At 69.2% G+C, this 113143-nt stretch carries 113 protein-coding genes, 4 tRNA genes and 1 pseudogene (1 of these 118 cut by a window edge); 92 read left to right on the top strand and 26 right to left on the bottom strand.

All coding sequences use genetic code 11. The annotated features are described in order from the left end of the window. The 10 genes from nuoF to recQ form a co-directional block, all read left to right on the top strand. Nucleotides 1-463: the 3' end of an NADH-quinone oxidoreductase subunit NuoF gene (gene nuoF / locus MQN93_RS37585; RefSeq protein WP_016437637.1), read on the top strand. The gene continues 887 nt to the left of window position 1, outside the view; the window shows 463 of its 1350 coding nt (coding positions 888-1350); the start codon falls outside the window, past its left edge; it ends in the stop codon at nucleotides 461-463. Then, complete coding sequence (locus MQN93_RS37580; RefSeq protein ID WP_242713013.1) at nucleotides 460-2964, top strand: NADH-quinone oxidoreductase subunit G; 2505 nt, start codon at nucleotides 460-462, stop codon at nucleotides 2962-2964. The genes nuoF and MQN93_RS37580 overlap by 4 nt, the downstream gene beginning before the upstream one ends. Next, the gene (gene nuoH, locus MQN93_RS37575; RefSeq protein WP_016437639.1) at nucleotides 2961-4325 is read left to right on the top strand and encodes an NADH-quinone oxidoreductase subunit NuoH; all 1365 of its coding nucleotides are present in this window, start codon (nucleotides 2961-2963) and stop codon (nucleotides 4323-4325) included. Before MQN93_RS37580 ends, nuoH begins: the two co-directional genes overlap by 4 nt. Then, entirely contained in the window at nucleotides 4318-4959 is a 642-nt protein-coding gene (nuoI, locus tag MQN93_RS37570; RefSeq protein WP_242713012.1) for an NADH-quinone oxidoreductase subunit NuoI, read from the top strand. Before nuoH ends, nuoI begins: the two co-directional genes overlap by 8 nt. After that, nucleotides 4956-5795, top strand: a complete 840-nt coding sequence (locus MQN93_RS37565) for an NADH-quinone oxidoreductase subunit J (RefSeq protein WP_016437641.1) — start codon at nucleotides 4956-4958, stop codon at nucleotides 5793-5795. The genes nuoI and MQN93_RS37565 overlap by 4 nt, the downstream gene beginning before the upstream one ends. Beyond that, on the top strand, nucleotides 5792-6091 hold the full coding sequence (gene nuoK / locus MQN93_RS37560; RefSeq protein WP_016437642.1) for an NADH-quinone oxidoreductase subunit NuoK: 300 nt from the start codon (nucleotides 5792-5794) through the stop codon (nucleotides 6089-6091). The genes MQN93_RS37565 and nuoK (MQN93_RS37560) overlap by 4 nt, the downstream gene beginning before the upstream one ends. Nucleotides 6092-6107: 16 nt before the next feature. Continuing rightward, nucleotides 6108-8054: an NADH-quinone oxidoreductase subunit L gene (gene nuoL / locus MQN93_RS37555; protein WP_242713011.1), complete on the top strand. Its 1947-nt coding sequence runs from the start codon at nucleotides 6108-6110 to the stop codon at nucleotides 8052-8054. 5 nt (nucleotides 8055-8059) lie between these two features. Next, a complete protein-coding gene (locus tag MQN93_RS37550) occupies nucleotides 8060-9631 on the top strand; it encodes an NADH-quinone oxidoreductase subunit M (protein WP_016437644.1) in 1572 nt (523 codons plus the stop codon). Beyond that, nucleotides 9628-11286 (top strand): NADH-quinone oxidoreductase subunit NuoN, encoded by a 1659-nt coding sequence (gene nuoN / locus MQN93_RS37545; protein ID WP_242713010.1) that lies wholly within the window; start codon nucleotides 9628-9630, stop codon nucleotides 11284-11286. The genes MQN93_RS37550 and nuoN overlap by 4 nt, the downstream gene beginning before the upstream one ends. Before the next feature lie 190 nt (nucleotides 11287-11476). After that, on the top strand, nucleotides 11477-13486 hold the full coding sequence (gene recQ / locus MQN93_RS37540; RefSeq protein WP_242713045.1) for a DNA helicase RecQ: 2010 nt from the start codon (nucleotides 11477-11479) through the stop codon (nucleotides 13484-13486). A gap of 198 nt (nucleotides 13487-13684) precedes the next feature. On the opposite strand, the gene MQN93_RS37535 is transcribed toward recQ, so the two are convergent. The 8 genes from MQN93_RS37535 to fahA form a co-directional block, all read right to left on the bottom strand. Further along, nucleotides 13685-16471: a fumarate reductase/succinate dehydrogenase flavoprotein subunit gene (locus MQN93_RS37535; RefSeq protein WP_242713009.1), complete on the bottom strand. Its 2787-nt coding sequence runs from the start codon at nucleotides 16469-16471 to the stop codon at nucleotides 13685-13687. A gap of 29 nt (nucleotides 16472-16500) precedes the next feature. Then, nucleotides 16501-17268, bottom strand: a complete 768-nt coding sequence (locus MQN93_RS37530) for an ABC transporter ATP-binding protein (RefSeq protein ID WP_242713008.1) — start codon at nucleotides 17266-17268, stop codon at nucleotides 16501-16503. Next, nucleotides 17252-18130, bottom strand: a complete 879-nt coding sequence (locus MQN93_RS37525; protein ID WP_242713007.1) for an ABC transporter permease — start codon at nucleotides 18128-18130, stop codon at nucleotides 17252-17254. Before MQN93_RS37525 ends, MQN93_RS37530 begins: the two co-directional genes overlap by 17 nt. After that, nucleotides 18127-19470, bottom strand: coding sequence for an ABC transporter substrate-binding protein (locus tag MQN93_RS37520; protein WP_242713006.1), 1344 nt, complete (start codon nucleotides 19468-19470; stop codon nucleotides 18127-18129). Before MQN93_RS37520 ends, MQN93_RS37525 begins: the two co-directional genes overlap by 4 nt. 16 nt (nucleotides 19471-19486) lie before the next feature. Beyond that, on the bottom strand, nucleotides 19487-19714 hold the full coding sequence (locus MQN93_RS37515; RefSeq protein WP_016437651.1) for a 4Fe-4S dicluster domain-containing protein: 228 nt from the start codon (nucleotides 19712-19714) through the stop codon (nucleotides 19487-19489). Nucleotides 19715-19768: 54 nt separating this feature from the next. After that, nucleotides 19769-20557 (bottom strand): GntR family transcriptional regulator, encoded by a 789-nt coding sequence (locus tag MQN93_RS37510; RefSeq protein ID WP_242713005.1) that lies wholly within the window; start codon nucleotides 20555-20557, stop codon nucleotides 19769-19771. Nucleotides 20558-20733: 176 nt separating this feature from the next. Beyond that, complete coding sequence (locus MQN93_RS37505) at nucleotides 20734-21675, bottom strand: M56 family metallopeptidase (RefSeq protein ID WP_016437653.1); 942 nt, start codon at nucleotides 21673-21675, stop codon at nucleotides 20734-20736. Between the two features lie 244 nt (nucleotides 21676-21919). After that, a complete protein-coding gene (fahA, locus tag MQN93_RS37500; protein ID WP_242713004.1) occupies nucleotides 21920-23140 on the bottom strand; it encodes a fumarylacetoacetase in 1221 nt (406 codons plus the stop codon). Between the two features lie 218 nt (nucleotides 23141-23358). Between fahA and MQN93_RS37495 the strand changes: the two genes are divergently transcribed. The 3 genes from MQN93_RS37495 to MQN93_RS37485 all read left to right on the top strand — a co-directional run bounded on the left by MQN93_RS37495 (nucleotide 23359) and on the right by MQN93_RS37485 (nucleotide 26868). Next, nucleotides 23359-24627 (top strand): carboxylate--amine ligase, encoded by a 1269-nt coding sequence (locus MQN93_RS37495; protein WP_242713003.1) that lies wholly within the window; start codon nucleotides 23359-23361, stop codon nucleotides 24625-24627. A gap of 68 nt (nucleotides 24628-24695) precedes the next feature. After that, nucleotides 24696-25898, top strand: a complete 1203-nt coding sequence (locus tag MQN93_RS37490) for an FAD-dependent oxidoreductase (RefSeq protein WP_242713002.1) — start codon at nucleotides 24696-24698, stop codon at nucleotides 25896-25898. A gap of 121 nt (nucleotides 25899-26019) precedes the next feature. Further along, nucleotides 26020-26868 carry a Cof-type HAD-IIB family hydrolase gene (locus MQN93_RS37485; protein ID WP_016437657.1) on the top strand — a complete coding sequence of 283 codons (849 nt, stop codon included), beginning with the start codon at nucleotides 26020-26022 and terminating at the stop codon, nucleotides 26866-26868. On the opposite strand, the gene MQN93_RS37480 is transcribed toward MQN93_RS37485, so the two are convergent. After that, nucleotides 26862-27344, bottom strand: a complete 483-nt coding sequence (locus MQN93_RS37480) for a transglycosylase SLT domain-containing protein (protein WP_016437658.1) — start codon at nucleotides 27342-27344, stop codon at nucleotides 26862-26864. The genes MQN93_RS37485 and MQN93_RS37480 overlap by 7 nt on opposite strands. A 769-nt stretch (nucleotides 27345-28113) precedes the next feature. On the opposite strand from MQN93_RS37480, the gene MQN93_RS37475 reads away from it, so the two are divergent. The 4 genes from MQN93_RS37475 to MQN93_RS37460 all read left to right on the top strand — a co-directional run bounded on the left by MQN93_RS37475 (nucleotide 28114) and on the right by MQN93_RS37460 (nucleotide 32528). Then, a complete protein-coding gene (locus MQN93_RS37475; RefSeq protein WP_016437659.1) occupies nucleotides 28114-29124 on the top strand; it encodes a polyprenyl synthetase family protein in 1011 nt (336 codons plus the stop codon). A 248-nt stretch (nucleotides 29125-29372) separates the two neighbouring features. Continuing rightward, entirely contained in the window at nucleotides 29373-30602 is a 1230-nt protein-coding gene (locus MQN93_RS37470; RefSeq protein ID WP_016437660.1) for a LolA family protein, read from the top strand. Between the two features lie 47 nt (nucleotides 30603-30649). Further along, nucleotides 30650-31624: an ABC transporter ATP-binding protein gene (locus MQN93_RS37465; RefSeq protein ID WP_242713001.1), complete on the top strand. Its 975-nt coding sequence runs from the start codon at nucleotides 30650-30652 to the stop codon at nucleotides 31622-31624. Next, nucleotides 31611-32528 carry an ABC transporter permease gene (locus MQN93_RS37460; protein ID WP_242713000.1) on the top strand — a complete coding sequence of 306 codons (918 nt, stop codon included), beginning with the start codon at nucleotides 31611-31613 and terminating at the stop codon, nucleotides 32526-32528. Before MQN93_RS37465 ends, MQN93_RS37460 begins: the two co-directional genes overlap by 14 nt. Before the next feature lie 55 nt (nucleotides 32529-32583). On the opposite strand, the gene MQN93_RS37455 is transcribed toward MQN93_RS37460, so the two are convergent. Then, the gene (locus MQN93_RS37455; RefSeq protein WP_242712999.1) at nucleotides 32584-33096 is read right to left on the bottom strand and encodes a DUF6668 family protein; all 513 of its coding nucleotides are present in this window, start codon (nucleotides 33094-33096) and stop codon (nucleotides 32584-32586) included. A gap of 254 nt (nucleotides 33097-33350) precedes the next feature. Here MQN93_RS37455 and MQN93_RS37450 point away from each other — a divergent pair, with 254 nt between their 5' ends. After that, nucleotides 33351-34700 (top strand): tetratricopeptide repeat protein, encoded by a 1350-nt coding sequence (locus MQN93_RS37450; RefSeq protein WP_242712998.1) that lies wholly within the window; start codon nucleotides 33351-33353, stop codon nucleotides 34698-34700. Nucleotides 34701-34721: 21 nt separating this feature from the next. On the opposite strand, the gene MQN93_RS37445 is transcribed toward MQN93_RS37450, so the two are convergent. From MQN93_RS37445 to MQN93_RS37435, 3 genes are all read right to left on the bottom strand, one after another. Continuing rightward, complete coding sequence (locus MQN93_RS37445) at nucleotides 34722-35678, bottom strand: M28 family metallopeptidase (protein WP_016437665.1); 957 nt, start codon at nucleotides 35676-35678, stop codon at nucleotides 34722-34724. Between the two features lie 159 nt (nucleotides 35679-35837). Then, a complete protein-coding gene (rarD, locus tag MQN93_RS37440; RefSeq protein WP_016437666.1) occupies nucleotides 35838-36788 on the bottom strand; it encodes an EamA family transporter RarD in 951 nt (316 codons plus the stop codon). A 126-nt stretch (nucleotides 36789-36914) separates the two neighbouring features. Further along, the gene (locus MQN93_RS37435; RefSeq protein WP_016437667.1) at nucleotides 36915-37769 is read right to left on the bottom strand and encodes an SDR family oxidoreductase; all 855 of its coding nucleotides are present in this window, start codon (nucleotides 37767-37769) and stop codon (nucleotides 36915-36917) included. A gap of 91 nt (nucleotides 37770-37860) precedes the next feature. Here MQN93_RS37435 and MQN93_RS37430 point away from each other — a divergent pair, with 91 nt between their 5' ends. Continuing rightward, nucleotides 37861-38277 (top strand): winged helix-turn-helix transcriptional regulator, encoded by a 417-nt coding sequence (locus MQN93_RS37430; RefSeq protein ID WP_242712997.1) that lies wholly within the window; start codon nucleotides 37861-37863, stop codon nucleotides 38275-38277. 39 nt (nucleotides 38278-38316) lie between these two features. On the opposite strand, the gene MQN93_RS37425 is transcribed toward MQN93_RS37430, so the two are convergent. The 5 genes from MQN93_RS37425 to MQN93_RS37405 form a co-directional block, all read right to left on the bottom strand. After that, nucleotides 38317-39396, bottom strand: a complete 1080-nt coding sequence (locus tag MQN93_RS37425) for a 2-oxoacid:ferredoxin oxidoreductase subunit beta (RefSeq protein WP_016437669.1) — start codon at nucleotides 39394-39396, stop codon at nucleotides 38317-38319. Beyond that, nucleotides 39389-41317 carry a 2-oxoacid:acceptor oxidoreductase subunit alpha gene (locus tag MQN93_RS37420; RefSeq protein WP_016437670.1) on the bottom strand — a complete coding sequence of 643 codons (1929 nt, stop codon included), beginning with the start codon at nucleotides 41315-41317 and terminating at the stop codon, nucleotides 39389-39391. Before MQN93_RS37420 ends, MQN93_RS37425 begins: the two co-directional genes overlap by 8 nt. A 289-nt stretch (nucleotides 41318-41606) precedes the next feature. Then, nucleotides 41607-42266: a response regulator transcription factor gene (locus MQN93_RS37415; protein WP_016437671.1), complete on the bottom strand. Its 660-nt coding sequence runs from the start codon at nucleotides 42264-42266 to the stop codon at nucleotides 41607-41609. 177 nt (nucleotides 42267-42443) lie between these two features. Then, nucleotides 42444-43808, bottom strand: a complete 1365-nt coding sequence (locus tag MQN93_RS37410) for a sensor histidine kinase (protein WP_242712996.1) — start codon at nucleotides 43806-43808, stop codon at nucleotides 42444-42446. A gap of 774 nt (nucleotides 43809-44582) precedes the next feature. Then, complete coding sequence (locus tag MQN93_RS37405) at nucleotides 44583-45821, bottom strand: sensor histidine kinase (protein WP_242712995.1); 1239 nt, start codon at nucleotides 45819-45821, stop codon at nucleotides 44583-44585. Nucleotides 45822-46017: 196 nt separating this feature from the next. Between MQN93_RS37405 and MQN93_RS37400 the strand changes: the two genes are divergently transcribed. The 12 genes from MQN93_RS37400 (at nucleotide 46018) to MQN93_RS37345 (ending at nucleotide 58043) form a co-directional block, all read left to right on the top strand. Next, nucleotides 46018-46410 carry an NADH-quinone oxidoreductase subunit A gene (locus MQN93_RS37400; protein WP_242712994.1) on the top strand — a complete coding sequence of 131 codons (393 nt, stop codon included), beginning with the start codon at nucleotides 46018-46020 and terminating at the stop codon, nucleotides 46408-46410. Continuing rightward, nucleotides 46401-47000 (top strand): NADH-quinone oxidoreductase subunit B, encoded by a 600-nt coding sequence (locus tag MQN93_RS37395; RefSeq protein WP_016437675.1) that lies wholly within the window; start codon nucleotides 46401-46403, stop codon nucleotides 46998-47000. Before MQN93_RS37400 ends, MQN93_RS37395 begins: the two co-directional genes overlap by 10 nt. After that, nucleotides 46997-48814, top strand: coding sequence for an NADH-quinone oxidoreductase subunit C (locus tag MQN93_RS44555; protein WP_242712993.1), 1818 nt, complete (start codon nucleotides 46997-46999; stop codon nucleotides 48812-48814). Before MQN93_RS37395 ends, MQN93_RS44555 begins: the two co-directional genes overlap by 4 nt. Continuing rightward, nucleotides 48811-49779, top strand: a complete 969-nt coding sequence (locus MQN93_RS37385; protein WP_016437678.1) for a complex I subunit 1/NuoH family protein — start codon at nucleotides 48811-48813, stop codon at nucleotides 49777-49779. Before MQN93_RS44555 ends, MQN93_RS37385 begins: the two co-directional genes overlap by 4 nt. After that, on the top strand, nucleotides 49779-50354 hold the full coding sequence (locus MQN93_RS37380) for a NuoI/complex I 23 kDa subunit family protein (RefSeq protein ID WP_016437679.1): 576 nt from the start codon (nucleotides 49779-49781) through the stop codon (nucleotides 50352-50354). Before MQN93_RS37385 ends, MQN93_RS37380 begins: the two co-directional genes overlap by 1 nt. Further along, nucleotides 50351-51085: an NADH-quinone oxidoreductase subunit J family protein gene (locus tag MQN93_RS37375; RefSeq protein ID WP_242712992.1), complete on the top strand. Its 735-nt coding sequence runs from the start codon at nucleotides 50351-50353 to the stop codon at nucleotides 51083-51085. Before MQN93_RS37380 ends, MQN93_RS37375 begins: the two co-directional genes overlap by 4 nt. Continuing rightward, nucleotides 51085-51474, top strand: a complete 390-nt coding sequence (nuoK, locus tag MQN93_RS37370; RefSeq protein ID WP_242712991.1) for an NADH-quinone oxidoreductase subunit NuoK — start codon at nucleotides 51085-51087, stop codon at nucleotides 51472-51474. Before MQN93_RS37375 ends, nuoK (MQN93_RS37370) begins: the two co-directional genes overlap by 1 nt. Next, nucleotides 51471-53465, top strand: a complete 1995-nt coding sequence (locus MQN93_RS37365) for an NADH-quinone oxidoreductase subunit 5 family protein (protein WP_242712990.1) — start codon at nucleotides 51471-51473, stop codon at nucleotides 53463-53465. Before nuoK (MQN93_RS37370) ends, MQN93_RS37365 begins: the two co-directional genes overlap by 4 nt. A gap of 6 nt (nucleotides 53466-53471) precedes the next feature. After that, nucleotides 53472-55046: an NADH-quinone oxidoreductase subunit M gene (locus tag MQN93_RS37360; protein WP_242712989.1), complete on the top strand. Its 1575-nt coding sequence runs from the start codon at nucleotides 53472-53474 to the stop codon at nucleotides 55044-55046. Beyond that, nucleotides 55043-56563, top strand: a complete 1521-nt coding sequence (locus MQN93_RS37355; protein WP_242712988.1) for an NADH-quinone oxidoreductase subunit N — start codon at nucleotides 55043-55045, stop codon at nucleotides 56561-56563. Before MQN93_RS37360 ends, MQN93_RS37355 begins: the two co-directional genes overlap by 4 nt. Before the next feature lie 227 nt (nucleotides 56564-56790). Next, a complete protein-coding gene (gene htpX / locus MQN93_RS37350; protein WP_016437685.1) occupies nucleotides 56791-57654 on the top strand; it encodes a zinc metalloprotease HtpX in 864 nt (287 codons plus the stop codon). After that, entirely contained in the window at nucleotides 57651-58043 is a 393-nt protein-coding gene (locus tag MQN93_RS37345; RefSeq protein WP_016437686.1) for a YccF domain-containing protein, read from the top strand. Before htpX ends, MQN93_RS37345 begins: the two co-directional genes overlap by 4 nt. Nucleotides 58044-58364: 321 nt before the next feature. On the opposite strand, the gene MQN93_RS37340 is transcribed toward MQN93_RS37345, so the two are convergent. Next, nucleotides 58365-59615 carry an APC family permease gene (locus MQN93_RS37340; protein ID WP_242712987.1) on the bottom strand — a complete coding sequence of 417 codons (1251 nt, stop codon included), beginning with the start codon at nucleotides 59613-59615 and terminating at the stop codon, nucleotides 58365-58367. 195 nt (nucleotides 59616-59810) lie between these two features. Between MQN93_RS37340 and MQN93_RS37335 the strand changes: the two genes are divergently transcribed. After that, nucleotides 59811-60077: a GlsB/YeaQ/YmgE family stress response membrane protein gene (locus MQN93_RS37335; protein WP_016437688.1), complete on the top strand. Its 267-nt coding sequence runs from the start codon at nucleotides 59811-59813 to the stop codon at nucleotides 60075-60077. A gap of 154 nt (nucleotides 60078-60231) precedes the next feature. On the opposite strand, the gene MQN93_RS37330 is transcribed toward MQN93_RS37335, so the two are convergent. Then, nucleotides 60232-60720: a YajQ family cyclic di-GMP-binding protein gene (locus MQN93_RS37330; RefSeq protein ID WP_016437689.1), complete on the bottom strand. Its 489-nt coding sequence runs from the start codon at nucleotides 60718-60720 to the stop codon at nucleotides 60232-60234. A gap of 234 nt (nucleotides 60721-60954) precedes the next feature. On the opposite strand from MQN93_RS37330, the gene MQN93_RS37325 reads away from it, so the two are divergent. Further along, nucleotides 60955-61036, top strand: a tRNA-Tyr gene (locus tag MQN93_RS37325). A gap of 244 nt (nucleotides 61037-61280) precedes the next feature. Further along, a complete protein-coding gene (locus MQN93_RS37320; RefSeq protein WP_242712986.1) occupies nucleotides 61281-61652 on the top strand; it encodes a hypothetical protein in 372 nt (123 codons plus the stop codon). Nucleotides 61653-61730: 78 nt separating this feature from the next. On the opposite strand, the gene MQN93_RS37315 is transcribed toward MQN93_RS37320, so the two are convergent. Then, nucleotides 61731-64181 (bottom strand): MFS transporter, encoded by a 2451-nt coding sequence (locus MQN93_RS37315; RefSeq protein WP_242712985.1) that lies wholly within the window; start codon nucleotides 64179-64181, stop codon nucleotides 61731-61733. A gap of 165 nt (nucleotides 64182-64346) precedes the next feature. Between MQN93_RS37315 and MQN93_RS37310 the strand changes: the two genes are divergently transcribed. Both MQN93_RS37310 and MQN93_RS37305 read left to right on the top strand, forming a co-directional pair. Then, nucleotides 64347-64820 (top strand): NUDIX domain-containing protein, encoded by a 474-nt coding sequence (locus MQN93_RS37310; RefSeq protein ID WP_242712984.1) that lies wholly within the window; start codon nucleotides 64347-64349, stop codon nucleotides 64818-64820. A gap of 63 nt (nucleotides 64821-64883) precedes the next feature. After that, the gene (locus MQN93_RS37305; RefSeq protein ID WP_016437693.1) at nucleotides 64884-65096 is read left to right on the top strand and encodes a hypothetical protein; all 213 of its coding nucleotides are present in this window, start codon (nucleotides 64884-64886) and stop codon (nucleotides 65094-65096) included. Between the two features lie 34 nt (nucleotides 65097-65130). On the opposite strand, the gene MQN93_RS37300 is transcribed toward MQN93_RS37305, so the two are convergent. Further along, nucleotides 65131-65787, bottom strand: a complete 657-nt coding sequence (locus MQN93_RS37300) for an NAD(P)H-binding protein (RefSeq protein ID WP_242712983.1) — start codon at nucleotides 65785-65787, stop codon at nucleotides 65131-65133. A 181-nt stretch (nucleotides 65788-65968) separates the two neighbouring features. Next, a complete protein-coding gene (locus MQN93_RS37295) occupies nucleotides 65969-67270 on the bottom strand; it encodes an amidohydrolase family protein (protein WP_242712982.1) in 1302 nt (433 codons plus the stop codon). 267 nt (nucleotides 67271-67537) lie between these two features. Here MQN93_RS37295 and MQN93_RS37290 point away from each other — a divergent pair. The 9 genes from MQN93_RS37290 (at nucleotide 67538) to MQN93_RS37250 (ending at nucleotide 72918) form a co-directional block, all read left to right on the top strand. Then, nucleotides 67538-67610: transfer RNA gene (locus MQN93_RS37290), tRNA-Thr, on the top strand. Between the two features lie 46 nt (nucleotides 67611-67656). Beyond that, a tRNA-Met gene (locus MQN93_RS37285) sits at nucleotides 67657-67729 on the top strand. A 90-nt stretch (nucleotides 67730-67819) separates the two neighbouring features. Then, nucleotides 67820-67984: a 50S ribosomal protein L33 gene (rpmG, locus tag MQN93_RS37280; protein ID WP_003948671.1), complete on the top strand. Its 165-nt coding sequence runs from the start codon at nucleotides 67820-67822 to the stop codon at nucleotides 67982-67984. Between the two features lie 171 nt (nucleotides 67985-68155). Beyond that, a complete protein-coding gene (locus tag MQN93_RS37275; protein WP_016437696.1) occupies nucleotides 68156-68608 on the top strand; it encodes a MaoC family dehydratase N-terminal domain-containing protein in 453 nt (150 codons plus the stop codon). Nucleotides 68609-68615: 7 nt separating this feature from the next. After that, complete coding sequence (locus MQN93_RS37270) at nucleotides 68616-69044, top strand: MaoC family dehydratase (protein ID WP_242712981.1); 429 nt, start codon at nucleotides 68616-68618, stop codon at nucleotides 69042-69044. Between the two features lie 164 nt (nucleotides 69045-69208). Then, entirely contained in the window at nucleotides 69209-69778 is a 570-nt protein-coding gene (locus MQN93_RS37265; protein WP_242712980.1) for a TetR/AcrR family transcriptional regulator, read from the top strand. Nucleotides 69779-69874: 96 nt separating this feature from the next. After that, entirely contained in the window at nucleotides 69875-71317 is a 1443-nt protein-coding gene (locus MQN93_RS37260; RefSeq protein WP_242712979.1) for a DHA2 family efflux MFS transporter permease subunit, read from the top strand. A gap of 32 nt (nucleotides 71318-71349) precedes the next feature. Continuing rightward, nucleotides 71350-71730 carry a hypothetical protein gene (locus tag MQN93_RS37255; RefSeq protein ID WP_016437700.1) on the top strand — a complete coding sequence of 127 codons (381 nt, stop codon included), beginning with the start codon at nucleotides 71350-71352 and terminating at the stop codon, nucleotides 71728-71730. Nucleotides 71731-71862: 132 nt separating this feature from the next. Beyond that, on the top strand, nucleotides 71863-72918 hold the full coding sequence (locus MQN93_RS37250; RefSeq protein WP_242712978.1) for a UDP-N-acetylmuramate dehydrogenase: 1056 nt from the start codon (nucleotides 71863-71865) through the stop codon (nucleotides 72916-72918). Nucleotides 72919-72948: 30 nt separating this feature from the next. Here MQN93_RS37250 and MQN93_RS37245 read toward each other — a convergent pair whose 3' ends face one another. Then, on the bottom strand, nucleotides 72949-73581 hold the full coding sequence (locus MQN93_RS37245; RefSeq protein WP_242712977.1) for an NAD(P)-dependent oxidoreductase: 633 nt from the start codon (nucleotides 73579-73581) through the stop codon (nucleotides 72949-72951). 103 nt (nucleotides 73582-73684) lie between these two features. On the opposite strand from MQN93_RS37245, the gene MQN93_RS37240 reads away from it, so the two are divergent. Further along, entirely contained in the window at nucleotides 73685-74296 is a 612-nt protein-coding gene (locus MQN93_RS37240) for a TetR/AcrR family transcriptional regulator (protein WP_242712976.1), read from the top strand. 11 nt (nucleotides 74297-74307) lie between these two features. On the opposite strand, the gene MQN93_RS37235 is transcribed toward MQN93_RS37240, so the two are convergent. After that, on the bottom strand, nucleotides 74308-75348 hold the full coding sequence (locus MQN93_RS37235) for an adenosine deaminase (RefSeq protein ID WP_016434600.1): 1041 nt from the start codon (nucleotides 75346-75348) through the stop codon (nucleotides 74308-74310). A gap of 115 nt (nucleotides 75349-75463) precedes the next feature. Further along, nucleotides 75464-76690, bottom strand: coding sequence for a pyridoxal phosphate-dependent aminotransferase (locus tag MQN93_RS37230; protein WP_242712975.1), 1227 nt, complete (start codon nucleotides 76688-76690; stop codon nucleotides 75464-75466). Between the two features lie 282 nt (nucleotides 76691-76972). Here MQN93_RS37230 and MQN93_RS37225 point away from each other — a divergent pair. The 46 genes and pseudogenes from MQN93_RS37225 to MQN93_RS37000 form a co-directional block, all read left to right on the top strand. Continuing rightward, nucleotides 76973-77045 (top strand) — tRNA-Trp (locus tag MQN93_RS37225). A 103-nt stretch (nucleotides 77046-77148) separates the two neighbouring features. Next, on the top strand, nucleotides 77149-77433 hold the full coding sequence (gene secE / locus MQN93_RS37220) for a preprotein translocase subunit SecE (RefSeq protein ID WP_016434602.1): 285 nt from the start codon (nucleotides 77149-77151) through the stop codon (nucleotides 77431-77433). An 80-nt stretch (nucleotides 77434-77513) separates the two neighbouring features. Then, on the top strand, nucleotides 77514-78356 hold the full coding sequence (nusG, locus tag MQN93_RS37215) for a transcription termination/antitermination protein NusG (RefSeq protein ID WP_016434603.1): 843 nt from the start codon (nucleotides 77514-77516) through the stop codon (nucleotides 78354-78356). Nucleotides 78357-78532: 176 nt separating this feature from the next. Then, entirely contained in the window at nucleotides 78533-78967 is a 435-nt protein-coding gene (gene rplK / locus MQN93_RS37210; protein WP_007384044.1) for a 50S ribosomal protein L11, read from the top strand. Nucleotides 78968-79049: 82 nt separating this feature from the next. Continuing rightward, nucleotides 79050-79775: a 50S ribosomal protein L1 gene (gene rplA / locus MQN93_RS37205; RefSeq protein ID WP_016434604.1), complete on the top strand. Its 726-nt coding sequence runs from the start codon at nucleotides 79050-79052 to the stop codon at nucleotides 79773-79775. A gap of 142 nt (nucleotides 79776-79917) precedes the next feature. Next, entirely contained in the window at nucleotides 79918-80826 is a 909-nt protein-coding gene (locus MQN93_RS37200) for an SCO4651 family lipoprotein (RefSeq protein WP_242712974.1), read from the top strand. A gap of 110 nt (nucleotides 80827-80936) precedes the next feature. Beyond that, a complete protein-coding gene (locus MQN93_RS37195) occupies nucleotides 80937-81806 on the top strand; it encodes an SCO4651 family lipoprotein (protein ID WP_016434606.1) in 870 nt (289 codons plus the stop codon). Nucleotides 81807-82084: 278 nt separating this feature from the next. Then, nucleotides 82085-82615, top strand: a complete 531-nt coding sequence (gene rplJ, locus MQN93_RS37190) for a 50S ribosomal protein L10 (RefSeq protein ID WP_016434607.1) — start codon at nucleotides 82085-82087, stop codon at nucleotides 82613-82615. A gap of 123 nt (nucleotides 82616-82738) precedes the next feature. Continuing rightward, the gene (gene rplL / locus MQN93_RS37185) at nucleotides 82739-83128 is read left to right on the top strand and encodes a 50S ribosomal protein L7/L12 (RefSeq protein ID WP_106964460.1); all 390 of its coding nucleotides are present in this window, start codon (nucleotides 82739-82741) and stop codon (nucleotides 83126-83128) included. Between the two features lie 557 nt (nucleotides 83129-83685). Further along, the gene (gene rpoB / locus MQN93_RS37180; RefSeq protein WP_016434609.1) at nucleotides 83686-87171 is read left to right on the top strand and encodes a DNA-directed RNA polymerase subunit beta; all 3486 of its coding nucleotides are present in this window, start codon (nucleotides 83686-83688) and stop codon (nucleotides 87169-87171) included. A gap of 96 nt (nucleotides 87172-87267) precedes the next feature. Continuing rightward, on the top strand, nucleotides 87268-91167 hold the full coding sequence (locus MQN93_RS37175) for a DNA-directed RNA polymerase subunit beta' (RefSeq protein WP_016434610.1): 3900 nt from the start codon (nucleotides 87268-87270) through the stop codon (nucleotides 91165-91167). A gap of 197 nt (nucleotides 91168-91364) precedes the next feature. After that, the gene (locus MQN93_RS37170; protein WP_037782707.1) at nucleotides 91365-91826 is read left to right on the top strand and encodes a DUF1707 and DUF4190 domain-containing protein; all 462 of its coding nucleotides are present in this window, start codon (nucleotides 91365-91367) and stop codon (nucleotides 91824-91826) included. Between the two features lie 321 nt (nucleotides 91827-92147). Beyond that, nucleotides 92148-92519 (top strand): 30S ribosomal protein S12, encoded by a 372-nt coding sequence (gene rpsL / locus MQN93_RS37165; protein ID WP_003948652.1) that lies wholly within the window; start codon nucleotides 92148-92150, stop codon nucleotides 92517-92519. A gap of 2 nt (nucleotides 92520-92521) precedes the next feature. Next, nucleotides 92522-92992, top strand: a complete 471-nt coding sequence (gene rpsG / locus MQN93_RS37160) for a 30S ribosomal protein S7 (protein ID WP_003992340.1) — start codon at nucleotides 92522-92524, stop codon at nucleotides 92990-92992. Between the two features lie 39 nt (nucleotides 92993-93031). Beyond that, nucleotides 93032-95158, top strand: coding sequence for an elongation factor G (fusA, locus tag MQN93_RS37155; RefSeq protein WP_016434618.1), 2127 nt, complete (start codon nucleotides 93032-93034; stop codon nucleotides 95156-95158). A 170-nt stretch (nucleotides 95159-95328) separates the two neighbouring features. Next, a complete protein-coding gene (gene tuf, locus MQN93_RS37150) occupies nucleotides 95329-96522 on the top strand; it encodes an elongation factor Tu (RefSeq protein ID WP_016434619.1) in 1194 nt (397 codons plus the stop codon). A 189-nt stretch (nucleotides 96523-96711) separates the two neighbouring features. Then, the gene (locus tag MQN93_RS37145; RefSeq protein ID WP_242712973.1) at nucleotides 96712-97848 is read left to right on the top strand and encodes an acyltransferase family protein; all 1137 of its coding nucleotides are present in this window, start codon (nucleotides 96712-96714) and stop codon (nucleotides 97846-97848) included. A gap of 387 nt (nucleotides 97849-98235) precedes the next feature. Next, on the top strand, nucleotides 98236-98544 hold the full coding sequence (gene rpsJ, locus MQN93_RS37140) for a 30S ribosomal protein S10 (protein WP_003948644.1): 309 nt from the start codon (nucleotides 98236-98238) through the stop codon (nucleotides 98542-98544). Between the two features lie 17 nt (nucleotides 98545-98561). After that, nucleotides 98562-99206 carry a 50S ribosomal protein L3 gene (gene rplC, locus MQN93_RS37135; RefSeq protein ID WP_062706771.1) on the top strand — a complete coding sequence of 215 codons (645 nt, stop codon included), beginning with the start codon at nucleotides 98562-98564 and terminating at the stop codon, nucleotides 99204-99206. Between the two features lie 8 nt (nucleotides 99207-99214). Beyond that, nucleotides 99215-99871 (top strand): 50S ribosomal protein L4, encoded by a 657-nt coding sequence (gene rplD, locus MQN93_RS37130; RefSeq protein WP_016434622.1) that lies wholly within the window; start codon nucleotides 99215-99217, stop codon nucleotides 99869-99871. After that, complete coding sequence (gene rplW, locus MQN93_RS37125) at nucleotides 99871-100290, top strand: 50S ribosomal protein L23 (RefSeq protein WP_016434623.1); 420 nt, start codon at nucleotides 99871-99873, stop codon at nucleotides 100288-100290. The genes rplD and rplW overlap by 1 nt, the downstream gene beginning before the upstream one ends. A gap of 38 nt (nucleotides 100291-100328) precedes the next feature. Then, nucleotides 100329-101165: a 50S ribosomal protein L2 gene (rplB, locus tag MQN93_RS37120; protein WP_016434624.1), complete on the top strand. Its 837-nt coding sequence runs from the start codon at nucleotides 100329-100331 to the stop codon at nucleotides 101163-101165. A gap of 12 nt (nucleotides 101166-101177) precedes the next feature. Continuing rightward, nucleotides 101178-101459 carry a 30S ribosomal protein S19 gene (gene rpsS / locus MQN93_RS37115; RefSeq protein WP_016434625.1) on the top strand — a complete coding sequence of 94 codons (282 nt, stop codon included), beginning with the start codon at nucleotides 101178-101180 and terminating at the stop codon, nucleotides 101457-101459. Nucleotides 101460-101503: 44 nt separating this feature from the next. Then, nucleotides 101504-101851, top strand: a complete 348-nt coding sequence (rplV, locus tag MQN93_RS37110) for a 50S ribosomal protein L22 (protein WP_003974262.1) — start codon at nucleotides 101504-101506, stop codon at nucleotides 101849-101851. After that, nucleotides 101851-102681 carry a 30S ribosomal protein S3 gene (gene rpsC / locus MQN93_RS37105; protein WP_016434626.1) on the top strand — a complete coding sequence of 277 codons (831 nt, stop codon included), beginning with the start codon at nucleotides 101851-101853 and terminating at the stop codon, nucleotides 102679-102681. The genes rplV and rpsC overlap by 1 nt, the downstream gene beginning before the upstream one ends. A gap of 3 nt (nucleotides 102682-102684) precedes the next feature. After that, nucleotides 102685-103104 carry a 50S ribosomal protein L16 gene (rplP, locus tag MQN93_RS37100; protein ID WP_016434627.1) on the top strand — a complete coding sequence of 140 codons (420 nt, stop codon included), beginning with the start codon at nucleotides 102685-102687 and terminating at the stop codon, nucleotides 103102-103104. Beyond that, a complete protein-coding gene (gene rpmC, locus MQN93_RS37095) occupies nucleotides 103104-103328 on the top strand; it encodes a 50S ribosomal protein L29 (protein WP_007494763.1) in 225 nt (74 codons plus the stop codon). The genes rplP and rpmC overlap by 1 nt, the downstream gene beginning before the upstream one ends. After that, entirely contained in the window at nucleotides 103328-103615 is a 288-nt protein-coding gene (gene rpsQ / locus MQN93_RS37090; RefSeq protein ID WP_016434628.1) for a 30S ribosomal protein S17, read from the top strand. The genes rpmC and rpsQ overlap by 1 nt, the downstream gene beginning before the upstream one ends. Before the next feature lie 97 nt (nucleotides 103616-103712). Continuing rightward, nucleotides 103713-104081, top strand: coding sequence for a 50S ribosomal protein L14 (rplN, locus tag MQN93_RS37085; RefSeq protein WP_003998823.1), 369 nt, complete (start codon nucleotides 103713-103715; stop codon nucleotides 104079-104081). 2 nt (nucleotides 104082-104083) lie between these two features. After that, nucleotides 104084-104407 carry a 50S ribosomal protein L24 gene (rplX, locus tag MQN93_RS37080; protein ID WP_016434629.1) on the top strand — a complete coding sequence of 108 codons (324 nt, stop codon included), beginning with the start codon at nucleotides 104084-104086 and terminating at the stop codon, nucleotides 104405-104407. Then, nucleotides 104407-104964 carry a 50S ribosomal protein L5 gene (gene rplE, locus MQN93_RS37075; RefSeq protein ID WP_016434630.1) on the top strand — a complete coding sequence of 186 codons (558 nt, stop codon included), beginning with the start codon at nucleotides 104407-104409 and terminating at the stop codon, nucleotides 104962-104964. The genes rplX and rplE overlap by 1 nt, the downstream gene beginning before the upstream one ends. Before the next feature lie 5 nt (nucleotides 104965-104969). Further along, nucleotides 104970-105155, top strand: coding sequence for a type Z 30S ribosomal protein S14 (locus tag MQN93_RS37070; protein ID WP_003948630.1), 186 nt, complete (start codon nucleotides 104970-104972; stop codon nucleotides 105153-105155). 209 nt (nucleotides 105156-105364) lie between these two features. Continuing rightward, a complete protein-coding gene (gene rpsH / locus MQN93_RS37065; protein WP_007384075.1) occupies nucleotides 105365-105763 on the top strand; it encodes a 30S ribosomal protein S8 in 399 nt (132 codons plus the stop codon). Nucleotides 105764-105787: 24 nt separating this feature from the next. After that, nucleotides 105788-106327, top strand: a complete 540-nt coding sequence (rplF, locus tag MQN93_RS37060; protein WP_016434631.1) for a 50S ribosomal protein L6 — start codon at nucleotides 105788-105790, stop codon at nucleotides 106325-106327. Between the two features lie 3 nt (nucleotides 106328-106330). Further along, complete coding sequence (rplR, locus tag MQN93_RS37055; protein WP_016434632.1) at nucleotides 106331-106714, top strand: 50S ribosomal protein L18; 384 nt, start codon at nucleotides 106331-106333, stop codon at nucleotides 106712-106714. Between the two features lie 36 nt (nucleotides 106715-106750). Then, nucleotides 106751-107356 (top strand): 30S ribosomal protein S5, encoded by a 606-nt coding sequence (gene rpsE, locus MQN93_RS37050; protein ID WP_016434633.1) that lies wholly within the window; start codon nucleotides 106751-106753, stop codon nucleotides 107354-107356. Between the two features lie 2 nt (nucleotides 107357-107358). Continuing rightward, a complete protein-coding gene (gene rpmD / locus MQN93_RS37045; RefSeq protein WP_016434634.1) occupies nucleotides 107359-107541 on the top strand; it encodes a 50S ribosomal protein L30 in 183 nt (60 codons plus the stop codon). 2 nt (nucleotides 107542-107543) lie between these two features. After that, nucleotides 107544-107999: a 50S ribosomal protein L15 gene (gene rplO, locus MQN93_RS37040; RefSeq protein ID WP_242712972.1), complete on the top strand. Its 456-nt coding sequence runs from the start codon at nucleotides 107544-107546 to the stop codon at nucleotides 107997-107999. Between the two features lie 192 nt (nucleotides 108000-108191). Beyond that, nucleotides 108192-109505, top strand: a complete 1314-nt coding sequence (secY, locus tag MQN93_RS37035; RefSeq protein ID WP_016434635.1) for a preprotein translocase subunit SecY — start codon at nucleotides 108192-108194, stop codon at nucleotides 109503-109505. Next, entirely contained in the window at nucleotides 109505-110167 is a 663-nt protein-coding gene (locus MQN93_RS37030; protein WP_016434636.1) for an adenylate kinase, read from the top strand. The genes secY and MQN93_RS37030 overlap by 1 nt, the downstream gene beginning before the upstream one ends. Before the next feature lie 97 nt (nucleotides 110168-110264). Beyond that, nucleotides 110265-111101, top strand: a complete 837-nt coding sequence (gene map / locus MQN93_RS37025; RefSeq protein WP_016434637.1) for a type I methionyl aminopeptidase — start codon at nucleotides 110265-110267, stop codon at nucleotides 111099-111101. A 262-nt stretch (nucleotides 111102-111363) separates the two neighbouring features. After that, a complete protein-coding gene (gene infA / locus MQN93_RS37020) occupies nucleotides 111364-111585 on the top strand; it encodes a translation initiation factor IF-1 (protein ID WP_003948620.1) in 222 nt (73 codons plus the stop codon). A 59-nt stretch (nucleotides 111586-111644) separates the two neighbouring features. Next, nucleotides 111645-111758: a 50S ribosomal protein L36 gene (gene rpmJ / locus MQN93_RS37015; RefSeq protein ID WP_003998809.1), complete on the top strand. Its 114-nt coding sequence runs from the start codon at nucleotides 111645-111647 to the stop codon at nucleotides 111756-111758. A gap of 198 nt (nucleotides 111759-111956) precedes the next feature. Further along, nucleotides 111957-112337, top strand: coding sequence for a 30S ribosomal protein S13 (gene rpsM / locus MQN93_RS37010; protein ID WP_016434638.1), 381 nt, complete (start codon nucleotides 111957-111959; stop codon nucleotides 112335-112337). 70 nt (nucleotides 112338-112407) lie between these two features. Then, entirely contained in the window at nucleotides 112408-112812 is a 405-nt protein-coding gene (gene rpsK, locus MQN93_RS37005) for a 30S ribosomal protein S11 (RefSeq protein WP_003956432.1), read from the top strand. Nucleotides 112813-112966: 154 nt separating this feature from the next. Then, nucleotides 112967-113143 (top strand): annotated as a pseudogene (locus tag MQN93_RS37000) (DNA-directed RNA polymerase subunit alpha); the annotation flags it as partial.

Below are 113143 nucleotides of genomic sequence, written 5' to 3'. Positions count from 1 at the left end.
CGGCTCCTCGACACCGATGTTCACCGACGAGCACCTCGACGTACCCCTTGACTACGAGGGCGTCGGCGCTGCCGGCTCCATGCTCGGCACCAAGGCCCTTCAGTGCTTCGACGAGACGACCTGCGTCGTGCGCGCCGTCACCCGCTGGACCGAGTTCTACGCCCACGAGTCCTGCGGCAAGTGCACACCGTGCCGCGAAGGGACGTACTGGCTCGTGCAGTTGCTCCGCGACATCGAGGCGGGCAAGGGCGTCATGAGCGACCTCGACAAGCTGAACGACATCGCCGACAACATCAACGGCAAGTCGTTCTGCGCCCTCGGCGACGGCGCCGCCTCGCCGATCTTCTCCTCGCTGAAGTACTTCCGCGAGGAGTACGAGCAGCACATCACGGGCCGCGGCTGCCCCTTCGACCCGGCCAAGTCGACGGCCTGGGCCGACTCCCGCACGGAGGTGAACGCATGACCGTGACCACCAACGCTCCCTCGGGAGGGGGAGAGGCGGCGGTCCCGCCGGAAGATCTCGTCTCGCTGACGATCGACGGCGCCGAGATCAGCGTGCCCAAGGGCACCCTGGTCATCCGCGCCGCCGAGCAGCTCGGCATCGAGATCCCCCGCTTCTGCGACCACCCCCTCCTGGACCCGGCCGGCGCCTGCCGCCAGTGCATCGTCGAGGTCGAGGGCCAGCGCAAGCCGATGGCGTCCTGCACCATCACGTGCACGGACGGCATGGTCGTCAAGACGCACCTCACCTCGCCGGTCGCCGAGAAGGCCCAGCACGGTGTGATGGAGCTGCTGCTCATCAACCACCCCCTGGACTGCCCCGTCTGCGACAAGGGCGGCGAGTGCCCGCTGCAGAACCAGGCCATGTCGCACGGCCAGGCCGAGTCCCGCTTCGAGGGCAAGAAGCGGACGTACGAGAAGCCCGTCCCGATCTCCACGCAGGTGCTGCTGGACCGCGAACGGTGCGTGCTGTGCGCCCGTTGCACCCGCTTCTCCAACCAGATCGCGGGCGACCCGATGATCGAGCTGGTCGAGCGGGGCGCGCTGCAGCAGGTCGGCACCGGTGAGGGCGACCCCTTCGAGTCGTACTTCTCCGGCAACACCATCCAGATCTGCCCGGTCGGCGCGCTGACCTCGGCGGCGTACCGCTTCCGCTCCCGCCCCTTCGACCTGGTGTCCTCGCCGAGCGTGTGCGAGCACTGCTCCGGGGGCTGCGCGACCCGCACCGACCACCGCCGCGGCAAGGTCATGCGGCGGCTCGCCGCCAACGACCCCGAGGTCAACGAGGAGTGGATCTGCGACAAGGGGCGGTTCGCCTTCCGGTACGCGCAGCAGCGCGACCGGCTCGAACAGCCCCTGGTGCGCAACGCCGAGGGCGAGCTGGAGCCGGCCTCCTGGCCGGAGGCGCTGCAGATCGCGGCCCAGGGCCTGCTCGCCTCGCGCGGCCGGACCGGTGTGCTGACCGGCGGCCGGCTGACCGTCGAGGACGCCTACGCCTACAGCAAGTTCGCGCGCGTGGCGCTCGACACGAACGACATCGACTTCCGCGCGCGGGTGCACACCAGCGAGGAGGCCGACTTCCTGGCGGCGCGGGTCGCCGGACGCGGCCGTGATCTCGACGGTACGGGAGTCACGTACACCCTCCTGGAGAAGGCACCCGCCGTCCTGCTGGTCGGCTTCGAGGCCGAGGAGGAGGCGCCCGGCGTCTTCCTGAGGCTGCGCAAGGCCTGGCGGGGGCACGGCCAGAAGGTGTTCTCGCTGGCCACGCACGCCACGCGCGGTCTGGAGAAGGCCGGCGGCACCCTGCTTCCCGCGGCTCCCGGCACCGAGACCGAGTGGCTGGACGCGCTCGCCGGCGGGGTCGGGCTCGACGGGGACGGCTCGAAGGCGGCCGAGGGGCTGCGCACCGAGGGCGCGGTGATCGTGGTCGGCGAACGGCTGGCGGCCGTCGCCGGCGGGCTCACCGCCGCCGTACGGGCCGCCGCCGCGACCGGCGCCCGGCTGGTGTGGATCCCGCGGCGGGCCGGAGAGCGCGGCGCGCTCGAGGTCGGCGCCCTGCCGTCGCTGCTTCCCGGCGGACGCCCGGCGACCGACCCGCGCGCGCGTGAGGAGGTCGCCGCCGTCTGGGGACTGGCCGAACTCCCGCACCGCTACGGCCGCGACACCAGCCAGATCCTGGAGGCCGCCGTGAGCGGTGAACTCCAGGCGCTGCTGGTCGCGGGTGTCGAGGTCGCCGATCTACCCGACCCGGCACGCGCGCGTGAAGCACTTCACGAGGCCGGTTTCGTGGTGTCGCTGGAGCTGCGGCCCAGTGAGGTCAGCGAGCTGGCGGACGTGGTGCTGCCCGTCGCCGCGGTCGCCGAGAAGGCCGGCACCTTCCTCAACTGGGAGGGCCGGGTGCGCTTCTTCGACGCCGCGCTCAAGCCCGACCAGATGACCCGCCGCCTCGCGCCCACCGACGCGCGCGTGCTGCAGATGCTGGCCGACGCCATGGACGTACACCTGGGTCTGCCGGATCTGCGCACCGTGCGTGCGGAGATCGACCGGCTCGGGCCCTGGGACGGTCCGCGTGCCACCGAGCCCCTGGAGAGCGCGGGCGTGCTGCCGCGGCCCGCCGCCGGCGAGGCCGTCCTGTCGGGCCATCGCCTCCTGCTGGACCAGGGCGTCCTCCAGGAGGGCGACGAGGCGCTCGCCGGGACCCGGCACGCCGCCCACGCGCGCGTGTCGGCCGCGACGGCCGCCGAGGCGGGCGTCAAGGACGGCGACCTGCTCGCCGTGACCGGTCCCACCGGGACCGTCGAACTCCCGCTGCAGATCACGGAGATGCCCGACCGCGTGGTCTGGCTGCCGCTGAACTCAGCAGGCAGGGGCGTCGCCTCCGACACCGGGGCGCTGCCCGGCGCACTCGTCCGCATCGGCCCGGCGACGCTCGTCGGCGAGGCCCCCGAGGAGGTGGAGGCATGAGCCCGTACCTCGCCGCTGAAGACCTCTCGATGTTCGGCCGCGACCCCTGGTGGCTGATCGTCGTCAAGGCCGTCTTCTGCTTCGCCTTCCTGATGGTGACCGTGCTGTTCTCCATCGTGTGGGAGCGCAAGGTCGTCGCCTGGATGCAGCTGCGCATCGGCCCCAACCGGCACGGCCCCTGGGGCATGCTCCAGTCGCTCGCCGACGGCATCAAGCTGATGCTCAAGGAAGACGTCATCGTCAAACGCGCGGACAAGGTGGTCTACGTCCTCGCACCGATCGTCGCCGCCATCCCGGCCTTCATGGCGATCGCGGTGATCCCCTTCGGACCGGCGGACAACCAGATCTCGATCTTCGGCCACCGCACCACGATGCAGCTGACGGACCTGCCGATCGCGATGCTCTTCATCCTCGCGGTCGCCTCGGTCGGCATCTACGGCATCGTGCTCGCGGGCTGGAGCTCCGGATCCACCTACCCGCTGCTCGGCGGCCTGCGCTCCTGCGCGCAGATGATCTCGTACGAGATCGCCATGGGCGCCGCCTTCGCCTCCGTGTTCCTCTACTCGGGGTCGATGTCGACGTCGACGATCGTCGAGCAGCAGCACGACCGCTGGTACATCATCCTGCTGCCGGTCTCCTTCATCCTCTACATCGTCACGATGGTCGGCGAGACCAACCGCGCCCCCTTCGACATGCCGGAGTCCGAGGGCGACCTGGTGGGCGGCTTCAACACCGAGTACTCGTCGATCAAGTTCGCGATGTTCATGCTCGCCGAGTACGTGAACATGGTGACGGTCTCGGCCGTCTCCACCACGCTCTTCCTCGGCGGGTGGCGGGCCCCCTGGCCGATCAGCACCTTCTGGGAGGGCGCCAACCACGGCTGGTGGCCGCTGCTCTGGTTCGTGATCAAGGTCCAGCTGCTGCTGTTCTTCTTCATCTGGCTGCGCGGCACGCTCCCGCGGGTCCGCTACGACCAGCTGATGAAGCTCGGCTGGAAGGTCCTCATCCCGGTCTCCGTGGTCTGGCTGATGCTGGTCGCGACCGTGCGGGCCCTCAGGAACGAGAACTACGACTTCGCCGACATCGCCCTCTACATCGGCGGCGGCGTCCTCGCCCTGCTGCTGGTGTCCTTCGTCGCCGACATGTTCCGCGAGAAGGGCAGGACGGCCGAGGCGCAGGCCGCCGAACCGGCCGGCTTCGACCCGATGGCCGGCGGATTCCCCGTGCCCCCGCTCCCCGGACAGGAGCTCCCGCCGGTGCCGAGGCGCAGCCCGCGCCGCGAGCGGGAGTTGATTGTCAGTGGTGGGTCGGATACTGCCAGTGACGGATCTTCGGATGGAAAGGAGGCGTCCGATGGCTGAGGAGCCCAAGGAGACCAAACCCGGTTTCATGAACCCCGTGGCCGGCTTCGGCGTGACCTTCAAGGCCATGTTCAAGAAGCGGCTGACGGAGCAGTACCCGGAACAGCACAAGACCACCGCCCCCCGGTTCCACGGACGGCACCAGCTCAACCGCCATCCGGACGGCCTGGAGAAGTGCGTCGGCTGCGAGCTGTGCGCCTGGGCCTGCCCCGCCGACGCGATCTACGTGGAGGGCGCGGACAACACGGAGGAGGAGCGCTACTCACCGGGCGAGCGCTACGGCCGCGTCTACCAGATCAACTACGCCCGCTGCATCCTGTGCGGCCTGTGCATCGAGGCGTGCCCCACGCGCGCGCTGACAATGACCAACGAGTTCGAGCTCGCGGACTCCAGCCGCGCCAACCTCATCTACACCAAGGAGCAGCTGCTCGCCGGCCTCGAGGAGGGCATGGTCGACAGTCCGCACGCCATCTACCCGGGGATGGACGAGCAGGACTACTACCGGGGAGTGGTCACCGAGGCGGCGCCCGGCACGGAGCCCCAAGTTGCCCGCTCCAAGGGCGAGGTCGTCCAGGAGGCCGACTCCACCTTCGGTGAGGCCGAGCCGGCGTCGGAGAAGGTGATCGGCCGATGACCGCGCAGCTCGCCGCCTACTCCACCTCCACCGGAGAGGCCTTCCAGTTCTGGGTCCTCGGCACCGTCGCCGTGATCGGCGCGCTGGCCACGGTCTTCATGAAGAAGGCCGTCCACAGCGCACTGTCGCTCGCCGGCACCATGATCATCCTGGCGGTGTTCTACCTCGCCAACGGCGCGTACTTCCTCGGGATCGTGCAGGTCGTCGTCTACACCGGCGCGATCATGATGCTGTTCCTGTTCGTGGTGATGCTCGTCGGCGTGACCGCGGCGGACTCCCTGAAGGAGACCATCAAGGGCCAGCGCTGGCTGGCCCTTCTGTGCGGGCTCGGCTTCGGCATCCTGCTGCTCGGCGGGATCGGCAACGCCTCGCTCAACGACTTCAACGGCCTCGGCCAGGCGAACGGCAACGGCAATGTGGAGGGCCTCGCGGCCCTCATCTTCACCAAGTACGTGTTCGCCTTCGAAATCACCGGCGCCCTGCTGATCACGGCCGCCGTCGGTGCCATGGTGCTCACCCACCGCGAGCGCACCGAGCGGGCCAAGACGCAGCGCGAGCTGTCCGAACAGCGCGTGCGCGAGGGCAAGTACGTCCCGCCGCTGCCGGCGCCTGGTGTGTACGCGCGGCACAACGCGGTGGACATCGCGGGCCTGCTGCCCGACGGCACCCCGTCCGACCTCACGGTCAGCAAGACGCTGCGTGACCGCGGCCAGATCCGTGACGTGTCGAGCGAGGCACTGAACGACCTGCGTGCACTGGAACAGCGCTCCGAGGAGCGCCTGGAGCGCACCGAGATCGAACCGGCCACCTTCAAGCGGGAGGAGGCGTCGCAGTGAACCCGGTCAACTACCTGTATCTGTCGGCCCTGTTGTTCACGATCGGCGCCACCGGTGTGCTGATCCGGCGCAACGCCATCGTGGTGTTCATGTGCATCGAGCTGATGCTGAACGCCTGCAACCTCGCGTTCGTCACCTTCTCCCGGATGCACGGCAATCTCGACGGCCAGGTCATCGCGTTCTTCACGATGGTCGTCGCCGCCGCGGAGGTCGTGGTCGGGCTCGCGATCATCGTGTCCCTGTTCCGTTCCCGCCACTCGGCCTCGGTCGACGACGCCAGCCTGATGAAGCTCTGAGGGGTCGGAAGAAATCGTGGAGAACCTGATTGCGCTGCTGGTGGCGGCGCCACTGCTCGGAGCGGCCGTACTGCTGTGCGGCGGCCGGCGGCTCGACGCCGTCGGCCACTGGATCGGCACGGTCCTCGCGTTCGTCTCCTTCGCCTTCGGCGTGATCCTCTTCGCCGATCTGCTGGGCAAGGACGCCGAACACCGGACGCTGATGCAGCATCTGTTCAGCTGGGTCCCGGTCGAGGGCTTCCAGGCGGACGTGACGTTCCGACTGGACCAGCTGTCGATGACGTTCGTGCTGCTGATCACCGGTGTCGGCTCGCTGATCCATCTGTACTCGGTCGGGTACATGGAGCACGACGAGCGCCGCCGCCGCTTCTTCGGCTATCTGAACCTGTTCCTCGCGGCGATGCTCCTGCTCGTCGTCGCCGACAACTACCTGCTGCTGTACGTCGGCTGGGAGGGCGTGGGTCTCGCGTCCTATCTGCTGATCGGCTTCTGGCAGCACAAGCCCAGCGCGGCGACGGCGGCGAAGAAGGCCTTCCTGGTCAACCGCGTCGGCGACATGGGCCTGTCCATCGCCATCATGCTGATGTTCACGACGTTCGGGACGTTCGCCTTCGGACCGGTCCTCGACGGCGTCGGCGACACCTCCGAGGGCAAGCTCACCGCGATCGGCCTGATGCTTCTGCTCGCCGCCTGCGGCAAGTCCGCCCAGGTGCCGCTGCAGTCCTGGCTCGGGGACGCGATGGAGGGCCCGACCCCGGTCTCGGCCCTCATCCACGCCGCGACGATGGTGACCGCGGGCGTCTACCTGATCGTCCGCTCCGGAGCGATCTTCAACGCCGCGCCCGACGCACAGCTGGCGGTCACCGTGGTCGGTGCCGTCACGCTCCTGTTCGGTGCGATCGTCGGTTGCGCGAAGGACGACATCAAGAAGGCACTGGCCGGTTCAACCATGTCGCAGATCGGCTACATGATCCTCGCCGCGGGCCTCGGCCCCATCGGCTATGTCTTCGCGATCATGCACCTGGTGACGCACGGCTTCTTCAAGGCCGGGCTGTTCCTCGGCGCCGGATCGGTCATGCACGGCATGAACGACGAGGTGGACATGAGGAAGTACGGCGGCCTGAGGAAGTACATGCCGGTCACGTTCATCACGTTCGGCCTCGGCTACCTCGCCATCATCGGCTTCCCGGGTCTGTCCGGCTTCTTCTCCAAGGACAAGATCATCGAGGCGGCCTTCGCGAAGGGCGGCACGGAGGGCTGGATCCTCGGTGGCGCGGCCCTGCTGGGCGCCGCCATCACGGCCTTCTACATGACGCGCGTGATGCTGATGACGTTCTTCGGCGAGGAGCGCTGGCGCAACCAGCCCACGCGTTCGCCCGAAGCGCCGAGCGCGGAGCCGGTCGCCGAGCACCACGGCGAGCACGCGGAGCCGCACCCGCACGAGTCGCCCAAGGTCATGACGATCCCGATGATCCTGCTGGCCGTCGGATCGGTCTTCGGCGGCGCGTTCTTCAGCATCGGCGACCGCTTCCTGCACTGGCTGGAGCCCGTCACCGGGCACAGCGAGGGCGACTCGCCGGTCAGCGCCGCGACGGTCACCGGAGCGACCATGGTCTGCCTGATCATCGGCGTCGGCATCGCCTACGCCATGTACGGCCGCCGTCCGGTCCCGGCCGTGGCCCCGCGCGGGTCGCTGCTCACCCGGGCCGCCCGACGCGACCTGCTGCAGGACGACTTCAACCACGTCGTCCTGGTCCGCGGCGGCGAGCACCTCACGCGCTCCCTGGTGTACGTCGACCACACCCTGGTCGACGGAGTCGTCAACGGCACGGCGGCCTCGGTCGGCGGCCTGTCCGGGCGGATGCGCAGGCTGCAGAACGGCTTCGCGCGGTCGTACGCGGTCTCGATGTTCGGCGGTGCGGCGGTCCTCGTCGCCGCGACCCTGCTGATGAGGGCGGTCTGATACCGATGTCCTTTCCTCTGCTGACAGCGACGGCGGTGCTCCCCGCGATCGGGGCGATCGCCACGGCCGCCGTGCCGGCCGCGCAGCGCACCGCCGCCAAGTGGCTGGCGCTGCTCGTCTCGCTCGCCACGCTCGCCCTCGCGATCACGATCCTGGTCCGCTTCGACCCGGACGGCGGTCGCTACCAGCTCACCGAGTCCCACTCCTGGATCGCGGACTTCGGAGTCCGCTACGAACTGGGCGTGGACGGCATCGCGGTGGCGCTGATCGCGCTGACCGCGCTGCTGATGCCGTTCATCATCCTCGCGGGCTGGCACGACGCCGACCCGCTGGAGACCGGAAGCAGGCGGTGGCGGCCGACGCAGGGCTTCTTCGCCCTGATCCTGGCCGTCGAGGCGATGGTGATCATCTCCTTCGAGGCCACCGACGTCTTCCTCTTCTACATCTTCTTCGAAGCCATGCTCATCCCGATGTACTTCCTCATCGGCGGCTTCGGGGACCGTGCCCACGAGCACGGTGAGGAGGCGGCGTCGACGCAGCGGTCGTACGCCGCGGTGAAGTTCCTCCTCTACAACCTCATCGGCGGCCTGATCATGCTGGCCGCCGTGATCGGTCTCTATGTGGTCGCCGGGAACTTCAGCCTCCAGGAGATCGCACAGGCCCGTGCCAACGGCTCGCTGCACATGGCGACCAGCACCGAACGCTGGCTGTTCCTCGGCTTCTTCTTCGCCTTCGCGGTGAAGGCGCCGCTGTGGCCGCTGCACACCTGGCTGCCCAACGCCATGCAGGAGTCCACCGCCCCCGTCGCCGTCCTCATCACGGCGGTCGTCGACAAGGTGGGCACCTTCGCGATGCTCCGCTTCTGCCTCCAGCTCTTCCCGGAGGCGTCGAAGTGGGCCACGCCCGTCATCCTCGTCCTCGCCCTGATCAGCATCGTCTACGGCGCGCTGCTCGCGGTCGGCCAGCGGGACATCAAGCGGCTGGTGGCGTACGCCTCGATCTCGCACTTCGGCTTCATCATCCTGGGCATCTTCGCGATGACCAGCCAGGGCCAGTCCGGTGCGACGCTGTACATGGTCAACCACGGCATTTCGACAGCTGCGTTGATGCTGGTGGCGGGCTTCCTGATCTCCCGGCGCGGCTCGCGGCTCATCGCCGACTACGGCGGTGTCCAGAAGGTCGCGCCGGTGCTCGCCGGCACGTTCCTGATCGGCGGTCTGGCGACCCTGTCGCTGCCGGGACTCGCCCCGTTCGTGAGTGAGTTCCTGGTCCTGGTCGGCACGTTCACGCGCTACCCGGCGGTCGGCATCATCGCCACCTTCGGCATCGTGCTCGCCGCGCTCTACACCCTCGTCCTGTACCAGCGGACGATGACGGGCCCGGTGAAGCAGGAGGTCTCGGCGATGCCGGACCTCAGGGTGCGTGAACTGGTGGTCGTCGCGCCGCTGATCGTGCTGCTGATCTTCCTGGGCGTCTATCCGAAGCCGGTGACGGACATCGTCAACCCGGCGGTGAAGTCGACCCTGTCCGACGTACACAAGAAGGACCCCAAGCCCTCGGTGGAGGCGGCCAAGTGAGCGCATCAGCCGTCCACAGCCTGTGGACAACGGCGGCAACCGCGGCCGATCCGATCGCGAAGATCGACGCGCCGAAGATCGAATACGGGCAACTGTCGCCCACCTTGATCGTCGTGTGCGCGGCGATCATCGGGGTGCTGATCGAGGCGTTCGTACCGCGCAAGTCCCGTTATCTCGCCCAGGTGTTCCTGTCCGCCGTCGCGCTCTGCGCCGCCTTCGCGGCGGTCGTCGCGCTCGCGGCCGACGGATACGGCACCACCAAGGCGCACATCGCGGCGATGGGCGCGATCGCGGTCGACGGGCCGTCCCTGTTCCTGCAGGGCACGATCCTGCTCGCCGGCCTGGTCGGCCTGTTCACCTTCGCCGAGCGGCGCCTCGACCCGGAGGCGCACGGCAACCGCGTCGACTCGTTCGCCGCACAGGCCGCGTCCGTGCCCGGCAGCGACAGCGAGAAGGCCGCCGTCAAGGCCGGATTCACCACCACCGAGGTCTTCCCGCTGCTGCTCTTCGCGGTCGCGGGCATGCTGGTGTTCCCCTCGGCGAACGACCTGCTGACGCTGTTCGTGGCCCTGGAGGTCTTCTCCCTCCCGCTCTACCTGCTCTGCGCACTGGCCCGCCGCAAGCGGCTCATGTCGCAGGAAGCGGCGGTCAAGTACTTCCTGCTCGGCGCGTTCGCCTCGGCGTTCACGCTGTTCGGCATCGCGCTCCTGTACGGCTACGCGGGCTCGGTGTCGTACGCGCGCATCGCGCAGGTCGTCGACGGGACCGTCACGAACGTCGACCCGGCGCTCGCCGACACCATGGGCAACGACGCGCTGCTGCTCGTCGGCGGCGCCATGATCGTCATGGGGCTGCTGTTCAAGGTGAGCGCGGTTCCGTTCCACATGTGGACGCCGGACGTCTACCAGGGCGCGCCGACCCCGGTGACCGGGTTCATGGCGGCGGCGACGAAGGTGGCGGCGTTCGGAGCGCTGCTGCGCCTGCTGTACGTCGTCCTGCCCGGACTGCGCTGGGACTGGCGGCCGGTCATGTGGGCCGTCGCGATCGTCACCATGCTGGGCGGTGCGATCGTCGCGATCACCCAGACCGACATCAAGCGGCTGCTGGCGTACTCGTCGATCGCGCACGCGGGATTCATCCTCGCGGGTGTCATCGCGACCTCGAAGGACGGCGTCTCCTCCGTCCTCTTCTACCTGGCCGCGTACTCCTTCGTGACCCTCGGCGCCTTCGCCGTGGTCACGCTGGTGCGCGACGCGGGCGGCGAGGCGACGCATCTGTCCAAGTGGGCCGGGCTCGGGCGCCGTTCACCGCTGGTGGCGGCCGTGTTCGCGGTGTTCCTGCTGGCCTTCGCCGGTATCCCGCTGACCTCCGGGTTCGCGGGGAAGTTCGCCGTGTTCAAGGCGGCGGCGGAGGGCGGGGCGGCCCCGCTGGTCGTGATCGGTGTGATCTCGTCCGCGGTCGCGGCCTTCTTCTACATCCGCGTGATCGTGCTGATGTTCTTCAGCGAGCCGCGGCCCGAGGGCCCGACGGTCGCCGTGCCGTCGCCGCTGACGATGACGGCGATCGGCCTCGGTGTGGTGGTCACGCTGGTGCTCGGTGTGGCGCCGCAGTACTTCCTCGACCTGGCGAACCAGGCGGGAGTGTTCGTGCGCTGACCTGCGGTGCGTGTACCGCTGACCTGCGGTGCCTGCGCCGTCGGCCTGCGGTGCCTGTGGAGGGGCCCCGGTTCTCGACGGGAACCGGGGCTCACTGCTGTGCCGGGGCCTGTGGATAACTCCGGGGCTGTCGGTGCGGGCCCCTATCGTGGAGGCAGTGGTCGAGGGACGACGTACGGGGGGCACGACGATGGGTGGGACGGGCGGTATCAGCGAGATGCCAGGGGTGACCGAGAGCGAGGCGTTGGCCACGCTGCACCGGGTCTTCGGCTACGAGACCTTCCGCGGCGAGCAGGAAGCGGTCATCGAGCATGTGGTGGCCGGCGGCGACGCCGTGGTGCTCATGCCGACCGGCGGCGGAAAGTCGCTGTGCTACCAGATCCCGGCCCTGGTCAGACCCGGTACGGGCATTGTGGTGTCCCCGCTCATCGCGCTGATGCAGGACCAGGTGGACGCGCTGCGAGCGCTCGGCGTGCGGGCCGGGTTCATGAACTCCACGCAGGACTTCGACGAGCGACGCGTGGTCGAGGCCGAGTTCCTCGCCGGGGAGCTGGACCTGCTGTATCTGGCGCCGGAGCGGCTGCGGCTCGACTCGACGCTCGAACTGCTCTCCCGCGGCAAGATCTCGCTCTTCGCGATCGACGAGGCGCACTGTGTCTCCCAGTGGGGCCACGACTTCCGTCCCGACTATCTCGCCCTGTCCCTGCTCGGTGAGCGCTGGCCGGACGTCCCCCGGGTCGCGCTCACGGCGACCGCCACGCGTGCGACGCACCAGGAGATCACCCAGCGTCTGAACATGCCGACGGCCCGGCACTTCGTGGCGAGCTTCGACCGTCCCAACATCCAGTACCGCATCGTGCCCAAGGCCGACCCCAAGAAGCAGCTGCTGACCTTCCTGCGCGAGGAGCACAAGGGCGACGCGGGCATCGTGTACTGCCTCTCGCGCAAGTCCGTCGAGGCGACGGCCGAGTTCCTCAGCCGCAACGGCATCGAGGCGGTGCCGTACCACGCGGGCCTGGACGCGGGCACGCGCGCGGCGCACCAGTCCCGGTTCCTGCGCGAGGAGGGGCTGGTCGTGGTCGCGACCATCGCCTTCGGCATGGGCATCGACAAACCGGACGTGCGCTTCGTCGCCCACCTCGACCTGCCGAAGTCCGTCGAGGGGTACTACCAGGAGACGGGTCGCGCGGGGCGGGACGGACTGCCCTCCACGGCCTGGATGGCATACGGCCTCAACGACGTCATACAGCAGCGCAAGCTGATCCAGACCGGCGAGGGGGACGAGGCGTTCCGGCGCCGGGCCGCCGCCCACCTGGACTCGATGCTGGCGCTGTGCGAGACGGTCCAGTGCCGCCGCGGTCAGCTTCTCGCCTACTTCGGCCAGGACCCCGATCCCGCGGGCTGCGGCAACTGCGACACCTGCCTGACCACACCGGAGACCTGGGACGGCACGGTCGCCGCGCAGAAGGTGCTGTCGACGGTGGTGCGGCTGCAGCGTGAGCGGGGGCAGAAGTTCGGTGCGGTGCAGATCGTCGACATCCTGCTCGGGCGGCGCACGGCCAAGGTGATCCAGTTCGACCACGACCAGCTGTCCGTGTTCGGTATCGGCGAGGAGCTCACCGAGGGCGAATGGCGGGGCACCGTACGGCAGTTGCTGGCACAGGGGCTGCTCGCGGTCGAGGGGGAGTACGGCACGCTTGTGCTGACCGAGGCCAGCGGATCGGTGCTGCGGCGCGAGCGGGAGGTGCCGCTGCGCAAGGAGCCGAAGAAGCCGGTGACCTCGCGGTCGGCGTCTTCCGGCAGGGGCGAGCGCAAGGCCAAGGCCGCCGCGGCCGAGCTGCCCGAGGAACTGCAGCCCGCGTTCGAAGCGCTGCGCGCCTGGCGCGCGGAACAGGCCCGGGAACAGGGGGTCCCGGCCTACGTCATCTTCCACGACGCCACCCTCCGCGAGATCGCCACCACCTGGCCGACGTCGGTGCGCGAGCTCGGGGGGATCGGCGGAGTGGGGGAGAAGAAGCTGGCTACGTACGGGGAGGGGGTGCTGGCGGTGCTGGCTGAGTTGGGCGGGCCACCTGGTGCGGGGGGCGGGGCAGCTCCTGCGGATATCCCTGCGGCGAGGCCGGCAGCGGATGCCACCGCGAGCTCCGACGACCACTGGCCCGAGATGGACGCGGAGCCGGAGCCGGAGGACTGGATATAGGGGGCGGGCCGGTGCCGTGGGGACGCCGGTCCGCGGGGGAGGGCGCGTCCCGGGGCCAGCCCGCAGCCGAGAGCGTCACACGGCTTGCCCGCACCTAGGGCGTGACAGGGCCCGACCCGTCGTAGAGGGCGGCGTCACGGTCACCTGCCTGTAGTGGCCGACATCGTCACCGTCCCCCGCCCGCCCCGAAAAGCGTCCTCACAGGGCCCGTGTTGCGTACGCCCGGACATCTGCGTCCGGGTCTGATGTGGCTGTGGCGAGGGCGGCTCGGGCGGCGTGGGTGTCGGTGTGGTGGGTGAGGGCGAGGACTGCTGCCTTGCGTACGTCGGCGTTCGGGTCGGCGAGGGACTTGGCCAGGGCCGGGACGGCGATGTCCGGGGCGGCGGTGGAGAGAGCGGTCGCGGCGCCCGACCTCACCTGCCAGGCGGCGTCGGACAGGGCGGCCACGGCGCGTGCGGCGAGGGGTGGTGGGCAGCCGGTGGTGCCCAGCGCTCCGTAGGCGGCGCCCCGGACCAGGGCGTCGGGGTCGCCCGTGAGGTCGGCCAGGGCGGTGAGTACGACATCGAGGTCGTCCGGGTCGCCGGCCCGGTCCGCCCACACCGTCGCCAGGGCCTTGGCGACGGTGACGCGGACCTCGCGGGACGGATCGGTGGTGGCGGCCCGGGCCAGTTCCGCGGCGGCGTCCACGGAGACGAGGGCGCGGACGGCCTCGATGCGGACGGGGATGTCCGAGTCCGTCAGCGCTCCGGTGAACAGCGCTGCGTCACCCAGGCGCAGCGCACGCAGAGCGTCGAGCGAGGCGGCGCGGACGACGGGGTCCTGCTCGGTGAGGGCGGTGGCGAGGCCGTCGCGCAGGGCGGGTTCCGCGGGCAGGGTCTCGACCAGTTCGCGCAGAGACGCGGCGGCCGCGGCCCGCACCTCGGCGGCGCTGTCGCGCAGGACCTCGGCGAGGGCGGGACCCGTGCCCGGCGGCACCGTCTCGGTGAGGACGGCGACGGCCTCGCGGCGGACGGCGGGCGCCGGGTCGGTCAAGTAGGGCTGCAGGGCGGTGAGTTCGGGTTCCTCCTCGGCGAGGGCGACGAGCTCCAGGAGACGGGTCGAGGCCTGGCCGGGGTCCGGGAGGGAGGGTTCGGTGCGCGCGGCACCGGCCGCGACCGGCGTCGTGCTCTGTGTCCCGGACGCCACCGGGGCCGCGTCGCGCGGGCCGGCGGTGGCGACGTCCTCGGCGTGGACCTCGCCGAGGTGACGGGAAGGGCCGCCGACGGGAGTGAACTCGTCGACGGGAACGAGGTACGGAGCCACGGGACGAGCCGTGAACTCCATCGATCCGGAGGGGGACTTGTGCAGATCGAGGTGGTGGAACCAGGAGGCGTCGTCGCGACGGGGATGGTCGAGGCGGTCGTGGTAGAGGCCCCAGCGGGACTCGGTGCGGGCCAGGGAGGCACGCGCGGCCATCTCGGCGCAGTCCCGGATGAAGGAGACCTCGGCGCAGCGCATCAGCTCGTGCGGGGTGCGCGCGCCCATCCGCGCGATGTCGTCGTGCATCCGTTCGAAGGCCTCCAGGGCCAGGGACAGCCGGGCGCCCGACTTCGGCGGGGCCACGTAGTCGTTCACGAAGCGGCGCAGTTTGTACTCGACTTGGGGCTGCGGCGGCCCGTCCGGGTTGCGCAGCGGGCGGTAGATCAGCTCGTGCGCCGCGCGCAGCTGCTCCTTCGGCAACTCGCCCTCGTAGGGCTGGTACTGGGAGGCGTCCGCCCCCGCCAGGTCGCCGAAGACGAAGGCGCCGATCATGTAGTTGTGCGGCACGCACGCGAGGTCGCCGGCGGCGTAGAGACCGGGGACGGTCGTCCGGGCGTGGTCGTCGACCCGGACGCCGGAGGCGGAGTGGCCGCCGCACAGGCCGATCTCGGAGATGTGCATCTCGACGTCGTGCGTGCGGTAGTCGTGGCCGCGGCCCGCGTGGAAGGTGCCGCGGGTGGGGCGCTCGGTCGAGTGGAGGATCGACTCCAGCGCGGAGACCGACTCCTCCGGCAGATGGCTCAGCTTCAGATACACCGGGCCGCGGTCGCTCGCGACCTCCGCCGCGAACTCGGCCATCATCTGGCCCGACCAGTAGTCGGAGTCGACGAAGCGTTCGCCGTGCCGGTTGACCTGGTAGCCGCCGAAGGGATTGGCGACGTAGGCGCAGGCGGGGCCGTTGTAGTCCTTGATCAGCGGGTTGATCTGGAAGCACTCGATGCCGGTGAGCTCGGCGCCCGCGTGGTACGCCATCGCGTAGCCGTCGCCCGCGTTGGTCGGGTTCTCGTACGTGCCGTACAGGTAGCCGGAGGCAGGCAGGCCGAGGCGGCCGCAGGCGCCGGTCGCGAGGATCACGGCGCCCGCGCGTACCGTCACGAACGCCCCCGTGCGGGTGTTGAAGCCGGCCGCTCCCACCGCCCGCCCCCCGGCGGTCAGCACCCGTACCGGCATCACGCGGTTCTCGATGCGGATCCGCTCGCGCATCTCGCGCCGCCGCAGCTGCCGGTACAGCACCTTCTTGACGTCCTTGCCCTCCGGCATCGGCAGCACATAGGAGCCGGAGCGGTGCACCTGGCGGACCGCGTAGTCGCCGTGCTCGTCCTTCTCGAACTTCACGCCGTACGACTCCAGGCGCTGCACCATGGCGAAGCCGCGGGTGGCGGTCTGGCGGACGGTGGACTGGTCGACGATGCCGTCGTTGGCGCGGGTGATCTCGGCGACGTAGTCGTCGGGCTCGGCGCGGCCGGGGATCACCGCGTTGTTGACGCCGTCCATGCCCATGGCGAGCGCGCCGGAGTGGCGGACGTGAGCCTTCTCCAGGAGGAGCACGTTCGCGCCGTGCTCGGCGGCGGTCAGCGCGGCCATGGTGCCGGCGGTGCCACCGCCGACGACGAGGACGTCGCAGCGGATCTCCTCGGCGTCGGTGAGCGCGGGGATCTGCAGGGGGGTGTTCACGGGGGTGGTCACCGGGGTGCCCTTCGGTTCCGGGGTGCCTTTCAGGTACCGAGCGAGGAGAGGACGTCGCGCCGCAGCGCCACGCGCGCGGGATCGTCGTGCGCCGTACGGTCGCGCGGGCGCGGCACGTCGCGTACGGCGGTGAGCCGGCCGTTGCCGAGGAGCGCCACGCGGTCGCCGAGGAAGAGGGCCTCGTCCACGTCGTGGGTGACGAAGACGACGGTCGCGCCGGTGCCGTGCAGGACCTCCACGAGCAGGTCCTGCATGCCTGCGCGGGTCTGGGCGTCGAGGGCGCCGAAGGGTTCGTCCATGAGGACGGCGCGGGGAGCTCCGGCGAGCGCCCTGGCCAGCTGGGCGCGCTGGCGCTGTCCGCCGGAGACGCGGTGCGGCAACTGCCGTGCGTGGTCGGTGAGTCCGACCCGGTCGAGCCAGGACTCGGCCTGGGCGCGGCGTTCGGAGCGGGGCAACCCACGGATGGCGAGGGGAAGTTCGACGTTGGTGCGCAGGGTGCGCCAGGGCAGGAGCGCGTCCTCCTGGAAGATCAGTGCGCGGTCGGCGGAGGGACCCGTCAGCGGGTTTCCGTCCTGGCCGGCTGTGCCTGCGAGGGGGGACAGCAGTCCGGCGAGTGTGCGCAGCAGGGTCGACTTGCCGCATCCGGAGGGGCCGACGACGGTGAGGATCTCGCCGGGGGCCACGTCCAGGTCCACCGCGTCGAGCACCGGCGCGCCGGGCCGCCCGAGGACGGCGCCGTGCAGCGAGAGCCCCGCCCCGGTGCGGGAGGCCGGGCGGACGTCAGACGAGCTGGTCATGGGGTGCCTCCTCCTTGGTCGTGGACGTCGCCGGCGCTGCGGCCCCGGTGTCACGCACGCGCCGTACGGGCCGGGCGGCGGGGACGTAGGAGGTGCGCGGCAGCCAGCGGGTCAGACGGCGGCCGAGGAGTTCCACCGCCGTGGAGGTGACCCAGCCGAGCACGCCGATGGTGACCATGCCGACGAGGACACCGGCGTAGTTGACGACGGTGTAGTCCTGCCAGGTGCGGTAGCCGACGCCGTACTGGCCGGAGATCATCTCGGCGGAGATGACACAGATCCACGAGACGCCGATGCCGACCGACAGGCCGCCGAAGATGCCGGGCAGCGCGCCCGGCAGGACGACCGAGCCGAGGACGCGCCACCGTCCGCCGCCCATCGTGCGGACCGCCTCCTCCCACACCGGGGTCAGGGCGCGGACCGCGTGCCGGGTGGAGACCAGGACCGGGAAGAAGGCGGCGGTGAAGGTGATGAAGACGATGCCCTGTTCGTTGGAGGGGAACAGCAGGATGGCGACCGGGACCAGGGCGATCGCGGGGATCGGGCGGACGACTTCGAGGACCGGGCCGAGCAGGTCCTCGGCGAGACGGGAGCTCGCCACGAGCACGCCCGCCGCCACTCCCAGTACGGCGGCGAGCACGAAGCCGGTGAGGATGCGGGTCAGGCTGTCGGTGAGGTCCGTCCAGTAGTCGGGGCCGGACAGCCGGTCGGCGAAGGTGCGGGCCACGTCGGTGACGGTGGGGAACTGCGAGAAGCGCAGCCACAGGTCGACGTTCAGGCTGGTCAGCAGCTGCCACAGGCCGAGGGCGGCGGCCAGGGAGAGGGCCCGGAGCGCATGGCGTGCAAGCGGCCGCCGGGTCATGACGCCCGCCGCAGAGCGTCGGCGTACGTGATGACGCGGGCACCGCCGTGCGCGGCGGCGTACGCCTTCGCGGTCGCCGGTGCGACGAAGGGCAGGAGCCGGTCGCCGTCGGCCACCCAGACCGCCTTGTCGGCGAACCAGAGGGTGCCGGTGGTGGCGTCGGGGACATAGGCCGCGCGGATGCCGTCCTTGTGTCCGGCGACGTAACGCAGCAGATCGGTGGCGGACTTGAACTCAGTCGTCTTCTCGGCGCCCTTGGGCCACACCTCGCCGGCGGCCGTCGGTGGGGCGGAGGCGAGATGCGTGGCGTAGTCGGCGCCGAGTGCCTTCTTGACGTACTGGTCGTCGACGAAGGAGTCCACGTCGATGTCGCCGGTCAGCTTCTCGGCCTTCAGGACCGAGACGTCCTTCTTCAGCGCGGAGACGAGCTGCGGCTTGATCGCCGGGTCGAAGGTGGAGATGCCGTGGGCGCCGTTGTAGAGGTAGACGACCTCGGCGGGGAGTTCGGTGGCCTTCGCGACCTTCTCGGCGGCGGCGACGGGATGGGTGTCGAGATAGTCGGTGGCCTCGGCCTGGGCCTTGAGGAAGGCCTCCAGTACGGCCGGTCGTCGCTGCGCGAAGTCCTCGCGGGCGGTGACGCCGTGGAAGGTGGGGAGGTTCAGCTGGGCACCGTCGTACAGGGCCTTCGCCCGGCCCTGGTAGGCGAGCAGGCCGGGCCAGGCGACGAACTGCGACAGTGCGTCCGCGCTGCCCGCGGAGAGGGCCGAAGCGCCCACGGCGGGCTGCTGGTTGAGCTTCTCGATGCCCTTCTCGGGGTCGATGCCGGCCCGCTGCAGGGCCCGTACGAGCGTGCCGTCGGCGGCGGAGCCGACGCTCGTGGAGATCTTCTTGCCCTTGAGGTCGGTGAGGGTGGACAGCTTGGAGCCGGGGGAGGTGACGACGGTGTTGAGGCCGCCGCGGAGGTTGTAGCCGGTGACGGAGACGAGGCGGGTGGGCTTGTTCAGCTGCTTGCCCCGGGCCGCGTTGATGAGCAGCGGGAAGTCGCCCATCGAACCGATGTCGATCTTCCCGGCGGTCATCTGGGCGGTGATGGGGGCGCCGGTGGCGTAGTCCTGCCAGTCGACCTTGTAGATGTGGCCGTCGTGGAGGGCGTTGAGGTTCTTCTCGAAGTAGCCGAGGGAGCGCAGCAGGGTGCCTGCGGTGACCGTGTTGATGGTCTTGGACTGGTAGCCGACGGTGATGGTGACCGTCTTGCCGTCGCCCGCCTCGGCACTGCCGCCGCAGGCGGACAGGGGCAGCAGGAGGACGGCGGCGGATGCGGCGATCGCTTTGCGTTTCATGGGAGTTCGGGACCTCTCACCGGAGCAGGTAGGGCATGTTGACCGTCACGGCTCCGGTGGGACAGCGGGCCGCGCACGGGCCGCAGTACCAGCACTCGTCGACGTGCATATAGGCCTTGCCGCTGCTGTCGTCGATGGCGAGGGAGTCCAGCGGGCACATGTCCACGCAGAGCGTGCAGCCGTCGATGCACTTCGACTCGTCGATGGTCACGGGCACGTCGGCCCGCTGGGGCGCCAAAGGCATGGCTGTCTCCAGGGAGGTCGAACTCGAGGGGTCGCTCGGTGAAAAGAGGTGGTGTCAGGCGGAGCGGTGCAGGAGGCCGCTCATCGTGATGCGGTCGCCGCGGAAGCGGATGAACTCCAGGTCGACGGGGCGGCCGTCGGCGAGATGGGTGAGGCGTTCCAGCATGAGGACGGCCGCGCCGTGCGGGGCTTCGAGCACGGCGGCGGAGTGGGTGTCCGCGTTGACCGCCTCCAGGGTGATCGCGGCGTGGCCCAGGCGCTGCCCGGTGATCGTCTCCAAAAGGCGGAAGACGTCGGTGTTCTCCAGGTCGGCGCCGAGCAGGGCGGTGCCGAGGTCGAGCGGGATGTAGGTGAGGTCGAGGGAGAGGGGGAGGCCGCCCAGGCGGCGCAGGCGTTCGATGTAGAGGACGTCCGTGCCGGGCTTGACCTGCAGCCGCTCGGCGACCGGGGCGGGTGCGGGGGCGGGGCCCATGGTGCGGACCTCGTTGGTGACCCGGCCGTGTTCGCGCAGGGTCTCGGCGAGGCCCATCAGACAGTCGAGGCCGTGCGGGTACTTCCGGGCGACGACCACCGTGCCGACGCCGGGCAGGCGGTCCACGAGGCCTTCGGCCCGGAGCAGGTCCAGGGCCTGACGGACGGTGTTGCGGGTCGCGCGGTAGTCCGTGGCGAGGGTCGTCTCGTGGGGGAGCGTGCCGTCCGGGAAGCCGCCGGCCAGGAGCTGGTGGCGGAGCAGATCGGCGAGCTGCCGGGCCTGGTCGGCACGCAGCCGGCGCCGCGCGCGGTGGGCGGCGACGGTGGTCGCGCCCTGGCCGGCGTGGTCTCGGATGCGGTCGCTGGGTGGCATGTTTTGAACCATACCGAGTTGGTAGGGAACGGAGTGTTGCAGCGGTGTTGCGCCACTTGCCGTGGTGTCAGACAAGGCTCTGACCTGGGGAAACAGTGATGCGGATGTAAGATCTGCCACAACTTCGGCACCACGCCCCGGGCGCCACACCCTCGGTTCTACGGCCGCAGGATCGCTCAGCTCAAAGCGTTCAGGCCCGGCGCGAAAGTGATCAGCAGCGGCAGCAGGGGCACCAGCGCGGCGACCGTCGACGTCAGGGCCCGGTGCCGGCGGCCGAGCCGCGGCGGGGGCTGGAGCAGACGGTCCACCCGCTCGCCCAGGAGCCGGTGGCTGGAGGCGCAGGACAGCACGCCCCGGTGCTGGTTCAGCTCGATCAGCGCGAGCGCGGTGGTCAGGTGGCCGCAGCGGCGCGAGGCCGTGTCGTCCGCGGCCAGCTCCACCAGCCGGTGCGTCTGCTCGCAGAAGTGGGCGAACAGCGGCACCCGGGGAAAGCCCGTGGCCAGGGCGCTCGACAGATGCAGCAGCCAGTCGTGGTGGGCGCGGGCGTGGTCGCGCTCATGGGTGAGGACGGCGTCGAGCTGGTGGTCGGTGAGGCGGTGCAGCGCACCCGTGGTGACGACCAGCTGGGGCGGATGGCCGGGCATCCACCAGGCGTCCGGGTACTCGTCCTCCAGGACCAGCAGCGGGCCGCGCGCCGCCTGCTCCAGTCCGGCGGGCAGTTCCGGGGCGCGTTCGCGCAGGTGCGCCCGGGTCCGGCCGCGGCGCCGGCGCGCCTCGACGAGTTCGCGGGCGAGCATCGCCGTCGTCCAGGCGGCGCCGCAGGCCAGCAGCAGGGTGAGGGCGGCGGCCCAGGCCGGGGCGGCGGTGAGGTCGTAGGCGGCGGTCACGGCCGGGGGTGCCGGGGCGAAGACATGGTCGCGGAAGGTGTGGAAGACGGCGGCCGCACCGAGCACGAGCGCCGTCAGACAGCAGAGCAGAACGGTGGCGACCAGGCACTGCCACACCCACAACGCGACCACGGGCTCGCGTTCCGGCCACGCCGCCCGCACCAGCGCACGCGGAACGGGCACGGCGGCCATCAGGGCGACGAAGCTCAGCAGGAGCAGGACGACGGTCATGCCACGGTCTCCGGATCTCGGTCGGAGGAAGGGCGGTGCGGCTCGGCGCACAGGGCGCCGGACGCCAGTATGACGGCGAACGGCGCGGGAGTCAGGGGACGACGACCACCCCGTACGTCCCGTGCGACCCCCGTCACGCCCTGCAACTCCCGCCCACCCCAACGCGCTTGTCACGCCCGGCGCACCCTCGCCCCGCTCACGCCCGCGCGCAGCGCACCCCCGCCCCCCTCACTGCACCCTCCCCTCAACCCCCCACGATCCGCCCCCTCACCTCACCCAGCCCCACCCGCACCCCGTCCGGCCCCGGCGCCCAGCCCGAGAGGGTCACCACGTCGCCGTCCTCCAGGAACGCCCGCTTGCCGTCGGGGAGTTCCAGGGGGTCGCGGCCGTTCCAGGTCAGTTCCAGGAGTGAGCCGCGCTGGGAGAGCTCCGGGCCGCTGACCGTGCCCGAGGCGTAGAGGTCGCCGGTGCGCAGAGAGGCGCCGTTCACCGTCATGTGGGCGAGCTGCTGCGCGGCCGTCCAGTACATGCCGGAGAAGGGCGGCTCGGAGATGACTTGGCCGTTGAGGGCGACGGAGATGCGCAGGTCGTAGCCGCCGGGCTCGTCCTGGCTGTCGTCCAGGTAGGGCAGCAGCTCATGGGTGCGCTCCGGGGGCGCCACGCGCGCGTCCTCCAGTGCGTCCAGCGGGGTGATCCACGCCGAGACGGAGGTCGCGAAGGACTTGCCGAGGAACGGGCCGAGGGGGACGTACTCCCAGGCCTGGATGTCGCGTGCGGACCAGTCGTTGAGCAGGCACAGCCCGAAGACGTGGTCGCGGAAGTCGCCGAGCGCCACCGGTGTCCCCTGCCGCGAGGGCAGGCCGACCACGAAGCCGACCTCGGCCTCGATGTCCAGGCGGACGGACGGCCCGAAGACGGGTGCCGCGTCGGCCGGGGCCTTGCGCTGCCCGGAGGGCCGTACGACGTCCGTGTCCGACACCACGACCGTGCCGGCGCGCCCGTGGTAGCCGATCGGCAGGTGCTTCCAGTTCGGTGTGAGCGAGTCGGCCGCGTCCGGGCGGAAGATCTGTCCGACGTTGCGGGCGTGGTGCTCGGACGCGTAGAAGTCGACGTAGTCCGCGACCTCGAAGGGGAGGTGGAGCGTGACCGAGGACAGCGGGTGCAGGAAGGGCGCGATCGCCTCCTGGTGCGCCGGCACCGTGACCCACGCCGTCAGCGCGCGCCGCACGTCCGACCAGGCGGTGCGGCCCGCGGCGAGCAGCGGGTTGAGCGAGGGGTGCGCGAGCAGGGAGGCGTACGGCGAGCCGAGCGCCATCGCCGCGCCGCCCGCGTCGAGGACATGGTCACCGAGCCGGACGCCGACCCTCCGCTCGGCCGGACGGGTCGAACCGGGGGGCGAGAACACGCCGTAGGGAAGGTTGTGCGGTCCGAAGGGGTCGCCCTCGGGGACGTCGAAGGGGGGCATGGGGTGCTGCCTCACTCTCACCAGGTCGCGAGCGTTCTGTCACGGGCCGTCATGTGGCCGCGCCACACGTTACGGCTGAGTCACCGGTCTTGGGCAGTGCCTAAAGAGTTTGCAATGTCCGGATTTTCCTTGTCGGAGCCCCCAATTCCGGCTTAGCGTCCTTTGGGGGACACGGACGGGGTGGGTCCGGTCCGTAGGGGGGACACGTGGGGGGACCCGTGGCCAGGAGCACCAGCAGTGTGCCGTGCGAGGCCGACCGTGACGTTCCGGGCCTGATCGTCAAGTTCGGTGACTATCCGCTGCACCACGGCGGCGTCGGCGCCATCCGCAGCCTCGGACGGCTCGGCGTGCCGATGTACGCGATCACCGAGGACCCCTACACCCCCGCCGCCTCCTCCCGCTATCTCAAGAAGGCCTTCGTCTGGCCGACCACCGGCATGGAGCACCCGGACCACCTGGTGGAGGGGCTGCTGCGGATCGGGCGGCGCATCGGCCGTCCCACCGTCCTCGTCCCCACCGACGAGGAGGCGGCCGTCCTGATCGCCGAGCACCAGGACGAACTGTCCGGCCGTTTCCTCTTCCCGCGCGTCGAGCGCGCCCTGCCGCGGCGCCTCGCCAGCAAGCAGGGCCTGCACGAACTGTGTGCGGAGCACGGCATCCCGAGCCCGACGGCCGCCTTCCCGCAGTCCTACGACGACATCGCGGTCTTCGCCGAGAAGGCCCGCTTCCCGGTGGTGGCCAAGAACCGCGAGGCGTTCTTGCGGCGCAAGCAGCCGGCGGTGAACGGTACGACGAGGATCGCCACCCGCGAGGGCCTGCTGCGGCTGGCCCGCGACTGGGGCGAGCACCCCGGAGTGATCCTCCAGGAATATCTGCCCAGGGAGGAGGCCGAGGACTGGATCGTGCACGCCTACTTCGACCAGGACTCCACACCGCTCGCCATGTTCACCGGCGTGAAGGTGCGCTCCTGGCCGCCGCACGCCGGCATGACGGCGAACGCGTACGTCGTCGACAACCCGGAACTCGCCGACCTCGCCGCACGTTTCATCAAGCAGATCGGCTTCACCGGCATCATCGACCTAGACCTGCGCTTCGACCGGCGCGACGGACAGTACAAGCTCCTCGACTTCAATCCGCGCATGGGCGCCCAGTTCCGGCTCTTCGAGAACGAGTCGGGGGTGGACGTCGTCCGCGCCATGCATCTGGATCTGACCGGACGCCCCGTTCCGGAGGGGGAACAGCGGGCCGGTCATCGGTACATCGTGGAGAACATCGACCTGCCCGCCCTGCTCGCCTACCGCCGCAGCGGCTATACGACGCCGCACGCCCCGGCGCGCCCGAGCGGGACGGAGCTGGCCTGGCTCGCGGGTGACGACCCGCTGCCGTTCCTCACGATGCTCGCGCGCTTCGTGCGGCCGGGCGCGAAGCACCTGTATCAGCTGTGGCGGACCAACCGCCGCGGCAGCGCCACCAGTTCGAGCAACTGACCGGCAGACCGGACCAGCTGTGCGAGCCGGACGCGAAGTGACGAAGTGACGTCCTGGGGAGGGACTTCGTGATTCAACCGGTTGCAGTCATCGGCGCCGGGCCGTTCGGCCTGTCGACCGCCGCTCATCTGAAGGCACGCGGCATCCCGGTGCGCGTCTTCGGCGACCCCATGGTCAGCTGGCGCGACCACATGCCCGCGGGCATGCTCCTGAAGTCGACCCCGGTCGCCTCCAACATCGACGCCCCGCAGCAGGGCCACAACCTCGTCGACTACTGCGACGACGCCGGCATCAGGCGGCTGGTGACCGACGAAGACCTCGTCCCGATCGAGACCTTCATCGCCTACGGCGAGTGGTTCCGCACCAAACTCGTGCCCGAACTGGAGCAGGTGCGGGTGGTGTCGGTGGACCGGCACCAGGGTGGCGGCTTCGAACTGAAGCTGGACTCGGGTGAGTTGTTCACCGCCCGCGCGGTCGTCGTGGCGACCGGCCTGTCGGGCTTCGCGCATGTGCCCGCCGAACTGGCCGCGGCCGTACCGGACGGACCGGACCCGACCAGCCCGGTCTCCCACAGCTCCCAGGAGCACGACCTCACCCGCCACGCCGGCAAGGAACTGATCGTCGTCGGCGCGGGCCAGTCCGCCCTGGAGACGGCGGCGCTGGCGGCGGAGGCCGGCGCGCGGGTCAGGGTGGTGGCCCGCGGCCGCGGCAAGGTCGCCTTCGGCTCACCGCCGTGGAAGCAGCCGAAGCTGCGCCCCGAGTCGCCCTTCGGCCGCGCCTGGTCCCTGTGGGCCCTCAGCTACTACCCCCACCCCTACCGCCATCTCCCGGCCGAGATCCGCCACTATCTGGTGCGCCGGGTCCTCGGCCCGCTCGGCGCCTGGTGGCTGCGTGAGCGCTTCGAGGGGAAGGTGCAGGTCAGCGAGGTCGACCGGATCGTGCGGGTGGACGCGGCCGACGGCAGCCCCACGCTGACCGTGCGCACCCTCGCGGGCCGCACCCAGAGCCTGTCCGCCGACCATGTGATCGCGGCGACCGGATACCGCGTGGACCTCGCGGCGATGGACTTCCTCGGCCATGAACTGCGGACGCGTCTGGCGGTGAGCCGCGGCGCCCCCAAGCTGGGCGCGGGGTATGTCTCCTCGGTCCCGGGCCTGTACTTCACGGGCCTGCCGGCGGCGTCCTCCTACGGCCCGCTGATGCGCTTCGTGTGCGGTTCGGAGTTCGCCTCGCCGCGGCTGGCCCGGCACTTGGCGGCGGCGCACGGATAGAGAGGGCGGCAGGTGGCCAAGAGCCCACAGGGGCAGGGGAGTTGCACAGGTGCCCGAGTGGGCTCGTCGGTCGTCCGGTTCACGATGAGTCGGTGGCCCGTCGGGTCCGTATTCTCTGATCATGGCCGCACCCACCGCATATGCACTCGTCGCCACCGACCTGGACGGCACGCTGCTCCGAGGCGACGACACGTTGTCCGACCGGTCCCTCGCCGCGCTCGCGCGGGTGGCGGAGGCCGGCGCCCGGCACCTGGTGGTGACGGGCCGGCCGGCCCCGCGGGTGCGGCCGCTTCTCGACGACCTGGGGAGCACGGGGCTCGCGGTGTGCGGACAGGGCGCGCAGGTCTACGACGCCGGCGCGGACCGTCTGCTGTGGTCCGTCACGCTGGACCGGGAGCTGGCCGAGACCGCCCTCGGCAAGATCGAGGCGGAGGTCGGCCAGGTGTACGCGGCCGTGGACCAGGACGGTGTGGAGGGGCTCACCCTCATCGAGCCGGGCTATCTGATGCCGCATCCCACGCTGCCGGCCGTGCGGGTCGACCGGCGCGACGACCTGTGGTGCGCGCCCATCAGCAAGGTGCTGCTGCGCCATTCCTCGCTGTCGGACGACGAGTTGGCGGCGACGGCGCGTTCGGTGGTCGGTTCGCTGGCCACCGTCACCATGTCGGGGCCCGGGACCGTCGAACTCCAGCCATGCGGCATCACCAAGGCGACGGGCCTCGCCCTGGCCGCCGCGCATCTGGGACTGGGGCCGGAGCGGACGATCGCGTTCGGCGACATGCCCAACGACATCCCGATGTTCGACTGGGCCGCCCACGGCGTCGCCATGGCCAACGCCCATCCCGAACTCAAGGCGGTGGCCGACGAGATCACCCTGTCGAACGAGGACGACGGCATCGCCGTCGTCCTCGAGCGACTGTTCAGCGGCGAGCCGGACCGCCGCAGGGAGCTGCTGAGGGAGCCTCAGTAGGCGCCGAAGACGTTGTCGATCGAGCCGTAGCGCGCGGCCGCGTACTTGCAGGCGGCCGTGATGTTCGCTACCGGGTCGTAGGGGTTCATCGCCGTGCCGGGCACGTGGTAGGCGAGGAAGGTCGGGTCGATGACCTGCAGCAGGCCCTTGGAGGGCGTGCCGGCGACGGCGTTGGAGTCCCAGTTGTTGATGGCGGCGGGGTTGCCGGAGGACTCACGGATGATGTTGCGGTAGATGCCGTCGTACGACCCGGGTATCCCGTTCTGCGCCATGACCTGCAGCGAGGCCCGGATCCAGCCGTCGAGGTTGTCGGCGTAGCCCATGGAGGTCGCGGTGAGCGTGGTCGGCGTGGCCGCGGAGGCGCTGGTGGCGCCGATGAGCGGAAGCGCGAGCACGGCGGCACCGGTGCCCGCGACGGCGAGCTTGCGGGCGAGACGGGAGCGCTTGGGGCGTCGGTGCTGAGCGGCAGCGGACATGGGGGATTCCTCTCCGGCGCCTGCGAGGTGAGCTGTCGGGTTCGGGCTGGAGCTGCCCGGCCGTGCCGCCCTGCGGCGACGCGGCTTCACCCCTGGCCGTCCCGGTGCGGTGCCGGGTCCGGCGGCTTACCTGGTTCCCCCGCTCCTGCCGTGCGAGTGAGTTCGTCGATGGGTGGTCTCCGGGCGGCGGCAGGATTCGGCGTCCGCCCGACAGGCCGGGAACGTATGCGAGAGCACATGTCCGGAACAAGTGTCGGATTCACAGATCGCGCCTATTGACCTTGGTCTGGTGCTTATGGGGCGCTTGATCCTTTGCGGCTGCCAATCCTCAACTGGCGTACGGGCACTGGAAAGTCGACATTTGTGGGAGGGTCGTCGGCCGGCGGTCGGAAGTGACCCAACTCACGGGCTTCCGCAAGCGCGGCAAATCGGGCAATGAGCTCAACTCATGTTCAACCAGGCGGGACTTCGCGGATATGCCCACCACTGGGGCGGAACCTCCTCCGTGGTGCCCGTCGTTGTCCCGGTGGACGCCTGCGCCGGAAGGTGGCGAGCGCCATGAGCGCCCTCCCGGGTGGACACGTCCATGGATATCCGCTCTTATCAGGTGATCACATACATAACGGTCGTGATCCGATACCGCCCGTGCTGGACCGGTGGGCGGCATGGGTGATCGAAAGGTGACCGGATACGCTGACTTGAGTGATGGCAGCGACCTATCGACAAAACGCGTAACCGCCAGTAGACACCAGCAGACAGGAGACCCCTCGTGACCGTCGTCGGGCCGTTCGGGCTGAGCGTGCGGGACCAGGCTCTGGAAGCCGATGTCCAGGCCGGATTGGCGGCCGTCGAGGAAGGTTTGCTCGAAGCCACCAAGAGCGAGGTCCCCTTCATCACGGAGGCCGCCCAGCACCTGGTGCGCGCCGGCGGCAAGCGGTTCCGCCCGCTGCTCGTGATGCTCGCCGCGCAGTTCGGCGATCCCTACGCCCCCGGTGTGGTGCCGTCGGCCGTGGTGGTGGAGCTGACCCATCTGGCGACGCTGTACCACGACGACGTGATGGACGAGGCCGCGGTGCGGCGCGGTGTGGACAGTGCCAACACGCGCTGGGGCAACTCGGTCGCGGTCCTCACCGGCGACTTCCTGTTCGCGCGCGCCTCGCACATTCTGGCCGACCTCGGGCCCGAGGCGGTCCGGGTGCAGGCCGAGGCGTTCGAGCGCCTGGTCACCGGGCAGATCCTGGAGACGGCCGGCCCGCAGGACGGCCGCGACCCGGTCGATCACTACCTGGACGTGCTCGGCGGCAAGACGGGTTCGCTGGTGGCGGTGTCCTGCCGCTTCGGCGCGATGATGTCGGGCGCCGACGAGACGGTCGTGGACGTGCTGACGCAGTACGGCGAGCGGCTGGGGGTCGCCTTCCAGCTGGCCGACGACGTGCTGGACATCGCCTCCGACTCGCACGAGTCCGGCAAGACACCGGGCACCGACCTGCGCGAGGGCATCCCCACCCTTCCCGTGCTGCGCCTGCGGGAGCGGGCGGCGCGGCTGGGCCTTGCCGAGGACATCGCCCTGCGCGACCTGCTGGACTCCGACCTGAGCGACGACGCCCGGCACGCCCAGGCGCTGGCCGGCCTGCGCGCCCACCCCGCCCTGGAGCAGGCCCGGCGCGACACCGTGCGCTACGCCGAGGACGCCCGTGCGGCCCTCGCGCCGCTGCGGGAGTGCGACGCCAAGGCAGCGCTGATGGAGATGTGCGACGCGGTGGTGCACCGGGCCGGATGAGCCCATGACGGGCGGCGTTCCTCCCCTGTGACCCCTACGGGTCGGGGGAGACGCCACCCTCCCGCGTCATACCCCAGGTGTACATGGAGTTGGATCCCCGGTCTGACGCTTCTTCCTGGCCGATTTGGTGAGATGGAAACCACGGAAATCACCACTCCTCACCGATTCGGGTGAGAATGGCGGCTCGGGGTGGACAACCCACGCACATGAGTTGGACAGCCGCCGCCGACGACGGAGGTAGCGCACACATGGCACCGTACGAATCCGACGAGAGCACGACCGCCGAGGAGGCCGACGACCTCCGCGCGGGCCGGCGCAAGGCCGCGCGGTATGTGGTCCCGGTCGCGGTGGTGGGGGTGGCGGCGGCGACCATCGGGCTCGTCCCGGCCCTCGCCGACTCCGGTGACCCCGATCTGCCGAAGATCAGCGCGCAGCAGCTCATCGACAAGATCGCCAAGTCGGACGTCCAGCAGCTGTCCGGCACGGTCAAGATCAGCACGGACCTGGGCCTGCCGGACCTCGGCGGTCTGGAGAGCAGCCTGATGTCCGGAGCCACCAGGTCGGGCGACGACTCGTCCGCCGACCCGAGCTCCAAGCTCACCGAACTCGCCACCGGCACGCACACCCTGCGCGTCGCCTCCGACGGCCCGGACCGGCAGAAGGTGTCGCTGCTTCAGGATGCGGCGGAGTACAGCCTCATCCACAACGGCAAGGACATCTGGGGCTACGACAGCCGGTCGAACGAGGTCTACCACTCCACCGCCGCCGACAGCGCGGACGCGCACAAGAAGCAGGACGTCCCGGCCACGCCCAAGGACTTCGCCGAGGAGGCCCTGAAGTCGGTCGACGACACGACCTCCGTGAGCGTGCAGGGCACCGCCCAGGTCGCGGGCCGTGACGCGTACCGGCTGGTCGTGAAACCGAAGCAGTCCGGGTCGACCGTCGGCCAGATCACCGTGGCCGTGGACGCCAAGACCGGGATGCCGCTGAAGTTCACGCTGACGCCGTCGAGCGGCGGCGCGGCCGTGGTCGACGCCGGCTTCACCAAGGTCAGCTTCGCCAAGCCGAGCGCCTCGACCTTCGACTTCACCCCGCCCAAGGGCGCGAAGGTCACCGAGGACGGCAAGGACGGGCACGGGCTCAAGGGCGACGACCTCAAGGGCGACGACAAGGCGCCGAGGTCCGGCGAGGACTTCGCGAAGGGCGCCAAGGGGTCCGACGGGATGAAGGTCCTCGGCAGCGGCTGGAACTCCATCGCCACCTTCGACACCGGCGGCCAGGGCATGCCGTCCGGCTCCGAGGCCGGCCAGTTCGGCGGCTTCCTGGACTCGCTCGGCGACAAGGTCTCGGGCAAGTTCGGCTCGGGCACGGTCTTCAAGACCCGCCTGATCAACGCCCTGATCACCGACGACGGCAAGGTCTACGTCGGCGCGGTGAGCAAGGACGCGCTGGTGAAGGCCGCCGACGCGGCCAAGTAGGACACCGCGGGCAACCGCCGTACACGTACGACGAATCGAGGGAGCCGATGGGCGATGCGTCCGCCACGGAGCCGGAGCAGGGCGAGCCGGGTGACAGCGTCATCGCCACCCGCGGGCTCACCAAGCGCTACCGCGGCGGGCAGCTCGCCGTCGACGGTCTGGATCTGACCGTCCCGGCGGGCAGCGTCTTCGGCTTCCTCGGTCCGAACGGCTCGGGCAAGACCACCACCATCCGCATGCTGATGGGCCTCATCGAGCCCACGTCGGGCACGGCGCGCGTCCTCGGCAGACCCATGCCACGCGCCTCGCGCGCCGTGCTCCCGCACGTCGGCGCCCTGATCGAGGGCCCGGCTCTCTACGGCTTCCTCTCCGGCCGCGACAACCTCCTGCGCTACGACGCCGCCGACCCGACCGCCGATCCGCGCACCCGGCGCACCCGCGTCGCCTCGGCGCTGGAGCGGGTGGGCCTGACGGCCGCCGGCGGCAAGAAGGCCAAGGCGTACTCGCTCGGCATGAAGCAGCGGCTCGGGCTCGCGGGTGCGCTGCTGCAGCCGCGCCGGCTGCTCGTGCTGGACGAACCGACCAACGGCCTCGACCCGCAGGGCATGCGCGAGATCCGCTCCCTGGTCAGGGAGCTGGCCTCCGACGGCACGACCGTCTTCCTCTCCTCGCATCTGCTCGACGAGATCGAGCAGGTCTGCACCCATGCCGCGGTGATGGCGCAGGGCCGTCTGATCACCCAGGGCGCCGTCGCCGACCTGTCCGCGGGAGTGCGCGGGCGCCTCGTCGTCACCACGCCCGACACCGGGGACGCGGCCCGTGTGCTGAAGGAGCAGGGCGCCGCCGACGTCGTCGTGGCCGAGGACCGGGTGACCGCCGAGCCGCCCGAGCGGGATCTCGCCGAGGTGAACGCGGCGCTGGTGACGGCCGGTGTCCGGGTGCGCGGCTTCGGTGTCGAGCGGGCCTCCCTGGAGGACGCGTTCGTGGCGCTCACGGGGGAGGGATTCGATGTCGCAGGCTGAAGCGGCGACGGACGCGGTGACCACGGGACCGGCCGCCGGTGCGGTCCGCGCACCGAGACTGCTGTGGACCTTCGGGCTCCTGCGCAGCGAACTGCTCACCACCTTCCGGCGCTGGCGCACGCTCGCGCTGCTCGGCGTGCTGGCGGCCGTGCCGATCCTGGTCGGCATCGCGGTCAAGATCGAGACGAGCGACGGTTCCTCGGTCGGCGGGGGCGGGCCCGACGGCGGCGGTGGCCCCGCGTTCATCTCGCAGATCACCAACAACGGCCTGTTCCTGGTCTTCACCGCACTGGCCGCGACCCTGCCGTTCTTCCTGCCGATGGCGATCGGCGTCGTCGCGGGCGACGCGGTCGCGGGCGAGGCGAACGCCGGCACCCTGCGCTATCTCCTGGTCGCCCCCGCCGGACGCACCCGCCTGCTGCTCACCAAGTACGCGATCGTGCTGGCCTTCTGTCTCGTCGCCACGCTCACGGTCGCGGTCTCGGCGCTGACGGTCGGCGCCGTCCTCTTCCCGCTCGGCGACCTCACGACGATCTCCGGCACCCAGATCAGCTTCGCCGACGGGCTCGGCCGGGCCCTGCTGATCGCCCTGGTCGTCGCCGCGTCCCTGGTGGGCATCGCGGCCCTCGGCCTGTTCGTGTCGACGCTCACCGGCAGCGGGATCGCGGCGATGGCGACCACGGTCGGGCTGCTGATCACCGTCCAGATCCTCGACCAGATCCCCCAACTGCACGCGATCCAGCCGTACTTCTTCTCCCACTACTGGCTGTCCTTCGCCGACCTGATGCGGGAGCCCGTCTACTGGGACGACCTGGTGAAGAACCTCGGACTGCAGGGCCTGTACGCCGTGGTGTTCGGCTCGGCGGCCTGGGCGCGGTTCACGGCGAAGGACATCACGGCGTAGCGGCACGCGGCGGGGTGCCGGGCGGGCCGTCGAGCAAAGGCCCGGCGCTCGACGATCACCTGCGCCGTGCGGACGCCCCCGTGAGCCGGGCCAGGGCCTCCGTCTCGCGCGGCGGTGTCCCGCCGAGGTCGCCGAGGCGCCAGTCGTTCACCCAGGGCACGCGGTACACGTCGATGAGCGGCTCGATCAGCCGGACCTGCTTCTCCAGCGGACGCGGCAGCCGCCCCGGCGCGTCCGCGACCAGTACGACGGCGTCCAGGTCGAGCCCGGGCGGGGCCTCACCGAGCCGGAAGACCTCCACGGCGCGCAGCACGGCCGCAAGACCCGCGGCATGCGTACGCGCGACGAGCAGGACGGACACCGGATCCTCGGGGCCCGGCCAGTCGCGGCCGCAGTCGTGACCGCCGTAGACCGCGGCGAGGGTGGAGACGCCGGCGCCGCCGTGGGTGCCGACCCAGGAGTAGCGCCGGGGGCCGGCATGGGTGTGGGGTTCCTGCGGCCCCGGCTCCGGTACGGTGACCGGGCCGCGGAGCCAGATCTCCGGTCCCTTCTGCACATCCGCGCGCATGCCCGCTCTCCTCCTCGTCACGCCCCTCGATCCTCACCGGGCCGCTGCGGTCACGCGACGGGGTGCGCGGCACCTGCTACGAGTCTGTGACGCCACGGTGACGTGTGCACCGGGAGCGACCGGAGAGACTCGACAGTACGTGCAGGACCCGGATCTTGTCGCCGGGGGAGCGGATGGCCGACGGCGGGAGGGAGCACCATGGAAGCCGTGAGCGCTGTCCGCGGACTCCCCGACGCATCCGAGTGAGGAAAGCGATGTCTCGACTCAGCCGCGAGAAGAAGCGGGAACAGAAGGGTGCCGCGGACTCGGCGGCCCTCGTGGCGGCACCGATCGACGTCCGCGTGCCCGCGGTCGGTGCAGATGGTGCGGTCGGCGCCTGGGTCGGCGGCGTACCCGTCACGGCGGGCACCGGCGAGGAGATCCAGCAGGCCGTGCTGAACCACCTCCAGCGCATCGCCCTGGCCACCGGCCACCCCGTCCACGCCACGGTCCACGACGAGCGGATCGGCTACGTCGTCCACCTCCGGGTCGAACCGGACGGAGCCAGCAACTTCACCGGGGAACCGGAGCAGATGGCGCCCGCGCCGCCCCAGCCCGAGGACACCCCCCGTCGGGACAAGCCGACTCATGTACTGCGGGCCACCCCGGAACCCCAGCGGGAGACCGCGCCGACCTTTCCGCTGCGCGCGACCCCTGAACCGCAGCCCCTGGGCGAGAACGCACCGACGTTCCCCCTACGCGCCGTACCCGAATCGGCCGCAGATACGGGCGGGACCGCCCCGACCTTCGCCCTACGCGCCCTACCGGAACCCCCCGAGGACCACACCCCCGGCACGGTAACCCCCCCAACGGGCGAGTTCGGCCCACCCCCACCGATGGACGCGATCCCACACCACCCCACAGCACCGCAGGACACACCGCCGCCGGGGCAACGACCCACCTCCGGGCCTCAGCCCGCACCCGGACCGCCCGCACCCGGACCCCAGTCCACCCCCAAGCCCCAGCCCACACCCGACCCCAGCCGGCCCAGCTCGCTCTCGGTCGTCCCACCCGACCCCGCTCTGGATCCCGATCCCAAGCCCACGCCCGCTCGTGGGTTTGATGCTGTGGCCGAGGCTGTGCTCGGGGAGGAACCGCCGGTTACTGTCAGCTTTCTTGTTGAGCCGATGGGGCTGATCAACGAGGCTGTGAAGACGGGGCGGACGGAGGAAGCCGCGCGGCTGGCCGAGGGTACGGTCGGGGAGGCGTCGGCGGCGCTCGGGCCGGAGCATGACGAGGTGCTGCGGCTGCGTGAACTCGCCGCCTACATCGCCTACTTGGCGGGCGACCCGATCCGTTCCTTCCGGCAGTCGCTCGATCTTGCGCGGATCCGCCGGCGCACCGGGGACGCGGAGGCGGCCTACGGCAACGTCCAGAGCGCGGCCTCCGCCTGGCGCGCCGTACGCGATCCGCAGCAGGGCTTGGACCTCGGCCGCGATCTGATCGGCCTGTGGACCGAGCTCACCGCCGAGGACGGCCCCGCCGCCGACGACATCGAGCAACTGGAGTCCGCCCGCGCCCGCATGGGCCGACTCACGGAACGCGCCCGCAAGTCGGCCCAGTAGCAGACCGGTTGAACCGGACCGCTACGAGGACAGCTCCCACACCGCGTGGGCGACGGCGTCGCTGTTGTGGTCCAGCGCGGTGTCGTCGATGTTGGCGGACGTGTCGCAGGAGCGGTGGTAGCAGGCGTCGAAGGCCTTCCCCGACGTACCGCCCCACGCGTCCTTCTGCGCCGCCGTCTTGATGTAGTCGGCGCCGCTGAACAGCCCGCCGACGGGGATGCCCGCGTTCTCGAACGGGGCGTGGTCGGAGCGGCCGTCGCCCTCGGTGTCGGGCTCGGTGGTGATGTTCAGGCCGGCGAAGTAGTCCTTGAAGGTCTTCTCGATCGTCGGGTCGTCGTCGTAGACGAAGTACCCGGGGTTGGGCGAGGCGATCATGTCGAAGTTCAGATAGTCGCTGATCTTCGAACGGTCCGCGGTGGAGAGGCTGTTCACGTAATTCCGGGAGCCGACCATGCCCAGCTCCTCCGCGCCCCACCAGGCGAACCGCAGATGCTTGCTGGGCTGGTATCCGGCTCGCGACACCGCGAGCGCGGTCTCCAGCACGGCGGCCGATCCGGAGCCGTTGTCGTTGATGCCGGGCCCGGCGCTGACGCTGTCCAGGTGGGAGCCGGACATCACGACGTGGTCGGTGTCCCCGCCCGGCCAGTCGGCTATCAGGTTGTAGCCGGTGCTGCCGGAGGACGTGAAGGTCTGGACGGTGGTGGTGAACCCGGCCGCGTCCAGCTTGCCCTTCACATAGTCGAGGGAGGCCTTGTAACCGGCCTTGCCGTGGGCGCGGTTGCCGCCGTTGGCGGTGGCGATGGACTGCAGCTGGGCGAGATGGGCCTTGACGTTCGCCACGGGTATGTCGGGCGCGGCGGCCTGCGCCGGCGCGGGTGCCGCTCCGGCCAGGGATCCACTGGTCAGGAGCATGACAGTCGAGACGGCGGCTGCGGCCACACCGGTGGCAGCCGTGCGCCCGGAAACGGAGAACTTCATGTGGGGGGCTCCGATTTCCTTGGGAATCACGGGGATTCCGCAATGAATGGGGTCCCAGGATGGTGAACGCTTTACCAACCGCGCGTCAAGAGCGGTATCAGGACACCGGGTTCACATATCGGACGCCGAGCCAGAGGGGCGGAGCCGGCGGACGCCCCGTCACACGTCCACTGCGGCGGGCGCCGGCGCATCGACCCGCAGCGCCTGACGAGCCCGGGCGACCCTGCGGGCGGCCCGCCACGCATCCCAGGTCAGCAGCGCCAGCGCCAGCCACACCAGCCCGAACCCGGCCCACCGCTCCGGCGGCATCTCCTCGTGGAAGTACAGGATCCCGAGCAGGAACTGGAACACCGGCGTCAGATACTGGAGCAGCCCCAGCGTCGACAGCGGCACCCGTATGGCCGCCGCGCCGAAGCAGACCAGCGGCAGCGCGGTGACCACCCCGGACGCGGCGAGCAGCGCCGCGTGCCCCGGCCCGTGCACGGCGAACGTCGACCTGCCCTGCGCGGACAGCCACACCAGATAGCCCACCGCGGGCACGAACTGGATCGCGGTCTCTGCCGCCAGCGACTCCACCCCGCCGAGATCGACCTTCTTCTTCACCAGCCCGTAGGTGGCGAAGGAGAAGGCGAGCGTGAGCGAGATCCACGGCAACTGCCCGTAGCCCACGGCGAGCACCACCACCGCGGCGAAGCCGGTCCCGACCGCCACCCACTGCACGGGACGCAGCCGTTCCTTCAGCAGCAGCACGCCCATGGCGATGGTGACCAGCGGGTTGATGAAGTACCCGAGCGAGGCCTCGACCACGTGCCCGCTGTTCACGGCCCAGATGTAGACGCCCCAGTTGATGGTGATGAAGGCCGCGGCGACCGCGACGAGCGCCAGTCTGCGCGGCTGCCTCAGCAGTGCGCCGGCCCAGGCCCAGCGCCGGGTCACGAGCAGCGCGGCGGCCACGAAGACCAGGGACCAGGCCATCCGGTGGGCCAGGATCTCGACCGCTCCGGCGGGCTTCAGCAGCGGCCAGAAGAGGGGGACCAGACCCCACATCCCGTATGCCGCGAAGCCGTTCAGCAGTCCTGTGCGCCTCTCGCCGCTCGACTTCCCGGTCACGTGCCCCCTCCTCGCCCGGTCGCATGTATGTGCCAGGCAGAAGGTAACGCCGAACGCCCCCGCCTGTCATGCGCGTATCGCCATACGGTCATGACAGGCGGAGGGGCGGCCCGAGCGGCCGGGGTGTCAGCCCTTGACCGCCGCCGCGATCGCGTCCGCGAGCGGGGTGGTGGGCCGCCCGGCCAGCCGGGACAGATCGCCGGTGGAGACCACCAGCTCGCCCTTGGCGATCGAGACGTCCACGCCCGCGAGGATGGCGGCGAGAGGCTCCGGCAGCCCGGCGCCGGTCAGGATCTTGGTGTAGGCGTCGACCGGCACGGAGTTGTAGACGATCTCCTTGCCGGTCTGCCGGCTCAGCTCGGCCGCGTACTCGGCGAAGCCCCACGCCTCGTCGCCGCCCAGCTCGTACGTCGTGTTCTCGTGTCCCTCGCCGGTCAGCACGGCGACCGCGGCGGCCGCGTAGTCGGCGCGTGAGGCGGAGGAGATACGGCCCTCGCCGGCGGCCTGGACGACGGCTCCGTGTTCGAGCACCGGGGCCAGGTTCTCGGTGTAGTTCTCGTGGTACCAGCCGTTGCGCAGCAGCGTGTACGGCAGGCCGGAGGCGAGGAGGATCTCCTCGGTGCCGCGGTGGTCGTCGACGAGTGCGGCCGTCATGCCGCCCGGCGCGCTGGTGTACGCGAGCAGTGCGACACCGGCGGCCTTCGCGGCGTCGATGACCACCTTGTGCTGGGCGACACGGCCCTTGTCGAACTCGTTGCCCGAGATGAGCAGCACCCTGTCCCCGGCCGCGAACACGCCGTCGAAGGTCTCCGGGCGGTTGTAGTCGGCGACCGCGAGCCGCACGCCGCGCGCGGCGAAGTCGGCGGCCTTGCTCTCGTCCCGTACGACCGCGGTGATCCGGTCGGCCGGGACCTTCTCCAGCAGCTGCTCCACGACGTGACGGCCGAGGTGTCCGGTGGCGCCGGTGACGACGATGCTCATGATGCGGAACTCCTTGTGGGGTGCGGATGACACCGACCCTAGGAGCTGCGCTAACTATTGGAAAGTACCCACTTTGAAGTAAGGTACTGGCATGGCAGTAAGCGGAGCAGTCAAGGGAGCAAGGGGAACGGATGCCGCCGTCGAGGCGATGTGCCCGTACCGCCTCGTGATCGAGCACGTCACCAGCCGCTGGGGTGTCCTGGTGCTGATCCAGCTCCTCGACCGCCCCCACCGCTTCAGCGAACTGCGCCGGGCCGTCAGCGGCTACGGCCGCGGCGTCAGCGAGAAGATGCTGACCCAGACCCTGCAGACCCTGGAGCGCGACGGCATGGTCCACCGCGACGCCCGGCCCGTGATCCCGCCCAGGGTCGACTACTCCCTGACCGAACTGGGCCGGGAGGCCGCGGAGCAGGTGCGGGCGCTGGCCCTGTGGACCGAGAAGCGGATGGACGCGGTGGAGGAGGCGCGGGAGGCGTACGACACCCGCCGGGGTGCCGACGCCTCCTGAGCCCGCTCCGCAGCGTGCGGCCCGCTGCGTCCGGCCGGGTCAGCCGACGACCGTCCAGGTGTCGCCGCCCGCCAGCAGCGACCCCAGGTCGCCCTTGCCGTGCTGCTCGATCGCGGTGTCGAGCTGGTCGGCCATCTGCGTGTCGTAGACGGGCCGGTCGACCGAGCGCAGCACCCCGATCGGGGTGTGGTGCAGGGTGTCCGGGTCGGCCAGCCGGGACAGCGCGAACGCCGTGGTCGGGGAGGCGGCGTGCGCGTCGTGCACCAGCACCTCGGCCTCGTTCTCCGGCGTCACGGTGACCACCTTCAGATCGCCGGTCGCCGCGTCCCGTACGACACCGCGCGAGCCGTCCGGCCCGAAGCGGATCGGCTGCCCGTGCTCCAGCCGGATCACGGCCTCCTCGGCCTGCTGGTTGTCCTTGAGGGCCTCGAAGGCGCCGTCGTTGAAGATGTTGCAGTTCTGGTAGATCTCGATCAGCGCCGTGCCCGGGTGCTCGGCCGCCTGGCGCAGCACCTCGGTGAGGTGCTTGCGGTCGGAGTCGATGGTGCGGGCCACGAAGGACGCCTCCGCGCCGATCGCCAGCGACACCGGGTTGAAGGGCGCGTCCAGCGAACCCATCGGCGTCGACTTCGTGATCTTGCCGACCTCGGACGTGGGGGAGTACTGCCCCTTCGTCAGACCGTAGATCCGGTTGTTGAACAGCAGGATCTTCAGGTTGACGTTCCGGCGCAGGGCGTGGATGAGGTGGTTGCCGCCGATGGACAGGGCGTCGCCGTCACCCGTGACCACCCACACCGACAGATCCCGCCGACTGGCGGCGAGGCCCGTCGCGATGGCCGGGGCGCGTCCGTGGATGGAGTGCATGCCGTACGTGTTCATGTAGTACGGGAAGCGGGACGAGCAGCCGATGCCCGAGACGAAGACGATGTTCTCCTTGGCCAGGCCCAGCTGCGGCATGAAGCCCTGGACGGCCGCCAGGATCGCGTAGTCACCGCAGCCGGGGCACCAGCGCACTTCCTGGTCGGACTTGAAGTCCTTCATGGACTGGCGGGCCTCGGCCTTGGGAACGAGAGAAAGCGCCTCGATCGTGCCCGTGCCTTCCGTGGACGTCTCAGCCATCGATGGCCTCCTTGAGAGCCGTGGCGAGCTGTTCGGCCTTGAACGGCATGCCGTTGACCTGGTTGTACGAGTGGGCGTCGACCAGGTACTTCGCTCGGATCAGCGTGGCGAGCTGACCGAGGTTCATCTCGGGGATCACCACCTTGTCGTAGCGCCTGAGCACCGCGCCGAGATTCCGCGGGAAGGGGTTGAGGTGGCGCAGATGGGCCTGCGCGATGGACTCGCCGGCAGTGCGCAGCCGCCGTACCGCCGCGGTGATCGGACCGTAGGTCGAGCCCCAGCCGAGCACCAGCGTCCGGGCCTCCTGCGGGTCGTCGACCTCCAGGTCCGGCACGTCGATGCCGTCGACCTTGGCCTGGCGGGTGCGGACCATGAAGTCGTGGTTGGCGGGGTCGTAGGAGATGTTGCCCGTGCCGTCCTGCTTCTCGATGCCGCCGATGCGGTGCTCCAGGCCGGGCGTGCCCGGGATCGCCCAGGGCCGGGCGAGGGTCTGCGGGTCGCGCTTGTACGGCCAGAAGACCTCGGTGCCGTCGGCCAGCGTGTGGTTCGGGCCCTGCGCGAACTGCACGGTCAGATCCGGGAGTTCGTCGAGCTCGGGGATGCGCCAGGGCTCGGAGCCGTTGGCCAGGTAGCCGTCGGAGAGCAGCACCACCGGGGTGCGGTACGTCAGCGCGATCCGCGCCGCCTCGATGGCCGCGTGGAAGCAGTCCGCGGGCGTCCTGGGCGCCACCACCGGCACCGGCGCCTCGCCGTTGCGGCCGTACATGGCCTGCAGCAGGTCCGCCTGCTCGGTCTTGGTGGGCAGGCCGGTGGAGGGGCCGCCGCGCTGGATGTCGATGACGAGCAGCGGCAGCTCCAGCGAGACGGCGAGCCCGATGGTCTCGCTCTTGAGCGCCACACCGGGGCCGGAGGTGGTGGTCACGCCCAGCGAGCCGCCGAAGGCCGCGCCCAGCGCCGCACCGATGCCGGCGATCTCGTCCTCCGCCTGGAAGGTCCGTACGCCGAAGTTCTTGTGCCTGCTCAGCTCGTGCAGGATGTCCGAGGCCGGTGTGATCGGGTACGAGCCGAGGAACAGCGGCAGGTCCGCCTGGCGCGAGGCGGCGATCAGGCCGTACGCGAGGGCGAGGTTGCCGGAGATGTTGCGGTAGGTGCCCGGCGGGAAGGCCGTCGTGGCCGGGGCGATCTCGTAGGAGACCGCGAAGTCCTCGGTCGTCTCGCCGAAGTTCCAGCCGGCCCGGAAGGCGGCGAGGTTCGCCTCGGCGATCTCGGGCTTCTTGGCGAACTTGGTGCGCAGGAACTTCTCGGTGCCCTCGGTCGGCCGGTGGTACATCCACGACAGCAGGCCCAGCGCGAACATGTTCTTGCTGCGCTCGGCCTCCTTGCGGGTGAGGTCGAACTCCTTGAGCGCCTCGACCGTGAGCGTCGTCAGCGGCACCTCGTGCAGGTGGTAGCCGTCGAGCGAGCCGTCCTCCAGCGGGGAGGCGGCGTAGCCGACCTTCTGCATCGCCCGTTTGGTGAACTCGTCCGTGTTGACGATGATCTCCGCGCCGCGCGGCAGATCGGCGATGTTCGCCTTCAGCGCGGCCGGGTTCATCGCGACCAGGACGTTCGGCGCGTCGCCCGGCGTGAGGATGTCGTGGTCGGCGAAGTGAAGCTGGAAGGAGGAGACGCCCGGCAGGGTTCCGGCAGGTGCCCGGATCTCGGCGGGGAAGTTCGGCAGGGTCGACAGGTCGTTGCCGAAGGACGCCGTCTCGGAGGTGAAGCGGTCGCCGGTGAGCTGCATACCGTCACCGGAGTCTCCCGCGAACCGGATGATCACCCGGTCCAGCCTGCGTACGTCCTTGGCCGCGCCCGGTTCGCGCTGCACTCCCACTACGGTTCCGTCTGCCTGCTCCGTCGTCCTGCTGACCTGGCTGGTCACTGAACTGGACCTCCCTCGAGGCGACTGTCTGGGACCGACCTTCCCGCAGGCCCTCCCAGGATCAACCCTACGTCGGTTAGGGTCGCCTTCCCGTGGCCATTCGCATGATGGACACAGTTTTGAGACGCTGTGACGCCCTGACTTGTCATGATTTCCCGCCCCCCGGCGCTTCCCTTGAAGACGCTTCCCCGTGATGGTGCGGTTCTGGGACTGACGGACACTTGACTGACGCTGGGTCGGCGGCCGGACCTGCCGGGTGAACGGGTGACCGGGGCTCAGTGTGGGCGTGTCATGAGTTCAAGTAGGTGAGAACCGCGAGCACCCGCCGGTGATCCCCGTCGCTCTGGGACAGCCCGAGCTTCAGGAAGATATTGCTGACGTGCTTCTCGACGGCACCGTCACTGACCACGAGCTGGCGCGCGATCGCCGAGTTGGTCCGGCCCTCCGCCATCAGCCCGAGCACCTCGCGCTCCCGGGGCGTCAGCCCCGCCAGCACATCCTGCTTACGACTGCGCCCGAGCAGCTGCGCGACCACCTCCGGGTCCAGCGCGGTACCCCCCTGGGCCACCCGCACCACCGCGTCGACGAACTCACGGACCTCGGCCACGCGGTCCTTCAGCAGATAGCCGACGCCATGACTGGAGCCGGCCAGCAGCTCGGTGGCGTAGCGCTCCTCCACGTACTGCGACAGCACGAGCACGCCCAGGCCCGGGTGCGCCTTGCGCAGCTGCACCGCGGCGCGCACCCCCTCGTCGGTGTGGGTCGGCGGCATCCGTACGTCCGCGACGACGACATCGGGCAGCTCGCCCTGGCCGTCCAGCTCGGTGATGGTCTTGATCAGCGCGTCGCCGTCGCCCACCCCGGCGACGACATCGTGCCCACGGTCGGTCAGCAGCCGGGTCAGCCCCTCCCTGAGCAGCACTGAATCCTCGGCGATGACCACCCGCACCCTGTCCTCCACGATTGTTGGCCCCCCAGCCCGATCCGTCTGCCGGTAGTCCAGCATTCCAGCATTCGGACCGGACTGCGCCGCCGGGACGTGAATCAGCGGGAATCCGTGCAGGGCAGGGGTGGGGTTGGCCGGATACAGGGGGCCGTCGTCCCCGGTTGGCGGACCCGGGCGGGCTCAGCCGAGCGTCCGCTCCCCGCGCCAGGGGAGTTCCGCGGTGACCCGGGTGGGGCCGCCGGCCGGTGAGTCCACCACCAGGATCCCGTCCACGGCGTCCAGGCGTTCGGCGAGCCCGCCCAGACCCGAGCCGCCGGAAGCATCCGCTCCGCCCACGCCGTTGTCCACGACCTGCACCATCAGCCGGTTCTCCACCCGCCACACATCCACCGCCGCCCAGGTGGCCCGCGCGTGCTTGCTGATGTTCTGCAGCAGCTCCGACACCGTGAAGTACGCGATCCCCTCGATCGCCGGCGCCGGCCGCTCGGCGAGATCCACCTCGACCTGCACCGGCACGGTGCAGCGCGACGCGACCGCCGACAGCGCGGCGTCCAGACCGCGGTCCGTCAGCACCGCCGGATGGATGCCGCGCGCGAGGTCCCGCAGCTCCTGCAGCGCCGTCTTCACCTCACCGTGCGCCTCGTCGACCATCCGCGCCGCCGCCTGCGGGTCCTCCGTCAGCTTCTCCCTCGCCAGCCCCAGGTCCATGGCCAGCGCCACCAGGCGGGCCTGCGCCCCGTCGTGCAGGTCGCGCTCGATCCGCCGCAGATCGGCGTTGGCGGTGTCGACGACGACCCCCCGGTCCGACTCCAGCTCCACCACCCGCGCCGACAGCCGCGACGGGCCGAGCAGCCCGTGCACCATCAGCCGGTCCACCATCGTCAGCGCCCGCACGATCCACGGCGTGGCCAGCGTGAACATCAGTCCCACCAGCGCCGTCACGGTGATCTCGAAGGGGTTGTCCAGGTAGATGCTGTGCGTCGTGTCGCCGTAGAGCTGAAGCCCGTCCTGGCCGCCGTAGACCGGGAAGAGCCAGAACCACAGCGGATACGTCAGCAGGGCCCAGCCGTACGCCCAGAAGTTCACCGCGACCACGAACGAGAAGACCGACCAGGGGAACTGCAGCAGCGAGTACAGCAGCGTCCGCCACGAGGTGCCGCTCTTCAGCACGGCCCCCATCCAGGCCATCACGCCGGACTTCCGCATCCGCAGCGGCTCGGGGTCGGCGACCTCCAGGCCCAGCAGCCCGCGCGCCCGCGCCCGCTCCAACGCCCCGAAGCCCCGGCAGCCGGCCAGCCCCGCGGCCAGCACCGGAATGCCGAGGAACGTCACCAGGAGGCCCGCGCCGAGGGCGACCATCGTGACGGCGTACACGAAGAGCGTGACGCCGATCGGCAGGCTCAGCAGCACATACGCGAACTCGCGCCAGCTGCGCGCCTCGAACGGCGCCCGCAGACCCGCGGGCAGCCGGCGCCGGGGGCCGAGGTCCAGCCCGTCGTCGTACCCGTAACCGTGCCCGTAGCCCTGTCCGTACTCCGTGGCCATCGGCGTCGTCCGTTCTACTCGTCCTGCCGGCCTACGCGGCTCTCCTGCCCACCTCCACGGTCCCGCCCCGCAGCTCCCCGGACCATGGAGTCCGTAGGCGTCTTGGGAGGGGGGTTTTCCCTACCCTGCGGGCCGCACTGGAGAGTCACGGGGCCTCATTGCGGCGGCCTTCGGGTCGCAGTGGAGACTGACTGGGTCTCATTGCGGCCGCCGTCGGGTCGCGGTGGGGACTCACGGGGCCTCGCTGCGGCCGCCGTCGGGTCGCACTGGAGACTTACCGGGCCTCACTGCGGCCCCCTTCGGGCTCGCCGAGCCCTCTTCGGGCCTCGCCGGAGTCCCTTTCGGGCCTCGCCGGGGATTTATCTGGTGATACCGAGTCCTCTTCGGGTCTCGCCGGGGGCCTCTTCGGGTCCCGCCGGATCCCCCTTCGGGTCCCGCTGGGGGATGCATCGGGTGGTACCGAGTTCTCTTCGGGCTCGCCGGGGATTTATCTGGTGATACCGAGTCCTCTTCGGGTCTCGCCGGGGGCCTCTTCGGGTCCCGCCGGATCCCCCTTCGGGTCCCGCCGGGGGATGCATCGGGTGGTACCGAGCTCTCTTCGGGCCTCGTCGGGGGTCCATCGGGTCGCACTGAGTCCTCTTCGGGCCTCGTCGGAGGTCCATTGGGCCGCACCGAGTCCCCTTCGAGCCCCGCCGGGGACCCCTTCGGGTCCTCCAGGGACCCCTTCGAGTCGCACCGGAGATCCTCCGGTCCGGCCCGCGGATTCACCGGACCTCACCGGGGCTGCTCCGCGCCCGCGGCGGCGGCGTCGCCGGACGCGCGGTCGCGCCACGGCAGTTCTGCCGTGACGACGGTCGGCCCGCCTTGCGGCGAGTCGATGACGAACAGCCCGTCCACGGCGTCCAGCCGGTCCGCGAGCCCCTGCATCCCCGTCCCGCCGTCGAGCCGCGCACCCCCGTGGCCGTTGTCCTCGACCTGGATCAGCAACCGCTCCTTCGACCGCCACACCTCGACGGACGCGTTCTTCGCCCCGCTGTGCTTGCTGATGTTCTGCAGCAGCTCGGAGACGGTGAAGTAGGCGATGCCCTCGATGGCCGCGGCCGGCCGCGTAACGAGGTCGACCGTCACCTTCACGGGAACGGTGCAGCGCGAGGCGACCGCGGACAACGCGGCATCCAGACCGCGGTCGGTCAGCACCGCCGGATGGATGCCCCGGGCCAGATCCCGCAGCTCCTGCAGCGCGAGCTTCACCTCGCCGTGCGCCTCCGCGACCATGTCCGCGGCCGCGTCCGGGTCCTCCAAGAGCTTCTCCTTGGCCAGACCGAGCCCCATCGCCAGATTGACCAGGCGGGCCTGTGCCCCGTCGTGCAGATCGCGCTCGATCCTCCGCAGATCGGCGTTGGCGGTGTCCACGACGACCCCCCGGTCCGACTCCAGCTCCGCGATGCGCCGCTCCAGTTCGTCGGAGGGCGACAGCAGCCCGCGCACCATCGCCCGGTCGGCGTTGGTCAGCCCCCGCGCGATGAACGGCAGCACCGGCCACAGCACGAACAGCGAGGTGAGCGTGATGGCGAAGGTGAGCACGCCCCAGGGCAACCGCATGAAGTCGTACAGCACCGTGCGCCAGGCCACCGGGTCCTTCAGCCGCATCCACAGCCGCGGCAGAAAGCCGGTGCCCCGCCCGGGCATCGGACTCGGCTCGTCCACCCGCACCCCGAGCAGCTTCCTGGCCCGCGCCCGCTCCATCCGGCCCAGCAGCCGCGCGCCCGCGAGACCGGCCGCCAGCAGCGGGAACCCGATCACCGTCACCGTCAGCCAGAAACCCGTGAACAGCACCGTGACGACGTAGATGAACCCGATCAACGACACCGGGAAGTTCGCCAGGAGATGCGCGATCTCCTTCCAGGTCTGCCGGTCGTAGGCGAAACGGGCAGGGGGCAGGCGGTCGTCACCTTCCGGAGCCCCCGCCGGGCCTCCGGGAGCCCCTGCCGGGTGCGAGAGTCGTTCGGTCATACGGGTCAGCGTGCCGCGTGGCGAGCGCTCGCGCCATGAGGTCGGCCGCCCAGCTCTCCTGGGGAAAACCCCACCCCGGCATATCGAGGACATCTCAAGGCGCGACGGGCTGCTTACCGTCTCTTTATCAGGGCCTAGACTCCCGTGCGTACAGATCGTCGAACGACACCGTTCACCAGGGAGCGAGGGCACGGACGTGCGGGAACCGACCGTCGTCGCGGCGGACTACTTCCAGTCGTACTCGGTCGTCGGACTGCTGGCCGTCGTCGGCGTGCTGTTCGTCGCCGTCGCCTTCGGAGCGGGCCGGCTGCTGCGCCCGGTGGTCCCCACCCCGGAGAAACTGCTGACGTACGAGTGCGGAGTCGACCCCGTCGGCGAGGGCTGGGCCCACACCCAGGTCCGCTACTACGTCTACGCCTTCCTCTACGTCATCTTCGCCGTCGACTCGATCTTCCTGTTCCCCTGGGCGACGGTCTACGCCGCCCCCGGCTACGGCGCCACGACCCTCGTCGAGATGTTCATCTTCCTCGGCTTCCTGGCCGTGGGCCTGCTGTACGCATACAAGAAGGGCGTCCTGACATGGACGTGACCCCCGAGCCTGTGCTGCTGCCCGAGCCGAAGCGGCTCGGCGCCCTCGCGCGCCTTGCGCCCGAGCCGATGAAGGTGGTCCTCAACTGGGGCCGCCGCTACTCGCTCTGGGTCTTCAACTTCGGCCTCGCCTGCTGCGCGATCGAGTTCATCGCCGCGTCGATGGCCCGCCACGACTTCATCCGCCTCGGCGTCATCCCCTTCGCGCCGGGCCCGCGCCAGGCCGACCTGATGGTCGTCTCCGGCACGGTCACCGACAAGATGGCCCCGGCCGTGAAGCGCCTGTACGAACAGATGCCGGAACCGAAGTACGTCATCTCCTTCGGCGCCTGCAGCAACTGCGGCGGCCCCTACTGGGACTCCTACTCCGTCACCAAGGGCGTCGACCAGATCATCCCCGTCGACGTCTACGTCCCCGGCTGCCCGCCCCGCCCCGAGGCCCTCCTCCAGGGCATCCTCAAGCTCCAGGAGAAGATCGCACGGGAGTCCCTGGGCGAGCGCTACGACACCTCCCGCCCCTCGGCCGCGGCCCTGCAGAGCCCTCTGGTCGAGCCGCCGGCCGCCAAGTCCCCGTCCGGGGAGGGCCGATGAGCACGGTCGGCTGGCTGCCCGCCCCCGCCGAAGACCTCTTCGGCACCGACGCCACCGCCGAGGAGTCCTACGAGGTCCTGACGGTCGACGTCCCTCCGGCGTCCTGGCTCACGGCCCTGGAAGTGGCCCGCGACCGGCTCTCCTGCACCTTTTTCGACTGGCTGAGCGCCGTGGACGAACCGGGCACCGGGTTCCGCGTCTCCGCCCACGTGGTCTCCCTGTCCCCCCTGCGTCGTCTGCTGGTGCGCACCACCGTCCCGCACGACGCCCCCACGCTGCCCTCGGCCGTCGCCGTCTACGCGGGCGCCGCCTGGCACGAACGTGAGACCCACGAGATGTTCGGCGTGACCTTCGAGGGCCACCCCGCCCTCGACCACCTCCTGCTCCCGGAGACCTTCGAGGGCCACCCCCTCCGCAAGGACTTCGTCCTCGCCGCCCGCGTCGCCAAGGCCTGGCCCGGCGCCAAGGAACCAGGCGAATCCGACCACGGCACCCCCAAACGCCGCCAAATGCTCCCCCCAGGCGTCCCGGACCCCAACGAATGGGGCCCCCTGAAGGGACAACTTCCCCCGGCACCGTCCCGGCCGACCCGAGGCGCGGGCCGGGGCGCAGCCGGAGGGCCGGCCCGAGCAGGGACCGGAGCCGGGACTGGAGCAGGAACTGGAGCTGGAACTGGAGAACGGCCTGCCCGCCGTACGCGGTCGGCGGGGGAGGGGTCGGTCAGTCAGGGGGCTGGGGCTGCTGGGACTGCGGGTGAGGGTGCGGCTGCGCCGCGGCGGTCGCGGTCGGCGGCCGAAGACTCGGTGAGCCAGGGGGCTGGGGCTGCTGGGGCTTCGGGTGAGGGTGCGGCTGCGCCGCGGCGGTCGCGGTCGGCGGCTGAAGGGTCGGTTAGTCAGGAGGCTGGAGCCGAGGGTTCGGTGAACCAGGCGGCTGGGGCTTCGGGTGAGGCGGAGGCTGCTCCGCGGCGTGCCCGGTCGGCAGCCGAGGGGTCGGTGAGTCAGGGAGCTGGACCTGCTGGGGCTACGGGTGAGGGTGCGGCTGCGCCGCGGCGTGCGCGGTCTGCGGCGGAAGGCTCTGTGAGTCAGGCGGCCTCGTCTGCAGCCGACCGGCAGCCGGGGGCGGCCGACACGACTGCACCGCGCCGCACGCGTCGCGCGAGCGACGGTTCGGCCTCGCAGGCTGCCGGAACCCCGTCACCGGAGGACCCGAACACCCGCCCTGCCCCCCGCAGTTCGGACGCCCCTTGGCACCACGCCCGCCCGGCTTTCGACGATGCGGAGCTGGAGGGCAAGGGCAGCGCGGGGGCGGAGCCGGAAGCCGAGGCGAAGCAGAACGCGGAGACCGGTGCGCCGACGGAGCCGGCTGCGGAGGTGAAGCCGGGGGACGTGGAGCCCACCGCGGAACCGAGGCCCGGCGTGGAGCCGCAACCCAGCCAGGAGCCGACGCTCAGCCCGGAAGGGAAGCCGGGCGCCCGGGCGGAGTCGGGTTCGGAGTCGGAGCCCGGCCCTGACGCAAAGCCCGCCGCAGAACCCTCGGCCGGAGCCGGAGCCGGAGCCGGAGCCGGAGCCGGAGCCGGAGCGGCCGGAGCCCAGCCGCACCCGTCCCCCGGCGCAGACGGCGCATCCGACTCAGGCGCACCCGAGGCGGCCCCCGGCCCTGAAGGACCGGCCCCGGAGCCACCGCCCTCGCAGGGCACCCCTGCCGACACAACCCCGGCGAGCCCCAAGGACCCGGCGAAGCACCCCGGAGATGGAGTCGACAACCCCGAGGACCCGACCGAGAGTCCCGAACCCCCCTCAGGAGGCACGCAGTGACCGACGCCCTGGACGTCATCCTGCGACTCCTGATCGTGTTCGTCGTCTTCCTCACCTTCCCCCTGATCGTGGGCCAGACCGAGCACAAGGTCATGGCCCATATGCAGGGCCGCCTCGGCCCGATGTACGCCGGCGGCTTCCACGGCTGGGCCCAACTCGTCGCCGACGGAGTCAAGTTCGCGCAGAAGGAAGACGTCGTCCCCGCGGGCGCGGACCGCCGCGTCTTCCAACTCGCCCCCGCAGTCGCCCTCCTCCCGTACCTCGTGGTCCTCCTCGCCATCCCCATCGGCCCGGAAGAGGGCGCAGTCGGTCAGGTCCTCGACGCGGGCGTCTTCTTCGTCCTCGCCGTCATGGGCGTGGGCGTCCTCGGCTCCCTCATGGCCGGCTGGGCCTCCGCCAACAAGTTCTCCCTCCTCGGCGGCCTGCGCACCGCCGCCCAGCTCCTCGCCTACGAACTCCCGATGCTCCTCACCGCCGCCTCGGTGGCCATGGCGGCCGGAACCGTCTCCCTCCCCGGCATCCTCGACGCCTTCGAGTGGTGGTGGCTTCCCTGGCAGATCGTCGGCGCGATCGTCTTCTTCGTCGCCGGCCTCGCTGAACTCCAGCGCCCGCCCTTCGACATGCCCGTCGCCGACTCGGAGATCATCTTCGGCGCGTACACCGAATACACGGGCCTGCGCTTCGCACTGTTCCTCCTCGCCGAGTACGCCGGAATCATCGTCCTGTGCGGCCTGACCACCGTCCTGTTCCTGGGCGGCTGGCACGGCCCCTGGGGCGCCGACGGCCTCGGCTGGGTGTGGACCCTGCTGAAGACGGCCGTCCTCGCCTTCCTCGTGATCTGGCTCCGCGTCACCTATCCCCGCCTGCGCGAGGACCAGCTCCAGAAGCTCTCCTGGACCCTCCTCGTCCCCCTCTCCCTCGCTCAGATCGCCCTCACCGGCATCGTCAAGGTGGTGATCTCCTGATGGCGGAGCCGCTCCCCTCCACCCGGTCCCGCATCCCCGGCGCAGGCCTGGCCAAGGGCCTGGCCGTCACCCTGCGCACGATGACGAAGAAGACCGTCACCGCTCAGTACCCGGACGCCCTGCCCGACCTGCCGCCCCGCAGCCGTGGCGTCATCGGCCTGTTCGAGGAGAACTGCACGGTCTGCATGCTCTGCGCCCGGGAGTGCCCGGACTGGTGCATCTACATCGACTCCCACAAGGAGACGGTCCCGGCGGCGACCCCCGGCGGCCGCGAACGCAGCCGCAACGTCCTCGACCGCTTCGCCATCGACTTCTCCCTGTGCATGTACTGCGGTATCTGCATCGAGGTCTGTCCTTTCGACGCCCTGTTCTGGTCCCCGGAGTTCGAGTACGCCGAGACCGACATCCACGAACTCACCCACGAACGCGACAAGCTCCGCGACTGGATGTGGACGGTCCCCGCCCCGCCGGCCCTCGACCCGGCCGCCGAGGAACCGAAGGAGATCACCGCCGCCCGCAAGGCCGCCGAGAAGCTGGCGGCAGCCCAGGCCGAGCCCCAGGAAGGAGAGTCGTGAGCCTCGCCGCAGCCGCCACCGTGACCGCGGCCCCCGCCACGAACCTGGCCGCGGACACCCATGGCTTCCTCTCTCCGACCGGCGTCGAGATCACCTTCCTCCTCGTCGGCCTCGTCACCTTCGGCGCCGCCCTCGTCACCGTCACCACCCGCCAGCTGGTGCACGCCGCCCTGTGGCTGGTGGTCACCCTCGGCGGTCTCGCCGTCGAATACCTGCTGCTCACTGCCGAGTTCATCGCCTGGGTGCAGGTCCTCATCTATGTCGGTTCCGTCGTTGTCCTCCTTCTGTTCGGTCTGATGCTCACCAGGGCCCCCATCGGCCGCTCGCCGGATGCCGACTCCGGGAACCGCTGGGCGGCACTCACCGTGGCCGTCGCCTCGGCCGCCGCCCTGGTCTGGGTCGTCGTCGACGCCTTCCGCGCGACCTGGATCGACCTGGACGGCCCGGCCGCCGGCTCCACCGCCGTCACCGGGGCGAGCCTCTTCCAGAACTGGGTCCTCCCCTTCGAGGCCCTCTCCGTCCTCCTCCTCGCGGCACTGGTCGGCGCGATCGTCCTGTCCCGCAAGGCGAAGGCGGAGTCGAGCTCTCCCCCTGTGAACTCCCGAGCCGGTTCCGGCAGTTCCCCATCCGTCCCGAATTCCCGGAATCACCCGTCAGGGCGAAAAGAGCCGGTCGCGGGAACCGATCCGGTCGCGGGGACCGATCCGGCCGAGCAGGAAGGCGCCCGCTGATGCATCTCGCCTATCCCGCCGTGCTCTCGGCCCTCCTTTTCTGCACCGGCCTGTACGGCGTCCTCGCCCGCCGCAACGCGATCCTGGTCCTGATGTCCGTCGAGCTGATGCTCAACGCCGTCAACCTCAACCTCGTCGCCTTCGACGTCTGGCTCAGCAAGGCCGCCCGGGACACCCTGCACTCCGGCCAGGCCCTGACCCTGTTCACCATCGCCATCGCCGCCGCTGAGATCGGCATCGGCCTGTCGATCGTGCTCGCCGTCTACCGCAACCGCGGCACCTCCGCCATCGACAGACTCCGCGACAGCGCCGAGGGCCACGAGAGCGACGGCCCCGAAGACGACGCCCCGACGACGGATCAGACCGGGAAGGCTGAGGCCTCCGCGTGACCACGACCACCCTCGCCGTCCTCGTCCCCCTCCTGCCGTTCCTGGGCGCCGTGGCTGGCCTGCTCCTGGGCCGCACGGCCCCCGGCTTCGTCCGCCCACTCGCGGTCCTGCCGACTCTCGCCTCGTTCGTACTGGCCGTGCTGGTCGCCGTACGCCAGGGCGGCGACCAGGCCGTCGACGCGCACACCGAGCTCACGCCCACCGGCTCGGTCCCCATCGAACTCGCCCTGCACATCGACGGCTTCGCCGCCCTTGTCGCCGTTCTGGTCGGCGTCGTCGCCTCCTGCGTGCAGATCTACTCCGCGGGCTACCTGCGCGACGACCCGCGCTACCCCTCGTACGCCGCCCTCGTCTCCCTGTTCACCTCCGCGATGCTGCTCGTCGTCTACTCCGGCGACCTGATCGTGCTGCTGGTCGGCTGGGAGATCATGGGCATCTGCTCCTACTTCCTGGTCGGCCACTACTGGGAGACCCCGGAGGCCCGCGCCGCCTCCATCAAGGCCTTCCTGGTGACCAAGCTCGGTGATGTCCCCTTCCTCATCGGTCTGTTCGCCCTCGCCACCGACACCGGCTCCTTCCGGATCACGAAGGTCCTCGGCGCCGTCGCGAGCGGCGGCCTCGACCACCCGACGCTGATCGCCCTGCTGCTCCTCGCGGGCGTGGCCGGCAAGTCGGCGCAGTTCCCGCTACACACCTGGCTCCCCGACGCGATGGCCGGCCCGACGCCCGTTTCCGCGCTGATCCACGCCGCGACGATGGTCGCCGCCGGTGTCTACTTCGTCGCCCGTCTCCTCCCGGTCTTCGAGGCCTCCTCGGCCGCGATGGTGGTCCTGGCCGTCATGGCCGCCGTCACCATGCTCGGCTCGGGCCTCGCCGCACTCGCCCAGGACGACATCAAGCGCGTCCTCGCCTACTCGACGATCGGCCAGCTCGGCTACATGACCGGCGCCCTCGCCGTGGGCGACCGCGGCGCCGCCGTCTTCCACCTCCTGTCCCACGGCGCCTTCAAGGCGCTGCTGTTCCTCGCCGCCGGCGTGATCATCCACGCCGCCGGCACCAACTCGCTGGCTGCCATGTCCCGCATGAGCAACTTGCGCGACCGTGTCCCCGACGCCTTCTGGACGATGACCGTGGCGCTCCTTGCACTCGCCGCGATCCCGCCCTTCAGCGGCTTCTTCTCCAAGGAGTCCGTCCTCGGCGCCGCAGAACATGTCGCCACCGGACACACCGAGCACGCCCCCGGAGCCGCGGGCTGGATCACCCTCGTCGCCGGCCTGGTCACCACCGCACTCACCGCCGCGTACGCGCTGCGGCTGTGGCTGCTCGCCTTCCGCGGACAGGGCACCGAGGCTCCGGACCACGGCCGCCAGCCGCTCACCATGACCGTCGTACTGTGGGTCCTCGCCGTCCCGTCCCTTGCGCTCGGCGGGTTCGCCTACCGCTCGCTGCCCGACTGGTTCGACGGCCGTGACCTCGCCCCGACCCTCACCACCTCCATCCTCGGTACGGGAGTGGCCCTGGTCGGCGGCATCGTCACCTATGCGGCCTGGCGGCACAGCACGGCGCTCGCGGCCCGCGTCCCGCTGGGCGCGGTCGCCGCCCACCCCGAGGGCGACGCCGGACTCGTCGAGGCCGAGGCCATCGCCACCCATGCACCCGCGTACGGCGACGTCGCCTCCGCGCCCGACCCGGCGGACCCGGGACGGCTGCTGCTCGGCCCGCTGCACCGGCACGCGGCCGTCGGCTTCCACCTCGACGCCCTGTACGCGGCGCTCTTCGTCCGCCCGGTCCTGGCCGGCGCGAGTCTCGTCCGGTTCCTGGACCGCGAGGTCGTCGAGACCTACGTACGCGGTGCGGGAGCCCTACCCCGCCTGCTGGGAGCCGCCGTACGGCGCGCCCAGACCGGCAATGTGCAGACCTATGTGAGCGCGCTGCTCGCCGGCACCGTCGTCCTCGCGGTCGCCGCCGTCCTCGTCGCCACGGGAGCGTGAGCAGGCGTGATCGATATCAGCGAGTCCGTGATGCAGTTCCTTCTGGCGTTGATCGTCGTCGTGCCGCTTCTCGGTGCGCTCGCCGCGCTGCTGCCCGCCCCGCCCGGGCTGAAGGGGAAGTCGCCCGAGCAGGCCGTGCTGCGGCACGGCGTGAGCGTGACCGGAGCGGTCCTCATCGCGGCGATCGTCCTCGCGCTCGGCTTCGACCACGACCATCCGTCGAAGATGCAGGCCACGACCGACATCAGCTGGATCCCCGCACTCGACGTGCGGATCCACCTCGGCATCGACGGCATCTCCCTCCCCCTTCTGGTCCTGACCGCGCTGCTGACCTTCCTCTGCGCGCTCTACTCGTACTTCAAGATGCCCGCGGGCCCGACCCCGAAGGCCTTCGTCGCACTGCTGCTGGTCCTCGAGTCCGGCACGCTCGCGAGCTTCGCCGTCCTCGATCTGCTGCTGTTCTTCCTCGCGTTCGAGATGGTGCTCGTCCCGATGTACTTCCTCATCGCCCGCTGGGGCGGCGAGGGCAGGACCCGGGCCGCCTGGCGGTTCATCCTCTACACACTGCTCGGTTCGGTCGTCATGCTGCTCGGCCTGCTCCTGATCGGGATCAAGGCCGGCACCTTCGACATGGTGGCACTCGCCACTGACAACGGCCGGTCGCTGACCGCATCCGTGCAGGTCATCGCCGTTCTGGCGATCGGGATCGGGCTCGCGGTCAAGACGCCGATGTGGCCGCTGCACAGCTGGCTGCCCGACGCCCACACCTCCGCGCCGACCGTCGGCTCGGTCATGCTGGCCGGTGTACTGCTGAAGATGGGTACGTACGGGTTCGTCCGGATCATCCTGCCGATCGCGCCGAACGGCTTCCACACCTTCGCGCCCTACCTCGCCGCCTTCGCCGTCGTCGGGATCATCTACGGATCCCTCGCCTGCCTGGCTCTCGCCAAGCAGGGCGCGAAGGGCGACCTCAAGCGCCTCATCGCCTACTCGTCCGTCGGCCACATGGGCTTCGTCCTGCTCGGCATCGCGACCATGACCCCGACCGGCGTGAACGGCGCCCTGTTCGCCAACATCGCCCACGGCCTCATCACCGGCCTGCTGTTCTTCCTGGTCGGCGCGCTCAAGGACCGCACGGGCACCACCGACCTCGACAGCCTCGCCGACCAGACGGGAGCCGCCCTCTACGGCAAGGCGCCGCGCCTGGGCGGCCTGCTCGCCTTCGGAGCGGTCGCCTCGCTGGGCCTTCCCGGACTGGCAGGCTTCTGGGGCGAGATGCTGGCCCTGTTCGGCGCGTTCGATCCCGCCGACGACCTCAGCCGCCCCGCCTTCCTCACCTTCATGGCGATCGCGGCCCTCGGCACCCTCCTGACAGCCGCGTACATGCTCGTCGTGGTCCGCCGTGTCTGCATGGGCGCCGTACCGCAGGAAGCGCCGCAGCTCGCCGACGTCCACACCTACGAGTTCGCGGCCTGGACTCCGCTCGTCGCCCTCACCGTCGTCGCCGGGCTGTGGCCCAAGGCCCTCCTGGGCCTGACCGATCCGGCCGTCCAGCAGCTCCTCGCAGGAGGCACCCGATGAGCTCCTTGGCCCAGCCGCCGGCCGCGAACCTCATCCAGTCCGTCGACTGGCTCGCCGTCGCACCGCCGACCATCGCCGCCGTGGTGGCGCTCGCGGTGCTCGTCGCCGACCTGTTCGTACCGGAGACGCGCAAACCCCTCCTCGGCTGGACCTCCGTCGCGGGCCTGGTCGCCGCCGCGCTGATGCTCCTGCCGCTGCTGGACGGCGACCGCAGCACCTTCTGCGTGAACGGCACGCACGCGTGCAGCTACACGGCCGACCGCTTCACCCTGGTCGTCCAGTTCCTGGTACTCGGCGGCGCTCTTCTGTCGGCCCTCCTGTCGGTGACCACACTGAAGGACGCCGACAAACAACTCCCCGAAGGGGAGTACTGGTTCCTGCTGCTCTCCTCCGCGGCCGGAGCCGCCCTCATGCCGGCCTCCCGCGACCTCGCGACGCTGATCGTCGCCCTGGAGGTCGCCTCCCTGCCCGCCTTCGCGCTCGTGGGCCTGCGGCACGGCGACAAGAAGTCCTCCGAAGCGGCCCTGAAGTTCTTCCTGTCGTCGGTCACCGCGACCGCCGTCAGCCTCATGGGCATCAGCTTCGTGTACGCCTCCACAGGCACCCTGTACCTCACCCAGGTCGCCGAACGCATCCAGCACGTCGACGGCCAGCTGCACACCCTCGCCCAGACGGGAGTGGCCCTCACCCTCGTCGGCTTCGCCTTCAAGACGGCCGCTGTTCCCTTCCACTTCTGGGTCCCGGACACCTACGTGGGCGCGCCCCTGCCGATCGCCGCCTACCTCTCGGTCGTCGGCAAGGCGGTCGGCTTCACCGGCCTGATCCTCGTCACCGTCATCGCCTTCCCGTCGTACGCCGACGTCTGGGGCCCGGCGCTCGCAGCCCTGGCCGCGCTCACCATGACGGTCGGCAACGTCGGCGCCCTGCGCCAGCAGGCCACGCGCGCGTACAGCGCGGTACGGCTGCTCGCCTGGTCGTCGGTGGGCCAGGCCGGCTACCTCCTCGTACCGATCGCCGCTGCCGCCTACTCCGACGACGCCGAACACTCCATCGGATCCACGGTCGCCTACGCCCTGATGTACGCGGCCGTGAACCTCGGCGCCTTCGCGGTGGTCGCCCTCGTGGGCCGCACCAGGAACGCGAACCGCATCACGGACTACCAAGGCCTGTACGCGAGGAACCCGCTCGCCGCCCTTGTGATGGCCTTCTTCCTGCTCAGCCTGGCCGGACTGCCCCCGGGCATCATCGGCCTGTTCGCCAAGGTCACCGTGTTCTCGGCGGCGGTCGACGCCGGACTCGGCTGGCTGGCCGTGATCATGGCCGCCAACGTCGTCGTCGCGCTGTTCTACTACCTCCAATGGACGGCCCTGCTGTTCCGCGCCCCCGAGGGCGAGCCCGTCGAGCACCGTCTCCCGGCGCCGCTCACCACGGCCCTCACCCTCACGGGCGTCCTCGGCATCGCCCTGTCCGGAGCGCCGCAGCTGATCCTGCGCTTCGCCGACACGACCCTCTTCTGAGCCGGCACCGGCCGCCCGGCGCCGCCGCGCCGACCGCTCAGGGTGGCCGTCACTCGGTCGGCCGACCGGCGGCACGGTACGCACAAGGGAACTAGTGGCCCTCGCCTGGCGTTGACCAGTGAGGGAGGGTCCACTGGACGTGTCGCCACGGCACCGGTGGCACCCGAGACAGCACGCAAGATCCGCAAGCAAAGGGTTCCCCTGCTGCACCACTTGGAGGGCGTACCGTGCACCGCCGGCACAACGGGCTAAGGACCGCAGTACTCCTCGGGGGACTGTCCGCCCTCATCATCGTCATCGGCAGTTTCTTCGGCCGCATGGGGCTCGTCGTCGCGGTTGTGATCGCTCTGGGCACCAACGCGTACGCGTACTGGAACAGCGACAAACTGGCACTGCGCGCGATGCGTGCCCGCCCGGTCAGCGAGTTCGAGGCGCCCGCCCTCTACCGCATGGTCCGCGACCTCTCCACCCAGGCCCGCCAGCCCATGCCCCGCCTCTACATCTCCCCGACGGAGGCGCCGAACGCCTTCGCGACGGGCCGCAATCCGCGCAATGCCGCCGTGTGCTGCACGGAAGGCATCCTGCGCATCCTGGACGAGCGCGAACTGCGCGGCGTCATCGGCCACGAGCTCAGTCACGTCTACAACCGCGACATCCTCATCTCGTCGGTCGCGGGCGCCCTGGCCTCCGTGATCATGTTCCTGGTCAACTTCGCCTGGCTGATCCCCGTGGGCCGCTCGGACGACGACGACGGTCCTGGCATTCTCGGCATGCTGTTGATCATGATCCTCGGCCCGCTCGCGGCCACCCTCATCCAGCTGGCCATCAGCCGTTCCAGAGAGTACGAGGCCGACGCGTCCGGCGCGCAGCTGACCGGCGACCCCCTCGCGCTCGCCAGTGCGCTGCGCAAGCTCGAAGCAGGCACCAAGCAACTGCCGTTGCCGCCCGAGCCGCGTATCGAGTCCGCCAGCCACATGATGATCGCGAACCCCTTCCGCCCGGGCCAGGGATTCTCCAAGATGTTCTCGACACACCCGCCGATGGCGGAGCGCATCTCCCGGCTCGAGAAGATGGCAGGTCGACCCCGGTGAAAACCATCCTGAACGTCATTTGGCTCGTCCTGAGCGGCTTCTGGCTCTTCCTCGGATACATGGCCGCGGGTCTGCTGCTCTGCATCACGATCATCGGTATCCCGTTCGGCATCGCCGCGTTCCGCATCGGCGTCTACGCCCTGTGGCCCTTCGGGTACACGACGGTCGAGCGCCGCGACGCCGGCGCGCCGTCCTGCATCGGCAACGTCCTGTGGCTGATCCTCGCGGGCTGGTGGCTGGCCATCGCGCACATCGTCACGGGCATCGCCCTGTGCATCACGATCATCGGAATCCCGTTCGGCATCGCCAACTTCAAGCTCATCCCGGTCTCTCTGCTGCCGCTCGGCCGCGAGATCGTGCGGACCGACGAGCCGTTCGCGACTCGCTGACCGGGACGGCGAAGCCGGGCCGGCTGGGCAGGGCCAGTTGTCCACAGCCCGCGGTTATCCACAGGCCGAGCCGACCGTCAGTGCCGCCCTGCATCATGAACCCATGACCGAGAACGAGCAGTTGCCGACGCGGGGCGTGGCCAAGGCCCGCAACACCCGTCCATGGGGCCGGCCTTCACTGCTTGCTGCCCCTTGGTCCGACTTCCGCATACGTGCGGGCCGCATACGGATGGGACGGATACGCATGGGCCGGATACGTACGGACGCGGCGCGAGCGTCCTGACACATTTGTCCCCTCCGGCCGTTCGCCCTTCCCCTCCGCTACCGAGCAGCAACCCATCGACGTACGCCATAGGCGATCACGCCCATCACCAGCACGCCCGCACCCACCACCACCGAGAGCACCGGCAGCGAGAACGCCAGCAGCACACACCCGAGGAGTCCCACAGCCGGCAGCACCCGCGCTGTCGGAGCCGGATTCAGCGTCCAGGCCGAGGCGTTGGCCACGGCGTAATAGGCCAGCACACCGAAGGAGGAGAACCCGATCGCGCCCCGCACGTCCACCGTGGCGGCCAGGACCGCGACCACCACGCCCACGGCCAGTTCGGCCCGGTGCGGCACCTGGAAGCGCGGATGCACGGCCGACAGCACACCGGGCAGATGCCGGTCGCGGGCCATGGCGAGCGTCGTGCGCGAGACGCCCAGGATCAGAGCGAGCAACGAACCAAGTGCGGCCACGGCGGCACCGACCCGCACCACCGGCATCAGCCCCGGCACTCCGGCCGCACGCACCGCATCGGCCAGCGGGGCGGCCGCGTGCCCGAGGCCGCCCGCCCCCAGCACGGAAAGGACAGCCACCGCCACACACGCGTACACCGCCAGCGCGATGCCCAGAGCCAAGGGGATGGCACGGGGGATGGTGCGCGCCGGATCCCGCACCTCCTCACCGAGCGTTGCGATCCGCGCGTACCCGGCGAACGCGAAGAACAGCAGCCCGGCCGCCTGCAGCACCCCGCCCGCACCACCCGAGGCCCCGGCGTCCAGACGCCCGGCGTCGGACGCCCCGGATCCAAGACACACGACCACGACGAAAGCGAGGACGGCGAGGACAACTGCCACGATCACCCGCGTGACCCAGGCGGACTTCTGGACACCGCCGTAGTTCACCGCGGTCAGCACCACCACGGCCGCGACCGCCACGGCGTGAGCCTGTCCGGGCCAGATGTACGCCCCCACGGTGAGCGCCATCGCCGCGCAGGAGGCGGTCTTGCCGACGACGAACGACCAGCCGGCGAGATAGCCCCAGAACGGGCCGAGCCGCTCGCGCCCGTACACGTAGGTGCCGCCCGATGCCGGGTACTGGGCGGCCAGTCGGGCCGACGCCATGGCGTTGCAGTAGGCGACGACCGCGGCGACCGCGAGGCCGAGCAGCAGGCCGGACCCGGCTGCTCCGGCCGCAGGTCCCAGAGCGGCGAAGATGCCGGCTCCGATCATCGAGCCGAGCCCGATGACGACGGCGTCGCCGACGCCCAGCGTGCGTCGTAGCGCGGGGGCAGAACCGTTCGGTGCCATGGCTCGCACCCTAGTGATCACTGCAACCGATGAGTGCCGTCGTGACGTCCTGTTCATCGACGGGACAGGTACCGGGCACGAGACAAGGACCGGAGAAGAACACAGCAGTAACAGGCGCGCGGCACACAACGGATCTCGACCGAATGCACACTGTCCGGAAAGTGCAGGCACAGTGCGGGAGGGCAGGTTGACGGCATGACCATCATCAGCTGGATCATTCTGGGGCTGTTGGCCGGAGCCATCGCCAAGTTCCTGCTGCCCGGCCGTGACCCGGGCGGCCTCATCGGCACGACCCTCATAGGCATCGCCGGCGCGTTCATCGGCGGCTGGATCTCGGCCCGCTGGCTGGACCACCCGATCGCCAAGAGCTTCCACGACGGCGCGACGTGGGCCGCGGCGATCGGAGGCTCGTTCGTCCTCCTGGTCGCCTACCGCCTCCTGTTCGGCAACTCGCGCAACTGAGCACGATCGAGCACGCCCCCGGACCGCAGCCAGCAGGCGAGAAGGGTGGGCACCCACCAGGTGCCCACCCTTCCTCGCTGCTGGTCGACCGGCGACGGCACCGCAGCCCGTGAATCACGGACTCACCAGATCACCGGCTCATCAGCTCGTCGGCTCACCGGTAGTTCACGAACTGCAGGGCGAAATCGAAGTCCTTGCCCTTCAGGAGGGCGATCACGGCCTGCAGGTCGTCCCGGCTCTTGGAGCTGACCCGCAGTTCGTCGCCCTGCACCTGGGCCTTGACACCCTTGGGGCCCTCGTCGCGGATGATCTTCGCGACCTTCTTCGCGTTGTCCTGGGAGATGCCCTCCTCGATCGACGCGAAGATCTTGTACTCCTTGCCCGAGAGCTGCGGCTCACCCGCATCCAGGGCCTTCAACGAGATCCCGCGCTTGATCAGCTTGGACTGGAAGACGTCGAGAACGGCCTTGACCCGGTCCTCGGAGTTCGCCTCCAGAAGGATCTTGTCGCCCGACCACGAGATCGAGGCACCCACGCCCTTGAAGTCGTAGCGCTGTGAGATCTCCTTGGCGGTCTGGTTGAGGGCGTTGTCGACCTCCTGCCGCTCGACCTTCGAGACGATGTCGAAACTGGAGTCGGCCATGTCCTGTGGCTCCTTGTATCGGTGCGTAAACGGGGTGCGTACGGGTGCGTATCGGCGTACGTGGGGGCGGGCGCCGAGCCCGGCGTGATCCCGGGCCGCATCCGCACAAGCCTAGCCACCTGTCGCCCTCCGGGCGCAGATCAATCGGGTGGCGAAGCACCCCTCTGCATCGGGTATTGTTTACGTCGTTGCCAGGGAGCACCGCCCCAAAGCGGTTCGATCGGCAGCGACCCCGGCGGTGTGCCCGAGCGGCCAAAGGGAGCAGACTGTAAATCTGCCGGCTCAGCCTTCCCAGGTTCGAATCCTGGCGCCGCCACGCTGAGAAAGTTGAAGCGAGACCCCCTTCAAACTGCGGAGACGCAGAGTGGAGGGGGTTTTCGTATGTCTCTTGCGATCGCGTGTGATCGCGGCCGAATGGCGCATCCTGCATCGGGCTTGGGGTGTTGATCGGACGATCCGGCGTGCCGACGAGCTGATATAGGACATTTGCGCATTAACCTCTCGTCACCTTATGACGTGGCGTATGGGCGTTCGCGTCTGCTTCAACACTCGGAGAAGACATGCGCAAGCCTCGAAAGACCCTGGTCGTGGCCGTACTCCTCGGCACCGTCGGCTTCCTCGGCGCCGGTACCGCTCACGCTCAGGGGGACGGGCACGATTCCAAGCACGGGCGCGGACATGAACACGCGCGTGGACACGAACACGGGCGCGGGCACGGGCACAAGAAGGAGGCCCGGGAAGTGCACACGACGCAGTTCAGTCAGAGCACCACCTGCACGACGACCGAGCAGAACGTCGACGTGCAGGGCCAGTCCGGATTCCAGAACGGTCTGGAGGGCAACGCGCCCAACGCCAGTGGCTCGCCCGGCACGCAGAGCACCAACGTCGGTTCGAGTCTGGGATGCAACAACACCATCACCATCGGCGGCTAGTTCACAAAAATCCCGGCGCCGAGCCGCACGCTCGGCGCCGGGAAGCGGACGGGTGCCGTCACCGGCCGCGGGGTGGAACTAGTCGGCGCTGTGCGCGAGTTCGATGTCGTGGTCGTCCGTGCCGGCGCTCGACACGGTGACCGTGGCCGCCTGGGGCGGGTAGCCCGTCGCGATGACCGTGTAGGCGCCACTGTCCAGGTCGGTGAAGGCGTACGCGCCGTCGTGGCCCGTCCTCGTCGTGGCTACGACGTTGCCCGCGGCGTCGACCAAGGTCACACGGGCGTCGCTCAGCGGAGCGCCGGCTCCGCGTACCGTGCCGCGCACATGGGCGCCGGGGTGCAGTTCGACCTCGATGCGCGTGGTGCCGGTGCCGCCGATCTCGACGGGCAGGGCCAGCGGGCGGTGCTTGGGGGAGTTGACGGCGAGCGTCACCGTCCCCGGCACCAGATCCGTGACCGTGAACTCGCCCAGCACATCGGTCCGTCCGGTGGCGAGTACGTCCCCGCGCACATCGGTGACGATCACCACGGCATCCGCGACCGGCGTCCCGCTGTCGGCCGACCGCACCAGTCCCGCGAGGCCGCTCGTACCGCCGAGGAGGACGTCGTACGAGACCGGTCCGTCGGCGACGACGAGTGTCGAGGCCTGTGGCTGGTAGCCCTCCGCGGAGGCGATCAGGACGTACGAGCCGGTGGCGGGCGCGTCGACGTCGTACGAGCCGTCGTTCCGGGACACCGACCGACTCAGTTGCCGGCCGCCGAGTGAGATGAGGGTGACCGCGGCCGCCGCCACGGGCACGCGATCCGCGCCCAGGACGCGGCCGGTCACCCCGATGCCGCCGCCCGTCCCGGGCAACCCGCCCCCCACGGCACCGCCCGTCCCGTCAGGCTCGACGGCCGCTGCAACAGCCTTCACGGACGCGCGCTCCCCGGCCGCCCCAGAGACCTCGGCCTCTCCGGCATCTGTACCGACCCCCGCTGCTCCAACCCCCGCTGCACCGACCCCACCTACACCCGAGGCCCCCACCTCACCCGAGCCCCCCACCTCACCCGACACCCCGGCACCTCCCGAAGCTTCACCCCCGACCGCCGCCGCCCCCGCAGCACCCCCATGCCGAGGAATGAACGAAGCCACCACGAACGCCAGCAGCGCGGCACCCCCACCCACCGCGAGCACCGTCTTGAAGCCGTTCTCCGAGGGCAGCGGGACCCCGCCCAGGTCGGTGGTCATCTGGGAGAGGATGACGCCGGCGACGGCGCTCGCGGTCGACGTACCGATGGAACGCATCAACGTGTTGAGGCTGTTGGCCGCGCCCGACTGGGACGGCGGCACGGCGCCCATGATGAGGGCGGGCATCGCGCCGTAGGTGAAGCCGATACCGGAGCCGATGACGCAGGACACCAGCACGAACTGCCAGACCTCGGACATCAGCACGATGTTGAGGCCGTAGCCCGCGGCCACGATGAGGGAGCCGAGCATCAGGCTGGCCTTGGGGCCCTTGGCCCTGGAGAGCGCGGCGGAGACGGGAGCCACGGCCATCATCACCAGGCCGGATGGAGCCATGACCAGGCCCGCGACGAGCAGTGACTTGCCCAGGCCGTAGCCGGTCGCCTCGGGCAACTGCAGGAGCTGCGGAAGCACCAGGGACATCGCGAACATGCCGAAGCCGAGCGCGATCGAGGCGAGGTTGGTGACCAGCACCTGGCGGCGCGCGGTGGTGCGCAGGTCGACCAGCGGCTGGTCGGTGCGCAGCTCGTACCAGCCCCACAGCAGCAGGATCGCGACGCAGGCGCCGAACAGGCCGAGCGTGGTGCCGCTGCCCCAGCCCCAGTCGCCGCCCTTGGAGATCGGCAGCAGCAGGCAGAGCAGACCGGCCGCCATCCCGAGGCCGCCGACGACGTCGAAGCGTCCGCCCGTGCGCACCTTCGACTCGGGCACCACGAACAGCACCAGCAGCAGGGCCACGACGCCCAGAGCCGCCGAGCTCCAGAACAGGACGTGCCAGTCGAAGTTGTCGGCGATCAGCGCGGCCGCGGGCAGCCCGAGCGCGCCGCCGACGCCGAGGGAGGCGCTCATCAGGGCGGTGGCGGAGCCGAGCCGTTCGGCGGGCAGTTCGTCCCGCATGATGCTGATGCCGAGCGGGATCACACCACTGGCCGCGCCCTGCAGCGCCCGCCCGACGATCATCGGGACCAGCGAGTCGCTCAGCGCGGCCGTGACCGACCCCGCGATCAGCAGCACCATGCTGGTCAGAAGCATGCGGCGCTTGCCGTACATGTCTCCCAGCCGCCCCATCATCGGAACGGACACGGCGGCGGCCAGCAGCGTGGCCGTCACGGCCCACGCGGTGTCGGACGCCGGGGAGTTGAGCAGCTTCGGCAGCTCCGGGACGATCGGGATCACCAGAGTCTGCATCAGCGAGACCACGATCCCGCCGAAGGCCAGGACCGCCACGAGGGCGTTGGTCCGCGGCGCGGCGGTCATCACCCCGTCGTCGTCATCGGCGGGTCGGGGAAGAGCGTGGGACATGGGCCGGGCCTCCGTGGGCGTCGAACGAGGGGCATTGCAGCCGAATTGCGCACCGGGCGTGCACGCGACAGGCCCAAAGTAAGTCAGTTGATTGACTTAAGCAAGGCGAGCCGGATTGCCGTCCGGTTACGAGATCCGATCAGGAGACGGGGTAGGCACGTCGACATGGGACGCACCGACTACTTCCACGACCCGGACGCCCCGAAGGCCAACTCGGCGGTGCCCTCCGTCGTGGCCTTCGTACGGACCGACGCGGGCCAGGTGCTCATGATCCGGCGCTCCGACAACGGCCGCTGGGCACTGCCCGGAGGCGGTTACGACGTGGGGGAGTCCATCAGCGACACCGTGGTGCGCGAGGTCCGGGAGGAGACCGGGATCGAGGTCGAGGTCCTCGACCTCTCCGGGATCTACACCGACCCCCGCCATGTGATCCGCTACGACGACGGCGAGGTCCGCCAGCAGTTCAGCATCTGCTTCCGGGCGCGCCCCACGGGCGGCGAACTCCGCACCAGCGACGAGACCACCGCCGTCCGCTGGGTCGACCCGGCCGACCTGCCCGGCCTGGACATCCACCCGACGATGCGCCTGCGCATCGAGCATGCGGGCGACGCCTCGCGAACGTCCCCCTACATCGGCTGACACCGACCGTGCGGTACACCCACCCCACGCACAACACACCCCCCACCGAGGCACACTGACCCCATGTCCACTCGTCGCAGACGCTGCCCCGAATGCCGTCGCGAGATCGCCGTCGTCGCCGGACGGTTCGCGCGGCACGACCCGCCCGGCGCGCGCGAGAACGGCGTGCTCGTCTCCTGCCCCGGCTCCCGCCGTCAGGCCCAGCCCGACGCGACCCAACCGTCGCTGGACGGCTACGTCGTCCCCGAGATCCCGGGGCAAATGCCCCTCTTCTGAGGGGCGTTCTCAAGGGCGTTCTCAAGGTCGTTCGTCAGTTCCCGGCGACCGACTTCACGGCCACCGACACCGGCGCCGACCCGCTGACCAGCTCCAGGGTCAGCCCGGCCGTCGCCGGCGAATCGACCAACTCCGCCAGTACGGCCGCCACATCGTCACGCGGGACAGGGCCGCGACCGGTGTGGGCCTCCAGCCGTACGAGACCGGTCCCTGCGTCGTTCGTCAGCATCCCGGGGCGCAGAATCGTCGCGTCCAGTGCGTTCTGACGCCGTACATAGGCGTCGGCCTCACCCTTGGCGCGCAGGTACGCGTCGAAGATCTCGTCCCCCTGGTGCGCGGGGTCGGCGCCCATCGACGAGACGACCACGTGTCGCCGTACGCCCGCCCGAATCGCCGCATCCGCAAACAGGATCGCCGCGCCCTTGTCCACCGTGTCCTTGCGGGCCGCGGTGCTGCCCGGGCCCGCGCCCGCCGCGAACACCGCCGCGTCGGCGCCCGCCAGATGCGCCGCCACCTCCTCGACCGAGGCCGACTCCAGATCGAGCAGGACCGGTTCGGCACCCGCCTCACGCAGATCGTCGCCCTGCTCGGCGTGACGGATGATCCCCGCCACCTCGTCCCCGCGCGCGGCGAGCAGCCGCTCGAGCCGCAGCGCGATCTGACCATGACCACCAGCGATGACAATGCGCATGTCTTCGACCGTACGCCCGGACAGCCGCATCCGCCGCACGACTTGAGCCACGAACCGATGCACGCCTGCAAAGCGCGCACGCGCACAGGACCTACGGCGAGGACGAACCGCAAGAACCTACGCAGCCTCTGGCACCCCGCACCCCCGCACCCGCACCCGCAGCCGGACCCCCACCCGCACCTCACGACAGCTCCCCCCGCCCCTGCCGAGGCAACCCCAGCTCCGCCGCGGCGGCCGAGTTGCAGTACTCCCGTACCGCACTCGTCCGCGCCACCACCCGCCCCCGATGGATCACGATCCGGCTGTAGGCCAGCGACAGCGCCCCCTCCAGCCGGTCCCCGCGCACCGCCAGGAGTTCGGCGGGGAAGCCCGCCTCCAGGCGCACCTCGGGCAGCCCCATGACCGTCCGCGCCGCCGAACTCACGGCGTCGTACGCGTCCTCGGGCCGCAGCCCGTAGCGGGAGGCCAGCAGATAGGCCGCCTCCAAGGGGTCCCCGCGCCCCACCGGGTTCGACAGGTCGCGCAGCGCGCCGCTGCCTGCCGCCACCCGTACGCCGGCCGCCCGCAGCATCCGTACCGGAGCCGTCTCGCGCCGATCGGTGGCGCCGCAGCCGCCCTGCGGCAGGCACACCACCGTCACCCCGGCCGCCGCGAGCTGGTCCGCGGTGCGCCGCGCCATCTCCTCGGGCAGCCGGGCGAGGTCGCCGCACGGGCCGAGCGTCACGCCGGGGCGCAGCCCGCCGGCCATCGCGGCGAGACGGGCGAGCCGGGCGGGGTCGGCGGCGTCGGTGTGCAGGTCGACGGGGCAGCCGTGCTCGGAGGCGACCTCGAGGACCGCCTCCACGTACCCGATCGGATCCGGGTCCAGGTCCGGGCAGCCACCCACCACCGACGCACCCATCTTCAGCGCGTCCCGCAGCATCGCGAGCCCGTCCGCCCCGGCCGCACCGGTCAGCAGCCGCGGCATCGCCACCGTCGTCAGTTCCGTCAGCCCGCGCAGCGAACGCCGCGCCTGCAATACGGCCGCCAACGCGCCCAGCCCCTGCACGTCACCCACCCGCACATGCGCCCGCAGCGCGGTCGCCCCGTGCCCCAGCTGCAGCAACGCCGCCTCCGTGGCCCGGCGCTGGACGTCCCTCGGCTCGTACGAGGCCGGGCCGTCGCCCTCGGCCGACAGCGCGGTGTCCAGGTGCGTGTGCGGGTCGGCCGGGGCCGGCAGCAGCAGATAGCCGCTGAGGTCCACGCGCGTGCCGCAGCCCTGCAGTCCGCCCGCGGCCAGGCTGCCGGCCGTACCGACCGCCTCGATGCGCCCGCCACCCAGCCGTACGTCCACGGTCCGGCCGTCGGCCAGCCGCGCCCCGCACAGCAGCAGGGTGGTCGGGTCGACCCCGTTGTCCGCGGGGCCGGCAGGGCCCGAGGCCCCCGGCGTACCCGACGAGGAGGACGAGGACCACGGGTGGGGCGGCGGCTGGCTGTCGGGCATCGCGCTCCAGGTGCTCGGGGACTGCGTGGCAGGGCGCAAGATCACGCAGAGTGAGTCGAGCCTAGGGTGGCGATCCGCCCGTGTCGGGGAGGAGCGCAATAGTCGTACCGGTGTGGTCCGCCGTACCGAGGAGGCCGCGGCGGCCCGTGCGAGAGCAGGCCGACGGACCTGGGCGGGAACCTGAACCGGCCCTGGAACAGGCCGGGACGGGGGCCGCGAAACGGATTTGGGCGAACGGCGGCGGAGCGTGTAATGTCTTCATCGCTCGCCCCAATAGCTCAGTCGGCAGAGCGTCTCCATGGTAAGGAGAAGGTCAACGGTTCGATTCCGTTTTGGGGCTCTGGTGTGTGAGGTTCCCGTCGCGAGACGGGAACGGATCGCATCACAGCGGTGTAGCTCAGTCGGTAGAGCAAGCGGCTCATAATCGCTGTGTCACCGGTTCAAGTCCGGTCACCGCTACTGACAGTAGCCGATTGCGGGGTCGGTCCTTCGATCGGCTACTCTTTCTTGCGTTGTACAAGTCCATCCGTTCGTCTTAGGAGCACTCACGTGGCTGCCACCGACGTCCGCCCGAAGATCACGCTGGCCTGCGTGGAGTGCAAGGAGCGGAACTACATCACCAAGAAGAACCGGCGTAACAACCCGGACCGTCTTGAGATGAAGAAGCACTGCCCGCGTTGCAACGCGCACACCGCGCACCGCGAGACGCGATAAACAAGGCTCGTTCGCGAGGCCGCTCCCAGCCGGGGGCGGCCTCGCGTCGTTTCAACCGACGTCCGGGGCGGCCTCAGATCGTCCCGACCGACGTCCGGGGCGGCCTCAGATCGTCCCGACCGACGTCCCCCGGACAACAGCCAACAGCCACACACCAGGAGGTGCCGAGCCATGGCGCTCGACCAGTCCTTCGTGGGGCGGAGCTACCCGCCCACCGAGCCCTACGAGGTGGGCCGGGAGAAGATCCGTGAGTTCGCGGAAGCGGTCGGGGACCCCAACCCGGCGTACACCGACCCGGAGGCCGCCAAGGCGCTCGGCCACCCCGATGTGATCGCGCCGCCGACCTTCGTCTTCGCCATCACCTTCAAGGCAGCGGGACAGGTCGTCCAGGACCCCCGACTCGGCCTGGACTACAGCCGCGTCGTGCACGGCGACCAGAAGTTCGCCTACGTCCGCCCGGTGCGCGCCGGTGACCGGCTCACCGTCACCTCGACCATCGAGGCCATCAAGTCCATGGCGGGCAACGAGATCCTGGACATCCGCGGCGAGGTCCACGACGAGGCGGGCGAGCATGTCGTCACCGCCTGGACGAAGTTGGTCGCCCGCGCCGCAGAGGAGGCCTGAGGAACCGATGACGGCGAAGATCGCTTACGACGGCGTCGAGGTCGGCGCCGAACTGCCCGCCCAGACCTTCACCGTGGACCGCGCCACTCTCGTCCGGTACGCGGGCGCCTCCGGGGACTTCAACCCGATCCACTGGAACGAGAAGTTCGCCAAGGAGGTCGGACTGCCGGACGTCATCGCGCACGGCATGTTCACCATGGCCGAGGCGATCCGGGTGGTCACCGACTGGACCGGCGACCCGGGCGCCGTCGTCGAGTACGGCGTCCGCTTCACCAGGCCCGTCGTCGTCCCGAACGACGACCAGGGCGCCACCATCGAGGTCAGCGGCAAGGTCGCCGCCAAGCTCGACGACAACACGGTCCGCGTCGACCTCACGGCCATGAGCGCCGGCCAGAAGGTGCTGGGGATGTCGCGGGCGGTCGTACGGCTGGCCTGAACAGGGCATGGCGCCTGAGCCGCGGTAAGGGGCGTTCTCCATTGGGGGGCGCCCCTTACGCGATGGAGGCCCCCTGCCCGCACCAACGGCTGAGGCTGTCAACGCGTTCCTGCTTCGCGGCGCTCCCCTTGACATGGTTAGTGATTGAGCACTAACTTACTTGCATGGCCAGGATGAGTGCAGAAGAGAGGCGCGAGAGCGTCATCCGTGCGGCGACCGCGGAGTTCGCCCGCGGCGGCTACTACGGCACGTCGACCGAGGCGATCGCCAAGCGGGTCGGCGTCTCGCAGCCGTATCTCTTCCGTCTCTTCCCGGGCAAGAAGGCGATCTTCCTCGCGGCGGCCCAGCGGTGCGTGGAGGAGACCATCCGTACCTTCGAGCAGGCCGCCAAGGGACTCGAGGGCGAAGAGGCCCTGCAGGCCATGGCGAACGCGTACACCGAGGTCATCGCGGAACGGCCCGAGCGGCTGCTGATGCAGATGCAGATGTACGTCACCGTGGCCGCCGCCGAGCAGGCCGGCGACCATGAACTCGGCGAGGAGGTGCGGGCGGGCTGGATGCGGCTGTGGGACACGGTGCATCTGCCGCTCGGCGCCGACGTCGAGGAGACGACGTCGTTCATGGCACACGGAATGCTCATCAACTGCCTGGTGGCGATGGGCTTCCCGCCCGAGCACCGGGTCTGGGAGGGGCTGTATCCCGAGGCTCGGCTCAAGGGCCGGCTGGGGAAGTAGTCCGCGCAGTCGCACAGAAAGGCGTCGCCGGCGCCTCTTCATGTCCATAAAAGTTAGTCATCAATAACTAACCCGACAGCACCCGCTGGGGGAGCGATGTCACAGCAGACCGAACGGCGCGGGGGAACCGCCTGGGCCCTCGTCATCACCAGCGTCGCCGGATTCATGGCGGCCCTCGACAATCTCGTCGTCACCACCGCACTGCCCTCCATCCGCAAGGACCTCGGCGGGGCACTGGACGACCTGGAATGGACGGTGAGCGCGTACACCCTCACCTTCGCCGTCCTGCTGATGTTCGGAGCCGCGCTCGGCGACCGCTTCGGCCGCCGCCGGCTCTTCCTCGTCGGCATCACCGTCTTCACCGGAGCCTCCGCCGCCGCGGCCATGGCGACCGGCATCGACTCCCTCATCGCCGCCCGCGCGGTCCAGGGCGTCGGCGCGGCCATCATGATGCCCCTGACCCTCACCCTGCTCACCGCCGCCGTGCCCGCCGCCAAGCGCGGAATGGCGTACGGGATATGGGGAGCCGTCAACGGCCTCGCCGTCGCCTCCGGACCCCTGATCGGCGGCAGCCTCACCGAGCACGTCTCCTGGCACTGGATCTTCTGGCTGAACGTCCCGCTCGGCATCGCCCTGCTGCCGCTCGCCCGGCTGCGGCTGGCCGAGTCCCACGGCACCGGCGCCCCGCTCGACGTCCCCGGCACCCTGCTCGCCAGCGGCGGCCTCTTCGGGATCGTCTACGGCCTGGTCCGCGGACCCGCCGACGGCTGGACCAGCTCCCTGGTGCTGACCGGCCTGTTCACCGGCGGCGCACTGCTCGTCGGGTTCGTCCTCTACAGCCTGCGCGCCAAGAACCCCATGCTGCCGATGCGGCTGTTCCGCTCCCGCGCCTTCTCCGGGATCAACGCCGCGAGCCTGCTGATGTTCCTCGGGATGTTCGGCTCGATCTTCCTGCTCAGCCAGTTCATGCAGGGCGTCCTCGGCTACTCGCCCACCGAGGCCGGCCTCAGGATGCTGCCCTGGACCGGTATGCCGATGCTGGTCGCACCCGTCGCCGGCATCCTCTCCGACCGCATCGGCGGCCGCCCCGTCGTCGCCGCCGGACTGTTCCTGCAGGCCGCGGGCCTCGGCTGGATCGCCATGGTGGCGACGACCGGCGTCTCCTACGGCGCCCAGCTGCCCGGCCTGATCCTCAGCGGCATCGGCATGGCGCTGTACTTCGCCCCGGCCGCCAACCTGGTCATGTCCAGCGTCCACCCCAAGGAACAGGGCATCGCCTCCGGCGCCAACAACGCCCTGCGTGAGGTCGGCGGCGCACTCGGCATCGCGATCATGTCGTCGATCTTCGCCGCACAGGGCGGCTACGAGTCCGGACAGGCCTTCGTCGACGGCCTCAGGCCCGCCCTGGTCACCGGCTCCGCGGTCGTCGCGCTCGCCGGCGTGGCCGCGCTGCTCATCCCGACCCGGCGCCGCGCCGCGCAGATCGCGAAGGCGGCCGGGCGGCCCGCGGAGCCGGTGCTGGAAACCGCGTCCCACTGACACCCCGACCCGCCCCACCCGGAGGAGGAGCCATGCCCACCCTGCCCTGGACCGTCCCGAACCCCCCGCCCCGCGACACCGAGGTCCACGTCTTCGCCTCCCGCTTCGAGACCCGCACCCTGTGGGGAGCGCTCCGCTTCATGGTCCGCACGCCGGGCGTGTGGAGGGGAGTGAGCCGGGCGCCCGGCGCCTACGGGGCCTCCCTGAAGGCGCAGCCCCTGAAGCGGACGTTCTGGACCCTGTCCGCCTGGGAGTCACCGCAGGCACTCAAGGAGTTCGCCCGCTCCCGAGTGCACGCCCCCGCCTCCGGCGGCCTGGCCGCACAGATGCGGGACTCGAAGTACGCCCGCTGGACCGTCTCCAGCAACGACCTGCCGCTGGACTGGGCCGAGGCGCGGCGGCAGCTGAGCTGAACAGCTGAGCCACATGTGCGGGCACGCGCGCGTGCGGCCCCGTCCACGCCGACGGGTCCGCACGCGCGCGTACCCGGCGCCTCCGGCCGAGGGCCGGCCGGGCTGTCGGTGCCGTCTCGTAGTCTTGGGCGCGTGCAGGAACTCCACGACGCCCCCCTCGCCCCGCTGACCACCTTCCGGCTGGGCGGCCCCGCGACCCGGCTGCTCACCGCGACGACCGACGCCGAGGTGATCGCCGCCGTCCGCGAGGCCGACGACACTGGTACGCCACTGCTGCTGATCGGCGGCGGCTCCAACCTGGTCATCGGCGACAAGGGCTTCGCGGGCACCGCCCTCGTCATCGCCACCCAGGGATTCGAGCTGCAGGGCACCCGCCTGGAGCTGGCCGCCGGAGAGGTGTGGACGGACGCCGTCGCCCGCACCGTGGAGGCCGGCCTCGCCGGCATCGAGTGCCTGGCCGGCATCCCCGGCTCGGCCGGCGCGACCCCGATCCAGAACGTGGGGGCGTACGGCCAGGAGGTCTCCTCCACCATCACCGAGGTCGTCGCCTACGACCGCCGCACCCGCGAGACGGTCACCGTCCCGAACGCGGACTGCGCGTTCTCCTACCGCCACAGCCGCTTCAAGGCCGACCCCGAGCGGTATGTCGTCCTGCGCGTCCGCTTCGAGCTGGAGGACGCGTCCGGTCTGTCCGGACCGATCCGGTACGCGGAGACGGCCCGCGCCCTCGGCGTCGAGCCCGGCGACCGCGTGCCGCTGGCCGCCGCCCGCGAGACCGTGCTGAAGCTGCGCTCCGGCAAGGGCATGGTCCTGGACCCCGAGGACCACGACACCTGGTCGGCCGGTTCCTTCTTCACCAACCCGATCCTCACCGACGCGGAGTTCGCCGCCTTCCACGCGCGCGTGCAGGAGCGGCTCGGCGACGACGTGATGCCGCCCGCGTACCCGGCCGGGGACAGCCACACCAAGACCTCCGCCGCCTGGCTGATCGACAGGGCCGGCTTCACCAAGGGCTACGGCAGCGGCCGCGCCCGTATCTCCACCAAGCACACCCTCGCCCTCACCAACCGGGGCGGCGCCACCACCGAGGACCTGCTCGCCCTCGCCCGCGAGGTCGTCGCCGGCGTCCACGAGGCCTTCGGGATCACCCTGGTCAACGAGCCGATGACGGTCGGCGTCAGCCTCTGAGAGCCACCGCGCGGGCCGTACGGCCGAAGCTCAGTAGGCGACGCCCACCCCCTGCTTCACCGTCCCCGGGTCCCCGGCCATCGCCAGCATCGCGTGTGCCACGTCCGCGCGCCCGATGAACCGGCCCCCGGCCGGAAAACCGCCGACCACTGTCCGGTACACCCCGGTGACCGGCTTGTTCTGCAGCCGCGGCGGCCGCACGGCCGTCCAGTCCGTGGCGCTGCGCGCCAACTCGGCCTCCATCTCCGCCAGATCGGCGTACACGCCCTTCAGCACCGCGGAGACGATCCCGAGTGCGGCGCGGTCGAGCAGCCCGTTCCCCTCGGGCTGCGGCCCCACCGGCCCCGCGCTCACCACGAGCAGTCGCCGCACCCCCTCGGCCTCCATCGCGCCCAGGACCGTGCGCGTGAGCCGGGCCGCGACGCCCGCGTCCTTGCGGCTGCGCGCCCCGAGCCCGGACAGGACCACGTCCCGCCCGGCCACCGCCGGACGCAGCGACGCCGGGTCCGCCAGGTCGTCACTGAACACCTGAAGACGCGCGCCCGTGACGGACAGCCGTCCGGGATCCCGTACGACCGCCGTGACCTCGTGACCCGCGTCCAGGGCCTGGCGGACGATCTCCCGGCCGATGCCGCCGGTGGCGCCGAAAACGGTGAGTTTCATGGGTACTCCCGTGCTCGCAGTTGGTGGGTGAGTATTCACTCACCCTCCCTCCCACTAGAGTGGGTAAGCACTCACCCACCCGTCAAGCCCGATTGGACGTACCATGCAGACGCAGCCGGCCCGGGTCCGCATCCTCGATGCCGCCCACGAGCTGATGCTCACCGTCGGGCTGGCCCGCACCACCACCAAGGAGATCGCCAGGGCGGCGGGCTGCTCCGAGGCGGCGCTCTACAAGTACTTCGCGAGCAAGGAGGAGCTGTTCATCCGCGTCCTGTCGGAGCGGCTGCCCCGGCTGACCCCCCTGCTCAGCAGCCTCGCCGCCGAGCCCGGCCAGGGCACACCGGAGGAGAACCTCACCGAGATCGCCCGCCAGGCCGCCCTCTTCTACGAGCAGAGCTTCCCGATCGCCGCCTCCCTGTACGCCGAGACCCAGCTCAAGCGGCGGCACGACGACGCGATGCGGCAGATGGGACTGGGCCCGCACGTGCCGATCCAGGGACTGGACGCCTATCTGCGGGCCGAGCAGAGACTCGGCCGCATCCGCCCCGACGCCGACACCTACGCCGCCGCCTCCCTGCTCCTGGGCGCCTGCGCCCAGCGCGCGTTCGCCTACGAGGCCACGGAGACGGGCGAGCTCCCACCCGTCGACGACTTCGCCCGCCGCCTCGCCCGGACCCTGACCACGGGAATCTCCGCCGCCGACAGCCCTGCGTGAGGGCAACACCATCAGTCCACCGGCGCGCTCAGCCAGTCGTCGACGCCCGACAACAGCTTCGTCTTCACATCCTCCGGTGCCGCCGAGGCCCGTACCGACTGGCGGGCCAGTTCCGCCAGTTCCGCGTCCGTGAAGTCGTGGTGGTGGCGGGCGATCTCGTACTGGGCGGCGAGCCGCGAGCCGAACAGCAGCGGGTCGTCGGCACCGAGCGCCATCGGGACGCCGGCGTCGAGGAAGGTCCGCAGCGGCACGTCCTCCGGCTTCTCGTACACACCGAGGGCCACGTTCGAGGCCGGGCACACCTCGCACGTCACGCCCCTGCGCGCGAGGCGCTCCAGCAGCCGCGGGTCCTCCGCCGCCCGCACACCGTGCCCGATGCGGTGCGCGTGCAGGTCGTCCAGGCAGTCACGGACCGAGGCCGGACCCGTCAGCTCGCCGCCGTGCGGGGCCGACAGCAGCCCGCCGTCGCGGGCGATCGCGAACGCCCGGTCGAAGTCCCGTGCCATGCCCCGGCGTTCGTCGTTCGACAGGCCGAAGCCGACCACCCCGCGCTCCGCGTACCGCACGGCCAGCCGGGCCAGCGTGCGGGCGTCCAGAGGGTGCTTCATCCGGTTCGCGGCGACCAGCACCCGCATCCCGAGACCCGTCTCCCGCATCGTCGTCTCCACCGCGTCCAGGATGATCTCCAGCGCCGGGATCAGACCGCCCAGACGGGGCGCGTACGACGTCGGGTCCACCTGGATCTCCAGCCAGCCCGAACCGTCCTTCAGATCCTCCTCGGCCGCCTCCCGCACCAGCCGCCGGATGTCCTCGGGCTCCCGCAGACACGAGCGGGCGGCGTCGTACAGCCGCTGGAAGCGGAACCAGCCCCGCTCGTCCGTCGCCCGCAGCCTCGGCGGCTCCCCGCTGGTCAGCGCCTCGGTCAGCGTCTCGGGCAGCCGTACGCCGTACTTGTCGGCCAGCTCCAGGACGGTGGTGGGCCGCATCGACCCGGTGAAATGCAGATGCAGATGGGCCTTCGGCAGCTCAGAGACATCACGTACACGCTCCATTCCAGGATCCTGCCGTACGTCCCGGCCGTCCCGGTAGCGGATTCCCCGTACGTGGTCTTGCTCGCACGAAAAAACGGGCCACCCCCAGCGAGGTGGCCCGTTCGGTACGGCGACGTCAGTCCCGCGCCTCCGCCAGCAGCTTCTGGATGCGGCTGACACCCTCGACCAGGTCCTCGTCACCGAGGGCGTAGGACAGGCGCAGATAGCCCGGCGTGCCGAAGGCCTCGCCCGGAACGACCGCGACCTCGGCCTCCTCCAGGATCAGCGCGGCCAGCTCGACCGTGTCCTGCGGGCGCTTGCCGCGGATCTCCTTGCCGACCAGCGCCTTGACCGAGGGGTACGCGTAGAAGGCGCCCTCGGGCTCGGGGCAGACCACGCCGTCGATCTCGTTGAGCATCCGCACAATCGTCCTGCGGCGGCGGTCGAAGGCCTCACGCATCGTCGCCACGGCCTCCAGGTCGCCGGAGACGGCGGCCAGAGCGGCCACCTGCGCGACGTTCGACACGTTCGACGTGGCGTGCGACTGCAGGTTGGTCGCCGCCTTGACGATGTCCTTGGGACCGATGACCCAGCCCACGCGCCAGCCCGTCATCGCGTACGTCTTCGCCACACCGTTGACCACGATGCACTTGTCGCGCAGCTCGGGCAGCAGCGCCGGCAGCGACACGGAGACCGCGTCGCCGTACACCAGGTGCTCGTAGATCTCGTCGGTCAGCACCCACAGGCCGTGCTCGACGGCCCAGCGGCCGATCGCCTCGGTCTCGGCCTCGGAGTAGACCGCGCCGGTCGGGTTGGAGGGGGAGACGAAGAGGACGACCTTCGTCTTCTCCGTGCGTGCCGCCTCCAGCTGCTCCACACTCACGCGGTAGCCGGTCGTCTCGTCCGCGACGACCTCCACCGGGACACCGCCCGCGAGCCGGATCGACTCCGGGTACGTCGTCCAGTACGGCGCCGGCACGATGACCTCGTCGCCCGGGTCGAGGATCGCGGCGAAGGCCTCGTAGATGGCCTGCTTGCCGCCGTTGGTGACCAGGATCTGCGACACGTCCGGCTCGTAGCCCGAGTCGCGCAGCGTCTTCGCGGCGATCGCGGACTTCAGCTCGGGCAGACCGCCGGCCGGGGTGTACCGGTGGTACTTCGGGTTCGAGCAGGCCTCGATCGCGGCCTGGACGATGTAGTCCGGGGTCGGGAAGTCGGGCTCACCGGCGCCGAAGCCGATCACCGGACGCCCGGCGGCCTTGAGGGCCTTGGCCTTGGCGTCCACGGCGAGGGTGGCGGACTCGGAGATCGCGCCGACTCGGGCGGAGACCCGGCGCTCGGTGGGAGGGGTTGCAGCGCTCATGGGGCCCATCGTTCCAGACCGGAAACCGGCGCGGCACGCGGGTTTCACAGACTGAACATCCACGGGTCGGCCGTTGAACACCCGTCCCAAATCCCCGTACGGCCTGGGTGATCTTCCGGGCCTTTCCCGGCGGTCCTCCTGCCCCAAGGCCCCTACGGGCGCTTTCTGTTCGACGGGGCGCTTCGGACCACGTACACTCTCACCTCGTTGGCCATCAGCTGCCGCGCACGGACGGTGCACACCGAGCACTCGTCCGGATGCGGTACGTTGGGGGACACACAAAGGGTCGTAGCTCAATTGGTAGAGCACCGGTCTCCAAAACCGGCGGTTGGGGGTTCAAGTCCCTCCGGCCCTGCTACACACACCTTCGCCAGGTGTGCGCGTACGTACAGCAATGCACAGCCGTGCGGCTCAGACCGGGCGCGGCACGGCCACGACCCGGGAACAGGTGAGGACGAATGGCGGACGCCGTGGGCTCCATCGACACGCCTGATGCCCAGGACGAGGCACAGGAGCCCAAGAAGACCCGCAAGGGCGGCAAGCGGGCCAAGAAGGGTCCGTTCAAGAGGCTTGCCCTCTTCTACCGCCAGGTGGTTGCCGAACTCCGCAAGGTCGTCTGGCCCACGCGCAACCAGCTGACGACGTACACCAGCGTGGTGATTGTCTTCGTCGTCATCATGATCGGCCTGGTGACCGTGATTGACTATGGGCTCAACCACGCGGCCAAGTACGTCTTCGGCTGAGCCGAGAGCGAAGGGCGCCGAGGTACCCGGCGCCCCTTTCGCGTGTTCCACCCCTATGTATCCAGGAAGAAGCAGCCACCGTGTCTGACACGAACCTGAACGACGACGCCATCGAGCCGAACGAGTCCGTGGACGACGAGCTCGACATCGTCGAGGGCGCGGACGAGCAGGACGAGTTCGAGGCTGCCGAGGCCGAGGCGGGCGAGCCCGCCGAGGAGGCCGCCGTGACGGTCGTGGACGACGAAGCGGCCCCGCAGGAAGCCGCGGCCGAGGAAGAGGCCGCAGAGGAAGAAGAGGCCGAGCCGGTCGACCCGGTCGTGGCCCTCCGCGAGGAACTGCGCACGCTGCCCGGCGAGTGGTACGTCATCCACACCTACGCCGGCTACGAGAACCGCGTGAAGACCAACCTCGAGCAGCGCGCCGTCTCGCTGAACGTCGAGGACTACATCTTCCAGGCCGAGGTGCCGCAGGAAGAGGTCGTCCAGATCAAGAACGGCGACCGCAAGACCATCAAGCAGAACAAGCTCCCGGGCTACGTCCTGGTCCGCATGGACCTGACGAACGAGTCCTGGGGCGTCGTCCGCAACACCCCCGGCGTCACCGGCTTCGTGGGCAACGCCTACGACCCCTACCCGCTGACCCTGGACGAGATCGTCAAGATGCTCGCCCCGGAGGCCGAGGAGAAGGCCGCCCGCGAGGCCGCCGAGGCCGAGGGCAAGCCCGCCCCGCAGCGCAAGGTCGAGGTCCAGGTGCTGGACTTCGAGGTCGGCGACTCGGTCACCGTCACCGACGGCCCGTTCGCCACGCTCCAGGCGACCATCAACGAGATCAACCCCGACTCGAAGAAGGTCAAGGGCCTGGTGGAGATCTTCGGCCGCGAGACGCCGGTCGAGCTCTCCTTCGACCAGATCCAGAAGAACTAGCCTCTTCTGTTCTGAGCTTCACAGAGCTTCCGACCAGGTCAGGCGAGCGCTCGCTGCTTGTCTGACCTGCTCGGTTTTTGGCCGCGCATCCATACCCGTTATCGTTGTGCGGTATGCCTGCGTTCGGGTGGTCCCCGTAGGCAGGCAGGACCCGAACCGAAAGGACCCGGAGAGCAATGCCTCCCAAGAAGAAGAAGGTCACGGGGCTCATCAAGCTCCAGATCCAGGCCGGTGCCGCCAACCCGGCCCCGCCGGTCGGCCCCGCGCTGGGTCAGCACGGCGTCAACATCATGGAGTTCTGCAAGGCGTACAACGCCGCGACCGAGTCGCAGCGTGGCTGGGTGATCCCGGTGGAGATCACGGTCTATGAGGACCGCTCCTTCACCTTCATCACCAAGACGCCGCCGGCCGCCAAGATGATCCTCAAGGCCGCGGGCGTGGAGAAGGGCTCCGGCGAGCCGCACAAGACCAAGGTCGCCAAGATCACCCAGGCGCAGGTCCGCGAGATCGCCACCACCAAGATGCCCGACCTGAACGCCAACGACCTGGACGCCGCCGCGAAGATCATCGCCGGCACCGCGCGTTCCATGGGCGTCACGGTCGAGGGCTGAGCCCCAACCCCCTGTACATCAGCAGAAGTGGCAGGGCCTGCTCGGCCCGGACCACGACTCCTAAGACTCACCAGGAGAAGCAGTGAGCAAGCGCAGCAAGTCTCTCCGCGCTGCGGACGAGAAGATCGACCGGGACAAGCTCTACGCCCCGCTCGAGGCCGTCCGTCTCGCCAAGGAGACCTCCACGACCAAGTTCGACGGCACCGTCGAGGTCGCCTTCCGTCTGGGTGTCGACCCGCGCAAGGCCGACCAGATGGTCCGTGGCACCGTGAACCTTCCGCACGGCACCGGTAAGACCGCCCGGGTCCTGGTCTTCGCGACCGGTGACCGTGCCGAGGCCGCGCGTGCCGCGGGCGCCGACATCGTCGGTGCCGACGAGCTGATCGACGAGGTGTCGAAGGGGCGTCTGGACTTCGACGCCGTCGTCGCCACCCCGGACCTCATGGGCAAGGTCGGCCGCCTCGGCCGCGTGCTCGGTCCCCGTGGTCTGATGCCGAACCCCAAGACCGGCACCGTGACCCCGGACACCGCCAAGGCCGTCTCCGACATCAAGGGCGGCAAGATCGAGTTCCGCGTCGACAAGCACTCGAACCTGCACTTCATCATCGGCAAGACGTCCTTCGACGACGACAAGCTGGTGGAGAACTACGGCGCCGCGCTGGAGGAGATCCTCCGTCTGAAGCCGTCCGCCGCCAAGGGCCGCTACATCAAGAAGGCCGCGGTCAGCACCACCATGGGCCCCGGTATCCCGGTCGACCCGAACCGCACCCGCAACCTCCTCGTCGAGGAGGACCCGGCCGCCGTCTGATCCCGATGGCAGTCGCGCACACGCGTTTGTGACGCGGGCCCCGCAACCTTCCGAGGTGCGGGGCCCGTCCCATTTCCCAGTACGGGTGTCGGTGCCCTGCGTTAGCGTGCAGGCACAGCAATCGCATAGGGGTGGGGGACGAATGAACAGCACGAGCGTGCGCCGGATCGGTCTCTTCGTCGCGGCGGTGGCCGCGCTGTCGGGGGCGACCGCCTGCTCCTCGGGCTCCTCGGGGGGCTCCGACCAGGACGACAAGGCGTCCGGCAAGGACGCCTCGCACCTCAGCCCCATCGCGGCGCTGCGCACCGCGGAGAAGTCCACCGACGGCGCCGACTCCGCCAAGGTCGAGTCCACGACCACGATGGGCTCCCTGATGGCGATAAAGGCCGACGGCGCCCTCGGCTGGTCCGACGGCCTCACCGGCAACCTCACCATCACGTACACCGGCGGCACCATGGCCGACACCATGCGCCAGCTGGGCACCACCTCGATGCAGGCCCGCTATCTGCCCGACGCCTACTACGCGAAGATGGGCGAGAAGTTCGCCCAGCAGGCCGGCGGCAAGCACTGGATCCGGTACGGCTACGACGACCTCGCCGACCTCGGCGGCGGCTCCGGCGCCTATCTCAAGGACCAGATGCAGAACACGACGCCCAACCAGTCGGTGAAGCTCCTGCTGGCCTCCGGGGACGTCAAGAAGGTCGGCACCGAGAAGGTGCGCGGCGTGAACACCACGCACTACGCGGGCACGGTGGACGTCGCCGACCTCGCGGGCAAGAACTCCAACCTCACGGCGAGCCAGCTGGCCGGCCTGAAGAAGCAGCTCACCCAGGCCGGGGTCACCACCGAGTCCGTCGACATCTGGGTCGACGACCAGGACCTGCTGGTGAAGAAGACCGAGAAGGGCCAGATGTCGGCCGGTGAGTACAGCCAGACCGCGTACTACAGCGACTACGGCGTGAAGGTCTCCGCCCAGGAGCCCCCGGCGGCTGACACCGAGGACTTCAAGGAGCTGCTGAAGAAGCAGGGCGGCGCCTCCGCGGCCCCCTGAGACCGGAGTTTCCCCTGGTGAGTGCGGTATTGGGGGAGACTTCTGAGGCGACTGAGGTTAGGCTCACGGCACCTGTGTATTTGCCAAGAGTTTCCTTTGGGGGGAAATCGATGGAGTTTTCGGTACGTGGTTCCGTGCGCCGCAGAGCGACCGGGGCCGGCCTCGCCGCCCTGCTGCTCGCCGCCGGAGCCGTGGGCTGTCAGAAGGGCGACGACGCGGACGCGGAGAAGTCGCCGGCGATGACGCCCGCCGCGGCCGTCGCCAAGGCCGCGAAGAACAGCGAGGACATCACGTCCCTGCGTTACCGCATGACGGGGAAGGTCCCGGGGGAGGGGCAGATCTCCGGCGAGGCGGCGATGAGCATGAAGCCGCTCGCGATGAGCATGAAGATGACGGCGAAGGACCAGGCCACCGACGGCCCGGTCGAGATCCGGCTCGTGGACAACGCCATGTACATCGGCGGCAACGCCGAGATGTCCAAGGAGATGGACGGCAAGAGCTGGATCAAGTTCGACATGTCCGCGCTCGGCGCCGACAAGGAGCTGAACGCCGACCAGCTGGGCGCCGGCCAGGCCGACAAGAACCCGGCCAGCGACTCCACCTTCCTCACCGGCTCCAAGGACGTGAAGAAGGTCGGCACCGAGACCGTCGAGGGCGTCAAGACCACCCACTACAAGGGCACGGTCACGCTCGCCGACCTCAAGGCCTCCTTCAAGGACGAGAGCAAGACCGTCCGCGAGCAGCGCGAGAAGAGCCTCGAGCAGTACGAGAAGATGGGCATCGACTCGATGACCATGGACATGTGGATCGACGGCGACGACCACACCAAGCAGTTCCGGATGCGGGGCGACGCCGACAAGGGCCCGATGGACATGACCATCACCTTCCTCGACTACAACAAGCCGGTGACCGTCGCGGCCCCGCCCGCCAAGGACACCGCCGACCTGGCCGAGATGATGAAGGGGGCCCAGACCGGCTGAGCGCCGCAGGACCGGATTTGCCTCGCGGCAATCCGGTCACGTACTCTCCTGAAGAAGCCAAAGACCGCTGGTCGTTGCCGTGTGCTCGCAAGAGGGCCCGGTGGCCGAAGGATCCGCTGAACTGCGGACGACCCGCGCAGGTGACTGTGGAAGAGCTCCCGGCAAGCCCCTGTCCAAGGGGATTTCGGTCGAGCTACGCCCCGTGCGCCTGCGCCGGGGCGTTTCGTTTTTGCCGGCCCTTCCGAGCGGTCTCATCACCCGGAAGGAGGCCGACGCTTATGGCAAGGCCCGACAAGGCTGCCGCGGTGGCCGAGCTGACGGAGCAGTTCCGCAGCTCGAACGCCGCCGTGCTGACCGAGTACCGGGGTCTCACCGTGGCGCAGCTGAAGACGCTGCGCCGTTCGCTCGGTGAGAACGCCCAGTACGCCGTGGTGAAGAACACGCTGACCAAGATTGCGGCCAACGAGGCCGGGATCTCGACGCTCGACGACCTGTTCAACGGTCCGACGGCGGTCGCCTTCGTCACCGGTGACCCGGTGGAGTCGGCGAAGGGTCTTCGTGACTTCGCCAAGGACAACCCGAATCTCGTCATCAAGGGCGGTGTCCTTGACGGCAAGGCGCTGTCCGCCGACGAGATCAAGAAGCTTGCGGACCTCGAGTCCCGCGAGGTTCTGCTCGCCAAGCTGGCGGGCGCCCTGAAGGGCAAGCAGACGCAGGCTGCTCAGGTCTTCCAGGCGCTCCCGTCGAAGCTCGTCCGCACCGTGGACGCGCTTCGCGCCAAGCAGGACGAGCAGGGCGGTGCCGAGTAACTCGGCTCGCGAAATGACTGCCGCCCGAAGGCTTCGGCCCTCAAGGCAGCGGTCGTAGCGGGCCGAACGTACGCCCGCCAGACATGTACATCCGGCACCAGCCGAATTAGTGGAAGGAAAGCCATCGTGGCTCTCACCCAGGACGAACTGCTCGCCGAGTTCGAGGGCATGACCCTCATCCAGCTCTCCGAGTTCGTGAAGGCGTTCGAGGAGAAGTTCGACGTCACCGCCGCCGCCGCGGCCGTCGCCGTTGCCGCCCCCGCGGGTGGCGCCGGTGGCGCTGCCGAGGCCGCCGAGGAGAAGGACGAGTTCGACGTCATCCTCACCGGCGCCGGCGACAAGAAGATCCAGGTCATCAAGGTCGTGCGTGAGCTGACCTCCCTCGGCCTGAAGGAGGCCAAGGACCTGGTGGACGGCGCCCCGAAGCCCGTCCTCGAGAAGGTTGCCAAGGACGCCGCCGACAAGGCGAAGGAGTCCCTCGAGGGCGCCGGCGCCTCGGTCGAGGTCAAGTAAGACCTCTCGGCTCCACCGGGCGTGTAACGCCTGAGCAGTGAAGAGCGATCATCCATCCGGGTGGTCGCTCTTCGGCGTTCTGGGGCGTCGGGCGGCGGCTGCCTTGCACCGACCGGTGTGCGGAGTATGGTGATCTTCGTCGTGCCTTCAAGCACCCCAGGTGGTATGTGGTTTGGGCCATGGGGGCCTTGACGAACCGCACGCAGCGCGCAATTCTCAGGACGCGTCGTCACAACGATCCGAATCCGAGGCATGGATCGGCGACGAAGAGGGCAGTATCAACGTGCATCGAGGGCAGGCATGCCGAGGGCGTTGAGGACAACGAGGGTCTCAAAAAATCGGGGCTGGACATCAGTGTGCCAAGTGGCTACACTGACCCTTTGCGCTGCCTGTTAGCTGTCCCCTGCCCGTCACCAGGGGTCTGCCCTCGCCCCAGCACCGACGTTCAGACCGTCCCTGACCTGGCCAAAAAGCCGTCCCAGGGAAATCTGTCCTCGTGCGCTGGATGAGGGACCGGTACGCGCGTAGTGAGTCCGAGCCCTCGGAAGGACCCCCTCTTGGCCGCCTCGCGCAATGCCTCGACCGCGAATACGAACAACGGCGCCAGCACCGCCCCGCTGCGCATCTCTTTTGCAAAGATCAAGGAGCCTCTCGAGGTTCCCAACCTGCTCGCGCTGCAGACCGAGAGCTTTGACTGGCTGCTCGGCAACACCGCCTGGCAGAGTCGGGTCGAGGAGGCTCTGGAATCCGGTCAGGATGTCCCCACGAAGTCCGGCCTCGAGGAGATCTTCGAGGAGATCTCCCCGATCGAGGACTTCTCCGGGTCGATGTCGCTGACGTTCCGCGACCACCGTTTCGAGCCGCCGAAGAACAGCATCGACGAGTGCAAGGAGCGCGACTTCACGTACGCGGCTCCGCTGTTCGTCACGGCCGAGTTCACCAACAACGAGACCGGCGAGATCAAGTCCCAGACGGTCTTCATGGGCGACTTCCCGCTCATGACCAACAAGGGCACCTTCGTCATCAACGGCACCGAGCGTGTCGTGGTGTCGCAGCTGGTCCGTTCGCCGGGTGTCTACTTCGACTCCTCCATCGACAAGACGTCCGACAAGGACATCTTCTCCGCCAAGATCATCCCGTCCCGGGGTGCCTGGCTGGAGATGGAGATCGACAAGCGCGACATGGTCGGTGTGCGCATCGACCGCAAGCGCAAGCAGTCCGTCACCGTGCTCCTGAAGGCTCTCGGTTGGACGACCGAGCAGATCCTGGAGGAGTTCGGCGAGTACGAGTCGATGCGCGCCACCCTGGAGAAGGACCACACCCAGGGCCAGGACGACGCGCTGCTCGACATCTACCGCAAGCTGCGTCCGGGCGAGCCCCCCACGCGTGAGGCCGCGCAGACGCTGCTCGAGAACCTCTACTTCAACCCCAAGCGCTACGACCTCGCCAAGGTCGGCCGCTACAAGGTCAACAAGAAGCTGGGTGCGGACGCTCCGCTGGACGCGGGCATCCTGACCGTCGAGGACATCATCTCGACGATCAAGTACCTGGTGAAGCTGCACGCGGGCGAGATCGAGACGGTCGGCGACAGCGGCCAGACGATCGTCGTCGAGACCGACGACATCGACCACTTCGGCAACCGTCGTCTGCGCAGCGTCGGCGAGCTCATCCAGAACCAGGTCCGTACGGGTCTGGCGCGTATGGAGCGAGTCGTCCGTGAGCGCATGACGACCCAGGACGTCGAGGCGATCACGCCGCAGACCCTGATCAACATCCGGCCGGTCGTCGCCTCCATCAAGGAGTTCTTCGGCACCAGCCAGCTCTCGCAGTTCATGGACCAGAACAACCCGCTGTCGGGTCTCACCCACAAGCGCCGTCTGTCGGCTCTTGGCCCGGGTGGTCTCTCCCGTGAGCGGGCCGGCTTCGAGGTCCGTGACGTGCACCCCTCGCACTACGGCCGCATGTGCCCGATCGAGACGCCCGAAGGCCCGAACATCGGTCTGATCGGCTCGCTCGCCTCCTACGGCCGGGTCAACGCGTTCGGTTTCGTCGAGACGCCGTACCGCAAGGTCGTCGACGGCCAGGTCACCGACGAGGTGGACTACCTGACGGCCGACGAAGAGGACCGATTCGTCATCGCGCAGGCCAACGCCACCCTGACGGACGACCTGCGCTTCGCCGAGAACCGCGTCCTCGTCCGCCGCCGTGGCGGTGAGGTCGACTACGTCGCCGGTGACGACGTGGACTACATGGACGTCTCGCCGCGCCAGATGGTGTCGGTCGCGACCGCCATGATCCCGTTCCTCGAGCACGACGACGCCAACCGTGCCCTGATGGGCGCGAACATGATGCGCCAGGCCGTGCCGCTCATCAAGAGCGAGGCCCCGCTCGTCGGCACCGGCATGGAGTACCGCTCCGCGGTCGACGCCGGCGACGTGGTCAAGGCCGAGAAGGCGGGTGTGGTCCAGGAGGTCTCCGCGGACTACATCACCACCGCCAACGACGACGGCACGTACATCACGTACCGCCTGGCCAAGTTCGCCCGTTCCAACCAGGGCACCTCGGTCAACCAGAAGGTCATCGTCAGCGAGGGCGACCGCCTCGTCGAGGGCCAGGTCCTCGCCGACGGTCCCGCCACCCAAGAGGGCGAGATGGCCCTCGGCAAGAACCTGCTGGTCGCGTTCATGCCGTGGGAGGGTCACAACTACGAGGACGCGATCATCCTGTCGCAGCGCCTCGTGCAGGACGACGTCCTCTCCTCGATCCACATCGAGGAGCACGAGGTCGACGCCCGTGACACCAAGCTCGGCCCCGAGGAGATCACCCGGGACATCCCGAACGTCTCCGAGGAGGTCCTCGCCGACCTCGACGAGCGCGGCATCATCCGCATCGGTGCCGAGGTCATCGCCGGCGACATCCTCGTCGGCAAGGTGACCCCCAAGGGTGAGACCGAGCTGACCCCCGAGGAGCGCCTGCTGCGCGCGATCTTCGGTGAGAAGGCCCGTGAGGTCCGTGACACCTCGCTGAAGGTGCCGCACGGCGAGACCGGCAAGGTCATCGGCGTACGCGTCTTCGACCGCGAGGAGGGTGACGAGCTTCCCCCCGGTGTGAACCAGCTGGTGCGCGTCTACGTCGCGCAGAAGCGCAAGATCACCGACGGTGACAAGCTCGCCGGCCGCCACGGCAACAAGGGCGTCATCTCCAAGATCCTGCCCATCGAGGACATGCCGTTCCTCGAGGACGGAACGCCGGTCGACATCATCCTCAACCCGCTGGGTGTCCCGTCCCGAATGAACCCGGGACAGGTCCTGGAGATCCACCTCGGCTGGCTCGCCAGCCGCGGCTGGGACGTCTCCGGCCTCAGCGAGGAGTGGGCGCAGCGCCTGCAGGCGATCGGCGCCGACCAGGTCGACCCGGGCACGAACGTCGCGACCCCCGTCTTCGACGGTGCGCGCGAGGACGAGCTCGCGGGTCTGCTGCAGCACACCATTCCGAACCGGGACGGCGAGCGCATGGTGCTCCCGACCGGTAAGGCGCGGCTGTTCGACGGCCGCAGCGGTGAGCCGTTCCCGGACCCGATCTCGGTCGGCTACATGTACATCCTGAAGCTGCACCACCTGGTCGACGACAAGCTGCACGCCCGCTCGACCGGTCCGTACTCGATGATCACCCAGCAGCCGCTGGGTGGTAAGGCCCAGTTCGGTGGCCAGCGGTTCGGCGAGATGGAGGTGTGGGCGCTGGAGGCTTACGGCGCCGCCTACGCCCTCCAGGAGCTGCTGACCATCAAGTCCGACGACGTCACCGGCCGCGTGAAGGTCTACGAGGCCATCGTCAAGGGCGAGAACATCCCCGAGCCCGGCATCCCCGAGTCCTTCAAGGTGCTCATCAAGGAGATGCAGTCTCTCTGCCTGAACGTGGAGGTGCTGTCCAGCGACGGTATGTCCATCGAGATGCGCGACACCGACGAGGACGTCTTCCGCGCTGCGGAGGAGCTCGGCATCGACCTGTCCCGGCGCGAGCCGAGCAGCGTCGAAGAGGTCTGACGGGAGTCCGGCGGGCCCTGACCGACCAGGGCCCGCCGACCCCCAGGCCCCCGTTTCAGACCACAGACTCACGACCCTGAGAGGGATTGACGCATAGTGCTCGACGTCAACTTCTTCGACGAGCTCCGGATCGGCCTGGCCACCGCTGACGACATCCGTCAGTGGAGCCACGGCGAGGTCAAGAAGCCCGAGACCATCAACTACCGCACCCTCAAGCCGGAAAAGGACGGACTCTTCTGCGAGAAGATCTTCGGCCCCACCCGGGACTGGGAGTGCTACTGCGGCAAGTACAAGCGTGTCCGCTTCAAGGGCATCATCTGTGAGCGCTGCGGCGTCGAGGTCACTCGCGCCAAGGTGCGCCGTGAGCGGATGGGCCACATCGAGCTGGCCGCTCCCGTCACGCACATCTGGTACTTCAAGGGCGTCCCGTCGCGTCTGGGCTACCTGCTCGACCTGGCCCCCAAGGACCTCGAGAAGGTCATCTACTTCGCGGCGTACATGATCACGTACGTCGACGAGGAGCGCCGTACCCGCGACCTGCCCTCCCTGGAGGCGCACGTCTCCGTCGAGCGTCAGCAGGTGGAGAACCGCCGGGACGCCGACCTGGAGGCCCGCGCCAAGAAGCTCGAGACCGACCTGGCCGAGCTGGAGGCCGAGGGCGCCAAGGCCGACGTGCGCCGCAAGGTGCGCGAGGGTGCCGAGCGCGAGATGAAGCAGCTGCGCGACCGTGCGCAGCGCGAGATCGACCGCCTCGACGAGGTGTGGACCCGGTTCAAGAACCTCAAGGTCCAGGACCTCGAGGGCGACGAGCTGCTCTACCGCGAGCTGCGCGACCGCTTCGGCACGTACTTCGACGGATCGATGGGTGCCGCGGCGCTGCAGAAGCGCCTGGAGTCCTTCGACCTCGAGGAGGAGGCCGAGAAGCTCCGCGAGATCATCCGCACCGGCAAGGGCCAGAAGAAGACCCGCGCCCTGAAGCGGCTGAAGGTCGTGTCTGCCTTCCTGCAGACCTCCAACAGCCCCAAGGGCATGGTGCTCGACTGCGTGCCGGTCATCCCGCCGGACCTTCGCCCGATGGTGCAGCTGGACGGTGGCCGCTTCGCGACCTCCGACCTGAACGACCTGTACCGCCGTGTCATCAACCGCAACAACCGCCTGAAGCGGCTTCTCGACCTCGGTGCGCCCGAGATCATCGTGAACAACGAGAAGCGCATGCTCCAGGAGGCCGTCGACGCGCTCTTCGACAACGGCCGCCGCGGCCGCCCGGTCACGGGCCCCGGCAACCGTCCGCTGAAGTCGCTGTCCGACATGCTCAAGGGCAAGCAGGGCCGCTTCCGTCAGAACCTGCTCGGCAAGCGAGTCGACTACTCGGCGCGTTCCGTCATCGTCGTCGGCCCGCAGCTGAAGCTGCACCAGTGCGGTCTGCCCAAGGCCATGGCGCTGGAGCTGTTCAAGCCGTTCGTGATGAAGCGGCTCGTGGACCTGAACCACGCGCAGAACATCAAGTCCGCCAAGCGCATGGTGGAGCGCGGCCGCACCGTCGTGTACGACGTCCTCGAAGAGGTCATCGCCGAGCACCCGGTGCTGCTCAACCGTGCTCCCACCCTGCACCGCCTCGGCATCCAGGCCTTCGAGCCGCAGCTGGTCGAGGGCAAGGCCATCCAGATCCACCCGCTCGTGTGCACCGCGTTCAACGCGGACTTCGACGGTGACCAGATGGCCGTGCACCTGCCGCTGTCCGCGGAGGCGCAGGCCGAGGCCCGCATCCTGATGCTGTCCTCGAACAACATCCTCAAGCCGGCCGACGGCCGTCCGGTGACGATGCCGACCCAGGACATGGTCCTCGGTCTGTTCTTCCTCACCACCGACGGCGAGATGCGGAACGTGAAGGGCGAGGACCGCTCCTTCGCGTCCGTGGCCGAGGCGATCATGGCGTTCGACGCCGGCGACCTCTCGCTGCAGTCGAAGGTGGACATCCGCTTCCCGGTGGGCACCATCCCGCCGCGCGGCTGGACGCCTCCGGCGCAGGAGGAGGGCGAGCCGGAGTGGCAGCAGGGTGACAGCTTCCGTCTGAAGACCACGCTGGGCCGTGCGCTCTTCAACGAACTGCTGCCCGAGGACTACCCGTTCGTCGACTACGAGGTCGGCAAGAAGCAGCTCTCCGAGATCGTCAACGACCTCGCCGAGCGCTACCCCAAGGTCATCGTGGCGGCGACGCTCGACAACCTGAAGGCGGCCGGCTTCTTCTGGGCGACCCGTTCCGGTGTCACCGTGGCCATCTCCGACGTCGTCGTTCCCGAGGCGAAGAAGGAGATCGTCAAGGGCTACGAGGCGCAGGACGAGAAGGTCCAGAAGCAGTACGAGCGCGGTCTGATCACCAAGGACGAGCGCACGCAGGAGCTCATCGCGATCTGGACCAAGGCGACCAACGAGGTCGCCGAGGCGATGAACGACAACTTCCCGAAGACCAACCCGATCTTCATGATGGTGAACTCGGGTGCACGAGGCAACATGATGCAGATGCGTCAGATCGCCGGTATGCGTGGTCTGGTGTCGAACGCGAAGAACGAGACGATCCCGCGTCCGATCAAGGCGTCGTTCCGCGAGGGCCTGTCCGTGCTGGAGTACTTCATCTCCACGCACGGTGCCCGTAAGGGTCTGGCGGACACCGCCCTGCGTACCGCCGACTCCGGTTACCTCACCCGTCGTCTGGTCGACGTCTCCCAGGACGTCATCATCCGCGAGGAGGACTGCGGCACCGACCGCGGTCTGCGCCTCAAGATCGCCGACCGTGGCGCCGACGGCGTCCTGCGCAAGGCGGACGACGTCGAGACCAGCGTGTACGCGCGCTGCCTCGCCGAGGACATCGTGGTCGACGGCAAGGTGCTCGCCCCGGCGGGCGTGGACCTCGGTGACGTGCTCATCGACCAGCTGGTCGCCAACGGCATCGAGGAGGTCAAGACCCGCTCGATCCTGACCTGCGAGTCCCAGGTCGGCACCTGCGCCATGTGCTACGGCCGCTCGCTGGCCACCGGCAAGCTGGTCGACATCGGTGAGGCGGTCGGCATCATCGCCGCCCAGTCCATCGGTGAGCCCGGCACCCAGCTGACGATGCGTACCTTCCACACCGGTGGTGTGGCCGGTGACGACATCACCCAGGGTCTGCCGCGTGTCGTCGAGCTCTTCGAGGCCCGTACGCCCAAGGGTGTCGCCCCGATCTCCGAGGCCTCCGGCCGCGTGCGGATCGAGGAGACCGAGAAGACCAAGAAGATCGTCGTCACCCCGGACGACGGCAGCGACGAGACGGCGTACCCGATCTCGAAGCGTGCCCGGCTCCTGGTGTCCGAGGGCGAGCACGTCGAGGTGGGCCAGAAGCTCACCGTGGGTGCCACCAACCCGCACGACGTGCTGCGCATCCTGGGCCAGCGTGCCGTCCAGGTCCACCTGGTCGGCGAGGTCCAGAAGGTCTACAACTCGCAGGGTGTGTCGATCCACGACAAGCACATCGAGATCATCATCCGGCAGATGCTGCGCCGTGTGACGATCATCGAGTCCGGCGACGCCGAGCTGCTGCCCGGCGAGCTGGTCGAGCGCTCGAAGTTCGAGACCGAGAACCGTCGTGTGGTCCAGGAGGGCGGTCACCCGGCCTCCGGTCGTCCGCAGCTCATGGGCATCACCAAGGCCTCGCTGGCCACGGAGTCCTGGCTGTCGGCGGCGTCCTTCCAGGAGACGACGCGAGTCCTCACGGACGCGGCGATCAACGCCAAGTCCGACTCGCTCATCGGCCTCAAGGAGAACGTCATCATCGGTAAGCTCATCCCGGCCGGTACGGGCCTGTCCCGCTACCGCAACATCCGGGTCGAGCCCACCGAGGAGGCCAAGGCCGCGATGTACTCGGCCGTCGGCTACGACGACATCGACTACAGCCCGTTCGGCACGGGCTCCGGCCAGGCGGTGCCGCTGGAGGACTACGACTACGGGCCGTACAACCAGTAGGCAAGCGTTCGCTCGCATCGCAGGGCGGTCACCTCTCGGGGTGGCCGCCCTGCGGCGTGTTCTCAGGAACCCCCGCGGGAACCCCTGCCGAAAACGGTGCGTTGGAGCATGATGAAGGGATTCAGCCGCCTCTGGGGGAGGTGTCCGTGTCGTACCCGACTCCTTGGCAGCCGTGGCAGGCGCAGGCCGGCCCGTCCATGCTTGCCTCGCATGCGGATCGTGAGCGTGCCGTGGATGTGCTCAGAGCGGGGTACGGGGAGGGCAGGCTGCAGCACGACGAGTTCGAGAAGCGCGTGTCGCGGGCCTACGCGGCTCGTACGGTGGGGGAGCTGGCGCTGCTGGTCTCCGACCTCCCGACGGGGCCGGTGCCGCAGCCGGCGGCCGCCGCGCCCGTTCCGCAGACCTTTCTGCCGGTGCGGCGGCAGACGAACGCGAAGGCGATAGGGGCGGCCGTGTGCGGCCTGCTCTGTCTGCCCACCATGGGGCTCACCGGCATCCCGGCGGTCATCCTGGGCCACGCCTCGCGCAACGAGATGGAGCGCACCGGCGAGGGCGGCGACGGTCTCGCCCTGACCGGACTGGTGCTCGGCTGGCTGTCGACCGCGGGCTGGGCGCTGGTGCTGACGCTGCTGCTTGCGGTGTCCATCGCGGCCGGCTGACGACCCCGGCGCAGGGGTCCGAAGCGGCGAATCGAAGATCATTTCTGCGCATGGTCTTGACATGGACCGCACGGTGATGCGGGCGCGGCCCATTTGTTTTGACCACAGCGAATGAGGTAGGTACGCTCAGACCTTGTGCCTGGGGTGTGCCCTGGCTCTCGTGCGTGCCTTCAACCGCATCGCGAGCTGTGAGCGGCCACCGTAATCTGTGCTCTTTCCTGCCTCGCGGCGGGGGTCCACCGGATTCGACACACCCGACCGCGTGGGTCGGCGACGTTCCAGGTTAGCTTCACCATTCGGCACACAGAAACCGGAGAAGTAGTGCCTACGATCCAGCAGCTGGTCCGCAAGGGCCGGCAGGACAAGGTCGAGAAGAACAAGACGCCCGCACTCGAGGGTTCCCCTCAGCGTCGCGGCGTCTGCACGCGTGTGTTCACGACCACCCCGAAGAAGCCGAACTCGGCCCTGCGTAAGGTCGCGCGTGTGCGTCTGACCAGCGGGATCGAGGTCACCGCTTACATTCCGGGTGAGGGACACAACCTGCAGGAGCACTCCATCGTGCTCGTGCGCGGCGGCCGTGTGAAGGACCTGCCGGGTGTTCGCTACAAGATCATCCGTGGTTCGCTCGACACCCAGGGTGTCAAGAACCGCAAGCAGGCCCGCAGCCGCTACGGCGCCAAGAAGGAGAAGTAAGAATGCCTCGTAAGGGCCCCGCCCCGAAGCGCCCGGTCATCATCGACCCGGTCTACGGTTCTCCTCTGGTGACCTCCCTCATCAACAAGGTGCTGCTCAACGGCAAGCGCTCCACCGCCGAGCGCATCGTCTACGGCGCCATGGAGGGTCTGCGTGAGAAGACGGGCAACGACCCGATCATCACGCTGAAGCGCGCGCTGGAGAACATCAAGCCGACCCTCGAGGTCAAGTCCCGCCGTGTCGGTGGTGCGACGTACCAGGTTCCGATCGAGGTCAAGCCCGGTCGTGCCAACACGCTCGCGCTGCGCTGGCTGGTCGGTTACTCGCGCGCCCGTCGCGAGAAGACCATGACCGAGCGTCTGCTCAACGAGCTTCTCGACGCCTCCAACGGCCTTGGTGCCGCTGTGAAGAAGCGCGAGGACACCCACAAGATGGCCGAGTCCAACAAGGCCTTCGCGCACTACCGCTGGTAGTCGCTTCCCCCATCGAGACCGAGAGAAGACTGAAGCCTTATGGCTACCACTTCACTTGACCTGGCCAGGGTCCGCAACATCGGGATCATGGCCCACATCGACGCGGGCAAGACGACCACCACCGAGCGGATCCTCTTCTACACCGGCGTCAGCTACAAGATCGGTGAGGTCCACGACGGCGCTGCCACCATGGACTGGATGGAGCAGGAGCAGGAGCGTGGCATCACGATCACCTCTGCTGCCACCACCTGTCACTGGCCGCTCGAGGACAACGACTACACGATCAACATCATCGACACCCCCGGGCACGTCGACTTCACGGTCGAGGTGGAGCGTTCGCTCCGCGTCCTCGACGGTGCCGTCACGGTGTTCGACGGTGTCGCCGGTGTCGAGCCGCAGTCCGAGACGGTGTGGCGTCAGGCCGACCGTTACGGCGTGCCGCGCATCTGCTTCGTGAACAAGCTGGACCGTACCGGCGCCGAGTTCCACCGCTGCGTGGACATGATCTCGGACCGCCTGGGCGCCCAGCCGCTCGTCATGCAGCTCCCGATCGGCGCCGAGGCCGACTTCAAGGGCGTCGTGGACCTGGTCCGCATGAAGGCGCTCGTGTGGTCCGCCGAGGCCGCCAAGGGCGAGATGTACGACGTCGTCGACATCCCGGCCACGCACACCGAGGCCGCCGAGGAGTGGCGCGGCAAGCTGGTCGAGGCCGTCGCGGAGAACGACGAAGAGGTCATGGAGCTGTACCTGGAGGGCCAGGAGCCCACCGAGGAGCAGCTGTACGCCGCGATCCGTCGCATCACCATCGCGTCCGGCAAGTCCAGCGACACCACGGTCACCCCGGTGTTCTGCGGTACCGCGTTCAAGAACAAGGGCGTCCAGCCCCTGCTCGACGCGGTCGTGCGCTACCTGCCGACCCCGCTCGACGTCGAGGCCATCGAGGGCCACGACGTGAAGGACCCCGAGGTCGTCGTCAAGCGCAAGCCGTCCGACGACGAGCCGCTGTCCGCGCTGGCGTTCAAGATCATGAGCGACCCGCACCTCGGCAAGCTCACCTTCGTCCGGGTCTACTCGGGCCGCCTGGAGTCCGGCACCGCCGTGCTGAACTCCGTCAAGGGCAAGAAGGAGCGCATCGGCAAGATCTACCGCATGCACGCGAACAAGCGTGAGGAGATCGAGTCGGTGGGCGCCGGCGACATCATCGCCGTCATGGGCCTGAAGCAGACCACCACCGGTGAGACGCTGTCCGACGACAAGAACCCGGTCATCCTGGAGTCCATGGACTTCCCGGCGCCGGTCATTCAGGTCGCCATCGAGCCCAAGTCCAAGGGTGACCAGGAGAAGCTGGGTGTCGCCATCCAGCGTCTCGCGGAGGAGGACCCCTCCTTCCAGGTTCACTCGGACGAGGAAACCGGCCAGACCATCATCGGTGGTATGGGCGAGCTGCACCTCGAGGTGCTGGTCGACCGTATGCGCCGTGAGTTCAAGGTCGAGGCCAACGTCGGCAAGCCGCAGGTCGCCTACCGCGAGACGATCCGCAAGGCCGTCGAGCGCGTGGACTACACCCACAAGAAGCAGACCGGTGGTACCGGTCAGTTCGCCAAGGTGCAGATCGCGATCGAGCCCATCGAGGGCGGCGACGCCTCGTACGAGTTCGTGAACAAGGTGACCGGTGGCCGTATCCCGAAGGAGTACATCCCTTCGGTCGACGCCGGTGCGCAGGAGGCCATGCAGTTCGGCATCCTCGCGGGCTACGAGATGACGGGCGTGCGCGTCACGCTCATCGACGGTGGCTACCACGAGGTCGACTCCTCCGAGCTCGCCTTCAAGATCGCCGGCTCGCAGGCCTTCAAGGAGGCCGCCCGCAAGGCCAGCCCCGTGCTGCTCGAGCCGATGATGGCCGTCGAGGTCACCACGCCCGAGGACTACATGGGTGAGGTCATCGGCGACATCAACTCCCGCCGTGGCCAGATCCAGGCCATGGAGGAGCGGGCCGGTGCCCGCGTCGTGAAGGGCCTCGTGCCCCTCTCGGAGATGTTCGGTTACGTCGGCGACCTGCGCAGCAAGACGTCCGGCCGCGCCAGCTACTCCATGCAGTTCGACTCCTACGCCGAGGTTCCGCGGAACGTCGCCGAGGAGATCATCGCGAAGGCCAAGGGCGAGTAACGCACCGCGTTAACGCACTGCGTCCACACGCCTTAGGCTTGACTCCGGAGCCTGCCGGGGCATTCCTCCCCATTCGTGGGGGAGTGCCCCGGGGCCCGGGCCATGACAGCAAAGATCACCTGGCGCCGATGAAGTAAGGCGTACCAGAACCACTCCACAGGAGGACCCCAGTGGCGAAGGCGAAGTTCGAGCGGACTAAGCCGCACGTCAACATCGGCACCATCGGTCACATCGACCACGGTAAGACGACCCTCACGGCCGCCATTACCAAGGTGCTGCACGACGCGTACCCGGACCTGAACGAGGCCTCGGCGTTCGACCAGATCGACAAGGCTCCCGAAGAGCGCCAGCGCGGTATCACCATCTCCATCGCGCACGTCGAGTACCAGACGGAGACGCGTCACTACGCCCACGTCGACTGCCCCGGTCACGCGGACTACATCAAGAACATGATCACGGGTGCGGCGCAGATGGACGGCGCCATCCTCGTGGTCGCCGCCACCGACGGCCCGATGCCGCAGACCAAGGAGCACGTGCTCCTGGCCCGCCAGGTCGGCGTTCCGTACATCGTCGTCGCCCTGAACAAGGCCGACATGGTGGACGACGAGGAGATCCTGGAGCTCGTCGAGCTCGAGGTCCGTGAGCTGCTCTCCGAGTACGAGTTCCCGGGCGACGACCTGCCGGTCGTCAAGGTCTCCGCGCTCAAGGCCCTCGAGGGCGACAAGGAGTGGGGCAACTCCGTCCTCGAGCTGATGAAGGCCGTGGACGAGAACATCCCGCAGCCCGAGCGTGACGTCGACAAGCCGTTCCTGATGCCGATCGAGGACGTCTTCACGATCACCGGTCGCGGTACGGTCGTCACCGGCCGTATCGAGCGTGGTGTCCTGAAGGTCAACGAGACCGTCGACATCGTGGGCATCAAGCCGGAGAAGACCACCACCACGGTCACCGGCATCGAGATGTTCCGCAAGCTGCTCGACGAGGGCCAGGCCGGTGAGAACGTCGGTCTGCTGCTCCGCGGCATCAAGCGCGAGGATGTCGAGCGCGGCCAGGTCATCATCAAGCCCGGTTCGGTCACCCCGCACACCGAGTTCGAGGCCCAGGCCTACATCCTGTCGAAGGACGAGGGTGGCCGTCACACCCCCTTCTTCAACAACTACCGTCCGCAGTTCTACTTCCGTACGACGGACGTGACCGGCGTCGTGACCCTCCCCGAGGGCACCGAGATGGTCATGCCGGGTGACAACACCGAGATGAAGGTGGAGCTCATCCAGCCCGTCGCCATGGAAGAGGGCCTGAAGTTCGCCATCCGTGAGGGTGGCCGGACGGTCGGCGCCGGCCAGGTCACCAAGATCAACAAGTGACTCTGAGCCGCTAGGCCTCTGAGAGGGCCCGTACGACTCCGGTCGTACGGGCCCTTTCGCACGTCCGGTGAAGGCTGGGCGAACTCTGAAGGACGCGGCGACCGGATCATCCATATCTGTCCACTTCGGGGTGGACGTGACCCCCTAGCGTGAGGGAGTTCCGAACAGCCAGACAGGGGATGATCCTTGATGTCCGTGATGGTCGACCGGCCGACGCAGCAGTTGCGAACGGTGCGGGTCCACCGTCCCCCACGTCGCCCCGAGCGCCCACGGCTGTACGCCATCGACGGTCTGCGCCTGGTCGCCGCCCTGATGGTGGCCGTGCACCACTACGCCGGCAGTTGGCGCGTCGACCAGCCGGGCAACGCGGTCTGGGGCCGGCCGGTCTCCGAGGCCATGCCGACGGTGTTCCATGTCGCCGCCTACGGCTGGATCGGCGTCGAGATCTTCTTCGTGATCAGCGGCTTCGTCATCTGCATGTCGTGCTGGGGGCGCACCCCGCGGCAGTTCTTCGTCTCGCGGGTGATCCGGCTCTACCCGGCGTACTGGTTCGGCATCGTCTTCACCACGGTCTTCGTGGTGGTCATGCCCGGCGTCTGGCACCGGCTGAAGGTGCGCGACATCCTGCTCAACCTCACGATGCTCCAGTCCGGTTCGGGCGTGGACAGCGTCGACGGCGTGTACTGGACGCTCTGGTCGGAGCTGCGCTTCTACCTGCTCTTCATGGCCGTGGTCGCCACCGGGCTGACGTACCGCAAGGTCGTGATCTTCGCCTGCGTCTGGGGAGCCGCGGCCATGCTCGCCCCGGTGGCGGACTTCCGGCTGCTGACGCTGGCCGCCAATCCGGACGGCGCCTGGTTCTTCATCGCGGGCCTCGCCCTCTACCTGATGCACCGCTTCGGGCAGGATCTGCTGCTGTGGGGCATCCTCGCGATGGCCTGGCTGATGGGGCAGCGCGAACTGGGCATCAGGATCGACGACTTCGAGCATGTCTCCGGCTGGCGCGGCTGCACGGCGCTCTTCACCGTCTTCCTGCTCGCCATGGTGGCGATCGCGCTCGGCGCCACGGACCGCATCCGCTGGAGGTGGCTGGTCACCGCCGGCAGCCTGACCTATCCGCTCTACCTGATCCACTACGTCGCCGGTACGACGCTGATCAACCGGCTCGACGGCACCATGGACCCGCGGCTGCTGGTCGCCTCGGTGATCGCCGGCTTCCTGGTGCTGAGCCTGCTGGTGCACCGCTTCGTGGAGCGTCCGCTGGCGGGGCTGCTGAAACAGGGCCTGGACACGTCCTTCGCCCGGCTGCGGAACGCGCAGACATAGGGGCGTGTGTTTGACCTGTGTCACCCTCGGGGTATTCTCTCCGGCTCGATTGGCCAGGCCCCTGCCCCATATGGCAGACTGTCGGAGTTGCTCGGTCGAGTGTTGATGCTGCGCGCCTCCCGCCGGGAGGACCGGAAGCGAGTCCCACAGTACTCGTCGCCCTAACTGCCGTAAGGCAGCGCTGGGGCGGACGTACGGGAATCTTCCGGGAAGTGTGGTGCGGCACTGGCCAGGCACCCGGTGAATCTCTTTCCCAGACAAGGGATGTTCGAACAAGGGACATCTGTGTCAGTGAAAGCGCGACACGCCCGACCGCGTGGGTCGGAGGTGGAGCGAGCGGAGGACCGGGTTCCAGAGCGTGAACAGACAAGGGACTACTGAGTAGCCATGGCGGGACAGAAGATCCGCATCCGGCTCAAGGCCTACGACCACGAGGTCATCGACTCCTCGGCGAAGAAGATCGTCGAGACGGTGACGCGTACTGGTGCGTCGGTCGCGGGCCCGGTGCCGCTGCCCACTGAGAAGAACGTGTACTGCGTCATCAAGTCGCCGCACAAGTACAAGGACTCGCGCGAGCACTTCGAGATGCGTACCCACAAGCGCCTGATCGACATCCTCGACCCGACGCCCAAGACCGTTGACTCTCTGATGCGACTCGACCTCCCGGCCGGTGTCGACATCGAGATCAAGCTCTGAGGGCCGGTGATCTGAGAATGGCTAAGCAGATCAAGGGCATCCTGGGCGAGAAGCTCGGCATGACGCAGGTGTGGGACGAGAACAACCGTGTTGTTCCGGTCACCGTCGTCAAGGCCGGCCCCAACGTCGTCACCCAGGTCCGTACGAACGACGTCGACGGCTACGAGTCGGTCCAGATCGCCTTCGGCGAGATCGACCCGCGCAAGGTGAACAAGCCCCTCAAGGGCCACTTCGCCAAGGCCGACGTCACCCCCCGCCGGCACCTCGTCGAGATCCGCACCGCCGACGCCTCCGAGTACACGCTCGGCCAGGAAGTCACGGCCGAGGTCTTCGAGGCGGGCGTGAAGGTCGACGTCACCGGCAAGAGCAAGGGCAAGGGCTTCGCCGGTGTCATGAAGCGTCACAACTTCAAGGGCCTCGGCGCCGGTCACGGCACCCAGCGCAAGCACCGCTCGCCCGGTTCCATCGGTGGCTGCGCCACCCCGGGCCGTGTGTTCAAGGGCCTCCGCATGGCGGGTCGTATGGGCAACGAGCGGGTCACCACCCAGAACCTGACCGTCCACGCCGTTGACGCGGAGAAGGGTCTGCTGCTCATCAAGGGCGCGGTTCCCGGTCCGAACGGCGGCCTCGTCCTGGTCCGCACCGCGGCCAAGGGGGCCTGAGGTAACCGATGAGCACTGTTGACATCCTTTCGCCGGCTGGCGACAAGGCCGGTTCCGTCGAGCTCCCCGCGGAGATCTTCGACGTCGAGAAGGTCAGCATCCCGCTGATCCACCAGGTCGTCGTCGCCCAGCTCGCCGCTGCCCGTCAGGGCACGCACAAGACCAAGACCCGTGGCGAGGTCCGTGGTGGCGGCAAGAAGCCGTACCGCCAGAAGGGCACCGGCCGCGCCCGTCAGGGTTCGACCCGCGCCCCGCAGTTCGCCGGTGGTGGCGTCGTGCACGGTCCCGTGCCGCGTGACTACTCGCAGCGGACCCCGAAGAAGATGAAGGCTGCCGCTCTGCGTCACGCCCTCACCGACCGGGCCCGTCACAACCGCATCCACGTCGTCTCCGGCGTGGTCGAGGGCGAGACCCCCAGCACCAAGGCCGCCAAGGGCCTGTTCGGCAAGATCAGCGAGCGCAAGAACCTGCTCCTGGTCGTCGAGCGCGCCGACGAGGCCGCGTGGCTGTCCGCCCGCAACCTGCCCCAGGTCCACATCCTGGAGCCGGGCCAGCTGAACACGTACGACGTTCTCGTCTCGGACGACGTGGTCTTCACCCAGGCCGCTTTCGAGTCCTTCGTGTCCGGCCCGAAGGCCAATGACACCGAAGGGAGCGAGGCCTGATGGCTACGCGTCACCCGAGCATCGCCTCCAAGGCTGCGAAGGCCGCCAAGGCCGCGCGCGTCGCCAAGGCGCGCCGTCACGCCGCCGAGGGCAAGAACACCGTCGAGACCCCGCTCAGCAAGTCGTACACGGACCCCCGTGACGTCCTGCTGAAGCCGGTCGTCTCCGAGAAGAGCTACGCGCTTCTCGACGAGAACAAGTACACGTTCGTCGTCGACCCGCGTGCCAACAAGACCCAGATCAAGGAGGCCGTCCAGGCGGTCTTCTCGGTCAAGGTCACCGGGGTCAACACGATCAACCGCATCGGCAAGCGCAAGCGGACCCGCACCGGCTTCGGCCAGCGTGCGGCGACCAAGCGCGCGATCGTGACCCTCGCCGAGGGCGACCGTATCGACATCTTCGGCGGTCCGACCGCGTAAGCGGGTCGGATCGTCCGATATCGGACGAGGACTGAGAAATGGGAATCCGCAAGTACAAGCCGACTACGCCGGGCCGTCGTGGCTCCAGCGTCGCCGACTTCGTCGAGGTCACGCGGTCCACGCCGGAGAAGTCGCTGGTCCGTCCCCTGCACAGCAAGGGCGGCCGTAACAATTCCGGTCGTGTGACCGTCCGCCACCAGGGCGGTGGCCACAAGCGCGCCTACCGAGTGATCGACTTCCGTCGTCACGACAAGGACGGCGTGCCGGCGAAGGTCGCGCACATCGAGTACGACCCCAACCGCACCGCGCGCATCGCGCTGCTCCACTACGCGGACGGCGAGAAGCGCTACATCCTGGCGCCCCGGGGTCTGAACCAGGGCGACCGGATCGAGAACGGTCCCGGCGCCGACATCAAGCCCGGCAACAACCTGGCGCTGCGCAACATCCCGGTCGGTACGACGATCCACTCCGTGGAGCTTCGTCCGGGCGGTGGCGCCAAGTTCGCCCGCTCCGCCGGTGCCTCCGTGCAGCTGCTCGCGAAGGAGGGCTCGATGGCCCACCTGCGCATGCCGTCCGGTGAGATCCGCCTGGTCGACCAGCGCTGCCGCGCCACGGTCGGCGAGGTCGGCAACGCCGAGCAGAGCAACATCAACTGGGGCAAGGCCGGCCGCAAGCGCTGGCTGGGCGTCCGCCCGACCGTTCGCGGTGTGGCGATGAACCCGGTTGACCACCCGCACGGTGGTGGTGAGGGCAAGACCTCCGGTGGTCGCCACCCGGTCAGCCCCTGGGGTCAGAAGGAAGGACGTACTCGTTCGCCCAAGAAGGCGTCGAACAAGTACATCGTCCGCCGCCGCAAGACGAACAAGAAGCGCTAGGAGCGGGTTCAGATGCCGCGCAGTCTCAAGAAGGGGCCCTTCGTCGACGACCACCTGATCAAGAAGGTGGAAGTCCAGAACGAAGCCGGCACCAAGAACGTCATCAAGACCTGGTCCCGTCGCTCGATGATCGTCCCGGCCATGCTCGGCCACACGATCGCGGTGCACAACGGCAAGACCCACATCCCGGTGTTCGTCACCGAGTCGATGGTCGGCCACAAGCTCGGCGAGTTCTCGCCGACGCGCACCTTCCGGGGTCACGTCAAGGACGACCGGAAGTCGAAGCGCCGCTAACAGCGGATCGCATTCAGACACGTAAGTAACTGAGAGGGACAACCATGGAAGCCAGGGCCCAGGCGCGGTACATCCGCGTTACGCCCATGAAGGCCCGCCGCGTGGTGGACCTTATCCGTGGCATGGATGCCACGGAGGCTCAGGCTGTTCTGCGATTCGCTCCGCAGGCAGCCTCCGTGCCCGTCGGCAAGGTGCTCGACAGCGCCATCGCCAACGCCGCGCACAACTACGACCACACCGACGCCGACAGCCTCTTCATCTCCGAGGCGTACGTCGACGAGGGCCCGACCCTGAAGCGGTTCCGTCCGCGCGCCCAGGGCCGTGCCTACCGGATCCGCAAGCGGACCAGCCACATCACCGTGGTCGTCAGCAGCAAGGAAGGAACCCGGTAATGGGCCAGAAGGTTAACCCGCATGGGTTCCGGCTCGGTGTCACCACGGACTTCAAGTCCCGCTGGTACGCCGACAAGCTGTACAAGGACTACGTCAAGGAAGACGTCGCCATCCGTCGGATGATGACGTCCGGCATGGAGCGCGCCGGCATCTCGAAGGTGGAGATCGAGCGCACCCGTGACCGCGTGCGGGTGGACATCCACACCGCTCGTCCGGGCATCGTCATCGGCCGCCGTGGCGCCGAGGCCGACCGTATCCGCGGTGACCTCGAGAAGCTCACGGGCAAGCAGGTCCAGCTGAACATCCTCGAGGTCAAGAACCCCGAGACCGACGCTCAGCTGGTCGCCCAGGCCGTCGCCGAGCAGCTCTCCTCCCGCGTCTCCTTCCGCCGTGCCATGCGCAAGAGCATGCAGTCGGCGATGAAGGCCGGCGCCAAGGGCATCAAGATCCAGTGCGGTGGCCGCCTCGGTGGCGCCGAGATGTCCCGCTCGGAGTTCTACCGCGAGGGCCGTGTGCCCCTGCACACGCTCCGCGCGAACGTGGACTACGGCTTCTTCGAGGCCAAGACGACCTTCGGCCGCATCGGTGTGAAGGTCTGGATCTACAAGGGCGACGTCAAGAACATCGCCGAGGTCCGCGCCGAGAACGCCGCTGCCCGTGCGGGTAACCGCCCGGCCCGCGGTGGTGCCGACCGCCCGGCCCGTGGTGGCCGTGGTGGCGAGCGGCGCGGTCGCAAGCCGCAGCAGTCCGCCGCAGCTGCCGAGGCCCAGACGGCCGAGGCGCCCGCGGCGGCGGCCGCCGAGCCCAGCGCTGCTGGAAAGGAGAGCTGAGCCATGCTGATCCCCCGCAGGGTCAAGCACCGCAAGCAGCACCACCCGAAGCGCTCCGGCGCTGCCAAGGGCGGTACCCAGGTTGCGTTCGGCGAGTACGGCATCCAGGCGCTCACCCCGGCGTATGTGACGAACCGTCAGATCGAGGCCGCTCGTATCGCCATGACGCGTCACATCAAGCGTGGTGGCAAGGTCTGGATCAACATCTACCCGGACCGTCCCCTCACCAAGAAGCCTGCCGAGACCCGCATGGGTTCCGGTAAGGGTTCGCCGGAGTGGTGGATCGCCAACGTCAAGCCCGGACGCGTGATGTTCGAGCTGTCGTACCCCAACGAGAAGATCGCCCGTGAGGCGCTGAGCCGTGCGGCCCACAAGCTGCCGATGAAGTGCCGGATCGTCAAGCGCGAGGCAGGTGAAGCGTGATGTCGGCCGGTACCAAGGCGTCCGAGCTGCGCGAGCTGGGCAACGAGGAGCTTCTGGCGAAGCTCCGCGAGGCCAAGGAAGAGCTGTTCAACCTCCGCTTCCAGGCGGCGACCGGGCAGCTCGAGAACCATGGCCGTCTGAAGGCGGTCCGCAAGGACATCGCGCGGATCTACACCCTGATGCGCGAGCGTGAGCTGGGCATCGAAACGGTGGAGAACGCCTGATGAGCGAGAGCAACGTGACTGAAGAGACGAAGGCCGCGCGCGGCTTCCGCAAGACCCGTGAGGGTCTCGTCGTCAGCGACAAGATGGACAAGACCGTCGTCGTCGCCGTCGAGGACCGCGTCAAGCACGCGCTGTACGGCAAGGTCATCCGCCGTACGAACAAGCTGAAGGCCCACGACGAGCAGAACGCCGCGGGCGTCGGCGACCGTGTCCTCCTCGCGGAGACCCGGCCGCTGTCCGCGACGAAGCGCTGGCGCGTCGTCGAGATCCTCGAGAAGGCCAAGTAAATCTCCTGCGAGGCACCCCTCGCAGGACAGTTCCGCCAGGCTCCGGGGGCCGTTCTGAACGGCCCCCGGGGAACCGGCAGACAAACAGGAGATAGACGTGATCCAGCAGGAGTCGCGACTGCGTGTCGCCGACAACACTGGTGCGAAGGAGATCCTTTGCATCCGTGTGCTCGGTGGCTCCGGTCGCCGCTACGCGGGCATCGGTGACGTCATCGTCGCCACCGTCAAGGACGCGATCCCCGGTGGCAACGTGAAGAAGGGTGACGTCGTCAAGGCGGTCATCGTTCGCACCGTCAAGGAGCGCCGCCGTCCGGACGGCTCGTACATCCGCTTCGACGAGAACGCCGCCGTCATTCTGAAGAACGACGGCGACCCTCGCGGCACCCGCATCTTCGGCCCGGTCGGGCGTGAGCTGCGCGAGAAGAAGTTCATGAAGATCATCTCGCTGGCTCCGGAGGTGCTGTAAGCATGAAGATCAAGAAGGGCGACCTGGTCCAGGTCATCACCGGCAAGGACAAGGGCAAGCAGGGCAAGGTCATTGCCGCTTACCCGCGCGACGAGCGTGTCCTGGTCGAGGGTGTCAACCGGGTCAAGAAGCACACCAAGGCCGGCCCCACCGCTCGTGGTTCGCAGGCCGGCGGCATCGTCACGACCGAGGCGCCGATCCACGTCTCCAACGTCCAGCTGGTCGTTGAGAAGGACGGCAAGAAGGTCGTCACGCGTGTCGGTTACCGCTTCGACGACGAAGGCAACAAGATCCGCGTTGCCAAGCGGACGGGTGAGGACATCTGATGGCTACCACCACCACTCCGCGTCTGAAGCAGAAGTACCGCGAGGAGATCGCGGGCAAGCTGCGTGACGAGTTCAAGTACGAGAACGTCATGCAGATCCCCGGTCTCGTCAAGATCGTGGTCAACATGGGTGTCGGCGACGCCGCCCGTGACTCGAAGCTGATCGAGGGCGCGATCCGCGACCTGACCACCATCACCGGTCAGAAGCCGGCCGTCACCAAGGCCCGCAAGTCCATCGCGCAGTTCAAGCTGCGCGAGGGTCAGCCGATCGGTGCCCACGTCACGCTCCGTGGCGACCGCATGTGGGAGTTCCTGGACCGCACCCTGTCGCTCGCGCTGCCGCGCATCCGCGACTTCCGTGGTCTGTCCCCCAAGCAGTTCGACGGCCGTGGCAACTACACCTTCGGTCTCACGGAGCAGGTCATGTTCCACGAGATCGACCAGGACAAGATCGACCGCGTCCGGGGTATGGACATCACCGTGGTCACCACGGCGACCAACGACGCTGAGGGCCGCGCGCTCCTTCGTCACCTCGGCTTCCCCTTCAAGGAGGCGTGAGCGAGATGGCGAAGAAGGCTCTGATCGCGAAGGCTGCTCGCAAGCCCAAGTTCGGCGTGCGTGGCTACACGCGCTGCCAGCGCTGCGGCCGTCCCCACTCCGTGTACCGCAAGTTCGGCCTGTGCCGCGTGTGCCTTCGTGAGATGGCTCACCGTGGCGAGCTGCCGGGCGTGACCAAGAGCTCCTGGTAGTCCCGTAGTTCGGGATTCCGGAAGCTCTCGGTAAGCAAAGGGCTCGGTCAGGTGCCCACCCCTCCATGGCATAGGCTGGGAGGGTTGGGCGCCTGACGCCCAGACGACTTACTACGCCGTAGGTCCACCGCACCGCACCCGCCTCGTCTCGGATCGAGGAGAGGGATGGGCACCTGGAAACCCCGGCGAGAGAGGCCGAAGGCCAATTCATGACCATGACTGATCCGATCGCAGACATGCTGACCCGTCTGCGGAACGCGAACTCGGCATACCACGACTCCGTGACGATGCCGGCATCGAAGATCAAGTCGCACATCGCGGAGATCCTCCAGCAGGAGGGCTTCATCACGGGCTGGAAGGTCGAGGACGCCGAGGTCGGCAAGAACCTCGTCCTGGAGCTGAAGTTCGGCCCCAACCGTGAGCGCTCCATCGCGGGCATCAAGCGGATCTCCAAGCCCGGTCTCCGGGTGTACGCGAAGTCCACCAACCTGCCCAAGGTCCTCGGTGGCCTCGGCGTGGCGATCATCTCCACGTCGCACGGTCTCCTGACCGACAAGCAGGCCGGCAAGAAGGGCGTGGGTGGGGAAGTCCTCGCCTACGTCTGGTAGCGGAAGGGAACGGAGGAAACAGCTATGTCGCGCATCGGCAAGCTCCCCATCGCGGTTCCCGCCGGCGTGGACGTCACCATCGACGGCCGTACGGTCTCGGTCAAGGGCCCCAAGGGCACGCTGACCCACACCGTCGCATCGCCGATCGACATCGCCAAGGGTGAGGACGGCGTTCTCAACGTCACCCGCCCCAACGACGAGCGTCAGAACAAGGCCCTGCACGGCCTGTCCCGCACGCTGGTGGCGAACATGATCACCGGCGTGACCCAGGGTTACGTGAAGAAGCTCGAGATCAGCGGTGTCGGTTACCGCGTGACGGCCAAGGGCTCGAACCTCGAGTTCGCGCTCGGCTACAGCCACCCGATCACCGTCGAGGCGCCCGAGGGCATCACCTTCAAGGTGGAGAACCCGACCCGCTTCTCGGTCGAGGGCATCGACAAGCAGAAGGTCGGCGAGGTTGCGGCCAACATCCGCAAGCTGCGCAAGCCCGACCCGTACAAGGCCAAGGGCGTCAAGTACGAGGGCGAAGTCATCCGCCGCAAGGTCGGAAAGGCGGGTAAGTAAGCCATGGCATACGGGCAGAAGATCCTCAAGGGCGACGCCTACAAGCGCGCCGCGATCAAGCGCCGTCACGTCCGGATCCGCAAGAAGGTGTCCGGTACGGCGGAGCGTCCCCGTCTGGTCGTGACCCGCTCCAACCGCCACATCGTGGCGCAGGTGATCGACGACCTGAAGGGCCACACCGTGGCGTCGGCGTCCACGCTGGACACGTCGATCCGTGGTGGCGAGGGCGACAAGTCCGCGCAGGCCAAGCAGGTCGGCGCCCTGGTCGCCGAGCGTGCCAAGGCCGCCGGTGTCGAGGCCGTGGTGTTCGACCGTGGTGGCAACCAGTACGCCGGGCGCATCGCCGCCCTGGCGGACGCCGCCCGCGAGGCCGGGCTCAAGTTCTGAGCCGCTTGTAGCTAGCGGAAAGAGAGAGGTAATCCAATGGCTGGACCCCAGCGCCGCGGAAGCGGTGCCGGTGGCGGCGAGCGGCGGGACCGGAAGGGCCGTGACGGCGGCGCTGCTGCCGCCGAGAAGACCGCGTACGTTGAGCGCGTCGTCGCGATCAACCGCGTCGCCAAGGTTGTGAAGGGTGGTCGTCGCTTCAGCTTCACCGCGCTGGTCGTGGTGGGCGACGGTGACGGCACCGTGGGTGTCGGATACGGCAAGGCCAAGGAGGTGCCGGCCGCCATCGCCAAGGGCGTTGAGGAGGCCAAGAAGCACTTCTTCAAGGTCCCCCGCATCCAGGGCACCATCCCGCACCCGATCCAGGGTGAGAAGGCTGCCGGCGTCGTGCTGCTCAAGCCCGCGTCGCCCGGTACCGGTGTTATCGCCGGTGGTCCGGTGCGTGCCGTGCTCGAGTGCGCCGGTATCCACGACATCCTGTCGAAGTCGCTCGGCTCCGACAACGCGATCAACATCGTGCACGCGACCGTGGAGGCCCTCAAGGGCCTGCAGCGTCCCGAGGAGGTCGCGGCCCGCCGCGGTCTGCCGCTCGAGGACGTCGCCCCCGCGGCTCTGCTGCGTGCGCGTGCGGGAGCGGGTGCGTAATCATGGCGCAGCTCAAGATCACGCAGACGAAGTCGTACATCGGTAGCAAGCAGAACCACCGCGACACCCTTCGTTCCCTGGGCCTGAAGCGCCTGGGTGACGTGGTCGTCAAGGAGGACCGCCCCGAGTTCCGCGGAATGGTGCACACCGTCCGCCACCTCGTGTCGGTCGAGGAGGTCGACTGATCATGGCGGAGAACAACCCGCTCAAGATCCACAACCTCCGTCCCGCCCCGGGCGCCAAGACCGCCAAGACCCGTGTCGGTCGTGGTGAGGCGTCGAAGGGTAAGACGGCCGGTCGTGGTACCAAGGGCACGAAGGCCCGTTACCAGGTTCCGGAGCGCTTCGAGGGTGGCCAGATGCCCCTCCACATGCGTCTCCCGAAGCTGAAGGGCTTCAAGAACCCGTTCAAGACCGAGTTCCAGGTCGTGAACCTCGACAAGCTGGCCGCGCTCTACCCCGAGGGTGGCGAGGTCACCGTCGAGGGTCTGGTGGCCAAGGGTGTCGTTCGCAAGAACAGCCTCGTCAAGGTCCTCGGCCAGGGCGAGATCTCCGTGGCGCTGCAGGTGACGGTCGACGCCGTCTCCGGCTCCGCCAAGGAGAAGATCACCGCCGCCGGCGGCACCGTCACCGAGCTCGTCTGAACGACTCAGGCGATCGCTCGATGACATGAACGATCCCGACCGGGGATATCCCAACGAATGGGGTATCCCCGGTCGGTCGTTCCAAGGGGAGCCGTGCCGCCGGTAAGGTAGCCTGCACTGTTCTTTTTTGTATCCGTCGAACCTCAAGACCGTCACCCTTGACGCAGTTGCGCGGGGGTCGCAGGAGGCACCGTGCTCACCGCGTTCGCCCGGGCGTTCAGGACGCCCGACCTGCGCAAGAAGCTGCTCTTCACACTCGGCATCATCGTGGTGTACCGGGTCGGTACCCACATCCCGATCCCCGGCGTCAACTACCAGGCCGTCCAGAGTTGTGTCGACCAGGCGTCCGGCAACCAGGGCCTGTTCGGTCTGGTCAACATGTTCAGCGGCGGTGCGCTGCTGCAGATCACGGTCTTCGCGCTCGGCATCATGCCGTACATCACGGCGAGCATCATTCTCCAGCTGCTGACCGTGGTGATCCCGCGTCTGGAAGCCCTCAAGAAGGAGGGCCAGGCGGGTACGGCGAAGATCACGCAGTACACCCGTTACCTCACGGTGGCCCTCGCCATCCTGCAGGGCACCGGCCTGGTGGCCACCGCCCGCAGCGGCGCCCTCTTCTCCGGCTGCACCGTCGCCTCCAGCATCGTCCCGGACCAGGCGATCTTCACCACCATCACGATGGTCGTCTGCATGACCGCCGGTACGGCCGTGGTGATGTGGCTCGGCGAGCTGATCACCGACCGCGGCATCGGCAACGGCATGTCGATCCTGATGTTCATCTCGATCGCCGCCACCTTCCCCTCTGCCCTGTGGGCCATCAAGAAGCAGGGCACCCTGGCCGACGGCTGGATCGAGTTCGGCACCGTCATCCTGGTCGGCCTGGTCATGGTCGGTCTCGTCGTCTTCGTCGAGCAGGCCCAGCGCCGCATCCCCGTGCAGTACGCGAAGCGCATGATCGGCCGTCGTTCCTACGGCGGCACCTCGACGTACATCCCGCTGAAGGTCAACCAGGCCGGTGTGATCCCGGTCATCTTCGCGTCGTCGCTGCTCTACATCCCGGCCCTCGTCGCGCAGTTCTCCGGGAGCAAGTCGGGCTGGAAGACCTGGGTCGAGCAGAACCTGACCAAGGGCGACCATCCGATCTACCTGGTCAGCTACTTCCTGCTGATCGTCTTCTTCGCGTTCTTCTACGTGGCGATCTCCTTCAACCCCGAGGAAGTCGCCGACAACATGAAGAAGTATGGTGGCTTCATCCCGGGCATCCGGGCTGGCCGACCGACCGCTGAGTACCTCAGTTACGTGCTCAACCGGATCACCTGGCCGGGTTCGCTGTACTTGGGGCTGATCGCTCTCGTGCCAACGATGGCGTTGGTCGGGTTCGGGGCAAACCAGAACTTCCCCTTCGGCGGGACGAGCATCCTGATCATCGTGGGTGTGGGTCTTGAGACGGTGAAGCAGATCGAGAGCCAGCTCCAGCAGCGCAATTACGAAGGGTTCCTCCGCTGATGCGAATCGTCCTCGTCGGGCCGCCGGGTGCTGGGAAGGGCACTCAGGCCACGCGCCTTGCCGAGAAGCTGTCGATCCCGCACATCTCCACGGGCGATCTGTTCCGGGCCAACATCAGCCGGCAGACGGAGCTCGGGAAGCTCGCGAAGTCCTACATGGACGCCGGCAACCTCGTCCCCGACGAGGTCACCATCGCGATGGCCAAGGACCGCATGGAGCAGCCCGACGCGGAGAACGGCTTTCTGCTCGACGGGTTCCCGCGCAACGTCTCGCAGGCCGAGGCGCTCGGCGAGCTGCTGGAGACCGAGGCCATCAAGCTGGACGCGGTGCTCGACCTCGAGGTCCCCGAGGAAGAGGTCGTCAAGCGGATCGCCGGCCGGCGCATCTGCCGCAACGACTCCTCGCACGTGTTCCACGTGACGTACAGCCCCGCGAAGAAGGAAGGCGTCTGCGACGTCTGCGGCGGGGAGCTCTACCAGCGTGACGACGACTCCGAGGAGACCGTCCGCAAGCGGCTCGAGGTCTACCACACGCAGACCGAGCCGATCATCGACTACTACAAGGCGCAGGGTCTGGTCGTCACGATCTCCTCCCTGGGCCCGGTGGAAGAGATCACGCAGCGGGCGCTGGAGGCTCTCAAGCGCGAGGACGGCGGCAAGTAGCCGTCAGCCTGTTACGGCCGTGGCACCCGCAGGGGCGTCACGGCCGTAGTGTTGTGTCGGTAACCGGTTGACGTAGTGACGGAGAGCGCAGGACCCCATGGTGCAGATCAAGAGCCCCGAGCAGATCGCCAAGATGCGTGAGGCGGGGCTGGTCGTGGCCGCCATCCACGCCGCGACCCGTGAGGCCGCCGTGCCCGGCGCCTCGACCAAGGACCTGGACGAGGTCGCGCGCAAGGTCCTCGCCGAGCATGGCGCCAAGCCCAACTTCCTCGGCTACGGCGGCTTCCCGGCCACGATCTGCACCTCCGTGAACGAGGTCGTCGTCCACGGCATCCCGTCCGACGAGGTGGTCCTCAAGGACGGCGACATCATCTCCATCGACTGCGGCGCGATCATCGACGGCTGGCACGGGGACGCGGCGTACACCGCCTTCGTGGGCTCGGGTCACGCTCCGGAGCTGATCGAGCTCTCCCGGGTCACGGAGGAGTCGATGTGGGCCGGCATCGCGGCGATGAAGCAGGGCAACCGCCTGGTCGACGTCTCCCGCGCCATCGAGACCTACATCCGCCGCCAGCCCAAGCCGGGTGGCGGCAAGTACGGGATCATCGAGGACTACGGCGGCCACGGCATCGGCACCGAGATGCACATGGACCCGCATCTGCTGAACTACGTCGACCGCCGCCGCGGCAAGGGCCCCAAGCTGGTCCCCGGCTTCTGCCTCGCGATCGAGCCGATGGTCTCCCTCGGCACCCCGAAGACAGAGGTCCTCTCCGACGACTGGACCGTGATCACGACGGACGGCACCTGGTCCTCGCACTGGGAGCACTCGGTGGCGCTGACCGAGGCGGGGCCGTTGGTGCTGACGGCGCCCGACGGCGGCAGGGCCAAGCTGGCGGAGCTCGGGATCGTCGCCGCGCCGGATCCGGTGGCCTGAGCGCCGTCCGGGGCGGTGTGCGCTGTGCGTCGGCGTGCGCGGGTTCGTTGTGGCTTGTCGCGCAGTTCCCCGCGCCCCTCAGGGGCGCTGCCCGGATCCGGTGGCTTAATGATCTGTCGCTCGGGGCAGACTTTCTCGATTCGTCTTTCCGGGTGCGCTGACGTAGACTGACTCGTCGGCTCTCGTGCACCCGCATGTCCGCATGCGCCCGTAAGGGGAAAGTGCGGGAGTCGATCAAGGTAGTCGATTCGAAGGGCGAAGCGTGGCCAAGAAGCAAGGTGCCATCGAGATCGAGGGCACTGTCGTCGAGTCTCTTCCGAACGCCATGTTCAAGGTCGAGCTCCAGAACGGCCACCAGGTCCTGGCACACATCAGCGGCAAGATGCGCATGCACTACATCCGCATCCTCCCTGACGACCGGGTCGTGGTGGAGTTGTCTCCGTACGACCTGACGCGTGGCCGGATCGTCTACCGCTACAAGTAGATCTTGCCCGCATCCCGCCTCGGCGGGGTGGTGGCACTGACCCGGAGAACCTCAATCCCATGAAGGTCAAGCCGAGCGTCAAGAAGATCTGCGACAAGTGCAGGGTGATCCGCCGTCACGGTCGGGTCATGGTCATCTGCGAGAACCCGCGCCACAAGCAGCGCCAGGGCTGACGCACGATCGACCGTACCCTCTGCATCGACATCGCAGAGATTCGCGCGACGCAAGCTGAATTGTTCATACGCAGAACCCGGGCGACGTACGTCGTCTGACACCCCCGGCTCGGAGGCCGGGGACCCAGTTCGTACCTGGTACGGCGGCTGGGAACCGGTTCTGCGGAAGACCTCCGAAGATCACCAGGAGCCATAGAAGTGGCACGCGTTTCCGGTGTTGACATCCCGCGCGAAAAGCGCGTGGAGGTCGCCCTGACCTATGTGTTCGGCATCGGCCGGACCCTCTCCCAGCAGACGCTGGCGGAGACCGGTGTCGACCCGAACACCCGAGTTCGTGACCTGAGCGAAGAGCAGCTCGTCGCGATCCGCGAGTACGTCGACAACAACATCAAGACCGAGGGTGACCTCCGTCGCGAGATCCAGGCCGACATCCGCCGCAAGGTCGAGATCGGCTGCTACCAGGGTCTCCGTCACCGTCGCGGTCTGCCCGTCCGCGGTCAGCGCACCAGCACGAACGCTCGTACCCGCAAGGGCCCGCGTCGCGCCATCGCCGGCAAGAAGAAGCCGGGCAAGAAGTAGTCCTCAGCGGACAACGCTTCATCAGCGGTCTTCGCTGTAGGACCGACCACCTCCCCGTAGGAGTTTGTAGATGCCCCCCAAGGGTCGTCAGGGCGCTGCCAAGAAGGTGCGCCGCAAGGAAAAGAAGAACGTCGCTCACGGCCACGCGCACATCAAGAGCACGTTCAACAACACCATCGTTTCGATCACCGACCCGAGCGGCAACGTGATCTCCTGGGCCTCCGCCGGCCACGTCGGCTTCAAGGGCTCCCGGAAGTCCACGCCGTTCGCCGCGCAGATGGCCGCCGAGTCGGCCGCCCGCCGCGCTCAGGAGCACGGCATGCGCAAGGTCGACGTGTTCGTCAAGGGTCCGGGTTCCGGTCGTGAGACCGCCATCCGCTCCCTGCAGGCCACGGGCCTCGAGGTCGGCTCCATCCAGGACGTCACCCCGACCCCGCACAACGGCTGCCGTCCGCCGAAGCGTCGTCGCGTCTGACGTACGACTGCTTCGCGCAGGCTTCGGGTTCGGGCGGTACGGCTCTGCAAGGGCCGTATCGCCCGTACCCTTGCAGTACCCGTCCCTTTTGCCGGGGACGGTTCCGTCGGACGTCAAATAGCGGGCGTCCACGAAAGAAGGATCTGATCCACACATGCTGATCGCTCAGCGTCCCTCGTTGACCGAAGAGGTCGTCGACGAGTTCCGCTCCCGGTTCGTGATCGAGCCGCTGGAGCCGGGCTTCGGCTACACCCTCGGCAACTCCCTCCGCCGCACGCTCCTCTCCTCGATCCCGGGTGCGGCCGTCACGTCCATCCGCATCGACGGTGTC

The sequence above is a fragment of the Streptomyces spinosisporus genome (assembly GCF_022698145.1).
In the GTDB taxonomy this organism is placed as follows: domain Bacteria; phylum Actinomycetota; class Actinomycetes; order Streptomycetales; family Streptomycetaceae; genus Streptomyces; species Streptomyces spinosisporus.
Note: the sequence above shows the minus strand (reverse complement) of the source record. Positions and strands in the feature narration are given on the sequence as shown.

Coding starts and splice junctions, on each gene's coding strand:
- rpmD (WP_016434634.1), top strand. CDS start 107,359: ATGGCGCAGCTCAAGATCACGCAGACGAAGTCGTACATCGGTAGCAAG.
- MQN93_RS37465 (WP_242713001.1), top strand. CDS start 30,650: ATGGGCGATGCGTCCGCCACGGAGCCGGAGCAGGGCGAGCCGGGTGAC.
- rplV (WP_003974262.1), top strand. CDS start 101,504: ATGGAAGCCAGGGCCCAGGCGCGGTACATCCGCGTTACGCCCATGAAG.
- recQ (WP_242713045.1), top strand. CDS start 11,477: ATGGGTGGGACGGGCGGTATCAGCGAGATGCCAGGGGTGACCGAGAGC.
- MQN93_RS37450 (WP_242712998.1), top strand. CDS start 33,351: ATGTCTCGACTCAGCCGCGAGAAGAAGCGGGAACAGAAGGGTGCCGCG.
- rpmC (WP_007494763.1), top strand. CDS start 103,104: ATGTCGGCCGGTACCAAGGCGTCCGAGCTGCGCGAGCTGGGCAACGAG.
- MQN93_RS37395 (WP_016437675.1), top strand. CDS start 46,401: ATGGACGTGACCCCCGAGCCTGTGCTGCTGCCCGAGCCGAAGCGGCTC.
- rpmJ (WP_003998809.1), top strand. CDS start 111,645: ATGAAGGTCAAGCCGAGCGTCAAGAAGATCTGCGACAAGTGCAGGGTG.
- MQN93_RS37550 (WP_016437644.1), top strand. CDS start 8,060: ATGTCCTTTCCTCTGCTGACAGCGACGGCGGTGCTCCCCGCGATCGGG.
- rpsC (WP_016434626.1), top strand. CDS start 101,851: ATGGGCCAGAAGGTTAACCCGCATGGGTTCCGGCTCGGTGTCACCACG.
- MQN93_RS37200 (WP_242712974.1), top strand. CDS start 79,918: ATGAACAGCACGAGCGTGCGCCGGATCGGTCTCTTCGTCGCGGCGGTG.
- MQN93_RS37515 (WP_016437651.1), bottom strand. CDS start 19,714: ATGCCTTTGGCGCCCCAGCGGGCCGACGTGCCCGTGACCATCGACGAG.
- rpsJ (WP_003948644.1), top strand. CDS start 98,236: ATGGCGGGACAGAAGATCCGCATCCGGCTCAAGGCCTACGACCACGAG.
- rplX (WP_016434629.1), top strand. CDS start 104,084: ATGAAGATCAAGAAGGGCGACCTGGTCCAGGTCATCACCGGCAAGGAC.
- MQN93_RS37340 (WP_242712987.1), bottom strand. CDS start 59,615: ATGGCACCGAACGGTTCTGCCCCCGCGCTACGACGCACGCTGGGCGTC.
- MQN93_RS37335 (WP_016437688.1), top strand. CDS start 59,811: ATGACCATCATCAGCTGGATCATTCTGGGGCTGTTGGCCGGAGCCATC.
- nuoI (WP_242713012.1), top strand. CDS start 4,318: ATGGCTGAGGAGCCCAAGGAGACCAAACCCGGTTTCATGAACCCCGTG.
- MQN93_RS37455 (WP_242712999.1), bottom strand. CDS start 33,096: ATGCGCGCGGATGTGCAGAAGGGACCGGAGATCTGGCTCCGCGGCCCG.
- MQN93_RS37505 (WP_016437653.1), bottom strand. CDS start 21,675: ATGACCGTCGTCCTGCTCCTGCTGAGCTTCGTCGCCCTGATGGCCGCC.
- MQN93_RS37030 (WP_016434636.1), top strand. CDS start 109,505: ATGCGAATCGTCCTCGTCGGGCCGCCGGGTGCTGGGAAGGGCACTCAG.
- MQN93_RS44555 (WP_242712993.1), top strand. CDS start 46,997: ATGAGCACGGTCGGCTGGCTGCCCGCCCCCGCCGAAGACCTCTTCGGC.
- MQN93_RS37255 (WP_016437700.1), top strand. CDS start 71,350: ATGCCCACCCTGCCCTGGACCGTCCCGAACCCCCCGCCCCGCGACACC.
- nuoH (WP_016437639.1), top strand. CDS start 2,961: ATGAGCCCGTACCTCGCCGCTGAAGACCTCTCGATGTTCGGCCGCGAC.
- MQN93_RS37405 (WP_242712995.1), bottom strand. CDS start 45,821: ATGACCGAACGACTCTCGCACCCGGCAGGGGCTCCCGGAGGCCCGGCG.
- rplC (WP_062706771.1), top strand. CDS start 98,562: ATGGCTAAGCAGATCAAGGGCATCCTGGGCGAGAAGCTCGGCATGACG.
- MQN93_RS37170 (WP_037782707.1), top strand. CDS start 91,365: ATGCTTGCCTCGCATGCGGATCGTGAGCGTGCCGTGGATGTGCTCAGA.
- MQN93_RS37510 (WP_242713005.1), bottom strand. CDS start 20,557: ATGCCACCCAGCGACCGCATCCGAGACCACGCCGGCCAGGGCGCGACC.
- rplF (WP_016434631.1), top strand. CDS start 105,788: ATGTCGCGCATCGGCAAGCTCCCCATCGCGGTTCCCGCCGGCGTGGAC.
- MQN93_RS37485 (WP_016437657.1), top strand. CDS start 26,020: ATGGCCGCACCCACCGCATATGCACTCGTCGCCACCGACCTGGACGGC.
- MQN93_RS37480 (WP_016437658.1), bottom strand. CDS start 27,344: ATGTCCGCTGCCGCTCAGCACCGACGCCCCAAGCGCTCCCGTCTCGCC.
- MQN93_RS37245 (WP_242712977.1), bottom strand. CDS start 73,581: ATGAAACTCACCGTTTTCGGCGCCACCGGCGGCATCGGCCGGGAGATC.
- nuoK (WP_242712991.1), top strand. CDS start 51,085: ATGCATCTCGCCTATCCCGCCGTGCTCTCGGCCCTCCTTTTCTGCACC.
- MQN93_RS37445 (WP_016437665.1), bottom strand. CDS start 35,678: ATGAAGTTCTCCGTTTCCGGGCGCACGGCTGCCACCGGTGTGGCCGCA.
- MQN93_RS37380 (WP_016437679.1), top strand. CDS start 49,779: ATGGCGGAGCCGCTCCCCTCCACCCGGTCCCGCATCCCCGGCGCAGGC.
- rpsE (WP_016434633.1), top strand. CDS start 106,751: ATGGCTGGACCCCAGCGCCGCGGAAGCGGTGCCGGTGGCGGCGAGCGG.
- MQN93_RS37230 (WP_242712975.1), bottom strand. CDS start 76,690: ATGAGCGCTGCAACCCCTCCCACCGAGCGCCGGGTCTCCGCCCGAGTC.
- rpsH (WP_007384075.1), top strand. CDS start 105,365: ATGACCATGACTGATCCGATCGCAGACATGCTGACCCGTCTGCGGAAC.
- MQN93_RS37410 (WP_242712996.1), bottom strand. CDS start 43,808: ATGGCCACGGAGTACGGACAGGGCTACGGGCACGGTTACGGGTACGAC.
- MQN93_RS37525 (WP_242713007.1), bottom strand. CDS start 18,130: ATGACCCGGCGGCCGCTTGCACGCCATGCGCTCCGGGCCCTCTCCCTG.
- fahA (WP_242713004.1), bottom strand. CDS start 23,140: ATGCCCCCCTTCGACGTCCCCGAGGGCGACCCCTTCGGACCGCACAAC.
- MQN93_RS37145 (WP_242712973.1), top strand. CDS start 96,712: ATGTCCGTGATGGTCGACCGGCCGACGCAGCAGTTGCGAACGGTGCGG.
- MQN93_RS37580 (WP_242713013.1), top strand. CDS start 460: ATGACCGTGACCACCAACGCTCCCTCGGGAGGGGGAGAGGCGGCGGTC.
- rplR (WP_016434632.1), top strand. CDS start 106,331: ATGGCATACGGGCAGAAGATCCTCAAGGGCGACGCCTACAAGCGCGCC.
- rpsG (WP_003992340.1), top strand. CDS start 92,522: ATGCCTCGTAAGGGCCCCGCCCCGAAGCGCCCGGTCATCATCGACCCG.
- rplE (WP_016434630.1), top strand. CDS start 104,407: ATGGCTACCACCACCACTCCGCGTCTGAAGCAGAAGTACCGCGAGGAG.
- MQN93_RS37310 (WP_242712984.1), top strand. CDS start 64,347: ATGGGACGCACCGACTACTTCCACGACCCGGACGCCCCGAAGGCCAAC.
- MQN93_RS37260 (WP_242712979.1), top strand. CDS start 69,875: ATGTCACAGCAGACCGAACGGCGCGGGGGAACCGCCTGGGCCCTCGTC.
- rpsK (WP_003956432.1), top strand. CDS start 112,408: ATGCCCCCCAAGGGTCGTCAGGGCGCTGCCAAGAAGGTGCGCCGCAAG.
- MQN93_RS37460 (WP_242713000.1), top strand. CDS start 31,611: ATGTCGCAGGCTGAAGCGGCGACGGACGCGGTGACCACGGGACCGGCC.
- rplJ (WP_016434607.1), top strand. CDS start 82,085: ATGGCAAGGCCCGACAAGGCTGCCGCGGTGGCCGAGCTGACGGAGCAG.
- rpsQ (WP_016434628.1), top strand. CDS start 103,328: ATGAGCGAGAGCAACGTGACTGAAGAGACGAAGGCCGCGCGCGGCTTC.
- rplO (WP_242712972.1), top strand. CDS start 107,544: ATGGCGGAGAACAACCCGCTCAAGATCCACAACCTCCGTCCCGCCCCG.
- map (WP_016434637.1), top strand. CDS start 110,265: ATGGTGCAGATCAAGAGCCCCGAGCAGATCGCCAAGATGCGTGAGGCG.
- MQN93_RS37270 (WP_242712981.1), top strand. CDS start 68,616: ATGACGGCGAAGATCGCTTACGACGGCGTCGAGGTCGGCGCCGAACTG.
- MQN93_RS37520 (WP_242713006.1), bottom strand. CDS start 19,470: ATGAAACGCAAAGCGATCGCCGCATCCGCCGCCGTCCTCCTGCTGCCC.
- MQN93_RS37235 (WP_016434600.1), bottom strand. CDS start 75,348: ATGGAGCGTGTACGTGATGTCTCTGAGCTGCCGAAGGCCCATCTGCAT.
- MQN93_RS37425 (WP_016437669.1), bottom strand. CDS start 39,396: ATGGCTGAGACGTCCACGGAAGGCACGGGCACGATCGAGGCGCTTTCT.
- MQN93_RS37315 (WP_242712985.1), bottom strand. CDS start 64,181: ATGTCCCACGCTCTTCCCCGACCCGCCGATGACGACGACGGGGTGATG.
- fusA (WP_016434618.1), top strand. CDS start 93,032: ATGGCTACCACTTCACTTGACCTGGCCAGGGTCCGCAACATCGGGATC.
- MQN93_RS37565 (WP_016437641.1), top strand. CDS start 4,956: ATGACCGCGCAGCTCGCCGCCTACTCCACCTCCACCGGAGAGGCCTTC.
- MQN93_RS37295 (WP_242712982.1), bottom strand. CDS start 67,270: ATGCCCGACAGCCAGCCGCCGCCCCACCCGTGGTCCTCGTCCTCCTCG.
- rplP (WP_016434627.1), top strand. CDS start 102,685: ATGCTGATCCCCCGCAGGGTCAAGCACCGCAAGCAGCACCACCCGAAG.
- MQN93_RS37305 (WP_016437693.1), top strand. CDS start 64,884: ATGTCCACTCGTCGCAGACGCTGCCCCGAATGCCGTCGCGAGATCGCC.
- MQN93_RS37240 (WP_242712976.1), top strand. CDS start 73,685: ATGCAGACGCAGCCGGCCCGGGTCCGCATCCTCGATGCCGCCCACGAG.
- rplD (WP_016434622.1), top strand. CDS start 99,215: ATGAGCACTGTTGACATCCTTTCGCCGGCTGGCGACAAGGCCGGTTCC.
- MQN93_RS37435 (WP_016437667.1), bottom strand. CDS start 37,769: ATGAGCATCGTCGTCACCGGCGCCACCGGACACCTCGGCCGTCACGTC.
- MQN93_RS37430 (WP_242712997.1), top strand. CDS start 37,861: ATGGCAGTAAGCGGAGCAGTCAAGGGAGCAAGGGGAACGGATGCCGCC.
- MQN93_RS37275 (WP_016437696.1), top strand. CDS start 68,156: ATGGCGCTCGACCAGTCCTTCGTGGGGCGGAGCTACCCGCCCACCGAG.
- rplW (WP_016434623.1), top strand. CDS start 99,871: ATGGCTACGCGTCACCCGAGCATCGCCTCCAAGGCTGCGAAGGCCGCC.
- rplK (WP_007384044.1), top strand. CDS start 78,533: ATGCCTCCCAAGAAGAAGAAGGTCACGGGGCTCATCAAGCTCCAGATC.
- MQN93_RS37330 (WP_016437689.1), bottom strand. CDS start 60,720: ATGGCCGACTCCAGTTTCGACATCGTCTCGAAGGTCGAGCGGCAGGAG.
- MQN93_RS37265 (WP_242712980.1), top strand. CDS start 69,209: ATGGCCAGGATGAGTGCAGAAGAGAGGCGCGAGAGCGTCATCCGTGCG.
- MQN93_RS37470 (WP_016437660.1), top strand. CDS start 29,373: ATGGCACCGTACGAATCCGACGAGAGCACGACCGCCGAGGAGGCCGAC.
- MQN93_RS37320 (WP_242712986.1), top strand. CDS start 61,281: ATGCGCAAGCCTCGAAAGACCCTGGTCGTGGCCGTACTCCTCGGCACC.
- rpsS (WP_016434625.1), top strand. CDS start 101,178: ATGCCGCGCAGTCTCAAGAAGGGGCCCTTCGTCGACGACCACCTGATC.
- rplB (WP_016434624.1), top strand. CDS start 100,329: ATGGGAATCCGCAAGTACAAGCCGACTACGCCGGGCCGTCGTGGCTCC.
- MQN93_RS37195 (WP_016434606.1), top strand. CDS start 80,937: ATGGAGTTTTCGGTACGTGGTTCCGTGCGCCGCAGAGCGACCGGGGCC.
- MQN93_RS37070 (WP_003948630.1), top strand. CDS start 104,970: ATGGCGAAGAAGGCTCTGATCGCGAAGGCTGCTCGCAAGCCCAAGTTC.
- MQN93_RS37530 (WP_242713008.1), bottom strand. CDS start 17,268: ATGACCAGCTCGTCTGACGTCCGCCCGGCCTCCCGCACCGGGGCGGGG.
- secE (WP_016434602.1), top strand. CDS start 77,149: ATGGCGGACGCCGTGGGCTCCATCGACACGCCTGATGCCCAGGACGAG.
- MQN93_RS37300 (WP_242712983.1), bottom strand. CDS start 65,787: ATGCGCATTGTCATCGCTGGTGGTCATGGTCAGATCGCGCTGCGGCTC.
- MQN93_RS37355 (WP_242712988.1), top strand. CDS start 55,043: ATGAGCTCCTTGGCCCAGCCGCCGGCCGCGAACCTCATCCAGTCCGTC.